Origin of the sequence: Flavobacterium davisii, assembly GCF_019565505.1 — a bacterium.
In the GTDB taxonomy this organism is placed as follows: Bacteria; Bacteroidota; Bacteroidia; order Flavobacteriales; family Flavobacteriaceae; genus Flavobacterium; species Flavobacterium davisii.
In genome coordinates this window covers 2709482-2824824 of record NZ_CP067378.1, presented here as the reverse complement: position 1 = coordinate 2824824, position 115343 = coordinate 2709482, and the positions used below count along the sequence as shown (strand labels likewise).

Below are 115343 nucleotides of genomic sequence, written 5' to 3'. Positions count from 1 at the left end.
AATGGACTCAAAAAGTATATCAAGTTGACGATAGTCCTCGTTATGAAGGTTCAGCTTCGTGGGTACATATTGACGGAAGACATTTTTGGGAAAATACGACAGCTGCTCCTTTACCACGTAGAGAGCATACAATAAGAAATGACTACAATATTTTAAAAAGAAATAACATACATGAAATAAAAGATTTTGGATGGATTCATAATCAAGATAATAAAAAAATAATACGCGAAAATGAAGATACTTTATTAGCCGAAGAAAAAGGATATGATGTTTACAAAAAGATAGATAATTCTAAATGTACTTTGGCTCAAAATTACTGGAAAAAAAATAGCACTATTTGGAAAAATGTTAGAAATAAATGGTCCACTATTTTCATCAAAAACAAAGACTTAACATTAAAAAAGAAAAACAACCATTATTCATAAAATTGTTTGAATTAAAATCAGAAGCTACTCCTGAAGAAATAAGCCACATAATTGATTCTTATATAAGTAAATAATTTTTTTAAAACCCCGATATTAAATTTAATACCGGGGTTTTATCATTGAGGTCATTTAAACTTTTTGGGTTAAAGTAAAAAAATTGAACTACTTCTTACAAGGAGATGTTATGAAGTAACAAATGGTAATTTAGTGTCCTTTTGCCGCTAAATATCTTTCCGCATCAAGAGCGGCCATACATCCCGTACCTGCAGCTGTTATAGCTTGACGATATACATGATCTGCGGCATCACCTGCAACAAAAACACCCGGAACATTAGTTTTTGAAGTACCGGAACATTTACAATATAGCCTGTTTCATCTAAAGCAATATAATCTTTAAATACATCAGTATTAGGTTTATGCCCAATAGCTACAAAGAAACCTGTTGCAGGAATTTCTGTTATTTCTCCTGTTGACTTATTCTTTGCTTTAACAGATGTTACAACCTGACCATCTCCTAAGACTTCTTCTGTTTCTGTATGCATTAAAATTTGAATATTTTCAGTTTTACGCACTCGCTCTTCCATAATTTTTGAGGCTCTAAATTGCTCACTACGAACAAGCATTGTTACTTTTTACACATTTTAGATAAATAATGCGCTTCTTCACACGCACTATCTCCAGCTCCTACAATAACCACTTCTTGATTACGATAAAAGAACCCATCACAAACAGCACAAGCTGAAACTCCTCCTCCCATATTTAAATAATGCTGTTCTGAAGGCAAACCTAAGTATTTAGCGGATGCTCCTGTAGAAATAATCACTGTATCACACAAAAGTTCTTTTCCATCATGAATCCATACCTTATGTAAATCACCAGAAAAATCTACTTTCGTAACCCAACCATTTCGTATATCAGTTCCAAAACGTTTTGCTTGTGTTTCTAACTGCACCATCATCTCTGGCCCTGTAACTCCTTCTGGATATCCCGGAAAATTTTCTACTTCATTAGTCGTTGTCAACTGTCCTCCTCGGCTGAGTCCCCTGATATAAAACAGGATTCATATTAGCTCTAGCAGCATAAATAGCAGCCGTATAACCAGCTGGACCAGAACCGATAATTAAACATTTTACTCTTTCTATTGTAGTATCTGACATAATATTAATTTTAGGTGTCAAAAATAATCATTTTAAAGCGGAATAAAAGTAACTAAAATTACAGTTTTCAATACATTTATAAATATAAATGATTTATTAATTTATTATAAAAAAGAAAAGACTATTTTCTATTGATAAAAATGAGGGGAACTAAAAGTAGAACTTAGTTTACACAAACTGTTTATCCCAAATTCCGTATTAGACTTCTTTGTGAAAATGAAAAGAAGAAAAATAAAAATAGATGTTTTTTATCAGAGCTGTGGAGGCAAAAGCCGTAATTTAACGCATGACCTGTCCCTTTAACCAAGGGCATAAATAACATTAATAATATATGATTTATCCTGTTATATAAATGATAAGACCGTAAACTCTTAAAACAATCTAATTAAGGACAAAAAATATACTTTTAAAATTTGAAGCCCTTATTTGTAGTAAATTTCTAACATATAATCTGAATTTATACAAAAACTATCTCCAATAGAGACATGAACACTTTACCTCGGATTCTGGATTAAACTTCATTGTGAAATAAAATTTATCCATAAATTCAAATGCTCACGGGAATTTTTAAAAAACAAGAAACTATTTTGATTATTAAAATCAGCGTACCTACTTGAATTGGAAGAAAATAAGGTGAAATAGTTGGCTTTGCCAATTCACTTCGTTTAAATTTAATAAAAAAAGGCTGATCCAGTGCACACTTTAGGACAGCCTCTTTTTCTATTTTTTTTCTTTATAAAATTTCACCAATGCAGTAATATATAATACCAGAGCTATCGTATAAAACAATAAAGAAATTTTTACATTCTTAGTATATTGAGCTACTAAAAGGGCTGATGTTCCAAAAAGAAAAAAATGAAACGTTTTAAAACTTTGCATATTATTTAAAGAAAGAGTCTACAAACTCATATTTATTAAACACTTGAAGATCATTAATTCCTTCACCTACTCCAATATATTTGACTGGAATTTGAAATTGATCGGAAATACCAATTACGACTCCTCCCTTAGCGGTTCCATCTAATTTTGTTACAGCTAAGCAAGTAACTTCAGTTGCCGCAGTGAATTCTTTTGCTTGTTCAAACGCATTTTGACCTGTAGAACCGTCTAATACTAATAACACATCATGAGGAGCATCTACTACCACTTTTTGCATTACTCTTTTAACTTTTGAAAGTTCGCTCATTAAACCTACTTTATTATGCAAACGTCCTGCTGTATCAATAATTACAACATCTGCTCCTTGTGCCACAGCACTTTGTAAGGTATCAAAAGCTACAGAAGCAGGATCACTACCCATTTGTTGTCTTACAATAGGAACTCCTACTCTATCTGCCCAAATTTGTAATTGATCAATTGCTGCAGCACGAAATGTATCTGCCGCACCTAGCACTACTTTATAACCTGCATTCTTAAATTGATTTGCTAATTTACCAATAGTAGTAGTCTTACCTACTCCATTTACCCCCCACAACCATAATAACATACGGTTTTTTATTCGCGGGAATAACAAAGTCTGTTTCATCACCTGAATTAGTTTCTGATAAAAGAGAGCCAATTTCTTCTCTTAATATTTTATTAAGTTCATCTGTACCTAAATACTTATCACGCGCTACACGTGATTCAATACGTTCAATAATTTTTAAGGTGGTATTGACTCCAACATCAGAAGTTACCAACACCTCTTCTAAATTATCTAATACATCATCATCTACTTTTGATTTACCAGCAACTGCTTTAGTTAATTTAGACAAGAAAGAAGTGCTTGACTTTTCTAAACCTTTATCAAGTGTTTCTTTTTTTCAGAAGAAAAAATTTTTTTAAAGAAATTCATTTATATATGATTTACAATTTACAACTACGATCTATCTACTCAATAAATCAAAAAAACGAAAATATACTTTATACAACAAGAAAAGTATTATTTAGGTTATTTTTTTAGCAAATATAAAATAAAAAAGCCACTTCAAAAAAGAAGCAGCTTTGTTATATTGAATAGATAAAATTATTTCTTTTTAGAAATTCATCAACTTCTTCAGGAGACATGATAGCCTCAACAAAAGTATAAGCACCAGATTTAGGAGATCTTACCATTTTAATAGCTTTAGATAATCTCTTAGATGCTGTCTGTAGGGTTGCAACGGTTTTCTTTGCCATGACTTACATTTTTTAATTGAAATTTTTAGTTATAAAAACTTCTAAATTATTTAATTTCTTTATGAACAGTCACTCTCTTTAGGATAGGATTGAATTTTTTAATTTCTAATCTATCTGGAGTGTTCTTTTTATTTTTAGTAGTAATGTAACGAGAAGTTCCTGGTACACCAGAAGTCTTATGCTCTGTACATTCTAAAATCACTTGAATTCTATTACCTTTCTTTGCCATCTTAAAATATATTTAAATTAGGAATAGATTATTTGATTAATCCATTAGCCTGTGCTTGTTTCAACACAGCTGAAATTCCATTCTTATTAATCGTTTTAATTGTAGAAGCAGCTACTCTTAAAGTAATCCATCTATCTTCTTCAGGAAGGTAAAAACGTTTTTTAATCAAGTTTACAGAGAATTTTCTCTTTGTCTTGTTCATAGCGTGCGAAACGTTGTTTCCTACCATCGCTCTTTTTCCTGTAAGGTCACAAACTCTTGACATTATACTTATGTTTTATCGTTATTCAAAATCAGGGTGCAAAGTAACAAAAAATAAAACGATTAAACAAACTATTTTATTATTTTTTTAAAATTTCTTTATACAACATTTCAAGCCCCTTATTTACAGCTCTTTCTATTACTTTTTCTCTTGGTTGTCCTAGCTCATATTTTTCCACGACTATCTTTTCAGGTGTTGCAATTGCTATATATACTATCCCCAGATCTGCATCTGATTCTCCTTTAGAAGGCCCTGCATTTCCTGTTGTAGCAATTGCGAAATCTGTTTTCAACAACTCTTTTACATTTTTCACCATCATTTGAGCTACCTGCTCACTTACTACTGAATATTCGTTAATAACAGCACTATCTACGTTTAACAACATTTTTTTTACATCTGTAGCATAACTTACAATCCCTCCTTTAAAATAAGCAGAAGCTCCTGCCGTTGTCGTCAGTAAAGAAGCTATCTTCCCTCCTGTACAACTTTCCGCAACTGATAGAGTCATTTTTTTTTGAGTTAACAACCTTCCTAACATAACTTCAATTGTTTCTCCTTCATCCAACCCCACTAAACAATCTTGTATCAAAGGTTTTATTTTTTCGACTTCCAAAGCCACTCTTTCTTTTAATTCCTGTTCATTAATGCCTCTTGCCGTCAATCTGAGTTTTACCTGAAAAGGACTAGGTAAATAAGCCAATTTAATAAAATCTGGCAGCTTATTTTCCCACTCTTCAATTCGTTCAGCTAACAAACTTTCTCCCACTCCATAAGTCATCAATGTTTGATGATAAATATAAGGACGATCAAACCTATTTACTAATTTTAACACTACCTCATCATCCATCAAATGCTTCATTTCATAGGGAACTCCGGAAGAGAAATAAAAACTGTCTTTCCTTTTTCCATCCACATTCCAGGTGCTGTTCCTACTTGATTAAATAGTACTTTGCATTTAGAAGGCACTAACGCTTGATCTTTATTTAATTGAGTTATAGGTCTTTTAAAATAATTTTCAATCATTTTGGTTACATGTCTCAGCACTTCTTCATCACAAACTAAAACATCATCTAAATATTCACATAGTGTTTTTTTTGTAATATCGTCCTTTGTAGGACCTAAACCACCTGTTATAACAACAACATCTACTTGATCTTGTAAGTAGGAAAGTGTTTTTAAAATATGTTTTTTATCATCAGAAATAGACAGCATTTCCACTGTCTGAATACCTATTTTATCTAAAGATTTTGCTATATAAGCAGAGTTTGTATCTGTAATTTGGCCAATTAATATTTCATCTCCTATAGTTATGATAGCTGCTTTCATCCTTTTTATTTATTTTCTTTTACAAATATCAAAAAAAACAAGGATCAAAGGATTCTGATCGTTATCAAAACTCCTTTAAATCCTTGTTTTTCAATCAAGTAATTTTTATTAAAATTTGAAATCTTTTTTCACTTCATCTAAAGCCGCATTTATTCTAGCTTTTAAACTTTTATAAATTTCTTTAATTTCCTTCTTTTTTCCTTTATCGCGTGTCCATTGCTCAATTTGAAGAATTTCTTCTTTGGCAGCTTCCATTCCTAACAAATCCAAAGTCGGTTTTGTCTTATGCGCATACCCATAAGCTTTAGCATAATCTTTTTCTTCAATACCTTCTTTTATCTGTCTTACATCTTCTGGAACTTCTTCTATAAAAAGAGTAATTATTTGACGTACAAAATCATCATCATCATCATCTGAAATTGCATATACTTTTGCTAAATTATAATGAATAGCCATTATTTAACCTGAATCTTAAATAGTTGTTTATTTTCTAAATATCCTTCCAAAATATCATTTGGATTTACTTTAGCAACTCCTGCAGGAGTTCCCGTAAAAATAACATCACCTGTTTTTAAAGTAAAATATTGCGAAACGTAAGCAATGATTTCATCTATCTTCCAAAGCATTTGATTTGTATTGCCTTGTTGAACAATTTGTGAGTTATTTCTTAATTCAAAGTTAATATTTTCTAACGAACTAAAATTTTTTTCGATAAAAAGTCACCTATTACCGCTGAACCGTCAAATGCTTTTGCTATTTCCCACGGTAAACCTTTCTCTTTTAATTTTGCTTGTAAATCTCGGGCAGTAAAATCAATTCCTAAACCTATTTCCTCATAATATTTATGAGCAAATTTAGCATCAATATACTTTCCTACTTTATTTATTTTAACCAAAACTTCTACTTCATGATGAATATCATCACTAAAATCAGGCAAGACAAAAGGAAACTGTTTGGGCAAAATAGCGGTATCCGGTTTCATAAAAACTACTGGCTCAATCGGACGTTCATTATTAAGTTCAGCAATATGGTCAGTATAATTACGACCTATACAGATTATTTTCATTTCTCAAGTAATTAGTGATAAGTGATCCGTAATTAGCTCCTATTCACTATGCGCTAATCACGCTTCACTTTTTACTGTTTTGTATTTAATTTTCTCAATTTAATCCCTGTTAATACTTTTTTAGTGTATAAAGGAAAATCAGCATTTTGGATCCATCCAAAATACCACGGTTCTTTATCAAAAACCTCTTCAACTAAGGCTCCTTTATGTTTACCAAAAGCAAAGATTTCTTGTCCTTTTTCATTTAAAGCAATAAAACCTGCAAAATCAACTGATTTTTTACGGGTTGTATACTCTGACAATATCTTCATATCGTTTTCTAAATCAGGATAACGATCTAGCTGTGCTTTCAAGATTTCGTAAGTGGCATTGGTATCCGCTTCTGCGCTATGTGCATTTTCCAAAGATTGATTGCAATAGAATTTGTATGCAGCACTCAATGTACGTTCTTCTTTTTTATGAAAAATAGTTTGAACATCAACAGAAACTCTATTTTTCATATCAAAATCAACTCCTGCACGTAGTAATTCTTCTGCTAATAAAGGAATATCAAAACGATCCGAATTAAATCCTGCTAAATCAGAATCTTTTATCATACTATGTACTTGACTAGCTAATTCTGAAAAAGTAGGCTCATTTGCTACTTTTTGATCTGAAATACCATGAATGGCAGCTGCTTGTACTGGAATAGGAATAGTAGGATTTACCAACCATGTTTTACTTTCTTTATTTCCATTTGGAAAAACTTTTATTATTGAAATTTCAACAATTCGATCTTTTGAAATATCTGTCCCTGTAGTTTCTAAGTCAAAAAAACAAATCGGACGATTTAATTTTAACTCCATTAATTTATTATTCGGTTAATAGTACAAAGATATAAATCTGGAAAACAAAAAATCCAAATAAGTTTCCTTATTTGGATTTTTATTTTATTTATATAACAAATTATATTTCTCGATTAAGATCCCAAGCTTCTAATATATCAGCTACTCGTTTTACAAACATACCTCCAAGAGCTCCATCTACCACTCTGTGGTCGTATGAATGTGAAAGGAACATTTTTTGACGGATCCCAATAAAATCTCCTTCTGGCGTTTCAATAACAGCAGGTACTTTACGAATGGCTCCTAAGGCTAAAATACCAACTTGTGGTTGATTTATAATAGGCGTTCCAAATACTGACCCAAAGGATCCTACATTGGTTACAGTATAAGTTCCTCCTTGTGTATCATCAGGTTTTAACTTACCTGCTTTAGCACGGTTACCTAAATCATTTACCGCTTTAGTCATTCCTACTAAATTTAACTGATCTGCATTTTTAATTACAGGCACAATTAGGTTTCCGTTAGGCAATGCAGCCGCCATACCTAAATTAATATTTTTCTTTTTAATGATATAGTCTCCATCTACTGAAATATTCATACCGGAAAATCGCGTAATGCTTTAGCAACAGCCTCCATAAAGATTGGAGTAAAAGTTAACTTTTCTCCTTCTCTTTTTCGAAAGCATTTTTAACCTTATCTCTCCATTTCACAATATTTGTAACATCTACTTCAATAAATGACTGTACGTGAGCTGAAGTCTGAACGGACTCCACCATGTATTTAGAAATAAGTTTACGCATTCTATCCATTTCTACCATTTCATCCGCACCGTTTACCGATACTGGAACGGCTTGTATAGCAGAAGCTGTAGCAACTGGTGTTGCTTTTACAACTGTAGATACTACTGACTGATCTCCTCTATTTTTGATATAATTTAGAATATCTTCTTTATTTACACGTCCTTCTTTACCTGTACCTTGTATAGACTCTAATTCTACTAAAGAAACACCTTCTTCTTTTGCAATATTTTTCACTAATGGTGAAAAGAATTTATCAGAAGCTGAAAAATCTACTGAAGCAACTGTTTCTTTAGCCACTTCAACCGCTTTAGTTACTTCACTAACTGCTACAGCTACTGGCGCTTCAGTTGCGGTAGTTGTTCCCCCTTGCGAGGTTAGGGGGCTATCTCCTTCAGTTTGAATAATAGCAATGGTTTGACCTACTTGTACCACATCGTCTTTTTGAAATAAAATCTCAACTAACGTTCCTGCTACCTCACTTGGCACTTCACTATCTACTTTATCAGTAGCTATTTCAAGTACCGCTTCATCCATATCAATGTGGTCGCCCACATTTTTTAACCAATTGGTTACAGTTGCTTCTGCAACACTCTCACCCATCTTGGGTAATTTCAATTCAAACTTTGCCATATCTTTAAACTCAAGTTGTGTTTTCTTATCTAAATTGCAAAATTAACAATTATTTTGATTAATAATTTCGTTTAATATAATTTTTACCTCAACAAAAGAACTTCTCCTTTATCGTTACTACTATTACTTCCTAATATAAAATCGGAATTCATTGGAAGAATCTTGAAGGTAAAACCACTATTCTTATTTTTTTCTAAAAATGTAATAATTTCTTTAAAAGAAAAACTATTATTATCTAGTAAAACTTCTATTTTATTTTTAGTTAGATAGCTATGCGAAAATAAGGGATTTTGTTCAATATCATTAATCTGTGTACATTTTTTTTTAGTACGTTGGCGATTTTTTCGCCTATTTTTTCATTTTTTGTATACAAAATATACTCCGCTATATTGTAAAAAATTTGTTTTTGTTGTTTGCTTTTTAGTAATGCAAAAAATATGGCCCCTACTTTCATTAGAATTTTAAAGAAAAAAGCCCCTCCAAAATGCTTATTATAAAAAAACTGCATCGCATCACTAAAATGTTTGATATATTTTCTGTCTCTCAAAGTACTTTCTCCCTTATAATGTATGATGCTTGTATCATGGTAATAATAATTTTGAAATCCTTCTTTTTGCACCAAATAACTTAAGTCTATGTCATCGGAATACATAAAACAACCTTCATCAAACCCTCCCACTTTTAGATACAATTCTCGCTTCATTACCATAAAAGCACCAACTAAAACATCTATTTTCCCTGATTTATTTTCACTCAAATGTTGGGCATAGTATTGATTAAAGCATTTGTTCTTAGGAAATATTTTATATAATCCTAAAATTTTAGTACTGGCAACCCAAGGAGTAGGCAATCCTCTTTTACTTTCTGGCAAAAAATTCCCCGTCCCATCTATCAACTTGCAGCCTATTATACCTGTATCTGATTTCCAATTTTTAGCGTTTAATATCTTAAAAAAAGTATCTTCTGCCACAACAGTATCGGGATTTAGAATACAAATATATTTTCCTCGTGCTTGTTTTACTGCTATATTATTTCCTTTTGGAAAACCATAATTTTTTTCATTTTGAATAAGCTTTATTCACGGGAATTTTTCTTTCATCATTTTACAACTATCATCAGAAGAATTATTATCGACTACTATAATTTCACTATCAATATCTTGAAGCGCTTTTTGAACACTTAAGACACATAGCTCTAAAAAATAGCGCACATTATAACTGAGAATGATGACCGAAAGTTGCATAATACAAATATGTAACTTTATATTCTATAAAAAAAGCCGATAAATCGGCTTTTTAATTATTGCATTACAAATTCTATTTTCTTATTATCTTCTGTTAAGGTTCCTTTCCCTCCTGTTTCTTTTGTCATCCAAGATATTTTTCCATCTGAATAAACAGGATTTCCACTATCTTCTCCTTTCTTTTCTAATCGTTTAAATTGCTCCCCTTCTTTTAACTGAATTTCAAGAGATCCTTTCTCTTTTTCAAATTCTGGGGTATAAATAATTTTCAAACTTCTTTTTCCATCTACACTCTTGTAACTTGTAGTGTCAGAATTTTCAATCATTTCAACTTCATCTTTGTTGTATTGATCTACTTTTTCTTGTGTTACTTCATTTTCTTTTGTGTTTGATTCTGATTCTTTTTTGCAGCTAATAAAAGCAGACATTAGCAGTACTCCGATAATTACTTTTTTCATATTTATTATTTGATTTTAAATTTTCTATTTTAATCAAGAAGATCATTTTCCGAATAATTCTTTTGAACTATTGATCGTTTTATTTTCTTCTATTTTTCTAACTTTATTTAAGACTCTTTTTTTTACTTGAACAAGATCTGACTTTTTTTGATATTCTCAAAACAATGTTTATTTCTTACATCAAAATCTATGCTAATTTTAAACTTAACTTTACTCTTTTGTATTATATAAACGAATATTCTTCTTAGGATAGTATAAAATTATTTGATAAAATAATATTTTAATCATGAAAGAAATAAATATTGTGAAAAATATTTTAGTAAGATAGTAAACTGTTAATCTATAATTTTTAGAATATTATATTTTGCAATGTTTTATTTAACATTACTTTTGCTAAAAAAAGTTGTGAATTACCTTTCAGTTGAAAATATATCAAAATCTTACGGCGAACGTGTTTTGTTTAAAGATTTATCATTTGGAATAAATAAAGACCAAAAAATAGCTTTTGTAGCTAAAAATGGAACAGGAAAAACCTCTATTCTTCGTATTATAACCGGAGAAGACACACCTGATAGCGGTCAAATTATAATGCGAAAAGAAATCCGTATGGCCTTTTTATCGCAAGAACCTAACTTACAAAACGAATTGACTATTGAGGAAAGCATTTTTGCTAGTGACAATGAAATTCTGAAAGTTATTGAACAATATGAAAAGGCGATTTTAAATCCTGAAAATGAGGAAGCGTATCAAAAAGCTTTTGACAATATGGACCGCCATAATGCTTGGGATTTTGAAACCCAATACAAACAAATTCTTTTCAAGCTAAAACTAGAGGATTTAAAGCTAAAAGTTAAAAACTTGTCGGGTGGACAAAAAAAGCGTTTAGCATTAGCTATCATTCTAATCAACAAACCCGATTTATTAATTCTGGATGAGCCAACCAACCACTTGGATTTAGAAATGATTGAATGGTTGGAAAATTATTTTGCCAAAGAAAACATTACATTATTCATGGTGACACACGATCGTTTTTTCTTGGAACGTGTGTGTAATGAAATCATTGAGTTAGAAAACGGAAAAATATACCAATACAAAGGAAACTATTCCTATTATTTGCAAAAGAAGGAAGAGCGTATTGCATCTGAAAATGCGAGCATTGATAAGGCTCAAAACCTTTTTGTAAAAGAATTAGAATGGATGCGTCGCCAACCGAAAGCGCGTACTACCAAATCGAAATCACGTCAAGACGATTTTTATGTGATTAAAGAAAAAGCAATGAGTCGCCGTAAGGAGAACGTAGTGGAATTAGAAATCAATATGGAACGTATGGGAAGTAAGATTATCGAGCTTCACAAAGTTTCTAAAAAATTCAATGAACGTGTTATTCTAAATGGTTTTGATTATACATTTAACAAAGGTGAACGTATTGGTATTATTGGTAAAAATGGTACTGGAAAATCGACTTTCTTAAATATTCTGACCCAAACCATACAACCTGATAACGGTAAAGTGGTTATCGGAGAAACCATAAAAGTGGGTTACTACACACAAGCGGGTATCAATCCTAAGCCTGAGCAAAAAGTAATTGATATTATTAAAGAATACGGGGAATATATTCCTTTAACCAAAGGGAGAACGATTTCTGCAGGAGGTTTATTAGAACGCTTTTTGTTTGACCGTAAAAAACAACACGACTACGTAGAAAAATTAAGCGGTGGCGAATTAAAACGTTTATATCTATGTACGGTTTTAATCCAAAATCCGAATTTCTTAATACTAGATGAGCCTACAAACGATTTAGATATCGTAACGCTAAATGTACTTGAAAACTTCTTATTGGACTACCCCGGTTGTTTGTTAGTCGTGAGTCACGACCGTTACTTTATGGATAAAATTGTAGACCATTTATTTGTATTTAGAGGACAAGGAGAGATAGAAGATTTCCCCGGAAATTATTCTGATTTTAGAGCGTATGAAGATAGTAGTAGCCCCCAACCCCCAAAGGGGGAGTTGACGAAACGCAAACTGCGAAGTCTAATTGGAAAGAAAAACAAGTTAAACAAGGCTTAACCTTCCAAGAACAAAAGGAATTCCAAAAAATTGAACGCGAAATCAAAGATTTGGAAGCTAAGAAAAAAGAAATTGAAGATTTATTTTCAAATGGAAGTGTGGCTGATGACCAAATTGAAACAAAAGCAAATGAATTGCAAAAAGTAATTCAGAAATTGGAAGCTAATGAAGAACGTTGGTTTGAACTTTCTATGAAGATGGAAGAATAGTTTCACAAAGTGACACGAAGTCCTCACAAAGTCACACAAAGTTTTTATTTTATATTTACTTTGTGTTTCTTTGTGGCAAACTTTGAGAAACGCTGTGTTACAAATAATAAAATCATATCTAAAATTTCTTTGGAAATCCACCAACCAACACGGAGTTCACTCCCCTTTTGTATTTAGTTTAGTAACCAAATGCTTTTACGACAAAACCCACTATTCTGAATACAATATCTTAAAAGAATACCGAAAAAGTCTTTTACAAAACCATGAAACCATTGAAGTAACCGATTTTGGCGCGGGTTCACGTGTTTTTAAATCGAATAAAAGACCAATTTCTGCGATTGCTAAAAATGCTGGAATCTCTCCTAAAAGAGCCGAATTATTATTTCGTGTAGTGCGTTATTTTCAACCTGAAACTATCTTAGAAATTGGCACTTCGTTAGGATTAGCAACCTCAGCCTTGTCATTAGGCAATCCCAAAGCTAAAATTACTACTTTAGAAGGATGCACAAACATAATTGCAATTGCAATAAATCAATGTCAATTGCAAAACTTCAACAACATTGATTTTGACAATACAGAATTTTCAAATTATCTAAATCAAATTCTCCCTTTTAAGACTAGAGGGCTTGAACTAATCTATTTCGACGGTAACCACTCTAAACAAGCTACACTAGAATATTTCAATTTATTACTCCCAACAATATCTAACGATTCGATTTGGATATTTGACGATATTCATTGGTCTGCTGATATGGAAGAAGCTTGGGAAACAATAAAAAAGCATGAAAAAGTAACCGTTACCATTGATACTTTTCAATGGGGTTTTGTATTTTTTAGAAGGGAACAAGAAAAAGAGCATTTTATCATACGAATATAATTCATGCTCTTTTATTCTTTATTTTATTTAAAAAGCAGTGTTGATATTTAATGACAATCCACTACTTTCAGGAACCATTCTGCAAACACCTCCTACACACATTAAACCTCCTCTTTGCCTTCCATAAGCTAATTGAATACGGGTTGATTTTTGTCTAAACACACCACCAAAACTATAATAATGTTGACGTTTTTCTACATCTTCATTACCATAATTATAAAGATCTGTTAGATATAAAGAAATTTTTTGATTAAAATTAAATTCAAAAGTACCTCCTCCCCAATTCTTTTTATCAGAATCAGCCCAAAGATGTTCTGCTAAAATTCTTAATGACTGATTTTTATTTTTAAACTTATAAGTTCCTTCTAAACCTATGTTATTAGTCTTAACAAGTCCATAAGTTTCTTCAATCAACTTTTTATTATAATACTGATTTATATAAACAAAATTCATTGTGAGATTATCATTAATTTTTTTATCAATTTCTATATTGTAATCAGTAAAATATTTTTGTCCCAAACTAAAAAAATCAGTTTTATAATCTCTAGGATTATAAAAAGAATATTTGCCTGCCAAACCAAACCAACTAGATGCGTTTAAAGCTATTTTTGTTCCATATTTACCTCCTAAACTAGATCCTTTTTTAAAGTTATAAAATATATCTATTTGCCCTCCTATTTCTCCTGCTTTTAAAATTGCTTCATCTGGCATTGAAACATTAGATTGTGCTTGATAAACATAAATATTGGCTAAATTATTATGATGTTGTTTTGTTAAACTAGGAACAAAATTTATTATTTTGTCATTGTACGAATTACCTTTTGCTTTTCTCTCTGAAAAGAAGCTCATATTTTCTAATCTTCTAAACGTTGCATCAATACCAAATCCTTTTTTTGAAAATCCAGTATTTATTAAAAGAGCAGACCCTGATTTTATAAAATCTTCTTCTATTTCCCCAAATTCTACTATAGCATCAGGCGACTTATAATCATATTCTGTAGCAATATAAAAGGCTCCTTTTGAAAAATTTAATCTACCTGAATAAGCATTTGTTAAACTCAAAAATTTAGGGCGAATTACGTCTGTTAATTCATTTCTACCTACATAACTAAAACCAATCTCAAGTGTAAAATAGTCTTCATTAAATAAATTGGTGATATCAATATCTGTATTAAAACCATAAATATCCGAATTTGCTACTTCAAAACCTGTTCGTTGTTTACCATATAATGCCGTTAATGAAATAAAATCAAATGGCTTATAACTTATTTTACCTCCTCTTAAAGCGTTATTAATTCCTAAAGCTCTATCTTCCCAAGTTCTTAGAATCAAACCGCTACCAAATTGTTGATAAAAATAACCTGCTGTTACATCTAATTTATTTGATTTATAATTTAAAAAATAGGTCCCAATATTTGTTTTTTCATATTTGGGATTAAAATTCAACAACGCATTATCAACATAAGATTCTGTTTGAACACCTACAGTAAATCGTTTGTAATTATAATTAAGTCCTAAATAATTATTTGAACGTATTGGATAATCAGGATGATTAATTTTCAACTCTTTATCATTCAAATACCATTGTCCATTTGACTCAAAAAAGCCAAATACTTTTCCATACTCTTTTTAGGTGCTTCTTCTGTTGTTCCTTCTTGAGCAAATGAGAATATTGAAGGGAATAAACAACAAAATAAAATTATTTTTTTATACATGAGATTTATAAAGTCTTTAATTTGTTATACAATTCTTGTTCACTTCCCGGTGTATATCCATTTTGGATGTAAACAACTTTCCTATTTTTAACAACCATAGTAAAAGGAGGGTTAACAACTCCCATCGCTCTTTTAAAATCTTGATTAGTATCTAATAAAACTTTATATGTCCATTCTTTTCCTTTTACTAAAGGTTTTACTCTCTTTTGTGTTCTTGTATCGTCTATTGATACAGCTATAATTTCAAAATTTAAATTTTGCTTCCATTCTTCTTGAATCTCATTCATTTCTTCTAATTCTTTAATACAAGGACCACACCATGTTGCCCAAAAGGTAAAAACATATAATTTATCCTTTTCTTCAAAATCTTTTTGAATAGAAAATTCTTTACTATCCAAATCTTTTAATACGATATTGGGTATTTTTTGTTGAGCAAGGGCACTACTTGCTATAAAGAAAAAAAACAAATTTTTAAATACTTTTAACATAAGATTTTTTTTACGATTTTTTTTGCTAAAGTATTTTTTTTTATCATCTTCGCAAATATTTATTTTAATTAACTCAAAAATAATATTATGAAATTTTCAAAAATATTATCATTTCTTGCTGTTTTTTCACTATTAGCATGTAGTAAAGAAAATGAAACAAAAGAGTCTACACCCCAAGCTATTGTTGATAATCAAACACCTTCTGCTTCTTCAAAATTCATCAAAAATGTCCTTATTGAGGATTATACAGGTACTTGGTGCGGATGGTGTCCTAGAATAAGTTATAGTACTACAAAAGTAAAAGAAAACACATCCAAAGTTGTAAGCGTAGCAATACATAGAGGCTCTAGTGGCGGCGGATTTGACCCTTATAACTACTCAGGAACTTTACCTGCTGTAATTAAAAGTTTCCCAACTGGTATACTTAACAGAAAAATTGAATGGAAATCACCTCAAAACAATAATATTAATCAAGTAGTTGACTTAACTAATGACAATACTGATTTAGGAATTGCAATGAACTCAACTGTTGATTCAGAAAAAATAAATCTAAGTATAAACATTAAAGCTACTAAAGATTATAGCAATCTTAAACTCGTAGTTTATATTGTTGAAGACGGTCTAATATCCAACCAAGCAAATTACACTAATTTCTACGTAAGCGATTCTGTAATAAAAGATTTTGTTCATAATGATGTTTTAAGAGAATGCTTAACAAATATATACGGTGATCCTGTAGAAACAATAAAAGCAAACAATACCGTAACTAAAAATTTCAACATTCCTTTATCAAGAAATGTACAAAATAGCAAAAAAATGAGATTTGTAGCGATGATTTTAAACAATGATGGTGAATCATTAAATGTTAGAGAGGTTTCTCCTAATGTTAAACAACTTTTTGAAGTTACTCAATAAGACTACATATCTTTTCAGAAGAGGCTTAAGTAAAAATAACTTAAGCCTCTTTTTTTCATCTACAACTGTAACATATTTTGTTTTTAGATACTAATTGTAAAAAGTATTCACAAAAATGGATAAATCATTAATCAAAATATCAGATATCAAACGTGATTTTCAATTAGGAGACGAAACTATCCATGTTTTAAAAGGAATTGATTTACATATCAAAAAAGGTGAATATGTTGCTTTAATGGGGCCTTCTGGTTCTGGAAAATCAACATTAATGAATATTTTAGGATGTTTAGATACACCTACATCAGGAGAATATATTTTAAACAAAAAGATGTTTCCAAAATGAAAGATGATGAATTGGCTGAAATCCGCAATAAAGAAATTGGTTTCGTGTTTCAAACTTTTAATCTTTTACCACGAACTACTGCACTAGACAATGTGGCATTACCTATGATTTATGCAGGTTACTCAAAATCAGACAGAACAAAACGAGCAATAGAAGTTCTTAATCAAGTAGGATTAGGCGATCGTATGGATCATCAACCCAATCAACTTTCAGGTGGACAACGCCAACGTGTGGCTGTAGCAAGAGCTTTAGTTAACAAACCTTCTATTATATTAGCTGATGAGCCCACAGGCAATTTAGATAGTAAAACCTCTATTGAAATCATGAAACTATTTGATGCTATTCACGCCAACGGAAACACCGTTATACTAGTAACTCATGAGGAAGATATTGCCCAACACGCCCATAGAATTATCCGCTTAAAAGACGGATCTATTGAAAGTGACAAGAGTAATAAACGTTAATTTTTATTATTCCTTTTTCATCCAAATTATGCTTTAAAAATTTATTATAGATTAAAATGACTTGAAATCTAAAAAAGTATACTTTTTGTCCTCGATGTAATAAAACTGCATCTTCAATAAAAATTTTTCGTACATTTTTATATTCTTTGTCTTTTTCATCTTCATCACAAAATCAATCACGTAGTCTGAATTTAATCTCAAAATAACTATTTCTGATCTTTAAATTAATTTAACTAACAATGCTAAGTAAAATCAAATTTATTTTAATGGCTACTGTTTTTTCAACAGTTGCTTTAGCTCAAAGTCAGCATCAATGGAAAGATGCTTCTGGTAATGGATACCATTACAAATACGTTACAAACGACCCTACTAAAGCTCGTTTTTATACCTTAAAAAATGGTTTGACTGTTATTTTGAGTCCAACCAACAAAGACCCCAGAATTCAATGTTATGTGGCTGTAAAAGCAGGTAGTAAAACAGACCCTGCAACCAATACAGGTTTAGCACACTACTTAGAGCACATGTTATTCAAAGGAACAGATAAATACGGTTCATTAGATTGGGCAAAAGAACAAGTCGAATTAAACAAAATTGATGCCTTATACGAGCAATACAACAAATCAAAAGACGAGGCGCAACGTAAAGCCATTTACAAAAAAATTGACTCGGTTTCTGGTGTGGCTAGTAAGTACGCTATTGCTAATGAGTACGACAAAATGATGTCGGCTATGGGCGCACAAGGCACTAACGCATTTACTTCATTTGAGCAAACCGTATATACAGACGATGTACCGAGTAGTTCTATTGATAAATATTTAGCGGTACAAGCCGAGCGTTTCCGTAATCCTGTTTTACGTATTTTCCACACCGAATTGGAAGCCGTTTACGAAGAAAAAAACCGTACTTTGGATAACGACGGACGTAAAGTATTCGAATCTTTGTTTGCCAATTTATTCAAAAACCACAACTACGGTTTACAAACTACTATCGGTACGGTGGAACATCTAAAAAACCCATCATTAGTAGAAATTCGTAATTATTTCAATAAATTTTACGTTCCTAATAATATGGGGATTATCCTTTCAGGCGATTTCAATCCTGATATGATGATTGCTAAAATTGACAAAGCTTTTGGTTATATGCAAAATAAGCCTGTAGCTAAATATACTTTCCAACCCGAAAACCCTATCTCAGCTCCTATAGTAAAAGAAATTGTAGGTCCCGATGCAGAAAGTGTAACATTAGGTTACCGTTTACCGTGTAATAAAGATAAAGATGCCTTATTAGCTGACTTAGTAGGACAAATTTTAACCAATGGAAAAGCCGGTTTATTAGACTTAAACTTAGTTAAAAAACAACGTTTATTAAGAGCTAGTGCTTTTACCTATTCATTAATTGATTACGGAATTTTATATTTCTCTGCTTCGCCAACTAATGGACAATCGCTTGAAGAAGTAAAAACATTGGTTTTAGCAGAAATTGAAAACTTGAAGAAAGGTAATTTTGATGATAACCTAATTCCTTCTATCATCAATAATATCAAAAAATCGAAAATCTACGAAACTGAAAAATATGGTGACAGAGCAGGTACTTTAATGGATGCTTTTACATCTGAATTAGATTGGAGAGACCAAGTGGCGTATGTAAATGATTTATCAAAAATCAAAAAAGAAGACATCGTAGCTTTTGCAAATAAATATTTAGGAGAAAACTATGTGGCTATCTTAAAACGTAAAGGAGAAGCTCCAACTAGCAACAAAATTGAAAAACCTGCTATCACTCCAGTAGAAACAAATGCAGATAAACAATCTGATTTTGTTAAAATGGTAAATGATATGCCAAGTACACCTGCACAACCTGTTTTCTTAGATTTTGACAAAGACATCCAAAAATCAAAAATGGGTAAAGCAGAAGTATTATACGTTGCTAACAAAGACAATGATATTTTCCGTTTAAAATACCGTTACAAAATGGGTTCATTAAACGATTTAAAACAAGCTATCGCCTCACAGTATGTTCAGTTTTTAGGAACAGACAAAATGACGGCTGAGGAAATTTCAAAAGAATTTTACAAAATTGCTTGTAGTTTCAGCGTGAGTACTAACGAAGAATACACTATTGTTGCGATTGAAGGATTACAAGAAAACTTCGAAAAAGCAGTAAAACTTTACGAAGACCTTATTACAGGTATCAAGGCGGATGAGAATGCCTTAAAAGCCTTAAAAGCACGTTTAGCAAAATCACGTAAAGATGCTAAAGCAAACAAAGGCGCTATCTTACAAGGTTTAACAAGCTACGCTCAATTTGGTCCAAAAAACAAATTCAACAATACGCTTTCTGACGCAACCTTGGAAACTATGACTGCTCAAGAATTAGTGGACCGCATCAAAAATTTAAACCATTACGAGCAAACTGTAATTTACTACGGCCCACAACCGTTACCAGCTGTTGTAGATAAATTAAAAACAATGCACACCGTACCCGCTACTTTCGCTACAGCTCCTGCCATGAAAGAATTCAAACAAGTTGTACAAACGGCTAACCAAGTTTTATTTACCGATTACGACATGGTGCAAGCGGAAACACGTTGGGTTAGAAACACAGACAATTATGATGTAAACAAAACACCAATTGTAAATGTTTTCAATAGCTATTTTGGTGGTGGTATGGGCTCTATCGTATTCCAAACTATCCGTGAAAGTAAAGCCTTAGCTTACAGTACTTACGGTTATTATGTTGCACCACAAAAGAAAGACCAAAACTATTACATGATGAGTTATGTGGGGAGTCAAGCGGATAAATTCAATGAAGCTACAACTGCCATGAATGAATTATTAACTAAAATGCCTGAATTACCCGTTAATTTAGATTTAGCTAAAACAGGTGTTAAAAAGACATTCAAACCGAGCGTATCACGCAGGATAATATCATCTTCACGTATTTAGCCAACAAGCAATTAGGCGAAACATCTGATATTAGAAAAAGAGTCTACACAGCAGTTGACGCTATCACCATGCAAGATGTTAAAAATTTCCACAGCACTAACTTAGCAGGCAAACCCTATACCTATGCTATCGTAGCTTCTGAGAAAAAAGTTTCTTTAGAAGACATGAAGAAATTAGGTGAAGTGAAAAAGATTTCGTTAGAAGAACTTTTTGGCTACTAAAAAAACTTCAAACATAATTTTTAAAAGACCATTTCGAAAGAGTGGTCTTTTTTTTTCTTAACATCAAAAAAGAACGATACAGACTAGTATAAATATTGAAATTTGATTTTAAAAAGAAAGGCTTTGGTTTTTAATTCCTATTTTTGATTCGGAAAAGATTTAACCGCAAAGGTCGCGAAGCATTACGCGAAGTACATCAAGAAGTAATACAAAAACTAAAAAAAACATTCAAAAACAAAGCTAGATGATTTATATAATACCAACAAAAAGAGGAATTGGAGTAGAACTATGGGGCAACTACGAAGATTTTAAAAACTTATATAGTTTTATTAGTCAATTTTGGAATAGAGAGAATACTTTAACTAAAGAAGATTTTAAAAATAGAGATACTTTGTTATCTAGTTTCTCTTACGAAATAAGGAAAGCAAAGGATGGCAACAGGTTAACAAGAGAAGCAAATCACTTTTCAAATGAAAAACAAGAATACTTAGGTTGTCAATTTTCTTGGGTTCATTTTATTTTTTCCCTAACTGCATTAAAATATAATATGCGTTATCAAGAAACAACTAAATATGATATATCTCAAATACTACTGATTGAATTTTGGTTAGAAAAAGCGATGAAAAATTATGATGAAATTGGCTCAGCATCTTTAGTCGGATATATCGAAGGTGGGATTCACGGAGGAAATGAATTAATCTATCAATACATGAAAAGTATCAACTTAGATTTCTTTTTACTTGGAGGAGGCAAAAAAGCTTTTAGAAAACTACCTAAACTCTTACAGAAAGGTGTTTTTTTAACTCATGAATACAATGAATATCAAAAACTTTTAGAAGAAGACGCTAAACGTCTGAACTGTAAAATGTACGAACTAGAAGTCAATGACGATTTTTTTGACTACGATAAAATTAAATGGTAAATCCTATATTGTTCCCATTTTTTTATGTACAAACACCCGATAAACAATATTAACTTCATGCACTTCTGTGAAACAAAACTCTTACACTTCTAACCTTCTAAACTCATAAACCTATAAACTTTTAAACTTTTAAACTCAAAATGAAAGTATACACAAAAACAGGCGATAAAGGAACCACAGCCCTATTTGGAGGCACACGCGTTCCCAAACACCATATTCGAATTGAAAGCTATGGCACAGTAGACGAATTAAATTCCTACATTGGACTCATACGCGACCAAGAAATGAATCCGCTATACAAAGCCGTTCTTATAGAAATACAAGACCGTTTGTTTACGTTAGGAGCCATTTTAGCCACTCCACCCGAAAAAGAAGTCCTAAAAAATGGACAAAAGCGTTTACAAAACTTAGGCTTAACCGAAACCGATATCGAATATTTAGAAAACGAAATCGATAAAATGGAAACCGATTTGCCACCTATGACACATTTTGTACTTCCGGAGGGCATACCACGGTGTCATATTGTCATATTGCGCGCTGTGTATGCCGTCGTGCCGAGCGTTTAGCCACCCAATTACACGAAGAAGAACCCACAGATGAACTTGTTTTAAAATACTTAAACCGACTTTCTGACTATCTTTTTGTACTGGCACGAAAGTTGTCACACGATTTGAATGCAAATGAAGTACCTTGGATACCTAGAAAATAATTTTGGATTGAAAATTCACATTCAAAACAAATTTATAAACTAAACAAAAGTTCTTACTTCATAGTCTATTTCAGGTTTAATAAACGATTTTTTTAATGTTAAACTAACACAGAAGCAAACATTAAACTTAAAATTATTAATCTAAATAAGTTCTTAAAAATTAGCTGAAAATAAATCAAAAAAAACTTGATTTTTTGAGTAGAAAAATTATATTTGCACAAATTAAAATTTTACAGAGATGTATTGGACATTAGAATTAGCATCATATTTAAGCGATGCTCCATGGCCTGCTACCAAAGACGAATTAATCGACTACGCCATCAGAACTGGCGCGCCTCTTGAGGTGGTAGAAAATTTACAGTCTATCGAAGATGAAGGAGAAATTTATGAATCGATGGAAGAAATTTGGCCAGATTATCCATCAGACGAAGATTATCTTTGGAACGAGGATGAGTATTAAGCATAAACCTACTAAAAAAGTCTCTTAAGAGGCTTTTTTTTTGGTATTTTTACACACATTTTAAAACAAAACGTATGAGTTTCATTAACAACATATTAAAGGTTTTTGTAGGTGATAAATCACAAAAAGACATCAAAGCCATTCAGCCTATAATTAACAAAATTAGATCTTTTGAAGGTCCACTAAGTTCATTAACAAATGATGAATTACGTGCTAAAACTTTTGAGTTTAAAGAAAAAATAAAACAAGCTCGTGCCGAAAAAGATACTAAAATTTCGCAATTAAAATCAGAAGTAGAAAGCATTGAAGATATAGACGCAAGAGAAGATGTATATACTGAAATTGACAAATTAGAAAAAGAGGCTTATGAAGTGTCTGAAAAAGTGCTAAATGAAATTTTAGCAGAAGCCTTTGCTGTTGTAAGAGAAACTGCTCGTCGTTTTAAAGAAAACACGCAAGTACGTGTAAAAGCTACCTCCAAAGACCGCGAATTATCTGCTAATAAAGCTTATATTACTATTGAAGGAGAAGATGCCTTATGGTCTAACTCTTGGGAAGCCGCAGGAAAAACGGTAACCCGGGACATGATTCACTACGATGTTCAGATGATTGGTGGCGTGGTATTACATCAAGGAAAAATTGCCGAAATGCAAACAGGAGAAGGTAAAACTTTAGTAGCAACACTTCCTCTATACCTAAACGCTCTAACAGGAAATGGTGTACATCTCGTAACGGTTAACGACTATTTAGCAAAACGAGACAGCACTTGGAAAGCTCCATTATTTGAATTTCACGGACTAACAGTAGATTGTATTGACAATCATCAACCCAATACTGAAGCACGTCGTAAAGCTTATGAGGCAGACATTACGTATGGTACCAATAACGAATTTGGCTTTGACTATTTACGCGATAACATGGCTCATACACCTGATGACTTAGTACAACGCAAACACAATTTTGCTATTGTGGATGAGGTAGACTCTGTATTAATAGACGATGCACGTACCCCTCTTATCATTTCGGGTCAGGTAGTAGATGGTGATCGTCACGAATTTAATGAACTAAAACCTTTCATTGATAATCTTGTTGCTATCCAACGTCAATTAGCAAACGGCTTTTTAGCAGAAGCAAAACGTTTATTTAAAGAAGGAAATACTAAAGATGCTGGATTTAATTTATTAAGAGCACATCGTGCATTACCTAAGAACAAAGCCTTAATCAAATTCTTATCAGAAGAAGGAACAAAACAATTACTTCAAAAAACAGAAAATGAGTATATGGCTGATAACAACCGTAAAATGCCTCAAGTAGATGAAGCTTTATACTTTGTTATCGAAGAAAAAAATAATCAAGTTGAATTAACCGAAGGAGGTATTAAAGAATTATCTAAAAATACTGATGACAAATTCTTTGTATTACCTGACATAGGAACCGAAATTGCGGTTATAGAAAAATCAAATCTTTCAAAAGAAGAAGAAGCAGAAAAAAAGAAGCTTTATTTGCCGATTTTTCAGTAAAGAGCGAACGTATCCACACCTTAACACAATTACTAAAAGCCTACACTCTATTTGAAAAAGATACTGAGTATGTAATTATGGAAGGCGAAATTTTAATTGTAGACGAACAAACAGGTCGTATTATGGATGGTCGTCGTTATTCAGATGGTTTACACCAAGCAATTGAAGCAAAAGAAAACGTTCATATTAAGGAAGCTACCCAAACCTACGCTACGATTACCCTACAAAACTACTTCCGTATGTACAACAAATTAGGAGGTATGACCGGTACTGCCGTAACAGAAGCAGGCGAATTTTGGGAAATTTACAAATTAGATGTAGTCGAAATCCCTACCAATAGACCCATTGCTCGTCAAGATAAAGAAGATTTAATTTACCGCTCAGTTCGTGAAAAATTTAACGCAGTAGCTAATGATGTACAAGAATTAGTAGCACAAGGTCGCCCTGTATTAATTGGTACTACATCCGTTGAAATTTCTGAATTATTAAGTCGTATGCTTAAAATGAAAGGCATTCAACACAATGTATTAAACGCTAAAATGCACAAACAAGAAGCGCAAATTGTAGCAGAAGCAGGTAAGCTCGGCGTTGTTACAATTGCTACCAATATGGCTGGTCGCGGTACAGACATTAAATTAAGCGACGAAGTAAAAGCAGCAGGTGGTTTGGCTATTATTGGTACTGAACGTCATGACTCGCGTCGTGTAGATCGTCAGTTACGCGGTCGTGCAGGTCGTCAAGGAGACGTTGGTAGTTCACAATTCTATGTGTCTTTAGAAGACAACTTAATGCGTTTATTTGGTTCTGACCGTGTGGCTAAAATCATGGACAGAATGGGCCTAAAAGAAGGTGAAGTAATTCAACATTCTATGATGACTAAGTCTATCGAAAGAGCACAGAAAAAAGTAGAAGAAAACAACTTTGGTGTACGTAAACGTTTATTAGAATATGACGATGTAATGAACTCACAACGTGAAGTTGTATACAAACGTCGTCGTCACGCCCTACACGGAGAGCGCTTGAAACTGGATATTGCCAACATGATTTATGATGTATGTGACAGTATTGTAGAGAAAAATAAATTAACAAAAGATTTCAAAAATTTTGAATTTGAATTAGTACGTTATCTATCTATTACATCTCCAGTAACAGAAACCGATTTTGCCAGTTTAAATGAAACTAAGATAACGGCGCTTGTTTACAAATCAGCTAGTGAATATTATCAAAACAAAAATAATCGCGACGCAAACGAAGCATTTCCTATTATACGAAATGTTTTTGAAAACCCCGATAATCATTTTGAACGTATCGTAGTTCCTTTTACAGATGGAATAAAGGGAATGAATGTTGTAACAGATTTAAACAAAGCATACGAAACACAAGGAAAACAATTAATTGCTGATTTTGAAAAAAGCATCACATTGGCCATTGTAGATGAAGCTTGGAAAAAGCACCTACGTAAAATGGACGAATTAAAACAATCGGTACAATTGGCCGTTCACGAACAAAAAGACCCGTTACTAATTTACAAATTTGAATCCTTCAATTTGTTTAAAACTATGTTGGAAGGTATCAACAAAGAGGTTATTTCATTCTTATTTAAAGCGGATTTACCACAACAAAATACTCAAATCCAAGAGGCAATAGACGAAATACAACAAGATCATTATATAGAAAGCAAAGAAGAGGTATTAAATATGGAGGAACAAGCTGAGCGTCATAGAGATGCAGTACAAAATGTAAATGCTCCTCAACAGCATACAATTACCGAAACTATTGTTCGTGATCAACCAAAGATTAACCGTAACGATGAAGTTACCATCAAAAACGTGTTAAGCGGTCAAACAGAAACCATGAAATTCAAAAAAGCGGAGCATTTATTAGCTTCTGGTCAGTGGGTTTTGGTTCAAAACTAGTTTAGTTTTCAGTAATCACTGTTCAGTTGATTAACAGAATAAATAAAATCCCTAATTACGGTTGTAGTTAGGGATTTTTGATATAAAAGTGAAGTCTAAAAACTCTTGAATTAACGAAGTACAAAATCGTATCGTATATTTTTTGTAAAATTGCAACAATTTTACAACTAACGACATGCACCCCACCTGCCCACTTTGCCATTCCCACACCTCTCCGTTTCACAACATCAAAAACCGTGAATACTTTCAGTGCTCCAACTGTCAAGCTATACTATTACATCCCGAGCAGTATATGACCACACAGGAGGAAGAAAATCACTATCGTTTTCACAACAATGATGTAACCGACCTAGGTTATCTCAATTTTGTGTCCCCCATAACTAATGGCATATTACACGATTTCGCCCCTTCACACTGCGGTTTGGATTTTGGCGCAGGAACAGGTTCAGCAGTAAGTAAAGTATTGCAGGACAATGACTACTCCATTACGTCATACGACCCCTTTTTTCATCCCTTTCCAGATGTTTTAACACAACAATATGATTTTATAGCCTGTTGCGAAGTCGTGGAGCATTTCCACCATCCCGACAAGGAATTTGAATTATTACACCAACTTCTAAAACCTGCTGGCAAATTGTATTGCATGACGCATGTGTACAGTCCTGAAATTGATTTCGAAAAATGGTATTATAAAAACGATACGACCCACGTGTTTATGTATCAAAAAGAAACAATTGAATGGATTACAAAAACCTTTGGTTTTTCAAATTTCAATATTACAAACCGATTAATTATCTTTACTAAATAATTTCTTAACATACAAAAAACACTCTTACCCTATAAAACACTATCAAAAGGGCTATTTCTATTACCCCTAAATATTAAAAAAATTATTGATTATATGACACCTTATAATGAAACTTATATACGTTTTTTAGACTTAGTAAAAGAAAGCATTACCCATAAAACCTTTGCTAAACTAACATTAGCTAAAACTATTGGCAACCCTGAATTACAAAATATCTATATCAAAGTAACTCAAATAGAAGATCAACTAAAACTATTAGTGACCCACAAAATATATAAAGAAGGACTTCAAGAAATTGAAAAAATAGTAAATTTAGAGGAATTAGAAATCGAAACGATTCCTTATATTCAAAATCCTTTTATGTCTGCCCTATTATTCACATCGGAAGCTGACATAACTATGAAAATAAACAAGAAAAGAGTGGCTTCCATCATTGAACAACCGCCTACTTTTAAGAATGCAGATCCTCTTTTTTTAACCTTATCATTTAAATAATCTTTAAAACTAAAACACACTATGAACAATCCGTTTATTTACGAAAATGCACCTGCTTATTTTCATTCTTTTTTGATCTTATAGAGTCCGATCATTTAATGGAAGAATTAGAAAAAAGCAAAAATTTCACTCTTGCTTTAATAGATAGCATAACTCCTGAAATGGAAAATTTTGCTTATGCTCCAGATAAATGGACTACTAAGGAAGTCCTTCTTCATATCATAGATGCTGAAAGAATACTTACTTATAGAGCATTGCGTTTTTCCCGATTTGATGCTACAGAACTAACAGGCTTTGACCAAAACAAATACATCCAAAATCTCAAATCAGTAAATTATAAATTAAGTGACTTACGAGAGGAATATATAAACGTAAGGAATGCTACCATTAGTCTCTATAAAAATATGACAGAAGAAATGTTAGATTTCAAAGGAGTCACAAACCCAATTATTTTGACTGCTCGATCATTAGGATTTATGGTCGTTGGACATAATGTACACCACGCACAAGTAATTCAAGAAAAACACATTTCTTTGTTTTAACCCATAAAACAAGGTTAAACAAACTAATATTGAATCATACAGAATGCCAATTCAATTTAAATAATATTGAAGTAAAAAAAGTAATAAGTTAAAAAATACTAATATATTGGTTTTCCTAAAATTAAAAGAAAATTTTATCACAAAAAAATCATACCACTTTCACTTCATACATTAGATTTATAATTAAATTTGCGAGCTAATTTTTTAAAAATGAAAAAACTTTTCAACGTATATTTTTTAATATTGAGTTTAGCGGTTAGTGCACAAACCTCTAAAATCAATGCAGAAGTAAAACGACCAAAACTTGTGGTTGGAATTGTAGTCGATCAAATGAAAATGGAATACTTAAACCGTTTTTATAGCGATTTTTCAGAAGGCGGTTTCAAACGTTTATTACGTGATGGCTTTACTTACCACAACATGCACTATAATTACATGCCTACTTTTACAGGCCCCGGGACATGCTTCCATTTACACAGGAACCACACCTGCGATACACGGAATTGTAGGAAATGAATGGTTTAATAAAGCCACAGGAAAAAATCTGTACTGTACAGATGATACAGAAGTATCTACAGTAGGTAATGGCACTGAACAAGAAGGAAAAATGTCTCCCAAAATTTTACAAGCATCAACCATTACAGACGAACTAAAATTAAGTACCAATTTTAAAGGAAAAGTAATTGGCGTAAGCGTTAAAGATCGTGGGGCAATTTTACCTGCTGGACATTTTGCAGACTGGGCTTTTTGGTTTAGTAAAACTGGAAATTTCATTTCTAGTACATTTTATGGCAAATCATTACCTACTTGGGTCACCCAATTTAACAATGAAAAAAATTATGAAAAATACGTTAACCAAAATTGGGACTTACTAAAAGATAAAACAACTTACAATGAAAGTTTACCAGATGATAACCCATACGAAGGAAAACTAAATAAAAAACAAGCTTTTTTTCCTTATTCCCTTTCTGAATTAACAAAACCAGGAGATGTAGGAATTTTAAGAACTACTCCTTTTGGAAATAATTTCTTAGCTGATTTTGCTCAAAAAACAATAGAAAATGAACAACTAGGAAAAGATGAAGACACTGACTTTTTAACTGTTAGTTTTTCAGCTACTGATTATATTGGTCACATGTATGGTCCACGTTCTATTGAATTACAAGATACTTATTTACGCTTAGACCAAACATTAGCAAGCTTTTTACATTATTTAGACCTTAACGTAGGCAAAGACAACTACTTACTTTTTTTAACAGCGGATCACGCAGGTGCTGAAAACGTTATGCACCTAAAAGACAATCGCTATGATGTAGAAGACACCAACGAAAAAAATATAGAACACGCTATAGCGGAATTTACAAAAACACAATTCGGCGAAAACTTATTACTGTTATACGATTCTTTTAATGTATTCTTAGACAAAGCAAAAATTAAAGAAAAAGGCTTAGAACTTAGCAAAGTTAAAAATGCCGTTAAGGAATTTTTATATACACAAAAACATGTTAAAAGAGTATATGATGAAAACGAAATTATAGCAGGTTCTGTAGCTGACAACTATTTAAATTTTGTATCTAAAGGTTATGACCCCGTTCAAAATGGTGAATTGATCATTGTAGACAAACCCGCTTATATGCAATACCAAACTACAGGAACTTCTCATGGCTCACCTTATAGTTATGATACACACGTACCTTGCTTATTTTATGGTTGGGGAATAAAAAAGGGAGAAAATTTTGATAAAAAGGACATTACTCAAATAGCTCCTACCCTAGCCCTAAAACTAAAAACAACTTTACCTAATAGCACAGATGCTATACCATTAACCGAAATTCTTCCTAAATAATAAAAAAAGCGTCTTTTCAAAAGACGCTTTTTTTATGTTTTAATCTCCTACTAAACCAATTCGTATAACGAACTCTAAAACTTTCTTATTTTTGTTCCCTATAAAACATTCTAACACACCAACTATTCCCAGTCATGTCTAAATTACCACACATTACAACCAGCATTTTTACCACCATGTCTAAACTAGCTAATGAAAAAAATGCTATCAATTTATCCCAAGGTTTTCCTAATTTTCCAGAAGACAAACGATTAATAGACATAAGCCAACGAATTCTAAAAGACAACATTCACCAATATACTCCTATGGCAGGTTTACCTACCTTAATGGAAAAAATTGCAAAACAAACCCAAGCCCAATACAATCGTTCTGTAGATTTCAATATCGAAATGCTCATTACTGCTGGTGCTACACAAGGAATATACAGCACAATTAATGCCTTAATATCTACAAATGATGAAGTAATAATTTTAGACCCTTGTTATGACAGTTACGAACCTTCTGTTTTAATAGCGGGAGGAAAACCAATACGCGTTCCTTTAAACCCAGACTATACACCCGATTTTAATAATATAGAAAAAGCCATTTCTTCTAAAACGAAAATGATTATTATCAACAATCCTCATAACCCAACGGGCAGAATTTGGGATGAAAAAGATTTTGAATCATTAGAAATCATTTTAGAAAAACATCCACAAATCCTTATTTTAGGAGATGAAGTTTATGAATATATCACTTTCAAGCAAGCTCATATTTCATTTAATACCCGAAAAAAATTAATACATCGTACTATAATAGCTTCGTCATTTGGAAAATCCTTACATGTTACTGGATGGAAAATAGGCTACTTAATAGCGCCTGAATTAATCATGAATGAAATCAAAAAAGTACATCAGTTTTTAGTATTTAGTGTGAATAGCTTTGCTCAATTTGCTATAGCTGAATATTTAGATATCGTAAATTTTGATGCCGTTTCAAAGATGTATCTTCAAAAACGAAATTTATTTCAGGCCTTATTAAAGAACAGCCCTTTTGAATTAATGCCTTGTGATGGAACTTATTTTCAAGTAGTAAATTATCAAAATATCTCAAAAGAAAACGACGTTTTATTTGCCAAAGAATTGATTGAAAAACAAGGCGTAGCTGCCATTCCCATGTCTGTCTTTTACAACGACCTTACAGATAGACAAATGCTTCGTTTTTGTTTTGCCAAAACAGATGAAACCTTAATTCAAGCTGCTGAGAAACTTATAAAAATAAAATAGAATCAATTAAAAAAAGCATTATAATATGGAAGATCAATCATTTATTAAATTGTTAACAAAATAGATTTTCAAAACCCATAAATAATTGTATTTTTACGGCTCAAAATTTCGAAGATCAAGATGGGTAAAATAATTGCAATTGCTAATCAAAAAGGTGGTGTAGGTAAAACAACCACTTCTATTAATTTAGCGGCCGCTTTAGGGGCTTTAGAAAAAAAAGTATTACTTATAGATGCTGATCCGCAGGCAAATGCTACCTCAGGATTAGGTATTGATGTAGAGTCAGTTGAACTAGGCACCTACCAAATTTTAGAGCACAGTTGTACGCCTACTGAAGCGTTAATTAACAGTACTGCTCCTAACGTAGATGTAATTCCTGCACATATTGACTTAGTGGCAATTGAAATAGAATTAGTAGACAAAGAAAATCGTGAGTACATGCTTAAAGAAGCATTAAAATCAGTTTCTGATAACTACGATTATATTATTATTGATTGTGCTCCTTCATTAGGCTTGCTAACATTAAATGCTCTAACTGCCGCCAATTCAGTGGTAATACCTATCCAATGTGAATATTTTGCTTTGGAAGGACTTGGAAAATTATTAAATACAATTAAAAGTGTTCAAAAAATTCACAACCCTGATTTAGATATTGAAGGTCTTTTGCTTACTATGTATGATTCTCGTTTACGTTTATCTAATCAAGTAGTAGAAGAAGTACAAAAACACTTCAATAATATGGTATTTGATACTGTTATACAACGTAACATTAAATTAAGCGAAGCACCTAGTTTTGGTGAAAGCATTATAAACTATGATGCTACGAGCAAAGGTGCTACAAATTATTTAGATTTAGCATCAGAAATCATCAAAAAGAATAGTTAATCAATTAAGTTTAGGAGGATTATATGGCATTGGCAAAAAAAACAAGCAATGGGAAGAGGATTATCGGCTATACTGAAAGATCCAGATAATGATATCAAATCAGCAACCGATAAAAATGCAGACAAAGTAGTAGGTAATATCCTAGAAGTGGATATTGAGTCTATTGAAATTAATCCTTTTCAACCTCGTACTAATTTTAACGAAGAAGCCTTACAAGAATTAGCTACTTCTATAAGAGAATTAGGCGTTATCCAACCGATTACCGTTCGTAAAATTGACTTTAATAAATACCAATTAATTTCAGGTGAACGTCGTTTACGTGCTTCTAAAATTGTAGGATTAAAAACAGTCCCTGCCTATATTCGTTTAGCAAATGACAATGAGTCACTAACTATGGCGTTAGTAGAAAACATCCAACGCCATGATTTAGATCCCATTGAAATTGCTCTTTCTTATCAACGTTTAATGGACGAAATTCAACTTACACAAGAACAGGTAAGTGATAGAGTAGGTAAAAAACGTTCTACCGTTGCTAATTACCTTCGCTTATTAAAACTAGACCCGATCATTCAAACAGGTATTCGTGATGGTTTTATATCTATGGGGCACGGTCGCGCTATTATTACAATAGACGATCATGATGCACAGGCTTCTATATATCAAAAAATAGTAAGTCAAAACCTTTCTGTTCGCGAAACAGAAGCTTTAGTAAAAGCTTATCACAATGGCGAATTAGACAAACCTACTAACAAACCCACAGAAGCTCCCTTTGATATAGGCCTAGATGAAAAAGATCATTTAATGATTACTTTGGAGCAAAAGTAGACATTAAAGTAGCAGGTTCCGGAAAAGGAAAAATTACCATTCCTTTTCATTCAGAAGAAGATTTCAATCGAATTTTAAAACTAATAAACTCTTAGTGAAGTATTGGATACATATAGTTATTGTTAGCTTTAGTTTTGGTCTTTTTACCGCAAATGCACAAAATAAGATAAAACTAATAGCTAACGATACTATAACAAAACAACAAATAGACCCTTTACGTCCTGCAAAAGCAGCTTTTTACTCTGCTTTACTGCCGGGAGCTGGGCAAGCCTACAACAAAAAATACTGGAAAATCCCTGTTGTATACGCTGCAATAGGAACAGGAGCCTATTTTTACTTCTGGAATCAAAAAAGATATGATAGCTTTCGAACAGAATACATCAAACGATTGGCTAAAGATTCTGATTTAAATCCTGATTATACCCGTTTATCAGACGATAAACTAATTCAAGGCCAACAATTTCATCAAAAGAACAGAGATTTGTCGCTACTTATTACAGTAGCTCTTTATGCACTTAATATAATAGATGCTAATGTTGACGCTCATTTACAACAGTTCAATGTAAATAATGGACTAAGTATTCGTCCTGAAATACAAACTAACGATTTTAACACACAGCAAAACATAGGACTTGCTCTAAATTTTAAATTCTAACCAATGAAAATAGCGCTTCTAGGATATGGAAAAATGGGTAAAGTAATTGAAAAAATTGCTTTAGAAAGAGGTCATGATATCATTTTAAAAAAATCAAGCCAAAACAGTTTTGATGGACTTGAAAAAGCAGATGTAGCCATTGATTTTAGTGTTCCAACAAGTGCTGTAACTAATATTACAACTTGTTTTGAAAAAAATATTCCAGTTGTAAGTGGTACAACAGGCTGGCTAGAACAATACCAAACTATGGTTGATCTATGTACTAAAAAAGAAGGAGCCTTTATATATGGTTCTAACTTTAGCTTAGGAGTAAACATTTTTTTTGAATTAAATTCTTATTTGGCTAAAATGATGGCTAATCTAGAACAATACCACGTTTCTATGGAAGAAATTCATCATACGCAAAAATTAGATGCTCCAAGTGGTACTGCAATTACATTAGCCGAAGGAATCATTCAAAATTCAAAATATGATAATTGGACTATGAATCCTCCTACTAATACAGAAATTCATATAGAAGCCAAAAGAATAGAAAACATCCCCGGTACTCATAGTATCTTTTACGATAGCAAAGTAGATCAAATTGAAATAAAACATACCGCACATAACCGAGAAGGTTTTGCTTTAGGATCAATAATAGCAGCAGAATGGCTAGTGAACAAAAAAGGAGTCTTTACAATGAAAGATGTACTTTCATTAAAACAATAAATTATAAATAAATATATTTTAGTCAATCCGAACAAAGTTTAACAGATTTTCAAAATTCAAACATTAAAGATGACAGTAACACAGTGGTTTATTTTTTTCTTGGTCGTACAAATCATTCACGGCTTAGGAACTTGGAAACTTTATCAAAAAGCAGGTAGAAAATCATGGGAAGCCTTTATTCCTGTTTATAATGCTATCGTTTTGATGAAAATTATTAATCGTCCTACTTGGTGGACTGCTTTACTTTTTATCCCCATAATAAACTTAATTATGTTTATTGTTATATGGGTAGAAACATTAAGAAGCTTTGGTTATAATAAAGAAAAAGACACTTTATTAGGTGTTTTAACACTCGGTTTTTATATCTATTACATAAATTACTTTGTAAATATTGACTACAAAAGAGACAGAAGCTTAACTCCTAGTACTAAAGCAGGAGACACTATAGCTTCGCTACTTTATGCTATAGTAGTCGCTACATTAGTACACACTTATGTAATACAACCTTTTAACATACCTACTTCTTCATTAGAAAAATCCTTATTAGTAGGCGATTTTTTATTTGTAAGTAAATTTCATTATGGCGCCAGAACCCCTTCTACCGCAGTGGCAATGCCAATGGTTCATGATAGCATGATGATAGTAAAAGCAAAGTCGTATTTAAGCAAACCCCAACTTCCTTCTTTCCGTTTACCAGGATTGCAAAAAATACAACATAATGATATTGTTTGTTTTAATTGGCCTGCCGATACTGTTTATCAATTTTTTGATCGTTCAGGAAGACATATTGACAAGCCAAAAGACAAACGCTCTAACTATGTAAAACGTTGTGTTGGCTTACCAGGAGACAATCTATCTATAAAAGATGGATATGTATACATTAATAATAAAAAATTAATTTTACCTGAAAGAGCAAAACCTCAATATTCTTACTATATAACAACAGACGGTAGTGATTTAGCTCCTTATGCTAGTTTATTAATAGAAGAATTAAAAATAACGGATGGTATTTATCCAACAAATAAGCCAAATGAATACTTCTTAAGCGCTGTTACAGATGAAAATATAGCGCGCATTAAGAATATTCCAATTGTAAAATCAATCACTAAAAACTTAACTCCTGCCCCTAAAGAAATTGACAAATCTATCTTTCCTCATAACCAAAAATGGTCTTTGGATAATTTAGGTCCTATTTATATTCCTGAAGCAAACAAAACAATTGCCTTAAATAAAGAAACACTTCCTTTTTACAAAAGAATTATTACTGTATATGAAGATAATACGCTAGAAGAAAGAGGAGGCAAAATATATATTAATGGCAAAGAGGCTACTAACTATACTTTTCAACAAGATTACTATTGGATGATGGGAGACAATCGTCATCGCTCAGAAGATAGTCGTTATTGGGGGTTTGTTCCTATGGATCATGTGGTCGGCAAACCCATATTTATTTGGTGGAGTATAGACCCTAATATTCCTTGGAGTAAAGCCCTTGATAAAATTAGATGGGAACGATTGTTCTGCACAGTAGGAGGAGATGGACAACCAACTTCTTATTTTAAATATTTCTTAATAGCCCTTGTAGCCTTGGTTTGGTTTTGATTGGTATAGAAATAAAAAGAAAAAAGCATAGTTTAAAAACAATAAATTTATCTCCGGTTTCAGATTTCAGTTTAAAACACTCGAAAACTGAAACCTGTAATTTTTAATATAATATGAATCTATTAATTCTTCCCACTTATTTTCCTTCTATAAGTCATTTTGTAGCTATTGCTCAAGCAGAAAAGATAACTTTTGAAATGGATGATAATTTCCAAAAACAGACTAATAGAAATAGGATGTACATTTACAGCCCTAATGGGATTCAATTATTAAACATCCCTGTAAAACATTCTAAAGAAGGACATCAAAAGACAAAAGACATTCGATTGGAAACTGCTTTTGACTGGCAGAAGCAACATTTTAAATCATTAGAAGCTGCTTACAGGACATCTCCTTTTTTTGAATATTATGAAGATGCTATTGCTCCCATATTTACAAAAAAACAGGATTTCTTAATGGATCTGAATTACCAAACTATTGAAATCGTATCAAAATGTTTGGGAATAAATTTTGAATATAACAAAACCCAAGAATACTTTAAAGAAGCTCCCGACTTTAATGATTTACGTTCGTTAGCTAACGGAAAAAAAGATACTGCTTTACTAACTCCATACACACAAGTTTTTGAGGAAAAACATGGCTTTATAAACAATTTGAGTATCTTAGATTTACTCTTTAACGAAGGACGTTATGCGAAAGAATATTTATTAAATCAAACCTTATAATTAATATAAAGAAAGCCTAGTTAAAATGGGTAAATGATCTGAATTAACAAAATTAGGAAAGTTTTTAAAACTTTTAACATTCATCTTAGGATCTGCAAAGATATAGTCAATTCGGGCAGGATAATACTTAAAGTTATAAGTCTGTCCGAATCCTTTTCCAGCTTCCTCAAAAGTATCTTGCATACTCCCTTTAACAGTTCTATATACATACGAAAAAGCACTATTATTCATGTCTCCACAAACTACTAAGGGATAAGAACAATCTTTCTTATGATCTACAAATATTTCTGCTTGTTGTTGTTGTTTTTTAAAAGCTTTTCCTATACGTTTGAAAATCATTTCAGATTTAGCTTGGCTAAAACCTTCTGTTTTTTCTGATATTTCATTTACATCAGGTGATATTTTTATGGATTCTAAATGTAAATTATAAACTCTTATAATATCTTTCCCTATTTTAATATCAGCAAAAATAGCAATATTATTAGATTCTGGAAATCCTACTTCTCCTTCATTTACTATAGGAAATTTTGAGAATATAGCATTCCCTGTTTTGATTAAATTTCCTTTAGTAAAAATAGCACGATATGGATATAATTTAAAATCTACCTTAGCAGATGCAGAAGTGGAATACTCTTGAATACAAAGTAGATCTGGATTGTTTTCGTTTATAAATTCCAAAATTTGATCCGCTACATCTTCTCTTGGTATCCATTTAAATAAATTGAACAGTCGAACATTGTAATTCATTATTACAAAATCTTTATCTGAGGTGACTAATTCTTTAGAAGAAAATTTATAAAACTTATTTACAAAAGTAATCCCTAACAATAAAATCAAACCTGAATAAATCATCTGTCTCTTCAATAGTAAAAGCCAGTACAAAAAGAATAGAGCATTTACAATTAAAAAAAAGGGTAAGACTAAAGTGAGGACAGACAAAAACGAAAACCATTTAGGTGCTAAAAAGGCAGTGCATACGCTAAAAATGTTAATAGCGTAAGCATCAGATTAGCAACAAAAACGAGTTTATTAAACCACGTAAGGTTTTTCATTTTATCTTATTTAAAAATTGTTACAAAGAAACATTATTTTCACGAATTTTTTTTACTTTATTTACCTGCTCTAAAAAGAAACTCTTTCTCTTCTTTAGTCAAGCTTTCATAACCTGATTGACTAATTTTATCTAATATTTCATCTATTTGTTGCTGCGTTTTATCTTTTCTAATTACTCTACTTTTTACTTCATTTGATGATAATGTAACATTTTTATGAATCGTTTTAAAGGGTGTTGCTTTCTTTTTAGTAAAAACAGCATCTATTCTAGCTAAAAATTCATTTATTACTCTACCTAGATCAATTCCTTTTTGTAATAATTTTACATAAAAAAAACCAAAAAAAGCACCTCCTAAATGCGAAATATGCCCTCCTGTATTTTCTAAAGGTAATTGTATTAAATCTACAACTAGAAAAACTAATGCAATTTGCCAAACATAAACATTGCCAAATAAAGCTAATCGAAGGTTCATATAAGGTTGATAAGTAGCAGTAGCAAATACTATAGCCATAATAGAAGCTGAGGCACCAACTAATAAAACCGCCTGATTAGATAGAAAAGGGAATAACAGATAGATTAAAATATAAATTAAGCCTGCAAATAATCCTCCTAAAACATATACTGACAAAAGTTGTTTTTGTGTAAAATAGGTCGTAAAAATTCGCCCTGCAAAATGCAGCATCAGCATATTGAAAATTAAATGAACTAAATTACTGTGAAAAAAACAGTAACTAACTAAAGTCCAAGGTTTGTAAAAAAAATTCTGTAAATTACTAGATAACGCAATCCATTCATAAAAGTTCAACTCTTTTCCTGTTATTTTCAATAGAGTAATAATAAGAGTTGAAAAAACAAACAATATGACATTCCAAAAAATTAATTTTATAGTTAAATCACCTACTTTATATTGCTGTTTTAGGTCATATAAAATATTCATATTGTATAATTTAGTTTGCGTTTGTTGTTATGATTCTTTTATTAATTCCAACGATTATCGTTGAATGAGTTCTTTTTCCAATACCACATCATTATAAAACCTATCAAAGCTCCTCCTACATGTGCAAAATGCGCAATATTTCCTCCAAAAATAGAAGCCCCTGTTACACCTGAAAATAAATCCATGCCAACTAGTATTGGAACAAAGTACTTGGCTTTTATTGGAACTGGAATAAACATCATCATTAACTCAGCATTAGGAAACATGAATGCAAACGCTGTTAAAAGCCCATAAATAGCACCTGAAGCCCCTACTGCTCGTGAAACATAGGCTGATAAAAAGAAGTAAACCCTTGTGGTGATAAAATTTGTTCCCAAGCTATATTATATTTACCTTCTTTAAGAATTTTAAATATTTCGATTTTCTTTTCACCGTTTTCGACTAATAAATTCAATCCTTCTTGAAAATGAATATAATTTACTCCTGAATGTATGAATCCAGCACCTATACCACATGAAATATAAAAAAACAAAAATTTCTTAGCTCCCCAAAAATGTTCTAATGCGGTTCCAAAAGAATACAAAGCAAACATATTAAATAAAATATGCGTAAAGCTACCATGCATGAACATATAGGTTAATAATTGCCATAGTCTAAAATTTGTATTTTCAAAATAATACAAAGCTAACACATCATTAGATTGCTTCACTAGCTGAGCCCCAATGAAACAAATAACATTAATAATTAAAAGTTGCTTAACTGTGGGAGTAATTTGCATCATATATTAAATTTTTTATCTATATCCTCTACACTTAAAGTAATAAATGTAGGACGATTAAATGGTGAAACTGATTGTTCTTTACAAGCAAAAAGATTATTAACTATATTTTCTTGTTCAAATTCTGTTAAAATGGTACCTGTTTTAACAGCCAAACTTCGCGCCATAGATTTGGCCATACTATCCATTTGACTAAAACTACTATCGGGTATTTCTTGTTGCAAATCTGCTATTAATTGTTCTAAAACTCTTGCTACTTCGCTTTCTGTCATAGTAACAGGAATACCAGATATAATGACCGTACCTGAGACAGCTGATTCAAATACAAATCCAGCATTTTCTAATGATGCTTTTAATTCTAGAAACAAAACCATTTCAGTTCCTGAAAAATATAAATTCAAAGGAAATAACAGTTGCTGACTATTTGCTTGTTGAACGGTTATATTTTTCAACAATTGTTCGTATAAAATACGTTGATGTGCTCTTTGTTGATCTATTATTAACATCCCCGATTTTATAGGACTTATTATATATTTTTTCTGTAGTTGATAGGTTATCGATTTTGCTTTTTCAATTTCAGTATCATTAAATAAGGATTCTGTAACAGATTCTGATTCAATATGTATTTCTTCTGGTTCAAATGCGTCTTTTAATCCCACATATAAACTTTCCCAACTCTGACTTTCTTTTTAGGGTGATAATTAAAGCTATTATTATTTGAAATTCCTCCTGAACTGTTATTGGATATTTTTTTTACAATAGGTTCTTCTTCTGCAAAAGGATTAAAAGTTGCACTTACTTGTATAGTAGGCATTTCAGCCTCTTTTCCTACATAACTATAAGGTGTATCTAGGTTAGCATCTCGTTCAAAATCTAAAATAGGAGCTACATTAAATTGTCCTAAACTATGTTTTACAGCTGAACGAATAATAGCATATAGGGCTTGCTCATCATCAAATTTTATTTCTGTTTTAGTTGGATGAATATTAATATCGATTGTATGAGGAGGCACATCTAAATAAAGAAAGTAACTAGGTTGCATTCCTTCTTTTAATAAGCCTTCATAGGCTGCCATAATAGCATGATGCAAGTATCCACTTTTTATAAAACGATCATTTACAAAGAAAAACTGTTCCCCTCTACTCTTTTTAGCAAACTCGGGTTTACCTATAAAGCCTTTTAACTTTACAATTTCTGTTTCTTCTGTTACTGGTACTAACTTTTCATTTGTCTTAGCTGCAAATATATTTACAATACGTTGACGTAAATTAGATTGTGGCAAATTAAATACTTCACTTCCATTGTGATAAAAAGTAAAATGTATATTTTCATGCGCTAAAGCTACTCGCTGAAATTCGTCTATTATATGACGTAATTCAACTGTATCTGATTTTAAAAAATTTCTACGTGCTGGTATATTAAAAAATAAATTTTTGATGGAAAAAGAAGTCCCCTTAGGTAACACAGATGGCTCCTGTGAAATAAATTTACTCCCTTCTATAATTAAATGAGTTCCTAGTTCTTCTTGATCTTGTTTGGTTTTGAGTTCTACATGAGCTATTGCAGCTATAGAGGCTAAAGCTTCTCCACGAAAACCTTTGGTGTGTAAATCAAATAAGTCTTCTGCTTTTCTAATTTTAGAAGTAGCATGACGCTCAAAACATAAGCGTGCGTCTGTTATACTCATCCCCTTACCATTATCTATAACTTGTATGAGTGTTTTACCTGCATCTTTACAAATAAGTTTAATATCGGTTGATCCTGCATCAATTGCATTTTCTACCAATTCCTTCACTACCGAAGCAGGCCTTTGTACTACCTCTCCTGCTGCTATTTGATTAGCCACATGATCGGGTAGTAATTGTATTATACTTGACATTAAATGAGTTACTAAATTAATTTCTTAAATGGGTTGGAAAACAAATTTAAAGAAAAGGAATGGGTTTTTATCTCTCATTCTTTTTATTTTTTCATAAAAAAAGCCATTCTATTACATCGAAATTAGAATGGCTTTTCATGATTATTTTTTATTACTTAGAAAAAAATCCTGCAGAAAGTGCGTTTTATTTTCATTCTAAAACTTATTCTTTAAATCTACCATTTTAATAGCAGCTATTGCAGCCTCTGTTCCTTTATTCCCATGTGCTCCTCCACTTCTAGCTATAGACTGTTCTTCTGTATTATCAGTTAACACACAAAAAATAGTGGGTGCATCGTATATAACATTCATATCTTTAATTCCTTGGGTAACCCCTTCACATACAAATTCAAAGTGCATAGTTTCGCCTTTAATAACGCAACCAATTACGATAACGGCATCTAAATCTAAATTTTTGTGCATTTGACTTGCTCCGTAAATGAGCTCAAAACTACCCGGAACATTCCAACGAATGATATTTTCGGGCAAAGCACCACAATCAAGTAACGCTTCTTCTGCTCCTTTAAAAAGACCTTCGGTGATTTTATCATTCCATTCAGAAACGACTATCCCAAATCGAAAGTCTTTCGCATTTGGGATAGTATTTTTATTATATTCTGATAAATTTTTGTTTGCTGTAGCCATATTTTTCGTTTACAGTTTCAGTACAGCATTATAATTCATATATGCTTAACACTGCAATTATTTTCTACTCTATCTATTATTTATTGAGCCATTCCTATTAAAGCATCAATATTTTGAGCTTCTGGAGTGTCTTCATATTTTTCTTTAATTTGAGTAAAATATTTCAATGCGGTTGCTTTATCTCCTTTAGCAAAAGCCAATTGTCCTGCCTTTAACAAGAAACGAGGTGTTGTTAATTCGTTTTCATTGCTTTCAGCCGCTTTTACATAGTATTCTAAAGCTTCATCTGTTTTATTTAATTCTGCTTTTGCATCACCAATAGCTCCTAAAGCTAAAGCCTTCGTATAAGCATCATCTGATTTATAATCACTTAAATACTCTACTGCTTTATCAAACTGCTTAGTATGCAAATAAGCCATACCAGCATAATAATTCGCTAAATTACCTGCATCTGTACCGCTATGATTTTTAGCAATATCTATAAAACCTTGTTTACCCTCACCTCCATTTAGAGCTAACTTAAACAAAGAATCATTAGCTTGTGTTGCATCAACAGCTTGTTGAAAATATTTCTGAGCTTGATACATATCACTAGCGGCTTCATTTTCCGCTGGAGCTGATACAAATTTGCTATACATCAAATACCCCACTACAACTAAAGCTACTCCGCCTAAAACAGATAAAATTATATTTTGATTTTTTGCAACAAACTCTTCCGTTTTACTTGCTGTTTCATCTAAAGTGTTAAAAACGCTAGCAGTAGTACTATCACTTTCTTCAACCGTAACAGTTTGTTCTAAATCAGCTACGTTTTCAAGCGTACCCTCTTCGGTATTCTCAACTTGTGGTTTTGGAGCTTTGTATCCTCTTTTATTATAAGTTGCCATTATAATTTTAAATTAGTGAGGTGCAAAAATAAAATTTTTATTGAAAAACAAAATAAGTTTTCACTTTATTTTTAATAATTTGCGAACGTTTTTTAACAATCATTTCCTAAAAATTAGAATCTGTACGATTTATGCATCTAAAAAAAATTTCTTTGTTTAACTTTAAAAATTTTGAAGAAGCAAATTTCGACTTTGAACACAAAATCAATTGTTTTGTAGGTAAAAACGGTATTGGCAAAACCAATATTTTAGACGCTATTTATCATTTAGCTTTCGGAAAAAGCTATTTTAACACTCTAGCTGTACAGAACATCAGACATGGACGTGACTTTTTTGTAATAGATGGTGAATTTATGAAACAAGATCGTCCTGAAAACATCGTTTGTAGCTTAAAAAAAGGACAAAAGAAAATATTAAAACGCAACGGAAAACTGTATGAAAAATTTTCCGACCATTTAGGTTTAATTCCAATGGTTATCATTTCACCAACCGATGCCGATTTAATTCGAGAAGGAAGCGAAGTTAGGAGAAAATTCATAGACAGTGTTATTTCGCAATTAGACAGCCGTTATTTACACCAACTGATTCAATATCAAAAAGTATTGACTCAGCGTAACGCTTTACTAAAATATTTTGCTCTAAATCGCATTTTCGAACAAGACACCTTAGAAATTTACAATGACCAACTTGCTAATTTAGGCACCGAAATTTTTAAAAAAGGGAACAATTCTTAACTGAATTTATTCCTATTTTCAATCACTATTACAAACTTATTTCTAATTCCGCTGAACGTGTTTATTTAATGTACGAAAGTCAGCTAAAACATACTCCTTTAGCCCAATTATTACTAGATAATATACAAAAAGATAGAACATTACAATACACTAGTGTTGGCATACACAAAGACGACTTAGCTTTTTTAATAGAAGACCATCCTATTAAAAAATTTGGTTCCCAAGGGCAACAAAAATCTTATTTAATTGCTTTAAAATTAGCTCAATTTGAATTTGTAAAAAAACAAAGTGGCGAAAAACCTATTCTCTTATTTGATGATATTTTTGACAAATTAGACGAGGATCGTGTTAGCCAAATCATTTCAATGGTTAATAAGGAAGAATTCGGACAGCTTTTTATTTCAGACACCCATCCTGAACGAACGGAAAATATTGTAAAACAAACCCATCAGCTTTATAAAATTTTTAACATATAATTTTTATAACTTAGCTTAAAATTTTAAAAAATGAAAAACTTACTATTCAGCACTCTTTGTGCTACTATAATTGCTTTTACAAGCTGTAAAGGCCAAAATAATTCTATAACAGACAATTTAGAACCTAAAGTATTTGCTGAAAAAACAGCAAATGCAGATGTGTACATCCTAGACGTAAGAACCCCACAAGAATACAATTCTCAACACCTAGACAAAGCCGTAAATATTGATTATAATGCTACTGATTTCGAAACTCAATTATCTAAATTAGACAAAAACAAACCCGTTTATTTGTACTGTTTAAGTGGAGGAAGAAGCGGAAAAGCAATGACTAAAATGAGCCGTATGGGTTTTAAAGAAATTCATAATATGACGGGGGAATTATGAAATGGAATGCGGAAGGATTATCTAAACCTACTACATCTTCAAGTATGACTCTTATTGAATTTCAAAAATTAATACAATCCGATAAAAAAGTATTAATTGATTTTTATGCTGAATGGTGCGGTCCTTGTAAAAAAATGGCCCCTTATCTTGAAAAGATGAAGGAAGAAATGAAAGATAATATTAAAATTATAAAAATAGATGCCGATAAAAACCAACAATTAGCGCAAGATTTACTAATTGAAGGATTACCAACTTTGATCTATTATAATAATGGTAAAGAAGTTTGGAAAAATTTAGGATTTATAAAAGAAGAGGATTTAAGAAAGAAGTTATAATCTTCAAAAAAACAAACCAGAAGAAGGTATTCAAAAAGCACCAATTAAATATTGATTTTATTTCCTCTATGTGTCCTTGATTAACTAGTGCAAAGCGATTAAATTGAAGCAAAACAAAATCAATAACTTTTGGAAAACCTTCTTCTTCACAACACAGTCTTTTCAAATACCCAAATGATGCACTCTCACCCCTTACTTCATTACAATCTCTTTACATTCCTTACGGATTAAAAAATAAAAATAACTCCGTATATTTACCTCAACATACAATCAGATAATAATGTTTACAAAAGAAGCTATCAATTTCTTAGATGATCTAAAAGCGAATAATAACACGGAATGGATGCACGCTAACAAAAAACGTTATGAAGCATATAAAAAGATTATCATAATTTAATCCATACCATTTTAGAAGAAATAAAACCCTTGGATCCTTCTTTAGAACCACTTGAAATAAAAAATTGCACTTTCAGAATTAACCGTGATATCCGTTTTTCTAAAGACAAATCCCCTTATAAAACCAATATGGGAGTTTGGATGTCTACCAATAGACTGCGTAAAAACAGCCCCGGTTATTACATTCACTTTGAAAAAGACAAATGTTTTATAGCTGGTGGTGTATGGTGTCCTGAATCTGAAGAATTAAAAAAAATACGTCGTGAAATTGCGTTCTTTCATGAAGATTTAGAAGAAATCGTAAACAATACTGCTTTTCAGAAAGAATTTGGAACTATAGACAAAGAGGAAGGTTATGTATTAAAATCTGCCCCAAAAGGATACGACATAAATCATCCTGCAATAGAATTTTTAAAACTTAAAAGCTTTACCATTTCACAACCTATTGATGAAAAATGGTTTACAGATAAAGATTTTGCAAAAAAGGTAGCCTCTAAACTTATTTTGATAAAACCTTTTAATGAGTTTTTAAATAGAGCACTAGAAACGGAAGAATAAAAAGCTCATTCCCTTTTTTTCTTTATGTTCTTTGCAAAATCTTTGCGTACTTTGTAATCAAAATATTTTAGTACAATGAATATCCAACATAATTATTCTCTTAAAAAACACAACACCTTTGGTATTGAAGCAAAAGCTTCTGAATTTATAGCTATACATAGTATAACAGAATTAGATGAAGTTTTAAAAAACAATATAACCAAAACGAAATTTATCTTAGGTGGGGGTAGCAATATGCTTTTAACAAAAGATATAAATGCTTTGGTCATTCACATAGACTTAAAGGGAAAAAAAATTGTAAAAGAAGACGAAAATTATGTTTGGGTTGAAGCCCAAGCAGGGGAAAACTGGCATGAATTTGTTTTATGGAATATAGAACAAAACTATGGTGGTATAGAAAACATGTCTTTAATACCGGGTAATGTAGGTACTACTCCCGTTCAAAACATAGGTGCTTACGGTGCTGAAATTAAAGACACATTTGTATCATGTCAAGCTCTCAACATTCTCACGCAAGAAATAAGGACTTTCACAAATGAAGAATGTAATTTTGGCTACCGCGAAAGCATTTTTAAACAAGCTATCAAAAATCAATACATCATTACCTCTGTTGTTTTTAAGCTAACAAAACACCATCATAAAATCAACACAGGCTATGGCGATATTTTAAAAGAATTAGAAAATAAAAATATTTCAACACCAACCATAAAAGATGTAAGCAATGCTGTAATTGCTATCCGTCAAAGTAAATTACCTGACCCAAAATCGTTAGGAAACAGCGGTAGTTTCTTTAAAAATCCTATTCTATCAAGAGAACAATTCAACGAAGCCAAAACATTATATCCTGAAATAAAATATTATGAGGTTTCAGAAAATCAAATAAAAGTTCCTGCTGGTTGGATGATTGAACAAGCAGGATTAAAAGGTTATCGCAATGGTGATGCAGGCGTACATGCAAGACAAGCTCTAGTATTAGTAAACTACGGAAATGCTACAGGACAAGATATTCTAAATTTATCTCAATTTGTACAAAAAACAGTTTTAGACAAATTCGGCATTGCCATTGAAGCTGAAGTTAATATAATTTAAATCATTTCTACTAGTTTTCATAAAAAGAGTTCTAAATAGTTACAAATCTAGTATTTTTTGTAACTATTTATTTTCTAAAAAAACGGTAAACGATATAATAAAAAAACGTATATTACTCATAAGCTTATTAAAAACCATACTAAATCATCCCCTATTTTAAATTTTAAACCATTCATTACGATCCAACTTTCAATACTTTGTAAAATAATCATCTTTGGCTTTTTAAAATTCTCTAAGAACTAAAAAACTACGAATACAAAACAAATTCACAAAGATCCAGCAAGTAAATTTCTTAACATCTCCCTTAATTACATTACAATGAATACATCATTCAACAAGAATGGCTTTCACATTCTAAACAACATTTACACTCATGAAGAAATAGAAACCATTATTCATTTAATCGAATCAAGCGAAAAATCAAATACAAATTTTAGAAAAGATAAAGAATTATTTGCAATTCGTGCTATTTTAAAAGAAATTCCTAAACTAAAAAACCATATTTTCAACAAGAACCTTATTAAGATTATCGAAGAAATTGGCAATAACACATATTTTGTAATCAAATCAATTTATTTTGATAAGCCCAAAACTTCTAATTGGGTAGTCCCTTATCATCAAGATTTAACAATTAATCTTTCTGAAAAAATTGAAACTGATAAATTTATCAATTGGACTAAAAAGAATGAACAAATAACAGTACAACCGCCAACTCCAATTTTAGAAAATATTTTTACAATTCGAATTCATTTAGACAATACTACAGTAGAAAATGGTGCTGTAAAAGTAATTCCTAAATCACATAAAAAAGGTATTATTCAATTAACTGACCACGAAATAAACAAAAACAAAGAATACATTTGTGATGTACCTAAAGGAGGTGTAATGCTAATGAAACCTTTAACACTACATGCCTCAACACGCACAACAAACAACCAGAGAAGACGTGTTATACATATTGAATTTTCAAACATAATATTAGATAATGGATTAAAATGGAACGAGTATTTAGCATTTTAATATCTGAGTTCTATTTTTTCTCTTTGATCAAGATAAAAGTTCAAGGTTTTTTAATCCATTTCGTTAACATAATCAAAGAACAAATACGATTACTTTCTTATGTTAAGTCCTCTTATTTTTATTTCCCCTAAAAATTGAAACAACTATAAAAAAAGTCAAAAAATAAAATCATAAAAAAATCTACATTACCTCAAAAAACATTAAAACAAAGAACCTTAAAAAGGCATAAAATAGAAAAAATTTAATCTACAATTGATTATTCTTATTTGGCATTTGATTTTTAAACCGCTACCTTTGCCCTTCATTTTTTGAAAGAATATATGGAGCTATTTTTACTCATCTTATTTTATTTTTTCCTTACCGTAGTAACCATTCAAATAATATATTATTTGTTTATTTTTGGTAAATTTTCTTTTGCAAAACCACAGGAAAGCAAGGAAAAACATATTTCTGTTTCCGTTATAGTATGTGCAAAAAATGAAGAAGAAAATCTAAAAGAACTAATTCCATTATTAGCAAAACAAAATTATTCAAATTACGAAATTGTCATCATTGACGATGCTTCTTATGATAACACGCGTTTTTTAGTAGAAGACTTTCAAAAGGAAATCCCTAATTTAAAGTTAGTAAAGGTAGAAAACAATGAAGCTTTTTGGGGAAACAAGAAGTTTGCTCTTACTCTAGGTATCAAAGCCGCATCCAAAGAGTATTTACTTTTTACAGATGCTGATTGTATTCCTAATTCAGAAAACTGGATAAAAGAAATGACCTCTCATTTCACTATGCACAAAACAATTATTTTAGGATACGGTGCTTATAAAAAAGAATCTGGTTTTTTAAATAAATTAATACGATTTGAAACATTGTTAACAGCTACACAATATTTTTCTTGGAGTAAAATAGGAAAACCTTATATGGGTGTAGGAAGAAATTTAGCTTATAAGAGAGAGGAGTTCTTTAAAACAAATGGTTTTATTAATCATATAAAAATACGGTCAGGCGATGATGATTTATTTATTAATGAAGCCTCTAATAATAGTAATACAACTATCTGTTTTTCACCAGATAGCTTTACTTATTCTATTCCTAAACAAACATTTGGAGCGTGGTTTACTCAAAAAAGACGCCATGCTTCAACCGCTAAATTATACAAAGCTTTTGACAAAAATCAATTGGCTTTATTCTATCTAAGTCAATTTTTCTTCTTTATTACACCAATTACACTATTAGCTATGCAATATCAATGGATCATTGTATTAAGTGCAATTGGAATACGCTATTTAAGTAGTTGGATAGCATTAGGTTTTTCAGCTGGGAAATTAGAAGAAAAAGACGTTATGTATTGGTATCCTATTCTTGAAATAGTTCTCATACTAACACAATTCAATGTATTCATTAGAAATCTAATTTCAAAACCTACTACTTGGAAATAAAAAAACACATAGAAAAAGCTATAAAAGGAGATCAAATAGCCTTTACATATTTATTAGACAAATACTGGAATGAGGTCTATGCCTTTATGCTACAACGCACCGAAAATGAAACCGATGCGGAAGACATTACCATAGAAACTTTCTCGAAGGCATTTGATAAAATAAACAGCTACAATTCTGAATTCCAATTTAACACATGGCTCATTGCAATAGCCAAAAACGTACACATTGATTTATTAAGAAAAAAGAAATCCTCTCTTTTTATAGACATTACTGATGAAGAAGATCACATTGCTTATGCCATAGCAGACAACTCACCTTCAGCAGAAGACCAACTTATTACCGAACAAAACCTCAATCGTTTACTTCAATTCATCAAGCAATTAAAACCAGCTTATCAAGAGGTCATTCAAATGCGCTATTTTCAGGAAATGAGCTATCAAGAAATTGCAAATGACCTTAATGAACCTTTAAATAATGTAAAAATAAAACTCCTTCGTGCCAAAAAATTATTAGCCGATATAATCAAAAAGGGATAATTTATTTCAACTAGAATTAAAATAAACTAATAAAAAAGGCGATTATTTCTCTTTTTCATTTTAACCTAAATCCTAGATTAGACTCGAAGTAAATTGAAATTACAGAAACAGAAAACCAAACTGCACGTAGAAATCTCTTTCCGCTGAAAATTAATACCGTCTAAACTCTGATTAAAAACATTGAAAAAGTTACACGCAATAGTTTCTAATTTAAAATTAGCCGTTGAATATTCCGAAACAACTATGAAATTGTTTGATAATATTAAAAATAAATTTAACCCTGATTACGCGGATTATCCAATCAATTTTGCCTTCTAAACTCGACAGATGTAACTTATTACGGGAGATTCCTTGAATATGTTCCCCTGCTAAAAATAGAAAAATCACGACATTTTATGAAAATATTTCAGCTATATTTGAAGATCTTCTGAGATTTTTTCACAGACTGACCTTATGCACCATTCTAAAAGACCGTGCTACAACAAAATGACTGTAAACAAAAACAGACAACTTTCATTCGAACGACCTGTTATTTTAACTAAATTTGAAACGCCTTTTAATTGAATTTGAAAATGGAAATATTAGGAAACGAACAACATAAAATTATTCACGGAGACGCTTTGGAAGCATTAAAAACACTTCCTGACGACTCTGTTGACTTAATTTTTGCTGACCCACCTTACAACATTGGCAAAAACTTCAACGGACACATTGAAAAGTGGAAAACTGAAGAAGCCTACCTTGACTGGTGTTACGAATGGCTAGACTTGTGCATACAAAAACTTAAACCAAACGGTAGTTTTTATGTAATGACAGCGACACAGTTTATGCCATTTTTCGACATTTATCTTCGCAAAAAGTTAGACATACTTTCCCGACTTGTTTGGTATTACGACAGTTCCGGTGTTCAAGCTAAAAAATACTACGGTTCGATGTATGAGCCAATCTTGTTTTGCGTAAAAGACAAAAACAACTACACCTTTAACACGAATGACATTTTAGTAGAAGCCAAAACAGGAGCAAAACGTAAACTTATTGACTATCGCAAAGCAGTTCCAACAGTTTACAATTCAGAGAAAGTTCCGGTAATGTTTGGGAGTTTGCAAGGGTTCGTTATCGTATGGATGAATACGAAAATCACCCGACACAAAAACCAATCGCTTTACTCGAAAGAATTATCAAAGCAAGTTCAAACGAAGGAGATTTAGTTATAGACCCATTCTCGGGAACATTTACCACTTGCTTCGTTGCAAAAGAACTTGGCAGAAATTCCATTGGTATAGAACTTCAAGACGAGTATGTAAAAATCGGTTTGCGGAGATTACAGTTAGCTAATGAGTTTAAAGGCGAAAAATTAGAAAAAGAAATTCGCTCCTTTGAAACACAAAAGATTGCAAACATTAATCAACAAACATTATTTGAACCTAATGGAACACATATTCACGCAAAACATTAAACAAGTTTTACAAAGTCACTTCGGAGATTTAGCTGAAGATGTATTCAATAATAGCTATTTGATTCGCTACATAAATTTAAAAACGAGATCGGCAAATAAAGGATCAAAATCAAGGGGGAGTTTTCACCCTCTTGCAGTTTTATATGTTCTTATTGAAGATTACATTTTAAAAGGATTCGATATAAATGACAGTTATAAAGATTATGATGGGGCGACTTTCACAGCAATAAAATCGAGAGCTACCGAATTGCCATTTTGCAAAAAAATTCAAAACCACTCTTTCAACAATAGAGTAAACTCAGAATTTGAGAAGTTTTTTAAGGAAGAAATTGAACTCATTCCAGTTATTAGAAATCTTGAAACAAAAAAATATTGGATTAATGAGAACTTACTTCGAGTAAAAGAACAGAATATTGCAAAAGCGGTAATTGAGATAATCAACTCCTATTTTGCGGCAAAGCAAGAAGCTTTTATGAGTTTTATTAAAGCTTGTGAAGAACTTCAAAAGTTTGAAGAAGATAAAACTAAGAACATTGAAGATTTTATTATTGGTTTATTAGCCCCAAATGTTGATGCTAGACTATTTGAAATCGTGAGCTATTCGATTTTAAAATTCCATTATCACAACCAAAACATTATTTGGGGATTTGAGATGGATAATTTAACAACTGAATCCTTACAGTTATATAAAACAGGTAGAACAAATGCAAACGATGGTGGAATTGATTTTGTAATGAAGCCATTAGGTAGATTTTTTCAAGTCACTGAAACAATAGACTTTAAAAAATATTTCCTTGACATTGACAAAATTCAAAAATATCCGATTTCATTTGTAATCAAATCAGAAGAAAGCACAGAAAATTTACTTCAAAAAATAAAAGACAATGCAAACAAAACCTACTCAATAAAATCTATCGTCGAGAAATATATGAGTTGCATTGAAGAAGTAATCAATATACAAACTTTACGTGAGAGATTTAATATCGCAAATCAACAAGGGTATCTAAAACCTATACTTGACGAAATAATTTTACAAAGTAAGGTTGAATTTAATTATGACGACTCGGACACAGACGATGACGAAGAATAGAAGAACGGCACATAACAGCTAAGATTTCCATTGGGCATCGAAGAAGCCAACAATGAAACTTTTATTGAATCCTTTGCAAACTCTGGACAGGCTCCCAATTATATTACGTTCACTATAGGAATTACGAAGTAAAAATATAAAGCTATACAAGAGGCAATTAAGGTCTCTTTTTTTTAAGTCTATTTTTAATTGATTTTTATGGTCATTAAAGAAAATTACGTTTTTATCATACTTTAAAGGTCTAGTAAAAGCTTAATCTGGGTTTAAAACATAAATATTTTAAAAAAAAACATAAAATTCAAACAAATAAATGTTTTTTTGGCATAATTATTTCATATAAAAAAATAATTTCTGCAGAAATTATTTTTTCCATATTATTAAAACCAAAAAATTATGTCAAAATTAAATATAAACAACAGTGAGTGGCTAGAACTTGTTTTTGAAGGTAAAAACAAAGCATACGGAGCTTATCAATTACGTAAACAAGATAACAGTACTAGTACTAAAGCTTTTTTAAGTGGCCTCTTCCTTCTTACAGGCATTGCCATTTTACCTATCATTTTAAGTTCGTTTAAGGAGAAACCTCCCATCATCTGCCCTTCTAATGATTTAGGTAACATCATCATTACAGAGGTTCATCTACCTAAAAAGAAGAACAAAAAAAAATTGAAAAACAACTCAAACAAATTAGAAAAGCAGACATTATAGCTCCTAAAACTTATGATTTAATCAATCCAAAAGTTGTTAAATCTACAGAAACAACTGAAAACAATTTAACAAAACCTGATGATGTAGGCAAAAACATTTCAGAAAATTCATTGGCGTTACAGGGAAATATAGCTGGTGATCCGAAAGGAAATACTAACGAGTCTACTCCTTCTTTTATTAGTGCTATTCCTCCAATTCCAGAAACACCATTAACTCCCGGTATTTTAGAGAAAAGTCCCGAATTTCCGGGAGGCATAAATGCTTTTATAAAAATTGTAAGTAGCCGTTTTCAGACACCTGAAATAGAAGAAAGCAATACTATTAAAATATTGGTTTATTTTGTAGTAGAACCAGATGGAAGCATTACCAATATATCGGTTCCTAGAAGTCCTGGTTTTGATTTAGACAAGGAAGCTATACGTGTTCTTAAATCAATTAAAACAAAATGGGAACTCGGTATTTATCAAGGTCAAGCCGTTAGAACTCAATACTCACTACCTATTACCATTCAGATTAATTAATAATGTTAAAAGGCTGTCCAAAAAGATGGTAGGCTTATCATTTCAACCAGCGTAAGAATCTAGAGCTCTGCTCGAACAAGCGAATCAAATCAAATAATATTGATTATAAGACCTTCTCCTTACGCTGGAGTAACAACGTTGCCTTGATTTTATTTTTCGGACAGCCTCTTTTTCATACATTTTAAAAGATGAATAGAAAAGGTTCTTGTAGTTTTATAAATAAGACTCCATAACCCTATAATATAATTGATAAAAAATATTGTTATAGCAAAATCAATGAGGTAATTTATTTTTTAACAACCCATATAGAAAAGTTCCTAACAAAGCTCCTAAAAGAACTATAAAAATAGCAGGAATTCCAGTTCCTAATAATATAAAAATAGGACCAGGACAAGCCCCTACTAAAGCCCAACCTAATCCAAATATAATCCCTCCTAATAGATAACGGGTTATAGAAATATTTTTATCTGGAATTAAAATAGGTTGCCCTTCAATATCTGCCATTTCTTTTTTCTTAATAAATTGTATACCCAATACACCTACTAAAATAGCTACTGAAATAATACCATACATGTGGAATGATTGAAACATAAACATTTCATAAATACGATACCATGACACCGCTTCTGCTTTTGTTAAAACTATTCCGAAAAGCAATCCAACTGCAAAAAAACGTAGTAATTTCATATATTTAAAAAAGTAAAGGTAAAACAAAATGAGCCATGATAAGCCCTCCTAAAAAAAAGCCAATTACAGCTATTAGAGAAGGTAACTGTAAATTACTCAATCCTGATATAGCATGACCTGAAGTACACCCTCCTGCATAAGGTGTTCCAAATCCAATCAAAAAACCACCTAGTAATAGCAAAAAGAATCCTTTATAAGTTAATACAGAATCTAAGCTGAATAGTAAATCTGGTAAATATTTACCATTAGGGGCATCAATCCCCATTTTTTGTAATTGTACAATAGTTTCAGGATTGATTTCTACATTATGTGTTCCTCCTAAAAAATGAAAAGCTATATAACCTCCAACGATAGATCCTAATACCACCGCCAAATTCCATTTTTGTTCTTTCCAATCAAAATTAAAATATTCCGCAGTCTTTTTGGCTCCCGTTATTGAACATATTGTTCTTAAATTTGAAGACATTCCAAAAGTCTTTCCTAAATAAGTCAACAATAACATAACCAGACCAATTAACATACCTGAAATTGCCCAATGCCAAGTTTGTGTCAAAATTTCCATTGATTCTATTTTTATGCAAAAATAACAGAAATGACAAATTAACAAAGAAGAAGTTGCAAAAATCAAAAAGCACCCTTTTGAGGTGCTCTTTATGAAATTTAAGATAACTCTTTTATTAACCCAACCAATATAATGAAAAAGAAATATCTATACTCAAACAATTAAGCTTGAATTAAAATTTCGGTACAAAATTAAGCTTATTTTTTTCAAAAAAACAAAGCTTTTAAATAAAAAGAGCGCTTTTGTTATGCGCTTTTGTTTTTATATTTGTATAAAAATTCAAATAATGAAAAAACTATATTTTTTATTCCTGACAAGCTTTTTGTTCCTAAACAGTTGTATTAGCACACGAAATACTATTCGTAATATAGATAATAATGTGGCAGGTCCTTCATTAAATGAAAAACAGAACAGTTTTATTATAACGAAAAATGCTACAGACAAAAAATATGCTTTTACTGAGTTTTATCCTGTAAATGTAGGATTTACCTCAATAGAAGATGGGGAAAACAACCAAAAACGTTTTTTAAATGCTTTAGCAGGTCCAAAAGGAGAAAATATTTCATATAAACTTATAGAGTCTTGCTGCCCTTTCCCTACTAACAGGGCAGATATAGGAGCTGGTATGTTAGATATTTATGAAATTACATATCCTCGGACAGTCAAAACCTGTGAATTTATATTTAAATAAATTTGAAAGAGGTGAATTAATGATTCCTGTAGGTTTTTCAGCTAAGAAATAACATTTTTATTCTATTAAAAAAGCTGTTTTAAAAATATTGTATTGATTTTATAATATAATCAACCTCAAGTAAAAAAATGGAGAACCAACATTCTGTATTTTTTATTTATCTAAATAAATTATAGGATTTTTCTGAAGTTGATTAAACTAAGTGAATATTTCATAAACAGCTTTTCCTTTATAGTTTTAACAATCTAACACACTACATCCCGTAAGTTAGATAATTATAAACTAGTGTTTTTTGTGCTTCTGTAATTTTAGCTTTTGGAGCCATTCTGTCTACTGTTTTAACCCAACCTGCTTTATCATGCTTTGACACAGGAAATAGCTTATGGCATTTAGCACAATTATTTTCATATAAAGATTTTCCTTCTGCAATTTCTGACGGAAGCTCTATCTTAGCTGTTTCTATATTATTTTGCACAGTAGAAGAAGTTGATATTACTTTTTTGGAGCACGAAAAAGGATTCCGCCTAAACAAATAAATCCTATTATTTTTTTATTAAACATATTTATTTTTTTTAGTTTGGGTAAATATAAAAAATCCCACCTGTTTTCAAGGTAGGATTTTTAAAATATATCTATGTAAATATATTTTTTACTTAATATCCATTAATTCTACATCAAAAATTAAAGTAGCGTTTGGTGGAATTACCCCTCCTGCCCCTTTATCTCCATAACCTAAATAAGAAGGAATTACAAAACGCGCTTTATCGCCCACTTGCAACAAAGCAATCCCTTCATCCCAACCTTCTATTACGTAGCCTTTTCCTAATGGAAATTCTATAGGTTGTTTTCTTTTATAAGAAGAATCAAACACCTGACCATTTTCTAAAGAGCCTTGATAATGCACTGATACTGTACGCCCTTTTTCTGCTTTTTTACCTTCTCCTTTTTGGATAATTTTATAACGTAAACCACTTTCTGTCTTTTCAAAACCAGCTGATAACTTATCTACTGATTCTTCAGCTAAACGTTTGGCTTCTGCTATTCTTTTTCACGAGCTCCTTCAAAAGTACGAAAAGCTTCAATAGCATTCCATTCTTTCGCTTCAGTTCCTACACGAACAATCTCAATCGATTCCATTACATCATCTTGTACAACTAGATCCACGACATCTTGCCCTTCTACAACATGACCAAAAACAGTATGTTTACCATCTAACCAAGGCGTTGCAACATGTGTAATAAAAAACTGAGAACCATTAGTACTGGACCTGCATTAGCCATAGACAACACACCGGGAGCATCATGTTTTAATGAAGGATGAAATTCATCATCAAATTTATAACCTGCATCACCTGTTCCTGTACCCAGAGGACATCCTCCTTGTATCATAAAATCAGGAATAACACGATGAAACTTTAATCCATCATAATATTTCTGACCTTGCGATTTAACTGAGTTCTCTAGATTCCCTTCTGCTAAACCAACAAAGTTACCTACAGTTCCCGGAGTTAAGTCATGTGTTAATTTCACTAGAATAGCTCCTTTGGAAGTATTAAATTTTGCGTAAATACCGTCTTGCATCACTTTATTTTATTAAATTTGAGAAACAAAATTACAATTTTATATTCAAATGGACATCAAAATAATTAGCTATGATTCAAAATATAAAGAAGATTTTATTCGACTTAATAAAGCGTGGCTAGAAGAATATTTTTACATAGAACCACACGATATTGCTACGTTTGAAAACATAGAGCGAGATATTATTGAAAAAGACGGCACTATCTTTTTTTGTTTGGTTAACAATCAAGTTGTAGGCACCGTAGCAATGATTAAAACGGATCCTATTACTTACGAACTAGCAAAGATGGCTGTGGATAAAAATTTTCAAGGAATGAAATTAAGTTCTTCATTAATGCGTACTTGCATTGATTATGCTATTTCTCAAAAAGCAAAAAAAATATTTCTTTTATCAAGTACGAAACTAATTCCTGCTCTTAATTTATACCGAAATTTTAATTTTATTGAAGTTCCTTTAGAAGAAACTGATTACACAAGAGCTGATATACAAATGGAACTTAACTTATAACTATGACAAAATTAAACTATTTAGAAATAAACAGAAAAACTTGGAACGAAAAAACAATTATTCATATTAATTCTGATTTTTATAAAAACAGTTCCTTTTTAAGTGGTAAATCCACATTAAATGATATCGAATTAATGCTTTTAGGAAACATTCAAAATAAAAGTATTTTACATCTACAATGCCATTTTGGTCAAGATTCTATGTCTTTACAACGAATGGGAGCCCAAGTAACAGGCATTGATTTATCTGATAAGGCAATAGAAGCGGCTCAAAGTTTTAATTCCCAATTGGGATTAAATACTAAATTCATTTGTTGTGATGTGTATGAAACACCCAATTATATTAATGAAAAATTTGATATTATTTTTTCTAGTTATGGAACCATTGGTTGGTTACCTGATCTAGATAAATGGGCTAAAATAATTTCTGATTTCCTAAAACCTAATGGTCAATTTATTTTTGTAGAATTTCATCCTTTTGTTTGGATGTTTGACAATAACTTTAAAGAAATAGCATATAATTACTTTAATACAGAAACTATAATTGAAGAAGAAAAAGGAACTTATGGTGATCGCAATTCAGAAATAGAGACTAAAACCATATCATGGAATCATCCAACATCAGAGGTACTAAATGCACTAATTAAAAATGGCCTCCAAGTCAATTCTTTTGATGAATACGATTACTCTCCATACAATTGTTTTAACCAAACCGAAGAATTTGAAAAAGGTAAATTTAGAATTAGGCACCTAGAAAACAAAATTCCAATGCTATTTAGCCTAACTGCTACCAAAATATAAGTTTTTAGATTACAAAATAACCTATCATACAAACATTATAAAAAACTATAGTTAATGAAAAATATATTCATTCCTTCAGACAATGAAGAATTAATAAGTCGTATTGAAAAACTAACTCCTGAAAAACAACCTTTATGGGGCAAAATGACAGTAGATCAGATGATGAAACATTGCATTGCTCCAATAGATGTTGCTACAGGCGATTTAGTTTTAAAAATCCCTTTTTTATGGGTTTATTAGGCCGATTAATAAAAAAAAGAGTGTTAACAAACGAATTTAAAAAGAATAGTCCTACCGCTCCTTCTTTTATTTTTAAAGAAAAATATGATTTTGAAAAAACAAAATTAGAATTAATTCAAAAAACAAGAAATTTTCAAAAAGGAACTAAGATTATCCAACTCAGACAGCATCCTTTTTGGGGTAAATTATCAAATGAAGATTGGAATAAACTTCAATGGAATCATCTAGACCATCACCTAAAACAATTTGGAGTATAATGCAATAAGAAAGTACCTTCTAAAGTTAGTAGAAACTTTGTAACTTTGCTGTTTTTAACTTTTTGAATTACAAAATGCGTATTGACATTATAACTGTTCTACCAGAACTTATGCAAAGTCCTTTTGAAGGATCTATCATGAAAAGAGCCATCCAAAAAGGATTAGTAGAGGTTTATTTTCATAACTTGAGAGATTACACTACAGATAAACGTCGTAGTGTAGACGATTATCAATTCGGAGGTGGTGCTGGTATGGTAATGATGATAGAACCGATTGATAAATGTATTTCCAAATTAAAAGAGGAGCGAACTTATGATGAAGTTATTTACATGACGCCTGACGGAGAAACGCTACGTCAACCTTTAGCCAACAAAATGTCTATGTATGAAAACATTATCATTCTTTGTGGTCATTATAAAGGAGTCGATCAACGTGTACGCGATTTACATATTACAAAGGAAATTTCTATAGGAGATTATGTTTTGAGTGGTGGTGAAATTGGCGCTATTGTCTTATGTGATGCTCTTATTCGTTTAATCCCGGGAGTTTTAAGCAATGAAACTTCCGCTTTAACAGATAGCTTTCAAGATAATTTACTTTCTCCTCCTATCTATACGCGTCCTGCTGAATATAACGGAATGAAGGTACCGGATGTTTTACTTAGTGGACATCAAGCTAATATAGACAGATGGCGAGAAGAAAAAGCATACGAACATACTAAAAACAGAAGACCTGATCTTTTAGAAGATTAATAACAATAAATGCTTTGTGAACTCTTTTTATTTTTAAGTTTCACAAAGCATTATTTATCTATTTTTTCCCTTTAAAATCATTCATAGCATCATAAATTCCAAATATCTTCCCCATAATCCACTCATAGATAGATAATGGAAAAAGACCTTGAGCTAAACGAATAAACCAATAAGGCAATGGCATTGCTAGCATTCGCGTTCTTTTTCTATAGCTAGTATAATTTTTTCAGCAACTCTTTCTGGCTCTAATATAGGTAATAACCTAGATCGAACTCCATCAAACATACCTGTATTAATATAATATGGCATGATAGTCGTTACCGCAACTTCTTTTTTTTGTTGTAATAATTCTAACCGAATACTATCACTCCATCCAACAATTGCCCATTTAGAAGCTACATAAACGGACATTTTAGGACTTGACACCAATCCTGCTGATGAAGCTATGTTACAAATAGCTCCAAAATTTTGAGCCAACATACCCGGCAAGAATGTTAAGGTAATCTGCATAAGTGCCTCCGTATTAACCAATAAAGTACGAGATATTTCATTAGCCGTATGATCTAAAAAATACTTACCAACTATGATCCCTGCATTATTAATTAATATATCTATTACACCTATTTCTTGTTTTATCCGATCCGCCAATACCATTAACTCTTGCATATTAGATAAATCGATGGTATAAACTTTTAATCTAGCCTCAAAGGTTATTAGGTCTTTTTTTAAAATTTTTAATCCTTCTTCATTTATATCCCACACGATTAATTCGGATGCACCACGCTCTAACGCTTTTCTAACCATTATCTTACCTATACCAGAGGCTCCTCCTGTAATAAGCACTTTCTTGTTTTTAAATGATATTTTTGACATTACTATTTCTTTATTATGAATTAACCTCAGATTGCACGTTAGAAATTTATTTCAAATAAAAGATCTTTGAATCTAAAAAAGCATATCTTATCCTCAATTAGCTTATCTTAAAAGTTCACAATCTTATCATGTATATGACAAGAGAAATAACACAATATTGATAATCTGACTCTTTCCTTTCATCGAAGTGACAAACAAGATGCTAAATTAAAGTTTTTTGGCAGCCCCATCTGCAAGAAAAATTTCTGTGCATATTTTTTTGCCTTTTCATCTTATTCCGAAATATAATTAAGAAGAAAATTATTACTTTGAGTGATTTACAAATTTCCTTTAAGAAAAGAGTCTAACAAAATCACTCAAAGTATTAATAAGTATAAAAACAGGTACGTATTTTTCTTTAAAAAGCTCTGTACCACTTATCTATTCCTAATGCAAAACCAACCGAAGTATTTGGTGCTAAACTAAGTACACTTGAAAGATTCGTATTCGTAGTTCCTATGACTACATTATAAGCAGATCCTCTATGAATTACTACTACATCACCATATTTATGTCCTGCTGTAATAGCATTAGCAACTGTTGGAAGTATAAAATCGGCTAAAGTCGTATTAGATTGACTATTTCCTGACCAATTTGCATCGTACTCTTCATAAGTTGTTAAATCAGCAGGCAAAGTGTATGGAAATGCGCCTGCACACGTACATGTATTAGGCGTATATCTTTTTCATTTACTTTTGTAACTAAATCCCCATTATTATCAACTACCAAATTTTTTGTTCCATCACCTGTTGTAGATGTTGCCGAAACACTGGCTCTTTGCTGTGTTAAGCGAATTGGAGGAGTCATTAAAGCACCTGAATTAAGTTCTAATCTTCTGGAAGGTGTTGCTGTCCCTATTCCTACATTTCCTGCATTTGTAATCCTCATTCTTTCATTAAAAAAAGGAGTTGAAGCTGTTCCTGTAGAAAAAATTATAGATTTTGTATTGTTTGCATTGGCTATGTGCATATCTTGTCCACTTCCTATATAAGACACGTCATTTGCTCCTCCGATGTTATAAGCCGTAGGAAAATTAAATCCTGAATTATTAATCCCCATCCAGACAAAACCCGTAGTAGCCGTACCATTATTAGCTGTGGCAGAATACCCACTCTGAGCCTGAGTACCTGTACTAGTATTTTGAACATTATATTGGAAAAAATCATTAATATTACCTGTAGCATTTACGACTGTTTGAACTCCTGTAACACCCGCCGAAACATCAAGTTTAGTTGTAGGAGAAGCTGTTCCGATTCCTAGATTCCCATTATTCAACAATCGCATTCGTTCTGTATAAGCATTGGACAAATAATCTCCTGATGCCGTTGAATTGGTTCTAAAAGCAAGACCGTTTTCAACACCCGCAGCGTTAATATAACCTGTATTCCCATCATGAGAGATAGAAACAGCGTCCCAATCAGCTAAAGCTCTTACCGAAATTCCACTTACTGCCGCTCCTCCATTGTTAACTTGAAGTTTACTTAATGGACTATTAGACCCAATCCCTACATTGCCTGCACTTGTAACTCTCATACTTTCGGTATTATTAGTACGGGTTACAAAATCAACAGCATCTGTAGTACCCACAAAATTAGTTGACGCAGAGGTACCTGCATTACCTGTTAATGTCCACTGAGAAGAACCTGAAGTAGCCTGACTTGTTAACAACAACCAACTGGATCCATTCCAGTAATAAAAAACTGGCACCACATTATTAGGAGCTGTCCCTGTGGTTGCTGTATTATATACAATAGTACCTGCTACAGGTGCACCTCCTCCTTGCGGATTAACTACTGGAGCTGATAAATTTGAAGAGGTTAAAGCTACTTGAGGAGGTAAAAAACCATTCGTAGAAGAGCTTATATCTAATGCCCCTCTAGGAAACTCTGTTCCTATTCCTACTTGACCGAAAGAATAAGCTGAAACAAACAAACAAAACAACGTTTTAAACAATCTTATGCCCATACAATTATTTTTTTTAATATTTCACAAAAATAACCATTAAAAATTATGATATATACATATTTTAATAAAAACACATCAAATAATTTTAATTTTAACCTTATAAAACACAAAAAACTATCAATGAACACATTACATAAGTAAAGTATTACAAAAAAGAACCTATTCTTTATTTTCAACATCTCTTTCGCTTTAATTCAGTTCAACTTTTATTTCCTTTTTCAAGAAAAGTAACAACTTGTTTATTTTAAATAACTATAAAAAAACAGCCAATAAAGCTGTTTTTATAATTTAATTCATAACCATAACATCAAAATAAAACTGACCTGCCCAGCAAGATACTGCTCCATTTCCAAGGGTGTCATTTCTTGTTATATTAACCGTAATAGAAGATTGCGATTTTGCCGCATAATTTAAAGAAAACGTATCGGGATATCCACTATTATTAAGCGCGTTAAATATAATTCCTTTTGGAACAAATGGTAATTGTGGCGAAAAATTATATCTAACCTGCAATCTTTCTGCATATATCGGAAAGCTTGCACTAGAAGTTTGCTTTGACAAAACAGTCCAAGTTACAGTAGTATTTACTCCACTTATAGTTGTTGTAAAAGAACCCGTTGAATTAACAGATACATTAGCACATATAGGTATTACCATACCTTGAAATGCGGAAATTAAAGGCAGATTACTTGATTGCCAAGTTGCATTACCATTTGCATCTGAAACAAGCATTTTGCCACTTCCTTCAGTTCCATCCGCGATTCTTAATGCTGGAGAAGTAGTACTACTGATATGTAATTTTGTTGTAGGATTATTAGTTCCTATTCCTACATTTCCTGCATTTGTAATCCTCATTCTTTCATTAAAAAAAGGAGTTGAAGCTGTTCCTGTAGAAAAAATTATAGATTTTGTATTGTTTGCATTGGCTATGTGCATATCTTGTCCACTTCCTATATAAGACACATCATTTGCTCCTCCGATGTTATAAGCCGTAGGAAAATTAAATCCTGAATTATTAATCCCCATCCAAGCAAAACCTGTAGTAGCCGTACCATTATTAGCTGTAGCAGAATACCCACTCTGAGCCTTATTACCAGTACTGGTATTTTGAACATTATATTGGAAAAAATCATTAATATTACCCGTCGTATTCAAAACGGTTTGAACTCCTGTAACCCCCGCCGAAACATCGAGTCTAGCTGCTGGAGAATCCGTTCCGATTCCTAGATTCCCATTATTCAACAATCGCATTCGTTCTGTATAAGCATTTGACAAATAATCTCCTGATGCCGTTGAATTGGTTCTAAAAAGCAAGACCGTTTTCAACACCCGCAGCGTTAATATAACCTGTATTCCCATCATGAGAGATAGAAACAGCGTCCCAATCAGCTAAAGCTCTTACCGAAATTCCACTTACTGCCGCTCCTCCATTGTTAACTTGAAGTTTACTTAATGGACTATTAGACCCAATCCCTACATTGCCTGCACTTGTAACTCTCATACTTTCGGTATTATTAGTACGGGTTACAAAATCAACAGCATCTGTAGTACCCACAAAATTAGTTGACGCAGAGGTACCTGCATTACCTGTTAATGTCCACTGAGAAGAACCTGAAGTAGCCTGACTTGTTAACAACAACCAACTGGATCCATTCCAGTAATAAAAACCCGGTACCACATTATTAGGAGCTGTTCCTGTCGTTGCCGTATTATATACAATAGTACCTGCTACAGGTGCACCTCCTCCTTGCGGATTAACTACTGGAGCTGATAAATTTGAAGAAGTTAAAGCTACTTGAGGAGGTAAAAAACCATTGGTTGAAGAATTTATCTCCAATGCTCCTCTAGGAGACTCTGTTCCTATTCCTACTTGACCGAAAGAAGAGATTGAAATAAACAATAATAATGTTTTAAGTAATTTTGTATACATATAGCAATTTTTAAATTATACCACAAAAATACTTTTTCATATCATAAAACACGTAAAAAAAAACAATATTTAACAACATATCAACCTATCTATCAATAATATATAAAAAAAACCACAATTTAATTGGTTAGATCCGTAAATTTTAGCCCCCTTTTTTTCAACTCAAATTCTGTATCAAACCCGGATTATTCATTAAGAATTTATTACAAATAATAAAGACCTTTGAATCTAAAAATATCCTTTTTTACTCTCAATTAGATTCTCTTAAAAATACATAATCTATCCTGTATACAACGAGAAAAGACATAATTATGGATAATATGACTTCTACCTCTGATCGAAGAGACAAAGAACAGATTAAATTATACCTTTTCTTCCACATCTACAGTAAAAAATTGCCGTATATCTTTATTACCTTTGCCTTTTCATCTTCAGCACAAAGTTTAATACGGGATCTGCGTTAGACGCAACGTTATCTTTATCAGTAAGTAAAAATAGAAGGTCTAATTGGACTTTAATCATTAAATTGATCAACCTCACATCAATACATTTCAAAATATATTGAAAACAAATTCTTTATAAATAGAATTGTCATTTTAAAACATAATAATTATCTTTGCGCTCTAATTTGACCAACCTCTGGCGAGAATCGTGCATGTTGCTCAGGTTTTAACTTATAATTTCTATAAAAATGTCAAGTTTATTAGATTTCGTAAACAACGAATTAGTTGCAAAAAATGATTTTCCTTCATTCAAAGCGGGTGATACTATCACTGTGTACTATGAAATTAAAGAGGGTGAAAAAACAAGAACTCAGTTCTTCAAAGGAGTAGTAATCCAAAGAAGAGGTACTGGTGCAACTGAGACTTTTACAATCCGTAAAATGTCAGGAGCTGTAGGTGTTGAGCGTATCTTCCCTATCAACATGCCAGCGTTACAAAAAATCGAAGTTAACCAAAAAGGTAAAGTTCGTAGAGCTCGTATCTTCTACTTCAGAAACCTTACTGGTAAGAAAGCTAAAATCAAAGAAAGCCGTAAATAATCTTTCTTTAACCAATAGAAAAGCTCCGAAATTCGGGGCTTTTTTATTTTTAAAAGACTCAAAACTAAACACAGATAAACATTGTTATAACACTAATTAGCACAAATTATTAGCGAATTTGTGAATCTGAGGCAAAAAAATTGCAATTACAGTATCAATAACAATTTCAAAACCCACATAAACACTTAAAACTTTCCTTATTACGATTGTCCCCTTGAGGGGACTATAGGGGTGTAAAACTTTCAACTAACACAAATTACACCCAATACAGAACAATTTAATTTTAAAAAAACACAGAGGATCACTGATGACACAGATGAACATTGTGATTAGAAGAATTTCATGAATGGGCACGAATTGTTATCAAAGCTGTGGTAAAAAATTGCAATTGTAAGTATCAATAACAATTTCAAAACCCACATAAACACTTAAAACTTTCCTTATTACGATTGTCCCCTTGAGGGACTATAGGGGTGTAAAACTTTCAACTAACACAAATTACACCCAATACAGAACAATTTAATTTTAAAATAAAACACAGAGGATCACTGATGACACAGATGAACATTGTGATTAGAAGAATTTCACGAATGGGCACGAATTGTTATCGAAGCTGTGGTAAAAAATTGCAATTACAGTATCAATAACAATTTCAAAACCCACATAAACACTTAAAAATTTCCTTATTACGATTGTCCCCTTGAGGGGACTATAGGGGTATAAACCTTCAACTAATACAAATTACACACAAATTAGAACAATTTAATTTTAAAAAAAACACAAATGTTCACCGATGACACAGATGAACATTGTGATATAAAGAATTTCACGAATGGGCACGAATTGTTATCAAAGCTATGGTAAAAAAACAGCTACCGAATGACACAGATACTTAAAACCAACTACCGCTAAACAAACATTTAACTAATATCCTCCCAGTATGTCATGCTGAGGCACGAAGCGTCTAAAACAAGATTGAAGTGTAAAGCGGATTTATTAAAAATATTGTGCTCAATAATTTTTTATAAATCATTTTTTTACTTTAGTAATGATAAACTAAAAAGAATCACTTTATTTTGAAATTATCACTAGGACATAGTTTATAAAACTATTTGTATAAATAAAAATGTGTTGCGTATATTTGTGAATTGTGCGAAATAAACTAAAAACAGAACATCATTGAAAGACATTTTAAAAGAAATATTAGACACTAGTAATTTAGGGAATCAAACTAATGATAATAAATTAGTGCTTGAAAAAAAGGATAATACTATTGAATGTAAAATAATTAATGAAAGTAAAAATTTAAGTCATATAATAGTTGAGATTAATAAAAAAAATAATGTAACCATTATAAGACCTATAAACACCATAATTGAATCTTATTACTATTTCGAACCAAAATATGACATTAAAGAATTTATATTTGAGGACTTAGAAATTGAAATTGATGAATTAGATTCTGGTGGATATGGTGTTTATGGTTTACCCGAAGGATTTACTAAAACGATAGCTTATGGACTAGGCTTAGAAAAAAAATATAAGATATTACTAAATACAATTCAAAAATATTGTAAGGATTGTCAAAAGATAAGGATTTCAGAGGGTAATAAAACTTCATTAAACTCTAACGAATTAATTATTAACCATTCTGATTTTGACAAAATTAGAAGAGGTTTAGACAGAAATCAGGAATTATTCTACAGAGAAGGGCAAATTGCTAAAGAGTCTTTTATTCACGACAATATTTTTACTTATATCGATTCTGAAAAATTTCCTAATTTAAAAATACCCTCAAGAAAAGATGTAATTTATAAAGTATTGAGAAATACTGATTACTCCAAAATTACAAATGGTGATAAAAATACTTTATCACAATTAAAAGACACTACTGATTTAAGTTACTTGACTGTATTAATGAATGAATTTGAAGAAAAAATAAAAGGAAATCATCAAGAATCTGCTTATCAATTATTTTTTGAACAAAATCCTTTACTTCTAACTTTTTTTTCAGGTTCTCCATTTGTTACTTTTAAAAATCAGGCATATGTTGGTGGTAAATCATTCGATAATTCGAACGGACAATATCCAGACTTTCTCCACAAAAATAAACTAACAAATAATACTTTTATTATAGAAATAAAAACGCCAACCACATCCTTACTAGATAAAACACCATATAGAAATACAGGTGTTTACAATCCGTCAAAAAATTTATCGGGTTCTATAACTCAGTTATTAACTCAAAAATACCAATTAGAAACTGATATTTCAAACCTAATAAAAAATGCTGAAGATAGAAATATTGAAGCATATAACGTTCAATCTTTATTAATAATAGGAAATTTAAGTACACTTAAATCTAAAGATATGATACGCTCATTTGAGTTATTCAGAAACAATCAAAGTAATTTAAGAATAATGACATATGATGAATGTTTAGAACTTTTAAAAACCTTTACTTCATTGTTAAGCAAAAATATAGATATAGTTGAAGATTAATATTTTTACTTCACACAATAGGCAGTAATTATATCAAAATTGGAAAATATAAACTTCAAAAATAGAATTATAAGTATCCAACCCGAAAATGGGTTAGAACTTGATGAATCATTCCTAATTAGAATTGAACCAGAACATCAAAGAGGTGGAATAAATAAAAAATCAAAGATTTTAATAACTAACACATTTGAATTTTATTGCTTGATAAATCTTCATGAATATGGTGTGAAAAATGGATTCAATTTTTATTTATCAGGAAACATCCCTTTTCATTTAAAAACATATTTTGAAAAAATAAATTCTGACAGTATTTCTCTAGAATTAAGTTATCAAATTTTTGAAATAGCTAAATTAAATAGATATAATGGTATCTTTGACGTTTCTTTTAAAAAGGGGAAATGAATTTCAAAGTTATTATATCAATTTTGACATACTAGAAAATAATATTTTATTAAATTTTGAAAATTCTTTTTTGAATGCGAAAAAGAATTTAAAGTATGGATTAATAGCTTTTCTAATGATTTATATACTTGGATAGATTCATTAAATACTAATTATCTAGATTTATTGCAAAAAGGTATTTTTAGTTTTGAAATTGAATACAATTAATAACCACTGCTAACATACAGTTTGCCATATGCAGTTAAAAGCCTATTTAAAGTTTGTTTTGCACTTGCAAACTTTTATCTTTAACTAATACTTCAACACCCCTATAGTCACCTCAAGGAGACAATCCTAAAAACATACTTTTGGTAACAACAAGAGAAATTAGCACAAAGGCATTAGGGAATTGTACTAAGTATTCACCCAAACCACAACTTGAATTTAGAATTCAGAAAAGAGTGAAGAGCCATTAGGCAATAGCTCCGAAAAATACCCATTATCTAAAACTTGAAACAAAATAGCGAAAAAGGCAATAGCCATTAGGCAATAGTACCAAGCGTTTCCGTTTTACCGACCTTGAAACTTGAAACAAATTAGCAAAAAGGCAATAGCCATTAGGTAATAGTACCCCACTAACCGCTACTTGAAACCTGAAACAAATAAACCCATAAACTTATAAACATACAAACTCCTAAACTCTCCCCTATAATTTTCCCAAAATCACATTTTACCCCTCCCCTAATTTTCAAATTCATAAAAATCAACCTCAGCCCCTAATTTCAAAAAAGATTTCGGGCTGATTTTCTTATATTTGTGTTCGAAAATAAAACATACCATATAATGTCTAATAAATCAACGATTCATTACACCTTAACGGATGAAGCTCCTATGCTGGCTACCCATTCGTTTTTACCTATAGTACAAGCGTTTACCAAATCGGCTAATATTGATATCCAAATTCGCGATATCTCTTTGGCGGGGCGTATTTTAGCTAACTTCCCTGAATTTTTAACAGCAGAGCAACGCATTGCAGATGCTTTGACAGAACTAGGAGAATTAGCTACTACACCTGAGGCTAACATCATCAAGTTACCCAACATTTCGGCTTCTATCGTACAATTAAAAGAAGCAATTGCTGAGTTACAAGCGCATGGTTTTGCGGTGCCTAACTTCCCAGAAGAGCCACAAAACGACGACGAAAAAAACATCAAAGCTAAATATGCTAAAGTATTAGGTTCGGCGGTGAATCCTGTGTTACGTGAAGGAAACTCGGACCGTCGTGCTCCTAAAGCAGTTAAAAACTATGCGAAAGCAAATCCGCACCGTATGGGCGTTTGGGCATCAGATAGCAAAACTTCGGTGGCGCACATGAATGCTGGCGACTTCTACGGAACAGAAACTTCCACTACAGTAGAAAATGCCGGTAAATTCCGTATCGTTTTCAATGGTGCTGATGGTTCATCAAAAGTTTTAAAAGATTTTTCTCCTTTAAAAGCAGGTGAAGTTATCGACTCTTCGGTAATGAATCTTTCGGCTTTAAAAGCTTTTGTTAAAGAAGCTATCGCTGAAGCTAAAGAGAAAAACGTATTGTTATCAGCGCACTTAAAAGCGACAATGATGAAGGTTTCTGACCCCATTATTTTTGGTGCTATCGTAGAAACTTTCTTCGCCGATGTTTTTGCCACTTATGCGGATACATTCAAATCATTAGATATTAATCCTAACAACGGTTTACAAGATTTATACGCTAAAATTGCGGGTCACGCTCAAGAAGCTGAAATCAAATCGGCTATTGATACGGCTTTAGCAAACGGACCGCGTGTGGCTATGGTAAACTCGGATAAAGGCATCACGAACTTCCACGTTTCTTCAGATGTGATTGTAGATGCTTCGATGGCCGCGTTAGCGCGTAGTGGCGGTAAAATGTGGAACAAGGAAGGTAAAGAAGAAGATACGGTTTGTATTATCCCAGACCGTACCTATGCAGGTTTTTACCAAGCGGTTGTAGATGATATGATTGCTAACGGTGCTTTAGACCCAAAAACAATGGGAACTGTTCCTAACGTTGGTTTAATGGCGCAAAAAGCGGAAGAATACGGTTCGCACGATAAAACTTTCCAAATCGATGCTAACGGAACTGTAAATGTAGAAGATGAAAACGGAAACGTTTTATTAACTCAAAAAGTAGAAGCTGGTGACATTTTCAGAATGTGCCAAACCAAAGATGCTCCTATTCAAGATTGGGTTAAATTAGCAGTTACTAGAGCACGTTTATCTGATACTCCAGCTATTTTCTGGTTAGATAAAGGTCGTGCTCACGATAGCCAAATGATTCAAAAGGTAGAGAAATATTTACAAAACCACGATACTACTGGTCTTGACATTCGTATTATGGATGTAAAAGACGCCATGACAGAAACATTAAAAAGAATTCGTGAAGGAAAAGATACTATCTCAGTTTCAGGTAACGTATTACGTGACTATTTAACCGATTTGTTCCCTATTTTAGAATTAGGAACTTCGGCTAAAATGTTATCTATCGTGCCTTTAATGAATGGCGGTGGTTTATTTGAAACTGGTGCAGGAGGTTCGGCTCCTAAACACGTAGAGCAATTCGTGGAAGAAGGTTATTTACGTTGGGATTCTTTAGGAGAATTCTTAGCATTACAAGCTTCTTTAGAGCATTTAGCACAAACACAAAACAATGCTAAAGCACAAATTTTAGCCGATACTTTAGATGAAGCAAATGCTTTATTCTTAGCTAACGACAAATCGCCTGCACGTAAAGTGGGTGAAATTGACAACAGAGGTTCACACTTCTACCTGTCGTTATACTGGGCACAAGCTTTAGCAAATCAATCGAAAGATGCTGATTTAAAAGCTACTTTTGCTCCAATTGCAGCGGAAATGACTGCCAACGAAGCTAAAATTGACGCGGAGTTAATTGCTTCTCAAGGAAAAGCACAAGAGATTAAAGGTTACTACCAACCTTCTTTTGAATTGACTGACAAGGCAATGCGTCCGAGTGAGACTTTAAATAGTATTTTAGCTAAATTAAATTAATATTGAGCGACCTTCGGGTCGCTTTTTTTAATTATTCACTCCACGAATTAACAAAGTGATTTCTCTTGCATTGCTACTATTTTTCGAACCAGATTACGCGTTAAAATTTTATTACAAATAAAAACGACTTTAAATCTAAAAAGTAGGCTGTTTTGTGTCCTCGATTAGGTTGTCCTAAAAGGACGTAATCATTTGAATTTAGTTTTTATATTAGAATTCATTGTGAAACAAAATTTTAGAAGAAGCAGTTTCTCTTGTTATCAAAATAACAAACTATAAATAGGTTAATTTACTGCCTTTAGACACCTTTGTCATAATTTATATACAGAATGAGGAAATATTGGCAAGATTATTGGATAATAAAAATTAAATATCTTAATCAAATTATGAAAAAAATCGCTTTAATCCTTTTATCTACTGGATTTGTATTATTTACTAACTGTAAAAAAATGAAACAGGAGCTACTCCAGCTCCACAAGAACAAACAAACGATGTTAGCAACAACTTTACGGGTATGTACAGCGGCACAACGCCTTGCGCTGATTGCCCCGGTATTTACACCCACATTACTTTCAAAAACGATGGTACAGTTGCTAAAAGTACTATGTATTTGGATAGTGATGATACTTCATTAAATGAATACGGTACTTGGACAAAAAACAATGATATCATTGAAGTCAAAATCGAAAATTCTTCTAATGAGTATTATGCTGTAAAACCAAATAATACATTGGTAATGCTAAATAAGGATAAAAAAGAAGTAACTGGTGAGTTAAGTAAAAATTATATCTTCGAAAAAACAGCAGTATACACTACGGCAGAATTAAACGGGATTTATCATACTGAACAATCAGGCAAAGGTTACAACCAAATTTTAGAATTAAAAGCCGATAACGACAGCATTTACAATGTAAAAGTTTCCTTTACTGGAGCTCCTAAAGGTTGTACTTTTGAAGGAAAAGGCCAATTAATTAACAATCAAATTGATTTGGAATTAAACAAAATCAATAAAGATTTAAAAGGTACTATGACTATTTTATTTAAAGATAAAACATCTGCTGAAATTTTTACATCTAAATTTGATGATCGTTTAGCGTTGAATTTCTTCTGTGGTGGCGGTGGAAGTTTAGCAGGTGAATATTGGAAGAAATAAGCCATCGGCTAAAACAAATACTAGAGAGAGGAGTTAATCATTGAGCTATAAAGTAATACGCTTTATCGTTCGCTCCTCTCTTTCCTATTGGATTAAACCCCATTTTTGCATTAGACCCGAGCGTAGCGAATAGACGAAGTAAATCTATTCCACTTTATTTTTCTTCAAATTTAAGCACGTACTCTATTTTATTCATCGAAATAGTTGACTATTTGATCTTCTAAAATTTTCCGTGAGCATTTGAATTTATCATTTTTTTGTTTCACAACGAAGTCTAATATGGAATATGGGTTAAACTTTTTTTGTCTGAAGCGAAAATTTTTCATCCCAAATTTTAGTTCTTTTTGATTTTAAAAGAGTTCTCTATTATTCTATTTTTTCAATATGCTCTGGGCAATCCATTCGAATTTCTACTGATTCTAAAATTTTAGACATCAAGTTACAATGGTGTCCTTCTTCTTTTTAGTATAAAATTGACAGCTAAAACACATGCGATTAACAGATATAATATCTATTTTTTTTAATTGAAAAAGTAAATTTGATAATAATTCCCATACTTGTTCTTTTTGTTTGGTTCTTCAAGTCTTAAAATATTTTGTAAGGGACGTGTAAAACTTTCTGTTTCTTGAACAATGATTTCTCCTTCTTCTGTGATTTTTAAAGCATAACTACGAGCATCTGTAGCATTCTCTTTTTAACAACTAACTTTTTTTGAAATAGTATCTTTACTGCGTCACTAATTGTAGGTTTCGTTACATGAAATTCTTTTGCTAGATAACTTACTGTTGCTTGTTCAGATCTGTGATGTTTTAAAAAAATTAGCAATTGAATTTGAATAGGGCTCAATCCTTTCTTTTTTGATTGTTCCCAAATTAAATAACGCTGTATGGATGCCAATTTATCTAAAGCTGCCATAATTTTTCCATCGACACCTAAATTCTGATTATTTAAATCAAAAATGCTCTTCATAATTAAGTAATTCAGGGATTTTTGACAAAATTAACAATACTATTTTTTTAATTCTCACATAAAATCATAAAATTAACTAGGAACTTTTTTTATGAATATTAAATAGGGTATTTTGTTTAATTTCATATTCTTTCTTATAAATCCAAATGCTATATTAAACTCAAATAAATTAAACATAAGATGTATATCTATTACAGATAAAATATAAAAGAAGTATTTTTTTGATATTTAACATAATAGGACTGCATCTATAAAAAAATCCTATGTCTTTTCATCTTATTTATCCTTTTATCTATATTATATAGCTTATTATTTATATTAACTATCTCTCTTTAAAAAAGATAATTAATATAAAACGGAACGAAATCTTTGTTTTTTTTAAAACTAATTTAAATCATAGTGGAATGGTAATATTTTGGTAAATTTGATCTAAAAAAAAGAGTCTAACTATTTAAAAATTAAAAAACAAACATACAATGAATTTAAAAAGCATATTCCTCTTATTTCTTATTCTGCACAGTCCATTTCTTTTTAGTCAACAAAAATTTACCATCAGCGGTGTTATATCTGAAGCTAAAACGAATGAAACTATAATTGGTGTAAACTTACAGGTTGAAGGGACTTCTATAACTTCTTTTACTAATGAATATGGTTTTTTTCTATTACATTACCAGAAGGAACTTATAATTTGATTGTCAGTTCTGTTGGTTTTAAAGCAGAACGCCAAAAATTTGAGTTAAAGGGCGATTTAAAACTAAATTTTCAATTGGAAGAAGAAAACAAACAATTAAAGGAAATTCTAATAACTGACACTAAGCAAAAAGCCAATATACGCAAACCTGAAATGAGTGTTAATAAGTTAAACATTCAAACGATTAAACAGATACCTGCTGTATTAGGGGAAGTAGATGTAATCAAATCTCTTTTATCATTACCCGGTGTTACAAATGCAGGAGAAGGGCAGTCTGGTTTTAATGTTCGAGGTGGTGGAGCTGACCAAAACTTAGTTTTATTAGATGAAGCTACTGTATATAATGCTTCTCATGTTTTTGGGTTCTTTTCTGTATTTAATCCAGATGCAATTAAGGATTTAAAACTTTACAAGGGAGGGATTCCTGCAAAATATGGCGGCAGAGCATCTTCTGTATTGGATATTTATCAAAAAGATGGTAATAGTAATCGTTTTTCGGTCAATGGTGGTATTGGACTTATTACGAGTCGTCTTTTGGCGGAAGGTCCTATTGTAAAAGAACGCGGTTCTTTTTAGTGGGTGGAAGGTCTTCTTATGCACATTTATTTCTAAAGTTAAGCGATAATAAAAATGCTGCTTATTTTTATGATTTAAATGCTAAATTAAACTACAAGCTTAACAGTAACAACAATTTATTTTTATCTAGTTATTTTGGTCGTGATGTATTTGAATTCAACAATACTTTTTATAACACTTACGGTAACACGACATTGAATTTAAGATGGAATCATTTATATTCCGATAAATTATTTTCTAATCTTTCTTTAATTTATAGTGATTATTATTATGGTCTCCGATTGGATTTTATTAGTTTTAATTGGACTTCTGGGATCAAAAATTACAACATAAAGTATGATTTCAAACATTATATCTCGGATAAATTAAAATTAAATTATGGATTAAATGCCATTTATAGCGATTTTAATCCCGGGGTTATTGAACCTACAGATGAAAAATCTCCTATAACATATAAGAAACTGGATAAAAAGTACGCTTTTGAACCTGCTCTGTATTTAGATGTTGAACAAAAAATAAGTTCTAAAATAAACGTTTCTTACGGGTTACGTTATAGTCAATTTTATCGTTTAGGTAATTCTACCATCCGTTATTATAAAAATGATAATCCTGTCATTTTTGATCCAGAATTAAAAATTTATGAAAAAGCAACTCCTATTGACCAAAAAACTTTTGGTTCATTTCAAAAAATAGCATTTCATAATTATTTAGAACCTCGTTTTGCCATGGCATACGAATTAACTCCTGAACAGTCATTAAAACTGAGCTATAATCGTATGGTACAATACTTACAACTCGTTTCTAATACGACTTCTCCTACTCCTCTTGATGTTTGGACACCTAGTGATCATTATATTAAACCTCAAATTGCTGATCAAGTAGCTATGGGCTATTTTAATAATTTTAAAAATGATGTCTATACTTTAGAGATTGAAACTTTTTATAAAAAAATTCAGAATAGAATGGATTATATTGATGGGGCCGATTTGATAGCAAATGAGGCTATTGAACAGGTTATTTTAAACGGGCAAATGCGTTCGTATGGTTTAGAGTTTTTAATTCGAAAAAACAGTGGTAATTTAACAGGCTGGCTATCTTATACTTTGTCTAAATCGGAACAACAGACACCGGAAGAAATAACCAAGAAACGGGGATTAATAACGGAAACTGGTATCGTTCTGCTTATGATAAAACTCATAATATAGTATTTACAGGAGCTTATAAATTAAATGAAAAGTGGCGTTTTGGGGCTAATTTCACGCTTCAATCAGGACAACCTATTACATATCCTAATGGACAATATGTATACCAAGGTCTCGTGGTTCCTAGTTACGGATTAAGAAATGAAAACAGACTACCTACTTATCATCGTTTGGACATATCTGCTACTCTAAAGCCTAGAAAAAATTTAAATAAAAAATGGCAATCAGAATGGGTTTTTAGTATCTATAATCTATACAGCAGAAGAAATGCGGCTTCAATTAGTTTTAGACAAAATAAAGATACGGGTATTAACGAGGCTGTTCGATTATCTATTTTTGGGATTATTCCATCGGTATCATATAATTTCAAATTTTAAAGTAAACAATATATCTTCCACAGTATAAAATAATTTCTTTTTTATTAAAAGAAATCTTTTATGGAAGATCTAAAATCTTATACAACATGAAAAATATATTTTTATATAGCTGCATCATCATTTTATTCTTTACAAATTGTGAGGATGTGATAAATGTTCCATTAGAAACTGCTAATCCAAAATTAGTAATTGATGCTAATTTAAAATGGTTACCTAACACTACAGGACAAAATCAAACGATTAAACTTAGTCTTACCAATCATTTTTATTCTAATGATGTTTTACCTGCTAACAATGCCATTGTTACAATACAAAATGGAAGTAACGAAGTTTACAATTTTAATCAGGTGACAGGTACTACTGATTATGTTTGTAATAACTTTGTTCCTTTAATAGGTGAAACCTATACGTTAAAAATAATTTACCAAGGAGATATTTATACTGCTCGTAATACGTTACTTTCTACACCTAAGATTACTGAAATCAATCAAGAAAATGAAAAAGGTATAAATGGCAAAGACCAGATACGCATTAAAGGATTTTTTCAAGATAATGGAAATGAGAAGAATTATTACTTATTTAAAATAGATAATAACAGAATTCCTTTTCCTGAATATAGATTACTCGATGATAAATTTTCACAAGGAAAGCTCATGTTTGGTCTTTTTTATAACAAGATAGAAGCTAATGATAAAATAAAAATCAGTATCCAAAGTATTACAGAACAGCATTTTTATTATATGAATAAACTGCTTAGTATTTCAGGACAAAATGGAGGTGGTCCTTTTAGCACTCCTCCTGTCAGTCTACGTGGAAATATCATTAATGAAACTCAGAATGAACGTTATCCTTTTGGCTATTTTAATTTAAGCGTACTATCGTCTGAAGATTATATAGTAAAATAAGGATTATTAAGAAACTGTTCAAAAAATCACAATTGCTTCATAAAGTTTTGTTTCGTAAACTTAAAAGGAAAACTGTTAATCTTAATTGAATCATAATGTTATTCCTTTTACTTTAGTAAACGTAAAACACTAAATGTTAATGTGTTATTTTTTGAACAGTTTTAAAAATAATAGAAAAGTTAATAAAATAAAAAGGTTTTTCTTTTTTACCTTATCTACTATTCTCTATTTTACAATAGTATTACCTATCTCCTTTCTGTGGTAACTTTTTTATTCTTTTATTTGTAATTATGATCCTAAAATATGGACATTTCCCATTAATTGATAAATCTTTTTCATCATTCCCTTTTCTAAATTTGATTATTTCAAAAAGTAATTTATAATTAATACTTATTTTTTAGCTAGTAGTTGCCCTATTATTAAACCCTCTTTTTTATTTTTACACAAAAAAAATGTCTTCACATCATATCGTCCGAGACGACCAAGAACCTGCTCTAATCATTGCCAATGGAGCAGAATGCTCACGTGTATTATTAGATCAACTATTGGAATGGTCCCCTTTTGTAATTGTATTGGATTCAGCTATAGAAAGGGTTTTAAATCTGGACATAAAAGTAGATGTTTTATTAGGTGATTTTGACAGAAATTTTAACGCTGATTCTTATAAAGAGAAACAATATCCTCTTGAAATTATTCATACTCCTGATCAAAATAAAACAGATTTGGAAAAAGCGTTTGATTATTTGATAAGTAAAGGACATCAAGCGGTCAATGTCGTTTGGGCTACAGGTAAACGAGCAGACCATACCTTCACTAATATTACGAGTATTGCTCGTTATAAAGAGGAATTAAAAATTGTAATTTTAGATGATTATTCAAAAATACATTTACTTCCTCCAAAATTTGAAAAATGGTACACTAAAGGAAGTATCATTTCATTAATTCCAATAGGAGAAGTTAAGGGGATTTCTTCTAAAAATTTATTTTACGCTCTAAATGATGACACCTTAACATTAGGTTTCCGAACGGGCAGTAGTAATTTTGTGACACAAGATGGCATCGTATCAATTGAACATAAGGAAGGCCATTTATTATTAATAGAATCTTTTGACTAGCATATCGCCATAAGCATAAAAATAGACGCTATTTATGTAGTTAATAGCATAAATAAAAATTTTAACTTTACGCTCTTAAATTTTAGTATTAAATGAAATTTCAAGTTGTATCTAATTTTGCTCCCATGGGAGATCAACCTCAAGCTATAAAAAAATTAGCCGAGGGAATTCAAAATGATGAAAAATATCAAACTTTATTAGGTGTAACAGGATCGGGTAAAACTTTTACAGTAGCCAATGTAGTACAAGAAGTACAACGCCCTACGTTGGTACTAGCTCATAATAAAACATTAGCCGCTCAATTATATTCAGAGTTTAAACAATTTTTTCCGAATAATTCGGTACAATACTTTGTTTCTTACTATGATTATTATCAACCAGAAGCTTATATTCCTGTAACGGGTACTTATATAGAAAAAGATTTATCAATTAATGACGAATTAGAAAAACTTCGTTTAAGCACTACTTCTGCATTACTTTCGGGACGTAGAGATGTTTTAGTGGTAGCATCTGTTTCCTGTTTATATGGTATAGGCAATCCTGTTGAATTTCAAAAAAATGTCATTTCAATAGAAAGAAATCAAGAAATATCAAGGACTAAATTTTTACATCGTTTAGTTCAAAGTTTATACGCTCGTACCGAGGCTGATTTTAATCCCCGGTAATTTTAGAATAAAAGGGGATACTGTTGAGGTCTTTCCTCGGGTATGCCGATGATCCTTTTAGAATTCATTTTTTTGGCGATGAAATAGAGGAAATAGAAGCTTTTGATGTAAAAACATCTAAAGTAATAGAGCGTTATGAAAAACTAAACATTTACCCTGCTAACATGTTTGTAACTTCACCAGATGTATTACAAAACGCCATTTGGAATATCCAACAAGATTTAGTTAAACAAGTAGACTATTTTAAAGAAATAGGAAAACATTTAGAAGCAAAACGTTTAGAAGAACGAACTAATTTTGATCTTGAAATGATACGTGAGTTAGGTTATTGTTCAGGAATTGAAAATTATTCTAGATATTTAGACGGTCGTGAAGCGGGTACTCGTCCATTTTGCTTATTAGACTATTTCCCAGATGATTTCTTAATGGTGGTAGATGAAAGTCACGTAACTATTTCACAAGTACATGCTATGTATGGAGGAGATAGAAGTAGAAAAGAAAACTTAGTTGAATATGGTTTTAGATTACCTGCTGCATTAGATAATCGTCCGCTTAAATTTGAAGAATTTGAAGCATTACAAAATCAGGTAATTTATGTATCAGCTACACCCGCTGATTATGAATTACAAAAATCAGAAGGAATTTACGTAGAACAGGTTATTCGCCCAACTGGCTTATTAGATCCTATCATCGAAGTGCGTCCAAGTGCCAATCAAATAGACGATTTAATTGAGGAAATACAGCAACGTTGTGAAGCAGATGAACGTGTTTTAGTTACGACTTTAACCAAACGTATGGCGGAAGAATTAACCAAATATTTAACCAAAGTTTCGATACGTTGTCGCTATATACATTCAGATGTAGATACATTAGAACGAGTAGAAATCATGCAGGACTTACGTAAAGGTTTATTTGACGTGCTCATTGGTGTTAACTTACTTCGTGAAGGTTTGGATTTACCAGAGGTTTCTTTAGTGGCCATTTTAGATGCAGATAAAGAAGGATTCCTACGCAGCCGTCGTTCTTTAACACAAACTGTAGGACGTGCTGCTCGTAATATTAATGGCAAAGCCATTATGTATGCTGATAAGATAACCGATTCTATGCAACGTACAATTGACGAAACGAATTATCGTCGTGAAAAACAAATTAATTTTAACACGACTCACAATTTAGTTCCAAAAGCATTGAATAAGTCTATTGAAAATCACTTATCAAAAAATCTTGAAAACAATTATCATTATAACAATTCTATTTCTAAAGCCGCAGAACCTGAGACAGAATATTTGGCTAAACCTGCAATAGAAAAACGTATTCGTGAAAAACGAAAAGCTATGGAAAAAGCCGCTAAGGATTTAGATTTTATGCAAGCTGCTAAATTACGTGACGAAATAAAAGCTTTACAAGAAAAGTTAAACTGATTTTTTATTTATTTACAATTTAATGGTTATATTACGTTTCTTTTTTGCGTATTATCTGTTTTTTAAACAATATTTATTAATTTAATACCGTTAACTAACTAAAAATTATGAAATGAAAAAAAATTTTTAACATTCATCACCTTATTGGGCATTACGGCTACAGGCATAGCTCAAGATAATGCTATAGGGATACGTCTTAATGAGAACAATGGTTTTGGAGCTGAAGTTACTTTTCAAAGAGACCTATCTAAAGAGAATAGAATAGAGGCTAATTTGGGATTCAAAAATCAAGGATACTCAAGATATGGAGGATATAGTTATGATCAACGTGAAATAAAACTAACAGCATTGTACCATTGGGTTTTTGACATACAAAATGGATTTAAATGGTTTGTTGGACTCGGAGCAGGAATAGGTTCTTGGAACACTTCTTCCTATTACAGCGTAAATAATGGTCGATATGAGGACAAAAGTGGCGTGTATTTAATTGTAGCGGCCAACGGAGGAGTTGAATACAACTTTGATTTTCCATTAAGAGTGGCAGTAGATATAAGACCCGAGCTTTATATAAGTTCTGAATACAAAGACATAACCGATAGAGGATTTGGACCTAATATAGGCGTAAGTGCTCGTTATCGTTTTTAAAAAATAGGCGGTTCTAAAAAATTTAAAAGAGCCGCCTACTTTTTTTATTACATTCTTTCAGGCACTTGGATTCCTAACAGACTAAATGCTAATCGAATTATATCTCCTACCAATTTAGCTAGCTGGACTCTAAAAACTTTTTTATCTACGTTTTCTTCCCCTAAAATAGATACATTCTGATAAAAAGAATTAAATTCTTTAACTAAATCATACGTATAATTAGCTACTAATGCTGGACTATGATTAATGGCAGCATTTTGAATGATTTCTGGAAATAAAGCAATTTGTTTGATTAATTCTTTTTCTTTTTCTTGTAATTCTTCTGGATTAACATTGGCTGAGTAATCAAAATCTGCCTTTCTTAGGATAGATTGTATACGTGCATAGGTATACTGAATAAATGGCCCTGTATTTCCATTAAAATCAACAGATTCTTCAGGATTAAACATCATTGTTTTTTTAGGATCTACCTTTAACATATAGTATTTAAGAGCTCCTAGACCTATTACTTTGTATAAATCTGTCTTTTCCTGATCCGTATAACCTTCTAATTTTCCTAATTCTTCTGAAATAGATTGGGCTGTAGATGTCATTTCTGCCATTAAATCATCTGCGTCTACTACGGTTCCTTCACGTGATTTCATTTTGCCTGAAGGTAATTCTACCATACCGTAAGAAAGATGATATAACTGCTCTGCCCAATCAAATCCTAATTTTTTAAGAATTAAAAACAGCACTTTAAAATGATAATCTTGTTCATTTCCTACAGTATAAACCATTCCTCCTACATCTGGATTATCTTTTACACGTTGAATAGCTGTTCCTATATCTTGTGTTATATAAACAGATGTCCCATCGGCACGTAAAACTAATTTTTCGTCTAATCCTTCAGCCGTTAAATCAATCCAAACAGATCCGTCTTCTTTTTTATAGAAAACCCCTTTTTGTAATCCTTCTTCTATAACATCTTTACCTAATAGATAGGTATTACTTTCATAATAATACGAATCAAAATCAACTCCTAAATTTTTATAGGTAACACTAAAACCATCGTATACCCATTGATTCATTTTTTTCCAAAGGGCAACTACCTCGGCATCACCCGCTTCCCATTTGCGAAGCATTTCCTGTGCTTCTAAAATAGATGGTGCTATTTTTTTTGCTTCTTCTTCAGTATGCCCCGCTGCTATTAGCTCTTTTATTTCATTTTTATATTGTTTATCAAATTCAACATAAAAATGTCCCACTAATTTATCGCCTTTTAAGCCTGTTGATTCTGGTGTTTGATCCTTCCCTTCTTTTTGCCACGCTAGCATAGATTTGCAAATATGAATACCGCGATCGTTTATAATTTGTGTTTTATAAACTTTTTTTCCTGATGCTTTTATTATTTCGGCTACTGCATATCCTAATAAATTATTACGAATATGTCCTAAATGCAAAGGTTTGTTGGTATTAGGCGAAGAATACTCTACCATCATAGCCCTGTCTCCTTCTATAGGTGTTTTAAAACCAAATTGTTCAATTGTTCTAGCTGTATTAAAAAAATCTACATAATAACGATCGGTAACGACTAGGTTTAAGAACCCTTGTACCACATTAAATTTTTCAATCTCGGCTACGTTTTGAACTAAATAATCACCTATCTTACTTCCTATTTCCACAGGATTCCCTTTTATTAATTTTAATATAGGAAAAACGACCATGGTGATATCTCCTTCAAATTCCCTACGGGTAGCCTGAAATTCTACTTTATCAAGTGAAACCTCAAACAATTGCATAACCGCAATCTTTATTTTTTCCGTAAGAATTTGTTGTAATGTCATAATTAATCATTTTTTAAAGTATACAAAGATACTATTTAAATAGAAATTCACTAAATTTATATAACAAGTAGTATTTCGAAGTATTTAAAAAAATAGTCTCTAAGTAAATTGAAGGTTATAAAATGAATTTATGTTCATTTTAATCAGTTTTTTCCTATATTTAATATAAGTTTGTCGTCTCATTTTTTAAAAACTGCACCATGATTAAAAGATACCTACTTTTATTGGTCTTTTTTATAGACTTTTACTCTCATGCACAATTTATTTCAGTTGAAACAAATCGAACTCCTGATGATTTAGTACGTAACACATTAACCCAATCAGTCTGTATAAATGTTTCTAATGTCAAGAGTTCTACAGGAACGAACTACGGATCCACAAATGGCATTGGTTATTTTAAAAACACAAATCCTGCTTTTCCTATTAGCGAAGGTATCATTTTGAGTACAGGAAATGCCTTAAAATCTATAGGTCCCAACACATCAAGATTACAAGATGGAATCGATACATGGCCAGTGATAGTGATTTGACTTCTGTATTTACAACTGACCCTGCTTTTCCTGCTATCTTTCTTAATGCTACAAAATTAGAATTTGACTTTACCTCATTAAGCTCTCATATTCAGCTTCCTTTTATATTCAGCTCTGAAGAATATGGTACTTATCAATGCAATACGTATGATGGAATTGCTATACTACTAACCCATCCTGATGGAACGGTAGAAAATCTAGCTCTAGTACCTAACACAAAACTTCCTATTTCGGTAGAAACTATACGTGATAATTTGTATAATTCTAGTTGTAGCTCAGCTAATCCAACTTTTTTTGGTAGTTTTAATGGGGGAATCAGTACAAATATTTCTCCTACTAATTATAATGGCCAAACGGTCTTATTAACAGCTAGTAAAAACAACTTGATAAAAGGGGCTACTTATCATCTTAAAATTGTTATTGCTGATCGAAATGTAACCAGTGATGATTCAGCTATTTTTTTAGGTCGAGCAAATTTTGTTCTGAATACTTCTCCTTTAGGCCCTGATCTAACCTTATGTACTAATAATGGTATTAACGAGCCCTATATATTACAATCAGGATTAGATAGCTCACTATATGATTTTGAATGGAGAGATCGCAACAATAATCTTATGGGATCTAACTCACCCAACTTACCCCTCAATCAAGCTGGAACTTACCGTCTGATTTATTATATAAAGTCAACTCCTTGTATTGCTGGACAGGATGAAATTAAAATTAGTTATCAAAACGCTCCCTCTAGTGTAAATCCTAAAGACTTATATAAATGCAATACGAATTCAAATCGTTATGATTTTGATCTCAGCTTTAATCAATCTTTATTAAATCCAACAGGAGCTCTATCCATTAGTTTTCATGAAACATTAGTAGATGCTCAACAAAACACTAATTCTATTAGTACTAATTACAATGTTATAGCTAATACATTTCCCAAAACTATTTGGACAAGAGTTCAAAATACAAACGGTTGTTATAATACAAAATCTTTTGATTTACAACTGACTCCCACTCCTTCGTTAATCAAACCTGCCGATATTACAAAATGTGAAAACACTTCTGGAAGTGGACAAACATCTATTTCAGCACAAGAGTTCAAAACTCTTACAAATAGCTTACTTAATGGACTACCTAACGCTATTTACCAAATAGATTATCACTTACAACCTGACTTTAGCGATGCTCCAATAGATCCTAACGTATCATTTACAACTAGTAATAACACTATTTACATTAAATTATTTGTAAAAACAGACACAACTTGTTTTGTTTCTGAATCATTTAAAATAATCGTCATTCCACGACCTACATTAGAAATCATAAAAGATCAATATGTTTGTATCCAATACACTTTACCAGAGCAGCCTAACGGAGCTCAATATTGGTCTGGTCCTAATCAAACAGGTATTAATTGGCCTGCAGGAACTAACATAACAGTAGATGGAACCTTAGTATATCAGTATATTAGCAGCGGTAACCTGAGCGATTGTTATGTAGAAAGTTCTTTTACTGTACATGTTGTAAAATCTAATCAATTAGTACCTAAAACATTAACAAGTTGCGATAATTATATTATACCTAATCCTCGTATTCTCGGATCAAACTATTTTTTAGATAGTGCATTAACACAACAAATACTCCCCGGCACTAGTATTACCACAATTGGAGAAACGACTTTATATGTAAATTATGTATTTTCAAATCCTAATTGTCCTCCTATTACAACCAGTTTTAAAATTAATATTTCAAAAAGCCCAACAATCAACAATACCTTTACAAACTTATTTAGTTGCCTCCCCATTACCAACTTACCTGTCTTAATTACAAATGTTGGAACAGCAGATTACTACACCTATGACAGCTCAACTGGTACATATAGTTCACTTATTTTTCCTATTAATAAAACAACTCATGTATATACTTACGCTATCAATAATAATTGCCGTTCAAACATTACTGATTTTTGGGTTTTTATAGGAGATATTGGACTAAAAGATATTGATTCTTGTAATAGTTTTTATACTCTAACCCCACCTATTATGGGTGAATTTAGGGATGCTCCTAATGGAGGTGGAAACCTGATAAAAACGCCAAAAACAATCACTCAAAATACAACTATTTATCATTATATTGAAGGGGCTAGTTGTACTTATAATACTTCTTTCTCTATAAATTTTCATCAACCTTCTTTAACAAGTCCTGAAGAAGCAAAATCTTGTATAAGTTATATTTTACCAATCGAAAGTCAGGGCGGAAGGTATTTTACCTTACAAGGCGGACCTAATACACTAGGTAACACTGAATTATTCCCTAATAATGAAATAAAAGCCTCTACCACTCTTTGGATTTACAAAGAATCTACCACAGCTCCTAATACTCTAACGCCTAAATGTTTTAACGAAGTTCCTTGGATAATAACCATTTTTAATAAACCTACCATTGATGTACGAGGTGATCAAATTACTTGTTTTAAATATGATTTAACCCCCTTAACCAATGGTCGTTATTATGAAGATCCTAATGGTCAAAATCTTATAACTAGTTTAACTATAGATAGTGGCGATCTTAGACACGGAATAGAACAGACAACTCGAATAAAAACCATCTATATATATGCGCAAAATCCTGTAGTATCTAATTGTTATAGCCAAAGTTCTTTTACTATAACTTTTGACAGTTTAGAAGTTCCTACACAAAAGGATCTACTGGTTTGTAATTCATATACCCTTCCTTCCCTTCCCTTGAATATGTTATATTATGATAGTCCAATGGATCCTGCTCATCCTGAATTACCTCATCCTCGGTAAAATTATTCCAGCAGGAACAACCTATACCTCTTCAAATTTTATAAGTCCTATATATGTATATACCAGTACAAATAACAAGCTTAAATGTATAGATGAAAAGAGTTTTAAACTAACGATAATACCTCAACCTGTCGCCCCTAAAAACATTACGACTCCTTCTATTTGTGATGATTTCCAAGATCCTTTTGATGGTATCTATCAATTTGATTTAAGCACAATTAATAGCTCCGTTTTAGGAAATGTAACTTCAACCCATGATTTAAAAGTAGATTATTTTAGAAGTTTCAATGAAGCAAATGATTTAAATGCAACACCTCTTAATATAAAATATATCAATGATACCCCTTTTAACCAATCCATTTGGGCCAGATTATCAAGTAGTAAACTTAACTCTTGTTTTGATGTAAGTAATGAAATAAAATTAATTATAGAACCATTACCCAAATCTAGTTTACAACCAGAATATATTATTTGTGAGGATTATGCAACGGGTACTTTATACAACCAAGCCGTTTTAAATACAGGTTTATCTTTAAATAATCATCAATTTAAATGGTTTTATAACAATACTCCTTTAACAGCTAAAACTCCTTCTATCACAGTTTCGCAAGACGGCAATTATGCTGTAATGATAACCAATACTACTACTAATTGTACAAAAATTACATAACAAAAGTAACTAAATACAAACCTTATCTTGTTTTAGAGTATAGCGATGCTTTTGAGATACCTTCGTTTATTAAAGTTACTGTTTTAGGTAATGGTTCAAATAATTATAGTTATCAATTAGACAATGGCAATTATCAAGATAGTAATATTTTTTATAATGTAAGCTCAGGGGAACATTCTATTGCGTCTAAAGACAATTTAGGACATTGTAGCCCTGCTCCTATTATAATATCAATTATAAATCATCCAAAATTTTTCACTCCCAATGGTGATGGTTATAATGATTATTGGAACATTCCTGATTTACTAAAAAGCAACCCTACCGCCTCTATTCAAATTTTTGATCGTTATGAAAAATTAATCCAACGTTTTTCACCCAATTCAAAAGGATGGGACGGAACATCTGAAGGCATTCCTCTACCTGCTGATGATTATTGGTTTACAGTTGAATATAATGAAAAGAATAGTACAAAAATTTTCAAATCTCATTTTAGTTTAAAAAGATAATATTTCAATCCCGAAAAATTTTTCGGGATTTTTTTATCTAAACTGTAACAAAAAAAAACATATCACGTCTTATTCTACAAAATCAAATTTAATTCTAAAAGTACCTTGTATTACAATATTACTTTTACTTTAAATTGATTCAATCATCATCAATCAAAATTATCAATCAAAATGAAAAGAAAAGCAATTTTAGTTTGCCTACTAGCTGCTATGGGCACTATACAAGCACAAACTCCTGTAACTCCTAGTAACAATAATTACAACAGCCTTTATTCAAATACTACAGGATCCCTAACTGGAAAAGTAATTGATAAAAAAACAATTCTCCCCTTCCTTATGTTTCCATAACTGTAAAAAGCGAAGGTAAAACAATATCCGGAGCCATAACAAAAGATAATGGGGCTTTTTCAATATCAAGTCTACCACTTAAAAATTTAGTTATAGAAGTTGTTTTTATGGGCTATAAAAAATACGTAAATACAGTAACATTAACTTCTGAAAACAAAAATATCAATCTAAAAAATATTGTATTAGAAGATGAATCAAAACAACTAAATGAAGTCAGTATTACAAAAGAGAAATCATCAGTTGAACAAAAAATTGATAGAAAAGTAATTACAATCGGCAAAGATTTACAAACAGCAGGCGCTACTGCTGCTGAATTAATGAATAACATTCCTACCGTAAGTGTAGATGTACAGAACAACACTGTAAGTTTAAGAGGCAATGAAAATGTACGAATTTTTATAGATGGTAAACCCTCTAATCTATCTGCTGCTCAAGCCTTACAACAAATCCCTTCAACTGCCATAAAACAGGTAGAACTCATTACGAATCCATCGGCTAAGTACAACCCTGAAGGAATGAGTGGTATTATAAATATTGTACTTAATAAAAATTCTAATTTAGGGTTTAATGGCAATATAACCACGGCTGTTAATTTTGGGATTACACCTAAATTCAATGGCTCTATAGACTTAAACTACCGATTTAATAAATTTAATTTTTACACCAATTATTCATTAAATCATGGAAAAAACACAAATCATGGTCTTATAAAATGGAATAAATACGACAGTACAAAAGATTATGATCTTAATTTTGACATCGTTCATTTCCGAAAAAATAATTTCTCTAAAATCGGAACCGATTTTTATATAAATGATAAGAATACACTTTCATTTTATACCATTCAAAATTTTGACAACCCTACTATTGAATTTAAAAATGGTATTCATTATTTAGATAGTAACCTTAAAGATTTACAAATACAAGAAGCTAGTGGTTTAAACAAAAACCAAACCTATAATCTTGCTTATAAACACCTATTTGACAATGAAAATAGGACACTGGATATTGAATTAAGTTATAATACAAATGATGAACCTGAAAATAGTATTTTTAAAGATCGCAACTATACTATAAAATCTACCAATACAATTCAAAAAAAAGGCAGCAACTTCATTGGTAATATTGATTTTGTAAACCCTATAAACGAAACATCTAAAATAGAACTCGGATTAGAAAGCAGATTAGATGATACAAATAACAAAATCCAAATTAACTCAACCTTTGACGCTCTTTTTAATTTTAGAAGAAATATTTATTCTGCCTATAGTAATTATAGTAAAGAATTAGGAAAATGGAACTATCAACTAGGTATTCGATTTGAGAGTTATGAAGCAAAAGGTTCTTTTCAAAAAACAGGAAATACAGATAAAACATTTTCCGATTATATTTTCACGGTATATCCTTCGGCTTTTTTAACCTATAATTTATCTGAAAACAATTCATTTAACCTTAACTATTCTAGAAGAGTTGACAGACCTAATATGGAGCAAGTAAATGAAATTAGACAATGGAATGGTCTTACAATCCAACAAGTAGGAAACTCTAAATTAAGACCTCAATTTACCAATTCTATTGAATTAAATTACACTCGAAAATTAAAAATAGGATCTATTACATCGGGAGCTTTTGTACGTTTTATTCAAAATGAAATTGATCAAATTATTACAACAAATCCTAACGAGCCAACAAAACAACAATTAACCTTTACTAATTTTGATCGTAATACAGAATACGGTATTGAATTATCTGGTAATTTAGATTTTAGAAAATGGTGGAGCGTAAATTTTGGTTTTGATAGCTATTTCACCAATTCAACAGGTATCATAGAAAAAAGAGATAGTAACTTATACACACAAAATATTAACGCAGTTCTGTTTAATAGCAGAATGAATCATACTTTTAAACTAACTAAAGATTTTCGATTAATTTGGTTTACCATGTATAGAGCGGGTCAAAATGGTCTACAATTTTCTAATAAAGATATGTGGAAAACCGATTTAGGAGCTCGACTAAACCTATTAAACGGAAAAGGTTCTTTAAGCATTCGATACAACGATATTTTCAACAAAATGAGAGCACGCTTTTATAGTGATGAGCCTGCCCAAATTAATGGAATTTTTAGATGGGAGAGCCAATCTATAAATATCAATTTTAATTATCGTTTTGGTAGTGGCAAAAATAAAGCTTTAGATAGAAAACAAAGAAGTCAAAATGAATCACAAGGAGGAGGATTATTCTAAAAAATTGAAATTTGAATTAGATTAAACTCCGATCGCCTTATACTTCGTTGTAAAATATTTTTTTCAATAAATCCAAATGCTCAAGAGATTTTTTAGAAGATGAAATAGTCAACTATTTCGATGAATAAAATTTGAGTACGTGCTTGAATTTGAAGAAAATAAAGTGGAATAAATTTACTTCGTCTATTCGCTACGCTCGGGTCTAATGCGTAATCTGGGTTTAATTTGGTCTTCTCTAAATAAAATATTAAAATCCCATTTTGTAGTTATTCAAAATGGGATTTTTGATAGAATCATTCTATTATCCTATTTTATATAAAATTAAAGAATGATTTTTTAGTTATTTATAGTTTATCTTTTTATCCTATTATTTTTTATAGACTGTAATACTTTGATTATCGACTTTTAACCAATATGTCCCTCTTAATAATTTAGACATATCTACTGTGTTGCTATTAATTATAACTAAATGAGTTAAATCTTGTCCTTGTAAATTATATAGCTTAGTATTTGTTGAGTTCATTTGAACATTATCAACCCGTATGATCGTATTTGTTGGATTAGGGTAAGCTAAAATTGCCTTTACAGCGTTTCCATTATTTACAAACGAACCTATTCTTGGGCTTGTTGAAGTTATATTTTTTTTAAAAGTAGCTTCAATAGGCAAGCCCTGAGAAGTTAAAAACCTGAATACAGTACCCGTTGAACCTGAAGACACGGATTGAATATCTTTATGAGGTCGTGATAATTCCCACTCTCCATCAAATGTAATCTCTATAGGCTGAACTTTGAATGAATCAAAACTTCTTTTATCTGGAAGACCTAGATCTGGATTGGATAAACTCAATGTCATTTCTGAATTAGAGTTTAACGATCCGTACATTATTAAACAAGGTTTATCATTTGAAATAATACTTGTATTCCCCGGAAGTGTTGTATTCGGTTCAAAAAGAGCAAAAGCATGTATTCCTGATGCTGTATGTTTGATAATATGTGCTTTACTATCTTTATTTAGCACCGTATATGGTCGTGTGCTGGTATTTTGGAATGAATTGGCTAAATTTTGCATATCGGAAGCATTCGTATTAGGAACTACTACATATTCGTATTGAGCATTATTAGGCGCTTTACCGTGATCTATAAATCCTATAGCTGCTTCTGTAATGGGATTTAAAATTGTTGGATTGTTCTGATTATGTGATGGTGTTTGTTGATTCTTACGTTGAATCTTTAAATCATTATTTCCATTAACTAAGTAAAAGCCTGTATTAAAGTTATCCAAAACCCAATTTGGATTTGTTCCTGAATAAGTAGATGTTGTACCTGTTGAGGTATATGTATTGTTATTTATTATCACATTGTTAGGAGTTGTTGCATTTTGATATAAAGTGGTAACGGTTGAATTATTAACATCGCTATTGCTTATATCAGAGCCTAAACAAATGATCATATCATTAAAGAAAAACGAAGATTTCTTAAAGGTAAAAGAAATGTCATGCGTATTTGATCCTGTTGGGGTTCCTCCCCATCCTATATTTTCTGCCTCTTGAAAATCCATAGCAAACATCCCAAGTGTTCCAAAAACGTTACTTAAATATTCTTTATTTTGTAAATTATACTGTAAAGACCCTGAAAATTTTTTACTTGAATATTCATCTACTCTTTGCCAAGGTACAATTAAATCTTGCCATGATAATACTTTAGTCGTAGCTCCCGGATTATAATTCCAATCCCATTTTGTATTATTAAAACCGTTAGCATCAGCAGTTCCTCGGATATAGGATATTCATAGCTCCATAACTTTGATATCTACCATATCTGTTACTATTACTAAAGGTTTCTGCTCCCCAAAGTTGATTGCTAAATCCTTTATTTAGTATCACCGTGTTCTTGGTTCTAAATATACCTGCACTTGCGTGATTGTTTTGATAAAAGCCATCGTAAAAAGGAGCAATTGTACTATAATTAAAGGACGGTTCTACGCCATATCTTTTATTATAAATACCCGCTAAGAGAGGATCTGCTGTGCTTAAACCCAAAATACGGCCTCCTACAAGAGCTAAATTTTTTATAGAATTTTGATCTACTGATATTGTTTCCCAGTTACCACTTCTACCTGTCATAGATAGGGGGATCCATCCAGCATCATTAGAAATTAATAATTTGTGCATAACAGCATCTCTAAAAACTTTATACGCTGGAGCTTTTATTTGAAAACGAGTAGTATCAAATACATCTAAGCAATAAATAAGAGTATTATAAGCATACATATACGTTTCGTAATTGTTCCAATGATGATATCCACTGCCATCTGGTTTTATTCCATCTCGGGTACCATCTGTGTATACAGAGGCAAATCGGGTAACAAATCGGCTTAAGGTTAACATATAACGATACTGTTCATCATCTGTTGGAAAACATTTTACTAAAGGCACAAGTGCATCTAATTTATTATAAACATCATCTGTATTAATAACGCCTTCTGTTACTTGGGATTTATAATCATAAGTTGGTTTCCAAAAAACATTCCAGTTGGCAAATTCTTTTTCCATAATATACAAAATCCTTTGCTTGTTTTGAAGGGTTAAATACTCTGCACAGAAGAAGCCTTTTCTTGAAAAGTTCTTAAATATGTAACCGTGTGTATCAACTGATAGGGTATTATTACAAAGGTTTTCTGAAACCCACCATATTAAATTATTGACCTTTTCAATTACGGCGGTATCATTAGGACTAAATTTTAGGTGGTCAACAAACGTATTTAAAAAGGTAAGTTTATTATAATCGGTTATAGGATTACCAGTAATCGTATTGCCGTTTACAACGATATTGAAATTATTATAGAGTCCAATAGCTGTATTTAGACTTGAGCTGGATGGTTGGGTAGCAGCTAATCTTGTATTTTTAGCTTTATCATAAATATTTTGGATTTCCGATTTAATAGTTGCGTCACTTGATTGTAATGCTAAATCAGGAACAAAAGTAGGCGTACACTGAGCGTCTATTCCTAAGACACTTGTCAAGAATAGTGCTGTTATTAAAAAAAATACTGGTTTCATTAGTCTTTTATTTTTATTAATACTATGGCTTTGCTTAAAAGTATATTAATAAGCAATAACCGTGACAAGATGTTTTTTAATCTAATTTTCACAAAGTTTAAAATTTGACTCAATAGCAATCGTAGCAACTAGTATATTTGCTATAAAAGGGAACAATAATAAAAATTAGATTAATTAAAAAAATTAATATAATACACCTATCAAAAAAAATAAAATGGTAGAATAATGATAATTTCTAATCATCCGGCTCATTAGATTATCATCAATATCATTTTTGATAAATTTCTACTGAAGCGATAGGTTTTAAGTCTGACAGAAGTATAAAATATTACCTGTCTTATACCAAATTTAATAATTTATTTTGAAACAAAGTCTAATTCATTAAAAAAATATTTTAAGGGTTTGCCATTTTTTAGGAATTTTATTTACCCAAATTACGCATTAGACTTCGTTTTGAAACAAAATTTTTCAATAAATTCAAGTGCTCACGGAAAATTTTAGAAGAAGAAATAGTGAATTATTTTGATGATTAAAATTTGAGTACGTGCTTGAATTTGAAGAAAAATAAAGTGGAATAGATTTACTTCGTCTATTCGCTACGCTCGGGTCTAATGCGTAATCTGGTTTCATAAAAAATGTTTTTAGAACAGACTTTTTTATAGAATAAATGAGGTTTCCCATTTTCAAATTAGTTCTCTAAAGTATATAGCACATGCTTTGCTAAATCAAAAACGCTATGTTATTCACTTTATAGGATGACAAGAATCCGAAGCTAAATGCCTTTTGTTTGTCACTCCGAAGTAAGAAGGAATCACATAATAAAAAAACATTTCATGAACTTAATCCCAGATTTCTGACTTGATTCTTCTTTTGAAATTTTTGAAAACGAAAATAACCAAAAAATAAAAATTGGTCATTTTTTTATTTTCACAAAAGTAAGGTTACTTTTGATATACTTATTTTAAATAAAAAAGAGAAATCGATTTGATTTCTCTTTTTGAGCCGATGGAGGGACTCGAACCCACGACCTGCTGATTACAAATCAGCTGCTCTAGCCAGCTGAGCTACACCGGCAAGGTGTATTTTATAAATTTATTTTCTAATTTATCTTTTGATAAACTTTGAGCCGATGGAGGGACTCGAACCCACGACCTGCTGATTACAAATCAGCTGCTCTAGCCAGCTGAGCTACACCGGCAAAGTGTATTTTCCAATAAATTTATTTTCTAATTTATCTTTCGATAAATTTTGAGCCGATGGAGGGACTCGAACCCACGACCTGCTGATTACAAATCAGCTGCTCTAGCCAGCTGAGCTACACCGGCGACTCATTTACGGGTGCAAATATAGGATAGTTTTTTTATTTTCCAAAGCTTTGCACCCTACTTTTTTATACTTTTTTTAATTACAAAGCATTAATTTTATCAACTAATTGGTTTGCAGCATTTTCCAATTCTGCGTTTATTTGTTTAAAGTGTGCTTTTTTATTTTCAACGTTCTTTTGATTTAATTTTTCAATCAAATTATCAAAAATAACAAAAGCTTCTTCAATAATAGCATTAGTTGTATCAGTTGGTTTCCCTGTTGAAGTCATTTCATATAAATAAACCGCTTCAATAATCTGACTAATTACATAATTGATACTCTTTTTTAAATTTCTTACACTTGCCATTAGTATGTATTTTAAATTACGTTTGCAAAATTACAATTATTCTTTCGATATCTGTTAAGAAATTACAATTTCTAACAGCTTTGAAGTTCCTATTAATTGATAGTCTTTTAGAGCTGCTGGAATTAAAAAAGTATCGCCTTTACTAAACTCATAAATTTGTTCTTTTATTTTAACTCCTAAATCCCCTTCTATACACATATAAACCACAAAACTATCTACTTCGTTTTGTTTTTTATATTTTTTTTCAATTCTATAACTTTTACTGTAAAATAGGGACTATCGACTACATTTACGGCTTGATCATCCGATAAGGTATAATCAACTTTTACTTTTTTCTTTTGATAATCTATAGCATCTAAAGCTAAATCTATATGTAATTCTCTTAGATTACCTTGTGCGTCTTTACGATCAAAATCATAAATTCGATACGTGATATCAGAGGTTTGTTGTATCTCTGCTACAACGGTACCTGCTCCAATCGCATGTACAGTGCCTGTTTCTAAATAAAAAACATCTCCTTCTTTTACGTGATATGCGTCTAAGATAGAGGATAGATTTTTATTTCTCAAATGTTCCAAATAAGCTTCTTTCGAAGCATTTTCTTTAAATCCTACTATTAATTTTGCTTCTGGTTCGGCTTCTACTACATACCACATTTCGGTTTTACCAAAAGAATTGTGACGTTCTTTTGCTAACGCATCATTAGGATGGACTTGAATAGAGAGATCTTCTCTAGCATCTAAAAATTTAAACAGTAAAGGAAATTGCGTCCCAAACTGTTGATATACTTTATGACCGAGTACTTCTAATGGGTATTTTTCTATCAAATCGTTTAAAAACATCCCTTTATAAACACCTTCAGTTACTTGACTAACATCTTGGTCTATAGCAGCCAATTCCCAACTCTCTCCTGTTTTTTCGGAAGGAATTGATTTATTTAGAAGTGTTTTTAAACGTGTACCTCCCCAAATTCTATCTTTAAAAATAGGTTTAAATTGCAAAGGGTATAATTCCATCGGCATTAAATCAAACTTTTTACTTTTTCAACTGTACGATCTAAATGATTAGTAGCATTCATGTCCTCAAAAATCATTTGAACTATTCCTTCTTTATCAACTACATAGGTTACTCTTCCCGGGAATTAACCCTAACATATTTGATTTTACCCCAAACAGGTTACGTAATGTTTTATCAGGATCGGAAAGTAATATGTAAGGTAGATCATATTTACTTGCAAATTTTTTATGTGCCGCAATACTATCTCCACTAATACCTATAACTTCTGCTCCTATGGTTTTAAATTCTTCATATTGATCTCTTAAAAAACAAGCTTGTTTGGTACAACCGGGAGTATCATCTTTTGGATAAAAATAAATGACTAATACTTTTTTACCAAGAACAGAATTAATATAAAAATCATTTCCATTTTGATCTTTTGCTCCAAAAAGAGGCAGTTTATCCCCTACTTTCAAACCTTTCTGCATAATTTAATTATCCTTTATATGTAACAAAATTACGTGGTGTTTCAAACAACGTAACCTCTAAATCGCTTTCTATTTGTATTCTTTTTCTAATTTTATTCCAGATAATGACTGCTATATTTTCCGCTGTAGGTATTAAATTTTCGAATTCTGGAACATCTAAATTTAAATTTTTATGATCAAACGGAATTTCTATTTCTTCATAAATTATATCTGCCAAATCTTTAATATCAATCACATAACCAGTTTCTGGATTGATAATCCCTGTAACACTCACTATCAACTCGTAATTATGACCATGAAAATTAGGATTATTACATTTTCCAAAAACTTTTTGATTCTGTTCGTCTGTCCAATCTTTTCTATATAGGCGATGGGCTGCGTTAAAATGAGCTTTTCTAGATACTGTTACTCTCATATTGTGTGCGCTTCTAAATAATGATAAAATTCATCAAAAATAATTTTGAACCAAACGGTATATTGCCCCGGATAAAGCCTTATATTTTCTTTTACGGCTTCAATAGACATCCATTTCCAATTTTCCACTTCTTCCGGATTTATAAGCGGTGCTTCATTAAAATATCCTATCATCACATGATCTAATTCATGTTCTGTCAATCCATTGTCAAAGGGGGCTTTGTAAATAAAGTGAAAAAGTTCTTTTAGCTCTGTTGTAAATCCCATTTCTTCTTGTAAACGTCTTTTCCCAGCTTCTATATTAGATTCTCCTTCCCGTTGATGACTACAACAGGTATTGGTCCATAATAATGGTGAATGATATTTGTGATGTGCTCTTTGCTGAAGCATTATTTCTCGTTTATCATTCAATACAAATACAGAAAAAGCTCTATGCAACAGCGCCTTTTCATGTGCTTCTAGTTTGGGCATTAATCCTATTACCTCATCTGCTTCATTTACCAATATTACTTTTTCTTCAATCATAGTTTTGTATTACGGGGTAAAAGTACGAAAAGTCTATCAATTACTGCGCTCTCCTTTTTATTGCCTCTTAAATGATTTTTACACAGATTTTAAACAGGTTAACACAAGAGTGATTCGACTGCTTTTATAGCGCATTTTTCTCCATCTATAGCAGCTGAAATAATACCTCCTGCGTATCCGGCTCCTTCTCCGCAAGGATACAAGCCTTTTATTTGCAAATGTTCCAATGTAAAATTATCACGAGGAATTCTAACAGGTGATGAGGTTCTACTTTCGGGAGCGTGTAAAATAGCTTCGTTGGTAAAATATCCTTTCATTGATTTTCCAAATTGAACAAATCCTTCGCGCATAATTTGGGTTAAAAAGAAGGAAAAACAGTTCCTAATTCTACACTAGTAGTACTCGGCACATAGGATGTTTTAGGTATGCTTTGTGAAACTTTTTTTTGAGAAAAATCAACCATTCTTTGAGCGGGTACTTTTTGTGTTTTACCTGCTAATTCCCATGCTTTTTGTTCAATTGCTTTTTGAAATTCCATACCTGCTAAGGCTCCAAATTTAGCATACGGTTTAAAATCTTCTATTTTTAGTTCTACTACAATTCCTGAATTAGCGGTGGCTTGATCTCTTTTTGATGGCGACCAACCATTTGTAACTACTTCTCCGGGGCTTGTTGCGCAAGGAGCTACAACTCCTCCCGGACACATACAAAAGGAGTACATTCCTCTTCCGTTTACCTGTTTAACAACAGAGTAAGGAGCTGGAGGCAAAAATTCTCCTCTAAAATCACAAGAATATTGTATTGAATCTATCAAGCTTTGCGGATGTTCTGCTCGCACTCCTAAGGCAAAAGGCTTTGCTTCTATCAATACTTTTTTTCGATCTAACAATTCAAATATGTCACGAGCTGAATGTCCTGTAGCCAAAATTATTTTTTTAGCTTCTATGATATCGCCTGATTGAGTAACCACGCCTTCTACTTCATTATTTTTTATTAGAATATCTGTTACTCGTGTTTCAAATAAGACTTGTCCTCCATATTCTTTTATCTTTTCTCTAATATCTTGGATAATTTCTGGGAGTTTATTCGTTCCTATATGAGGGTGTGCTTCTATTAATATTTCAGGAGAGGCTCCAAATGCTACCAATAATCTTAAAATACGGTCTACATCGCCACGTTTTTTTGAACGAGTATATAATTTACCATCAGAATAAGTACCTGCTCCTCCTTCTCCAAAGCAATAATTAGAATCTTCATTGACTATATGATCTCTATTAATTGCTTTTAAATCTCTTCTTCTTCCTCTTACCTCTTTTCCTCTTTCTAACAGGATTGGCTTAACACCTAACTCTATTAATTGTAAAGCAGCAAACAAACCAGCTGGCCCTGCTCCTACAACAATAACTTCAGGTGCATTCTTCACATCCTGATAGTTTGGCAAAGTCATTTTATCTTCTATAATTTTTTCTCCTTGAAAATAGAGAATGACTTTTAAATTTATTTTAATTGCTTTTTGTCGAGCATCTATTGATTTTTTAAGAATTACAATATGTTGTATTTCTACAATGGATACTTGTATTAATTTTGCAATATGATTCTTTAGCATTACTTCATTAGAAGCTACCTCAGGTGACACTTGAATTTGAAGTTCTTTTGGCATTATCAATTTTTTACAATGCAAAAATACTACTTATTTTTAAGTGATTCGTTGTAAATTTGCATTTCAAAATTAACAGACGATGCCAAAACAAATAAAACTTATTTGGGATTTTAGAGGTTCTACAGCTGCTAAAATAGCTGAACATCATGAAATTCATCTAAAAGAGTATATCGATAGAGAGGGACTTCCTATTAAAATTACAGGTTTTACTGTACTAAACGATATGTACGCTATAGCTTGGATGGTTGTAAATAACGAAAATATGATTCAGGTTAGAGATGCTTTAAAACCTCACAGAGGTGAATTATTTGAATAAAAAAACAATCTTGCTTCATTCATAACAAATAGTTTACTATTTTTGATTTTAGACTAAAAACTATGATTCACGAGATTATTAATTATTTTGAGACGATACCTTCATCCCATAGGTCTTTAATATTGTTTGGAGGCATTGCTTTTTTTTGGATTTTAGAAAGCGGTTTTCCTCGTTTTCAATTTCAATACAATAAAAGCGAACATGCTTTACTTAATCTTTTTTTTACTTTTACTACTATTATTGTTAATTTTCTTTTGGCAATACTTTTATTTAAAAGCAGCATTTGGAATACTCAAAATCATTTTGGAATTTTACATTGGTTTTCTATTACAAACTTGGGATTACAATGTATAATTGGACTTTTAGTAATGGATTTTATAGGTGCTTATCTTCCTCATTATTTACAGCATAAAATAAAATTTTTATGGCGATTTCATCTGATTCATCATACTGACACTTGGCTTGACACAACTAGCGCTAACCGTCATCACCCGGCGAAAGTATTTTTCGGTTTTTATTTACTGCTTTAGCCGTTTTATTCACTGGAGCTCCTATTTGGCTTTTTTTCATGTATCAATCTTGTTCTGTCATATTATCTCAGTTTAATCATTCTAATATACAATTTCCTAATTGGTTAAATTCTTTACTAGCACTTGTCTTGATTACCCCTAAAATGCACCGAATACATCATCATTACCAGTTACCTTACACGAATAGCAATTATGGTAATATTTTTAGTATATGGGACCGTTTTTTAAGAACTTATACAAAATTAGCAGACGATAAAATCATCTTTGGCATAGATACTTATATGGCTAAAGAAGAGCATAATAATCTTAAAAATTTATTATCAATTCCTTTTCAAAAATATAGAGATCCTAAAACATAAAAAAATTTTAAAAAGTCATTCCTTTTTATTAATATTGGAATAAGTATTGCATAAAGTTTAATACAATTTTGTTTTTATAATTTAAAATGAGAAAAAGTAAAATCGCTGAATTAGACAGAGAAAATTTAGAAAGACTAATCAGCATGGCAAAAGAAGAGCGTAAACCCCTTGAATCAATTAAAGAAGAATTTGGAGTGGGCGAAAGTGACGTAACAGAGTTAATGCGTAAACATTTATCAAAAGATCAATTTGAACTTTGGAAGAAAAAAATAACAGCTTCCAAACCCAAACCTAAACCTATTAAAAATAATGACTTTGATGATGATCTAGACGGGAAGTATTACCTTAAAAATAAATTTGATTAATTTTAGGCTCCTGTTTTACAGGAGTTTTTTTGTTAATTTTTTCATAAAGATTACATTAAAAATTAGTAAACTAATATCTTTAACCCCAAATTACGTTTTAGAAATTTATTAGAGATAAAAGTGCCCTTGAATCTAAAAAGTACTTCATTTTTTGTACCTAATGTAGTAAAACTACGTCTACGGTAAAAAATTTCCGTGCATTTTTATCTTCTTTGTCTTTTTATCTTCATCACAAAATCTATCTCGCAATCCAGATTAACAACCCTTTTTTCCAATCTTATTATTCATCAATGAAAAAAATATTTTTATCATCTTTATTAGCATTTCTTTCTTTTAATTCTAAAGCAACTCCTTTAAAAGATTCTAAAAATCCAGAAGTAAATGTTACAATTGATTTAAACACAATACAAGACGACAAAGTCATGGTTACAGTAGTTCCTACACCGTCTAAAGAAGATGTTATTATTTTTAGCATCCCTAAAACAGTACCCGGAACCTACTCATTAGACAACTATGGTCGTTTTATTGAAAAAATAAAAGCCTATACTAATAAAGGGGAAAATTTACCTTTAGCTAAACTAGATGAAAACACATACCGCATTACAGGTGCTAAAAAATTAGCTAAAATAACTTACTGGGTAAATGACACCTACGATACAGAACAAGTTGGCGGTATAGGAGGTGACGATGTTTTTTCGCCAGCAGGAACAAACATAGACTCTAACTGCTTTGTTTTAAATACACATGGTTTTATTGGGTATTTTAGTGATAAAAAGGAAGTTCCTTATACACTCACGGTTCTACACCCTGAGCATCTATATGGCGCTACTTCACTCACAGATAACAACTCTAGTAATCAAATAGATGTTTTCAAAACAAATAGATACGCTACTCTTATAGATCATCCCATAATGTATACAAAACCAGACATTGTTACTTTTAAGGTAGATGATATGGATATTCTCATTAGCCTCTATTCTCCAACAGGAAAATACAAAGCAGCTGATTTAGCTCCTAATATGGAGAAAATGATGAAAGCCCAAAAAAAGTTTTTAGGTCCTATAAATAATACAAAAAAATATTCTGTATTAATCTACCTTACTGATGTACAAAAACAGGATGCAAAAGGTTTTGGCGCTTTAGAACACACTACTTCTACAACAGTTGTAATGCCTGAAATGATGCCTTCTGACCAAATGGATGAACAATTAAAAGACATTGTTTCTCATGAATTTTTCCATATCGTAAGTCCATTGGGCATTCATGCTGAAGAAATTCATTATTTTGATTTTAATGAGCCTAAAATGTCTAAACATTTGTGGATGTATGAAGGTATAACGGAATATTTTGCGAATCTTTTTCAAATTAACCAAGGATTAATTAATGAGGAGGAGTTCTACAACCGTATGACTGACAAGATTAGACAAGCAGCCAATATGGATGATACAATTCCTTTTACTAAAATGAGTGCCAATGTATTAACAAAACCTTACAAAGATCAGTATCTTAATGTATATCAAAAGGGTGCTTTAATAGGCATGTGTTTAGATATTCTTATTCGCGAAAAAAGCAATGGTCAGCGTGGTGTATTAGATCTAATGCAAAAATTAAATAATGAATATGGTATTAATAAGCCATTTAAAGATGAAGCTCTTTTTGATAAGATTATAGCACTTACTTATCCAGAAGTGGGTGATTTCTTAAAAACTTACGTAGATGGACCAACTCCTATACCTTATGATAAGTTTTTTGCCAAAATGGGCATTACACAGGCACAAACTAAAGTACACGGAAATGTTTTTATAAAAGACCAAACACCTTATATAACAGTTAACCAAGAAACGAAAGAAATAGTTATTATTCACGGAATAGAACTTCCTGAATTTTATTCAAATTTAGGACTAAAAGGAGGTGATTACATCTTGGCTATAAATGATAAAAACTACAACTTAGACAATATTTATGATATGATCATGACAAGTCAGAGTTGGAAGGAAAATGAGAAAATTTCTATTAAAATAAAGAGAGATCAAAAAGAAATAATTTTAAAAGGAAATATAAAACTTCCTTTTGAAGATGTAACAACTTATAAAGCCACAGACGATAATAAAAAAGCTTTAAAAGAAGCTTGGCTAAAAGGATAAATCATATTTATTTTTCGTTTAAATCCTCAAAATACAGTTGAATTTTGAGGATTTTTTTATTACATTGCGAGAAATTTATAATAAATATGTATAAAAAAATCATCATAGCAGTTTCATTTATATTTTTTTCTTCATGTACAGACAAAACACTTGTAAAAGATGAGGTAATAGTAACAGGAAATATAAGGGGATTAAAAAAAGGAAAATTATACATTCAAAAAGTAGAGGACAGTACTTTAGTTGCTTTAGATACTATTGAATTAAATGGCTCGTCTAATTTTGAAAGTTCTATTAAATTAGATTCTCCCGAAATGCTATATTTATTTGTAGATAGAGGACAAACTAACTCATTAGATAATAATCTATTATTTTTTGCTGAACCCGGAAAAATAAATATTGACACAGACCTTGAATTCTTTTTTGCTAATGCCAAAATTACAGGCTCTAAAAATCATGATCTTTATAAAGAATATAAAGACATCATTTCTAAATTTAACGAACAACAACTTCAATTACTCCAAGCTAAAATATTGGGTAATAAAGGCAATAAAAACTATAGCGCATCAGATAATCAAAACAAGCAAGACCAACTATTAAAAAGGAAATATTTATATTCTGCTAATTTTGCACTTACCCATGCGGATCATGAAATTGCTCCCTATATAGCTCTTACGGATATTTATGATATGCAGCCCAAATTTTTAGTAGAAATACAAAAAAAGATGTCACCAGATGTAGCCAATTCTAAATACGGCAAAAAATTCACCAACTACTTAAAGAAATAAAAATAATACGAACGACAATTAACTCCTTTAATTGTCGTTTTTCATTTAGATTCTTATTATCAAATGCTACTTAATGAATACACAACCCGTTAATTTACCCTTTGATCTTTTTCAGGATAACCATTTTGACTGTGCCGTTTATTTTTATAATGCGCAACAATCCAGCAAAAACATACCTGTTACCTTTACCCATAATGTTCTTTGTCTTTTATTAAGTGGCCATAAGGAAGTCATTAGTAATCAAAACAACATTTCTATACAAAACAATCAATTTTTTTTGTTGCAATCTGGAAATAGTTTAATGACGGAACGCCTGATAGGAGAATCGGGGTATAATAGTATTCTTTTTTTCTTTTCTGATCATTTTTTAAATGATTTTTTATCAAAAAAACAAATTCATTTAAAAAAAACAAATGATTTAAGCCAAACGGTACTAGATCTTCACAAAGATCCTTATGTTAGTTTATTTGAAAAATCAGTTCTTTTATTAAAAAATGATTTTAATCAATCATCCCTCCTTACCTATATAAAACTGGAAGAAATTCTATTATATTTATTACATAAAGAATCTGACCGAATTATTAATTTTTTCCAAAACACATTAAGTCGCAATAAAAATAAATCAATAAAAGATATTGTTCAGCAGTATGAGAATAATCATTTAACTGTTGAGGAACTTGCTTTTTTATCTAATATGAGTATTTCTAGTTTTAAAAGAAAGTTTGCAGAAATTTATCAAATTTCTCCAAAAAAGTACTTTATTTCAAAAAGAATGGAAAAAGCACGTAACGAATTAATTCTAAACAAAAGGCCTTCTGACATTTACCATGAATTAGGCTATGAAAATTTATCGGCATTTAGCAATGAGTTCAAAAAATATTATGGTGTATCACCTAAAAATTTTAAAGATTAAATCTGGATTACACGATAGACTTTGTAATGAAGGTGAGAAGAACTAAGAAAATAAGCACACCCATTTTTCACAGGAAATATAGACGCATTAATTTCAACAACTTAATACAGAATCTATTACTTCAATATTTCCTTTTATTCGTAATAAAATTCTAACGCGGAATCTGGATTAAAATGAACTAACAAAACATCTTTTTGAACTTTTAGCGTAATGATAGTACCCAACTTCGTTATAAATTTGCATTATAAAATAGTCTAAAAATGAAAAGAATTTTAACTCTACTTGCTTTTATTTCAGTTTTTACAGCAAGTGCACAAACTTTTACTTTAAAAAGTAATGATTTAGGTGGTCAAGCAACTATGAAACAAGTTTTTAATGGTTTTGGTTGTACAGGCGAAAATATGTCTCCTCAATTATTTTGGGAAAATGCACCAAAGGACACTAAAAGCTTTGCCATTACAATACACGATGAAAATGCACCTACAGGAAGTGGATGGTGGCATTGGCTTGCGTTTGACATTCCTGCTACGACTAAAGAATTAAAAACGGGAGCTGGAGATGTTACTAAAAACTTAATGCCTACTGGTACAATACAGAGTATTACTGATTTTGGAAAATCTGGTTACGGAGGTCCTTGTCCTCCTGAAGGTCATGGTTTTCATAAATACACTATTACTGTTTACGCATTAAAAACAGATAAATTAGGTTTAGACAAAAATGCTAGTCCTGCACTAGTGGGTTATTACTTAAATGGTAATACTCTTGAAAAAGCTTCTATTATTATGTATTACAAAAGATAATTCAAAAATACGATTCTTAAAAAAAGTGGTTGTCCAAACCATACTTCAACCAAAAGTAGACTGATTTTTTATTCAGACGATAAAAATTACATGATGCTGGATTTTATTTTCCACAGAAAAAAGGCTACTAATATTATGATATTTCTTTTTGGGCAACCTCTTTTTATTTCTTAGTAGCTTTATTCAATTCTTCACCTCCTGGTAAATTCATTCGTTTAGTTAAAAGCGAAATTTCACTTAATGAAAAATTTCCCGTTAAAAACATCAAAACGGTTTCTTTTCCTTCCATAAAAAGTAATAACTCTGACACATTGGTACTTCCTGAAATCATTTTGGCATATATTTTGGCATTTTTCCCATTTTCATTTATACGTATCAACTCTTCTAATTTATCTCCATATTGATCTACACTAGTACGCATATCAGAAGTTGTTTTAGGATGCGTTGTTTTGAATACTTTTAAATAATCTAATTTTTTAATTAAATTTAAATAAGCTTGATCTTCTTTTGTTTCCATCTTGACTTTACTCATTAACTCAAACATCTTGTCATTTACAACAACAGAAGAGACATTACTATTGCCTTCAAATTTATCAAAAGGGGTTTGCGCTATACTCACATAAGACGAAAGCATTCCTAAAAGGAACATTATTATTTTTCTCATTTTTATTGCTTTATTTTTTTTGAATAGTTTGCTTATGTTCTTTTAATCTCTGAGCATTTTTCATGCCAGAGTTCAATTGAATTGACATCAAATACAAGGCTTTTTGTGTTTCCTTATAAGCTTCTTCAGGGGATTGATAGGTTCCTAAGAAAGTTTTTTCCTTCTTTATATTCTGTGTTTTAAACCAATAATAGTAACTCCCAAACGCTACCGAACCAACTATAAATGTTAAAAACCAAAATAAATTTCGATTTTTTATTTTTTCTTTACGCATTTGATCTAATTTTAAGCTCATAAATTTACATCATATCTTTTTATAAATGAAAAAAAATATAATCCAGCTTTTCATCATTCTAACAGTTGGCACACTGTTTAGCTGTAATGATTTAGATGATCAACCTCAATATAGTGAGTTAGATGCTCATAATTTTATTTGGAAGGGTTTGAACAAATATTATTATTATCAAGAAAATGTAGCAAATTTGCGTGATGATCGTTTTGGTTCTCAAAACGAGCTTAATTCTTTTTGAATACTTTTTCAAAACCTGAAGCTTTATTTGAAAATTTAATTTACGATCGAAAAAACGTCGATAAATTTAGTTTTATATCTTCTAATTATACTATATTAGAACAGCTTCTTTCTGGAACGAATGATAGTAATGGTATGGAGTATGGGATTAGTCCTAAGAATGGTAGTAAAACTGAAGTTTTTGGCTGGGTAAAATACATCATGTCTAATAGTGATGCTAGTACAAAAGATCTAAAACGAGGAGATCTTTTTTATGCCGTTAATGATATACCCCTTACTCGTAGTAATTATCGTGAATTGTTATCTAAAACAAATTACACTTTAAATTTAGCATCGTATGATGGAGGTGCTATTACATCTAATGGAAAAACAGTAGCATTAACTAAAAAGGCGTATTCTGAAAATCCTGTTTATATTACCAATATAATAGAGGAAGGAAATAAAAAAGTGGGCTATTTAATGTATAATGGTTTTTATACATATTATGAACCGCAATTAAATGAAGCATTTGGTAAATTAAAAGCAGCTGGAATAACTGATTTAGTACTAGATTTACGTTATAATTCAGGAGGATCGGTAGCAACCGCTACTCGTTTAGCCAGTATGATTACAGGACAATTTGAAGATCAAATTTTTGCTAAAGAACAATGGAACTCTAAGATCAATAGTAAAATAGATCCTAATAGGTTATTAAATAAATTTACCTCACAATTAAAAAATGGTACTTCTATTAATTCATTAAATTTAAATAAAGTATATATCTTAACAACGGGCAATACCGCCTCTGCTAGTGAATTAATCATTAACTGTCTAAAGCCTTACATTCAGGTAATTCAAATAGGGACTACTACTACAGGCAAAAATGTGGGGTCTATTACAATGTATGACTCACCAGACTACACAAAACGAAATTTGAATCCAACGCATAGATATGCTATGCAATTAATTGTTTTAAAAATTGTTAATAAAGTAGGTTTTGGAGATTATGAAGCGGGTATTACGCCCGATGCGACTAATATATTAATGGAAGACATAAGTAATCTAGGTATTTTAGGGAACAGCTCTGAACCTTATTTAGCTAAGGTAATGAGCTTAATTAAATCTGGTAATAGAATTGGTATTCAAAAACCTCAATTTAAAATTGGCAATGAAATTATGGATCTTTCTAAACGTGATTTAAAATATGAAATGTATATAGATTAAACAACGCTCTATAACTACAAAATTATTTTTTATTCAAAAGTAAGGAGAAATCACAAAATAACGATAATGTGATTTCTCCTATTTATTGAAGTAATGAACTTATGAATATTATTATTTCTTAAGCCTTGACCGTTTTAATTAAAACTGAAAATTCATTCCGATTTTAAAGTTTCTTCCTCTTGTATTATATCCCATTGTTTCTATAAACTCCTCATTTAATAAGTTTTGAACGGATCCAAAAACATTCAAATGGTTTGATAATTTTACTTTTAAATTAGTGTGAAATAATTTATAAGCAGCAACAGATGTATCTGTTGCTTTAAAGGTAAAGGAGTTGTAATATGACACATTTCTAAAGTCTACGAACTGGAATTGAGCATCCCATGTGATAGATTTCGTAAACTCAACTGATACCCCCGCATTTACTCTATGTTTTGCAACGGATTTTGCAATGGCTTCATCATTTTCTACAAAAGTATAATTACCTGTTAGGCTTACTTTTTCTATAGGTTTTATCATTATATTGGATTCAATCCCTTTTGACTTATTGATTCCTTCTATATTTTCATATTGCCATCCTACATTTGAGGCCTTCTTTTTAAAACCAATTGAATTATTTTCTTCTCTATAAAATCCAACTGCTGAAATTTTTAATTTTTGATTTAAAAAACTTTTTTCAAAACCAGTTTCAATAGTAGCATTTTCTTGTGGGCTTAAATCTTTATTTCCATACTCAGAATATACTTGATATAATGTTGGTGCTACTACTGCTCCTCCTATTGATCCATATAATTTTAAATTGATTTTTTCAAAATTAAAGCTTGGATTAATATTAAGGATGATATAATCTTTATAGACACTGTGTTTTAAATAACGAGCTCCTGCATTTACATTTAATCCAAACTTGGTATTTAATACTGCTGTAATATAAGGATCTAACATAGTGTATTTAGCGTCTTGATTATAAATATTAACATAAGGAGTAGCTTGAAGCATATCAAAATATTGAAATTGAACCCCTGTAATAAAAGCTAAAGAGTTTCCTATATTGTATTTATTAAAAACGTCAACATTTATATTTCGTGATTTAGAAAAAGATTCAGTATAATTATTTAGTGAAACTCCTGATAATCTTTTTTGTTCATAAAAGCCGAAAGAAGAATTTATTTTCAACTCTCCTTTTTCATATTTCATTGAAGGAGAAAAGCCTCCTCTAAACTGTTCTCCTATTAAAGTATTTACTTCATTATCTACAAAGGCACCTGCATCATAGGCAAATCTTAAGCGATCATAGTTAGCAAAAAAATTCAGCTTAATTTCTTTATTTATAACTACTCCTAATTGCTGATTAAGATTAACTCTTGAAAATTTGTCTTTTTCAAAATTATCTCCTTTTGCTTCACTAATGCCCGTTATTTCTGTACTATTTAGAGCGGTTAAAAAAGACATTTTTCCTTTTGTTCCGTTCAATGAAAAACCTTGATTATATTCTTCTGGTTTATATTTTTTAGTGGTTGCTAAGTTTTGCGTTCCTACATTAAAATAAGCTGTTCCTATAACTCCTTTGTCAGTTGCTTTTTTTAATGTAATATTAATAACTGCTGTGGCTGCATTAGCACCGTATAATACAGAGGAAGCTCCTTTAAGTACTTCTATGCTTTCAACTTGTTCTACTGGTAATAATCGTAAATCATACGTTGTTGAAATACTGGATGCGTCTACTACGGGATTGCCATCTATTAGGATTAAAACTTGTTTTGTGGTTCCTCCCCTAACGAACAATTCTAAATTTTTACCTACTCCACTCTGATTTCCTACAACTTCAAATCCGGCTAACTGGCTTAATATGGTAGCAACACTTTGTCCTTTTCTTTGTTCTAAATCTTTTGATGTAATTTTTTCAATCGTTCTTCCTGTTTTTGTTTTGTTTTGCTGAAATTTAGTCTCTGATACGACTATTTCTTCTATTTTTTTGATTCTTGCTTTTGTGCAAAAGCAGTACCACCATACATACACGTTAAAACGCTTGCTAATAAAATGTTTTTTTCATTTTAATTCTTTAAATGCGGAAAAAAAGACAGAATTTACCCATTCCCAAACTTTTTTTCCCGAAAGTTTGTTAATAAAATAAACTTAGGCAGGTCTCCCGGCTTGCGTCTTGTAATTAACCTTCCCGTATTAAATTATCAACAGTGGTTGTAGATTCTTACAAGCTTAATAGCTTACAGTTGCGGGTACAGCTCAGGTTTTGATCTTTGATTTTTTATTTTAGAGATTAGACTTCAGGAATATGATTCCTTTTCTGTTAATCTTCAAATAATACTTCTATAATCTCACTCTGATTCCCTTTTAAGCTGACTTTACACAAAAGTCGAGCACCATAAATTCACGGGCAAATTTAGTACATCTTTTGAAAAAAATAAAAAAAACACACACAAACAGATTCTTTCATTAAAAATTTCTCAACACAAAGATTCATAATCTCTAGATATTTCAAAGTTCAGTATATGATATTAGATTTATTTCATATCAAATTATGCGTTATACTTTGTAATGAGGATGAAAAGGGGAAAGAGTATAAAAATACAAGGATTTTTTTAAGCTCAACCTAATATGTTTATCCATAATCAATTTGTAATACTTAATATGTTTTGAACAAATTTGAATAAAAAAAGCCACAACTATTATGTTGCAGCTTTTTTATTACTTAAAACAAAGATCTTATTATAAAACTTTTAAAATTATTTTTTCTTTGACCAATCTAAGTTCGTTATATAAGAAATCCTTAGCGTGGGATTATTTTCTTGTATGGTGTTGGGTACATTCCATAAATTTTGATGAATGTAACTTAATTGAATTTGATGTTGAGGGTTTAAATTATATCCTAAACCTGCAATTACTCTATTTTGTTGTACAAATGTTTTTGCTGCTTTTACTCCTATATTCATAAATATTTCGTCACCTAAAAAAGCAAACAATTGAGGTTTATCTTCTTTTTAGTTAAGGTATAATTTACTAAATACATGTATCGTAAACGATTTCTATAATCTCTGCTCGTTATAGCAAAATCTCCTGCTTCATTTTTAGTAGCAACTCCTACCCAACGGCTTTCATCACGTAAACGATGGGTAAATCTAAAATTATCTTTAGCGCAACTATAAACACCTTGAATCCAAACATTATCTTCTGGTGTTACTACTCTATTTAAAGGAACATCTCCGTAGACAAAAAATTCATGGTGTGTATAACCTACACTAGCACTCATTTCTTTTGTAAACTGATAATCTACCGATGGACGGATGAAATACTGTTGTTTTTGATCAAAACCATTTGCAAATATCAAAGATCCTTCAAGTGTTAAAGAAAGGTTTTTATTTAGTTTGTTCTTTCCTAAATAATGTAACCAAATATCATTATTATGATTTATTACCTGACCTAATATGTTATTATAAAAAGACAATAACACAACTAAAAACAACGGGAATTTAATACTCTTTTTCATTTTTCTTGTTTAAGGGAGCGCAAAGGTACAATAAAAAACAAGAAAACAAATAAATCTCACATGTTTTTAAATATTTATCAGTCTGTGTTTAAAAAAAACAAGAAAGATTGCTTCTCAAAGCAATTAACTAATTATTAACTTATTCATTTAAATCATCCTTCCTTATACTCTTTTTAATGAAAGTATTTTTACTTCTCCAAAATCTACTTTGTTTGAAAAAGCTTCTGTAAGAGGTTTATTTTCTAAATAACAAATTAAGCTTCTTATGACACCTGCATGCGTAAAAATAACTAATGGTTGTTCTAATAATTGCTTATTTAGGTTTTCCCAAAATTCAATTACTCTTTCATACAAAATTTGAAAAGATTCCCCCCATAGGAACTGAAATATTTACAAAATCTGACATCCAAGGAGTTCGTTCTTCTTCAGGTATTACATCCCAATTTTGTAGCTCCCATTTTCCAAAATTCATTTCTTTTAATCGGTCGTCTAATGTTATCTCTTCTTTTAAAAAACAATATTCAGCCAATTCTACACAGCGTGTTAAAGGACTACTATACACCAATGCTTTTACTGGTAATTGTTTTTTTATTTCCTGAAATTGCTCTAAAAAATTAGGTGCTAAGTTTACATCACTTTGTCCATAACAAACTCCTTTAGGACAAATGGTTTCTGTATGACGTACTAAATAAATTTGCATATTGTGAGAAAAGATAAAAGGGTTACTACTTCACTTATCTGCTCTAAAGCTCCTAAACAATCGCCTGTGTATCCTCCAATCCATTTAGTAAAATAGCGTCCCATATACAAGCGTGTAAGAAGCAAAAGGGGAAGTATTAATAAAAAAAATGGATTGTATATAAAAGACATACATGCTAATGGTAATATCCCAAATAAAAGGACTCCTATTACTTCATATTGACTAAATGTTTTGGCTATAGGTTTACTTTTACTTAATTCATCTTCTCTTACATACGGTAACGTAAAGGAAAGTGAAATGGCATTCGCTCTGCTTATACTATGGTAGGTAATGAATAAAAGACTTGCATAAATATAAGGGTTCCAAGAAGCATCAGGTATTTTATTTATTATTTCAAAGAGGAGTAAAAATTTGGTTAGTAATAATAGTACAACACCTATGGTACCATAGGCTCCTATTGCACTATCTTTCATTATTTTTAATATTTTTTCTTTGGTCCAACCTCCTCCAAAACCATCGCAAACATCAGCAAACCCATCTTCATGAAAGGCTCCGGTAGTTAACACTCCAGCTATCATTGAAAAAATAATAGCAATGAATGATGAAAAAAGATAATGAGCTCCTAAAAATACTAAATAAGAAATACTTCCTACTAGCCAGCCTATTAATGGAAAATAACGTGTTGCTTTATTTAAATAAGTAGAATCATGATTAATATGTTTTGGACACGGAATACGTGTATAAAACATTAATGCTGTAAAAAATATATCCCGTTGTTTTTTCATTTTTATAAAAATTCTAGGTTGTAAATGATAAACGAATCTCATTTAAATACTCTCACTCACGCCTGCTTCTTCAAAACTTGCCATCTGATTTAAGAAATTTACAGCACTTTGTATAATAGGAAAAGCAAGTGCTACTCCTGTTCCTTCCCCTAGTCGCAATTCTAAATCCAATAATGCTTTTACATTCAAATGGTTTAATAAAGCTTTATGTGCTTTTTCTTGTGAACAATGACAAAATAGGGTATTCTTAAGTATTTTGGGTTGGTAGGTATAGGCGACTAAAAAAGCTACTGAACTAATAAATCCGTCTACTAAAATTAGCATATTGTTTTCAAAGGCTTGGAGTATTCCTCCTGCCATTTGATAAATTTCAAACCCACCAAAATGGGCTAATTTTTCATCTAATACTTCTGATGTTTTATATTTTTCTAAAGCTGATTTTAAAATACTTATTTTTTTATCTAAAGCTTCATTAACTACTCCTGTACCACTGCCTACACAATCTTGAATTGGGATTTTTGTTAAAATACTCATTAATATAGAAGAAGTGGCTGTATTTCCTATTCCCATTTCTCCAAAGCCAACACAATTAGAGCCTTTTTCGTATATTTCTTGTACAATTTGTTTTCCTTTTTGTAAGCAGTCTTTAAGCTGATCTACTGACATAGCGGCTTGTTCTAAAAAGGATTTCGTTCCGTTTCCTACTTTTTGATGTATTATGGGTAATGAATCATCAAAATCAAAATTAACTCCTGCGTCAATTACTTTTAAGGTTAGTCCATTTTGTTTTGAAAACACGTTAATTGCGGCTCCACCATTTACAAAATTCAAAACCATTTGAGGGGTTACTTCTGCTGGATAAGCACTTACTCCTTCTTTTGCTATACCATGATCCGCTGCAAAGACTAAAATATGTGGGTTTCGTATTTCAGGTGTAAGCGTATTAAAAACTTGTCCTATTTGCAACGCTATTTTTTCTAATTGACCTAAAGATCCTAAAGGTTTTGTTTTAAAATCAATTTTGTGTTGTAATTTTTCTATTAAACTCATTATTTCTTATATTATTCTTCCCAAACTAAAAAACAATAGTTTTGGTAAATTTCTTTTTATATTTAGGCAATATAATGGGGGTATCAAACAGCGTACAATTGATTACGACGGTATGAAATTCTCCATTTTCACCACATGGATCAATATTTAAATCTATTAATTGTTGAACTGTTTCCTTTGTTAAAATTTTTCCTAAAAATTCTACCCCCATAGTCGTATTACAGGAAACAATCATACATACAATATTTTCTTCTATAATTTCTTTTACTAATTCTAAACGATCTTTTTGCCAAAGGGGTAAGATCGCTTCGAGTTTTGCTTGTTGACAGACTTTTTGTTCCCATTCACGATGGGGCTCTAAATCAATATCTCCAAAAACAACACTTTCTACACCATAATCTTTTTTTAATTGACAAAGTGTTTCTATATATTTTTTTCATAATCTGCCCAAGTAGTTGGTATGCCTACTAAGGGAATTTTTAGTGCATTGGCATGCTGTTTTAAAATATTTTGTGTGAGTCCATGCGAACGAGAAACCTTCCCATTTTCATTCATCATGTTTAAAAGCACGATAGGCTTGTATCCTAATTCTAGCGCTTTTATGGTTGCTAAACAACTGTCTTTACCTCCACTCCGGGAAAGAATTGATTTCATCCTTTTGTTTTTTATAACGCATTATTTACTTAATATTTACAGGTATTCCTGAGATCATCAAAATTACCTTATCTGCTTTTTGAGCTAAATATTGATTCATCCAACCTTGTAATTCAGTAAATTTTCTTCCTATTTCGGTATGTGCATGAACTCCCATACCAATTTCGTTTGTAATAATGATAATTTGGCTATTTTGTTGAAGTAGTATTTTTTCAATTTCTAATTTTGCTAATTCTAATGATCTTTCAACATTATTTTGAGTATCTACAAAAAAATTAGTCAACCATAAAGTTACACAATCAATCATGGTAACTCTTCCTGAGAAATCAAAATTACTTATATTTTTTTCTTCTTCAATATTGGTCCAACGATGATCACGATCTTTTTGATGTCGATCAATTCTTTTTTGAAAATCTCCATCCCATTTACGAGCGGTAGCCATATAAACGGGGTTAGAGGTTAATTCGAGAGCTAAATTTTGGGCATACGCGCTTTTACCTGAACGTTCCCCCCTGTTATAAGATACAACATACTATCTTTTTTTGGTTGTAAAGATATTTAAAACTTTATCTTTGCTTGTTAAATCGTAAAAAAACATTGTAACGAACTTAATTCTATTTATGAAATAAGTTTATTAAGATATTATAGTTATGGATACTTATCAGATTCAAATTTTAGAAACGGTGGCATCGTTAGTAATATATTTTTTTTTTTTTCTTCACTAAAAACTTCATTAATAATACATTAAAAAAAACATATATTGAGAGAACGAGGAGAAAAATATCTATCAAAATATTACATCTTTTAATAACTATTGTATTTATTGTTTTAATTTCTGGTATTTGGGGTTTAGAACAAAATAAAATTGCAGTATTTGCTAGTAGTATATTAACTGCTTTAGGAGTTGCTTTTTTTGCTCAGTGGTCTTTGTTATCGAATATCACATCTAGTTTAATACTTTTTTTTAATCATCCTCTTAAATTGGGGGACACTATCAAAATACTTGATAAAGACTTTCCTTTAGAGGGCGAAATAATT

At 31.2% G+C, this 115343-nt stretch carries 96 protein-coding genes, 3 tRNA genes, 26 pseudogenes and 1 riboswitch (2 of these 126 running past the window's edge); of the genes and pseudogenes, 69 read left to right on the top strand and 56 right to left on the bottom strand.

Annotated features, from left to right (window positions below):
• Positions 1–499: pseudogene (locus JJC05_RS13470) on the top strand (DUF6607 family protein) (it extends 391 nt beyond the left edge of the window).
• A 130-nt stretch (positions 500–629) separates the two neighbouring features.
• On the opposite strand, the pseudogene trxB reads toward JJC05_RS13470, so the two are convergent.
• The 12 genes and pseudogenes from trxB to JJC05_RS13410 all read right to left on the bottom strand — a co-directional run bounded on the left by trxB (position 630) and on the right by JJC05_RS13410 (position 10577).
• Positions 630–1582, bottom strand: a pseudogene (trxB, locus tag JJC05_RS13465) (thioredoxin-disulfide reductase).
• 880 nt (positions 1583–2462) lie between these two features.
• Positions 2463–3416: pseudogene (gene ftsY, locus JJC05_RS13460) on the bottom strand (signal recognition particle-docking protein FtsY).
• A gap of 152 nt (positions 3417–3568) precedes the next feature.
• On the bottom strand, positions 3569–3739 hold the full coding sequence (locus JJC05_RS13455) for a DUF4295 domain-containing protein (protein ID WP_235877626.1): 171 nt from the start codon (positions 3737–3739) through the stop codon (positions 3569–3571).
• A gap of 46 nt (positions 3740–3785) precedes the next feature.
• Positions 3786–3968, bottom strand: coding sequence for a 50S ribosomal protein L33 (rpmG, locus tag JJC05_RS13450; RefSeq protein WP_008253902.1), 183 nt, complete (start codon positions 3966–3968; stop codon positions 3786–3788).
• A gap of 28 nt (positions 3969–3996) precedes the next feature.
• A complete protein-coding gene (gene rpmB, locus JJC05_RS13445) occupies positions 3997–4233 on the bottom strand; it encodes a 50S ribosomal protein L28 (protein ID WP_014166479.1) in 237 nt (78 codons plus the stop codon).
• Positions 4234–4309: 76 nt separating this feature from the next.
• Positions 4310–5556: pseudogene (locus tag JJC05_RS13440) on the bottom strand (CinA family nicotinamide mononucleotide deamidase-related protein).
• 108 nt (positions 5557–5664) lie between these two features.
• Positions 5665–6012: an Hpt domain-containing protein gene (locus JJC05_RS13435; protein ID WP_235877624.1), complete on the bottom strand. Its 348-nt coding sequence runs from the start codon at positions 6010–6012 to the stop codon at positions 5665–5667.
• Positions 6012–6622, bottom strand: a pseudogene (locus JJC05_RS13430) (fumarylacetoacetate hydrolase family protein). Before JJC05_RS13430 ends, JJC05_RS13435 begins: the two are co-directional and overlap by 1 nt.
• A 71-nt stretch (positions 6623–6693) precedes the next feature.
• Complete coding sequence (locus JJC05_RS13425) at positions 6694–7467, bottom strand: 3'-5' exonuclease (protein WP_235877622.1); 774 nt, start codon at positions 7465–7467, stop codon at positions 6694–6696.
• A gap of 100 nt (positions 7468–7567) precedes the next feature.
• Positions 7568–8876: pseudogene (locus tag JJC05_RS13420) on the bottom strand (dihydrolipoamide acetyltransferase family protein).
• Positions 8877–9138: 262 nt separating this feature from the next.
• Positions 9139–10119 (bottom strand): annotated as a pseudogene (locus JJC05_RS13415) (glycosyltransferase family 2 protein).
• A 56-nt stretch (positions 10120–10175) separates the two neighbouring features.
• Complete coding sequence (locus tag JJC05_RS13410; protein WP_105196025.1) at positions 10176–10577, bottom strand: hypothetical protein; 402 nt, start codon at positions 10575–10577, stop codon at positions 10176–10178.
• Between the two features lie 405 nt (positions 10578–10982).
• Between JJC05_RS13410 and JJC05_RS13405 the strand changes: the two genes are divergently transcribed.
• From JJC05_RS13405 to JJC05_RS13400, 3 genes are all read left to right on the top strand, one after another.
• Positions 10983–12647 carry an ABC-F family ATP-binding cassette domain-containing protein gene (locus JJC05_RS13405; protein WP_374226310.1) on the top strand — a complete coding sequence of 555 codons (1665 nt, stop codon included), beginning with the start codon at positions 10983–10985 and terminating at the stop codon, positions 12645–12647.
• Between the two features lie 50 nt (positions 12648–12697).
• Entirely contained in the window at positions 12698–12856 is a 159-nt protein-coding gene (locus tag JJC05_RS18940) for a hypothetical protein (RefSeq protein ID WP_374226309.1), read from the top strand.
• Positions 12857–12950: 94 nt separating this feature from the next.
• Positions 12951–13733: an O-methyltransferase gene (locus tag JJC05_RS13400; RefSeq protein WP_235877619.1), complete on the top strand. Its 783-nt coding sequence runs from the start codon at positions 12951–12953 to the stop codon at positions 13731–13733.
• A 27-nt stretch (positions 13734–13760) separates the two neighbouring features.
• Here the strand turns inward: JJC05_RS13400 and JJC05_RS13395 are convergent, their stop codons facing one another.
• Positions 13761–15311, bottom strand: coding sequence for a DUF6029 family protein (locus JJC05_RS13395; RefSeq protein WP_258929085.1), 1551 nt, complete (start codon positions 15309–15311; stop codon positions 13761–13763).
• A 142-nt stretch (positions 15312–15453) separates the two neighbouring features.
• Complete coding sequence (locus tag JJC05_RS13390) at positions 15454–15936, bottom strand: TlpA family protein disulfide reductase (protein ID WP_088394798.1); 483 nt, start codon at positions 15934–15936, stop codon at positions 15454–15456.
• Positions 15937–16023: 87 nt separating this feature from the next.
• Here JJC05_RS13390 and JJC05_RS13385 point away from each other — a divergent pair, with 87 nt between their 5' ends.
• The 19 genes and pseudogenes from JJC05_RS13385 to JJC05_RS13300 all read left to right on the top strand — a co-directional run bounded on the left by JJC05_RS13385 (position 16024) and on the right by JJC05_RS13300 (position 36707).
• Complete coding sequence (locus JJC05_RS13385; RefSeq protein ID WP_235877617.1) at positions 16024–16851, top strand: Omp28-related outer membrane protein; 828 nt, start codon at positions 16024–16026, stop codon at positions 16849–16851.
• Positions 16852–16966: 115 nt separating this feature from the next.
• A pseudogene (locus JJC05_RS13380) lies at positions 16967–17658 on the top strand (ABC transporter ATP-binding protein).
• A gap of 239 nt (positions 17659–17897) precedes the next feature.
• Positions 17898–20824: pseudogene (locus JJC05_RS13375) on the top strand (M16 family metallopeptidase).
• Between the two features lie 244 nt (positions 20825–21068).
• The gene (locus tag JJC05_RS13370) at positions 21069–21746 is read left to right on the top strand and encodes a DUF6904 family protein (protein ID WP_105196030.1); all 678 of its coding nucleotides are present in this window, start codon (positions 21069–21071) and stop codon (positions 21744–21746) included.
• Between the two features lie 140 nt (positions 21747–21886).
• A pseudogene (locus JJC05_RS13365) lies at positions 21887–22455 on the top strand (cob(I)yrinic acid a,c-diamide adenosyltransferase).
• A 238-nt stretch (positions 22456–22693) separates the two neighbouring features.
• Positions 22694–22915, top strand: coding sequence for a DUF2795 domain-containing protein (locus JJC05_RS13360; protein WP_014166495.1), 222 nt, complete (start codon positions 22694–22696; stop codon positions 22913–22915).
• A 74-nt stretch (positions 22916–22989) separates the two neighbouring features.
• A pseudogene (secA, locus tag JJC05_RS18455) lies at positions 22990–26351 on the top strand (preprotein translocase subunit SecA).
• Between the two features lie 292 nt (positions 26352–26643).
• Positions 26644–27159: a class I SAM-dependent methyltransferase gene (locus JJC05_RS13350; protein WP_258929069.1), complete on the top strand. Its 516-nt coding sequence runs from the start codon at positions 26644–26646 to the stop codon at positions 27157–27159.
• A gap of 93 nt (positions 27160–27252) precedes the next feature.
• Positions 27253–27654 carry a hypothetical protein gene (locus JJC05_RS13345; RefSeq protein WP_088393295.1) on the top strand — a complete coding sequence of 134 codons (402 nt, stop codon included), beginning with the start codon at positions 27253–27255 and terminating at the stop codon, positions 27652–27654.
• A 98-nt stretch (positions 27655–27752) separates the two neighbouring features.
• Positions 27753–28196 (top strand): DinB family protein, encoded by a 444-nt coding sequence (locus tag JJC05_RS13340; RefSeq protein WP_235877614.1) that lies wholly within the window; start codon positions 27753–27755, stop codon positions 28194–28196.
• A 210-nt stretch (positions 28197–28406) separates the two neighbouring features.
• Positions 28407–30042: pseudogene (gene pafA, locus JJC05_RS13335) on the top strand (alkaline phosphatase PafA).
• Between the two features lie 134 nt (positions 30043–30176).
• A complete protein-coding gene (locus tag JJC05_RS13330) occupies positions 30177–31307 on the top strand; it encodes a methionine aminotransferase (protein ID WP_105196036.1) in 1131 nt (376 codons plus the stop codon).
• Positions 31308–31427: 120 nt separating this feature from the next.
• Positions 31428–32192 carry a ParA family protein gene (locus JJC05_RS13325; protein WP_060382726.1) on the top strand — a complete coding sequence of 255 codons (765 nt, stop codon included), beginning with the start codon at positions 31428–31430 and terminating at the stop codon, positions 32190–32192.
• A 48-nt stretch (positions 32193–32240) separates the two neighbouring features.
• Positions 32241–33017 (top strand): ParB/RepB/Spo0J family partition protein, encoded by a 777-nt coding sequence (locus tag JJC05_RS13320; RefSeq protein WP_374226308.1) that lies wholly within the window; start codon positions 32241–32243, stop codon positions 33015–33017.
• Positions 33018–33019: 2 nt separating this feature from the next.
• Positions 33020–33112: a hypothetical protein gene (locus JJC05_RS19080; RefSeq protein WP_445297840.1), complete on the top strand. Its 93-nt coding sequence runs from the start codon at positions 33020–33022 to the stop codon at positions 33110–33112.
• On the top strand, positions 33112–33672 hold the full coding sequence (locus JJC05_RS13315; protein WP_105196037.1) for a DUF5683 domain-containing protein: 561 nt from the start codon (positions 33112–33114) through the stop codon (positions 33670–33672). The genes JJC05_RS19080 and JJC05_RS13315 overlap by 1 nt, the downstream gene beginning before the upstream one ends.
• A gap of 3 nt (positions 33673–33675) precedes the next feature.
• Positions 33676–34380 (top strand): 4-hydroxy-tetrahydrodipicolinate reductase, encoded by a 705-nt coding sequence (gene dapB, locus JJC05_RS13310; protein WP_235877612.1) that lies wholly within the window; start codon positions 33676–33678, stop codon positions 34378–34380.
• Between the two features lie 69 nt (positions 34381–34449).
• A pseudogene (lepB, locus tag JJC05_RS13305) lies at positions 34450–36013 on the top strand (signal peptidase I).
• 82 nt (positions 36014–36095) lie between these two features.
• Positions 36096–36707 carry a WbqC family protein gene (locus JJC05_RS13300; RefSeq protein ID WP_105196039.1) on the top strand — a complete coding sequence of 204 codons (612 nt, stop codon included), beginning with the start codon at positions 36096–36098 and terminating at the stop codon, positions 36705–36707.
• On the opposite strand, the pseudogene JJC05_RS13295 reads toward JJC05_RS13300, so the two are convergent.
• The 6 genes and pseudogenes from JJC05_RS13295 to JJC05_RS13270 form a co-directional block, all read right to left on the bottom strand.
• Positions 36708–37759, bottom strand: a pseudogene (locus tag JJC05_RS13295) (endonuclease/exonuclease/phosphatase family protein).
• Positions 37760–37816: 57 nt separating this feature from the next.
• Positions 37817–38698: a rhomboid family intramembrane serine protease gene (locus tag JJC05_RS13290; protein WP_235877608.1), complete on the bottom strand. Its 882-nt coding sequence runs from the start codon at positions 38696–38698 to the stop codon at positions 37817–37819.
• Positions 38699–38739: 41 nt separating this feature from the next.
• Positions 38740–39479, bottom strand: a pseudogene (locus tag JJC05_RS13285) (rhomboid family intramembrane serine protease).
• Positions 39476–41355: pseudogene (gene mutL / locus JJC05_RS13280) on the bottom strand (DNA mismatch repair endonuclease MutL). The pseudogenes JJC05_RS13285 and mutL overlap by 4 nt, the downstream one beginning before the upstream one ends.
• A 195-nt stretch (positions 41356–41550) precedes the next feature.
• Positions 41551–42039: a 6,7-dimethyl-8-ribityllumazine synthase gene (gene ribH, locus JJC05_RS13275; RefSeq protein ID WP_088393580.1), complete on the bottom strand. Its 489-nt coding sequence runs from the start codon at positions 42037–42039 to the stop codon at positions 41551–41553.
• 80 nt (positions 42040–42119) lie between these two features.
• Positions 42120–42926, bottom strand: a complete 807-nt coding sequence (locus JJC05_RS13270) for a tetratricopeptide repeat protein (protein ID WP_105196044.1) — start codon at positions 42924–42926, stop codon at positions 42120–42122.
• Between the two features lie 131 nt (positions 42927–43057).
• Here JJC05_RS13270 and recF point away from each other — a divergent pair.
• The 14 genes and pseudogenes from recF (at position 43058) to JJC05_RS13210 (ending at position 53668) form a co-directional block, all read left to right on the top strand.
• Positions 43058–44136: pseudogene (recF, locus tag JJC05_RS13265) on the top strand (DNA replication/repair protein RecF).
• A 30-nt stretch (positions 44137–44166) separates the two neighbouring features.
• On the top strand, positions 44167–44523 hold the full coding sequence (locus JJC05_RS17590) for a rhodanese-like domain-containing protein (protein ID WP_258929061.1): 357 nt from the start codon (positions 44167–44169) through the stop codon (positions 44521–44523).
• Positions 44520–44858 (top strand): thioredoxin, encoded by a 339-nt coding sequence (gene trxA, locus JJC05_RS17585; RefSeq protein WP_258929059.1) that lies wholly within the window; start codon positions 44520–44522, stop codon positions 44856–44858. Before JJC05_RS17590 ends, trxA begins: the two co-directional genes overlap by 4 nt.
• Positions 44859–45138: 280 nt before the next feature.
• Positions 45139–45812 (top strand): annotated as a pseudogene (locus tag JJC05_RS13255) (DUF2461 domain-containing protein).
• Between the two features lie 75 nt (positions 45813–45887).
• Entirely contained in the window at positions 45888–46901 is a 1014-nt protein-coding gene (gene murB / locus JJC05_RS13250; protein ID WP_105196046.1) for a UDP-N-acetylmuramate dehydrogenase, read from the top strand.
• Between the two features lie 318 nt (positions 46902–47219).
• Positions 47220–47921, top strand: a complete 702-nt coding sequence (locus JJC05_RS13245; RefSeq protein ID WP_235877606.1) for a phytanoyl-CoA dioxygenase family protein — start codon at positions 47220–47222, stop codon at positions 47919–47921.
• Between the two features lie 320 nt (positions 47922–48241).
• On the top strand, positions 48242–49354 hold the full coding sequence (locus JJC05_RS13240) for a glycosyltransferase (protein WP_235877604.1): 1113 nt from the start codon (positions 48242–48244) through the stop codon (positions 49352–49354).
• Positions 49345–49893 carry an RNA polymerase sigma factor gene (locus JJC05_RS13235; RefSeq protein WP_088394315.1) on the top strand — a complete coding sequence of 183 codons (549 nt, stop codon included), beginning with the start codon at positions 49345–49347 and terminating at the stop codon, positions 49891–49893. The genes JJC05_RS13240 and JJC05_RS13235 overlap by 10 nt, the downstream gene beginning before the upstream one ends.
• 180 nt (positions 49894–50073) lie before the next feature.
• Positions 50074–50211, top strand: coding sequence for a hypothetical protein (locus JJC05_RS13230; RefSeq protein WP_235877603.1), 138 nt, complete (start codon positions 50074–50076; stop codon positions 50209–50211).
• Positions 50212–50465: 254 nt separating this feature from the next.
• Complete coding sequence (yhdJ, locus tag JJC05_RS13225; protein WP_258929055.1) at positions 50466–51101, top strand: adenine-specific DNA-methyltransferase; 636 nt, start codon at positions 50466–50468, stop codon at positions 51099–51101.
• Entirely contained in the window at positions 51014–51349 is a 336-nt protein-coding gene (locus tag JJC05_RS17580; RefSeq protein ID WP_258929054.1) for a DNA methyltransferase, read from the top strand. Before yhdJ ends, JJC05_RS17580 begins: the two co-directional genes overlap by 88 nt.
• On the top strand, positions 51285–52439 hold the full coding sequence (locus tag JJC05_RS17575) for a hypothetical protein (protein ID WP_240668915.1): 1155 nt from the start codon (positions 51285–51287) through the stop codon (positions 52437–52439). Before JJC05_RS17580 ends, JJC05_RS17575 begins: the two co-directional genes overlap by 65 nt.
• A 393-nt stretch (positions 52440–52832) precedes the next feature.
• Positions 52833–53147 carry a hypothetical protein gene (locus tag JJC05_RS13215; protein ID WP_235877601.1) on the top strand — a complete coding sequence of 105 codons (315 nt, stop codon included), beginning with the start codon at positions 52833–52835 and terminating at the stop codon, positions 53145–53147.
• A gap of 110 nt (positions 53148–53257) precedes the next feature.
• The gene (locus JJC05_RS13210; RefSeq protein ID WP_235877599.1) at positions 53258–53668 is read left to right on the top strand and encodes an energy transducer TonB; all 411 of its coding nucleotides are present in this window, start codon (positions 53258–53260) and stop codon (positions 53666–53668) included.
• A gap of 273 nt (positions 53669–53941) precedes the next feature.
• Here the strand turns inward: JJC05_RS13210 and JJC05_RS13205 are convergent, their stop codons facing one another.
• Together JJC05_RS13205 and JJC05_RS13200 are read right to left on the bottom strand one after the other, a co-directional pair.
• On the bottom strand, positions 53942–54355 hold the full coding sequence (locus JJC05_RS13205; protein WP_105196051.1) for a DUF6691 family protein: 414 nt from the start codon (positions 54353–54355) through the stop codon (positions 53942–53944).
• Positions 54356–54359: 4 nt separating this feature from the next.
• Positions 54360–54917 (bottom strand): YeeE/YedE family protein, encoded by a 558-nt coding sequence (locus tag JJC05_RS13200; protein WP_088392923.1) that lies wholly within the window; start codon positions 54915–54917, stop codon positions 54360–54362.
• 286 nt (positions 54918–55203) lie between these two features.
• On the opposite strand from JJC05_RS13200, the gene JJC05_RS13195 reads away from it, so the two are divergent.
• The gene (locus JJC05_RS13195; RefSeq protein ID WP_309597336.1) at positions 55204–55608 is read left to right on the top strand and encodes a 2-dehydro-3-deoxyphosphooctonate aldolase; all 405 of its coding nucleotides are present in this window, start codon (positions 55204–55206) and stop codon (positions 55606–55608) included.
• A gap of 253 nt (positions 55609–55861) precedes the next feature.
• Here the strand turns inward: JJC05_RS13195 and JJC05_RS13190 are convergent, their stop codons facing one another.
• A complete protein-coding gene (locus JJC05_RS13190; RefSeq protein WP_235877598.1) occupies positions 55862–56083 on the bottom strand; it encodes a c-type cytochrome in 222 nt (73 codons plus the stop codon).
• 174 nt (positions 56084–56257) lie between these two features.
• Positions 56258–57188, bottom strand: a pseudogene (locus JJC05_RS13185) (peptidylprolyl isomerase).
• Between the two features lie 49 nt (positions 57189–57237).
• Here JJC05_RS13185 and JJC05_RS13180 point away from each other — a divergent pair.
• The 5 genes from JJC05_RS13180 to trmD all read left to right on the top strand — a co-directional run bounded on the left by JJC05_RS13180 (position 57238) and on the right by trmD (position 59745).
• Positions 57238–57696 (top strand): GNAT family N-acetyltransferase, encoded by a 459-nt coding sequence (locus tag JJC05_RS13180; protein ID WP_105196054.1) that lies wholly within the window; start codon positions 57238–57240, stop codon positions 57694–57696.
• Between the two features lie 2 nt (positions 57697–57698).
• The gene (locus JJC05_RS13175) at positions 57699–58496 is read left to right on the top strand and encodes a class I SAM-dependent methyltransferase (RefSeq protein ID WP_235877596.1); all 798 of its coding nucleotides are present in this window, start codon (positions 57699–57701) and stop codon (positions 58494–58496) included.
• Positions 58497–58550: 54 nt separating this feature from the next.
• Entirely contained in the window at positions 58551–58736 is a 186-nt protein-coding gene (locus JJC05_RS13170; RefSeq protein ID WP_235877594.1) for a hypothetical protein, read from the top strand.
• Entirely contained in the window at positions 58724–58993 is a 270-nt protein-coding gene (locus tag JJC05_RS13165) for a DUF1569 domain-containing protein (RefSeq protein WP_235877592.1), read from the top strand. Before JJC05_RS13170 ends, JJC05_RS13165 begins: the two co-directional genes overlap by 13 nt.
• A gap of 74 nt (positions 58994–59067) precedes the next feature.
• Entirely contained in the window at positions 59068–59745 is a 678-nt protein-coding gene (trmD, locus tag JJC05_RS13160; RefSeq protein WP_235877589.1) for a tRNA (guanosine(37)-N1)-methyltransferase TrmD, read from the top strand.
• A 58-nt stretch (positions 59746–59803) separates the two neighbouring features.
• Here trmD and JJC05_RS18450 read toward each other — a convergent pair whose 3' ends face one another.
• From JJC05_RS18450 to JJC05_RS13135, 6 genes are all read right to left on the bottom strand, one after another.
• Entirely contained in the window at positions 59804–59938 is a 135-nt protein-coding gene (locus tag JJC05_RS18450; RefSeq protein ID WP_309597335.1) for a hypothetical protein, read from the bottom strand.
• A complete protein-coding gene (locus JJC05_RS13155; protein ID WP_309597334.1) occupies positions 59932–60618 on the bottom strand; it encodes an SDR family NAD(P)-dependent oxidoreductase in 687 nt (228 codons plus the stop codon). The genes JJC05_RS18450 and JJC05_RS13155 overlap by 7 nt, the downstream gene beginning before the upstream one ends.
• A gap of 397 nt (positions 60619–61015) precedes the next feature.
• Complete coding sequence (locus tag JJC05_RS13150) at positions 61016–61291, bottom strand: hypothetical protein (RefSeq protein ID WP_235877587.1); 276 nt, start codon at positions 61289–61291, stop codon at positions 61016–61018.
• A complete protein-coding gene (locus JJC05_RS13145; protein WP_235877586.1) occupies positions 61276–62622 on the bottom strand; it encodes a phage tail-like protein in 1347 nt (448 codons plus the stop codon). Before JJC05_RS13145 ends, JJC05_RS13150 begins: the two co-directional genes overlap by 16 nt.
• A gap of 288 nt (positions 62623–62910) precedes the next feature.
• The gene (locus tag JJC05_RS13140) at positions 62911–63948 is read right to left on the bottom strand and encodes a hypothetical protein (RefSeq protein ID WP_235877585.1); all 1038 of its coding nucleotides are present in this window, start codon (positions 63946–63948) and stop codon (positions 62911–62913) included.
• Positions 63926–64552 carry a phage tail-like protein gene (locus JJC05_RS13135; RefSeq protein WP_235877584.1) on the bottom strand — a complete coding sequence of 209 codons (627 nt, stop codon included), beginning with the start codon at positions 64550–64552 and terminating at the stop codon, positions 63926–63928. Before JJC05_RS13135 ends, JJC05_RS13140 begins: the two co-directional genes overlap by 23 nt.
• Before the next feature lie 691 nt (positions 64553–65243).
• Here JJC05_RS13135 and rplS point away from each other — a divergent pair.
• The 5 genes from rplS to JJC05_RS13110 all read left to right on the top strand — a co-directional run bounded on the left by rplS (position 65244) and on the right by JJC05_RS13110 (position 72696).
• A complete protein-coding gene (gene rplS, locus JJC05_RS13130; RefSeq protein ID WP_014166550.1) occupies positions 65244–65594 on the top strand; it encodes a 50S ribosomal protein L19 in 351 nt (116 codons plus the stop codon).
• 1179 nt (positions 65595–66773) lie between these two features.
• Entirely contained in the window at positions 66774–68096 is a 1323-nt protein-coding gene (locus tag JJC05_RS13125; protein ID WP_127822768.1) for a Shedu immune nuclease family protein, read from the top strand.
• 39 nt (positions 68097–68135) lie between these two features.
• A complete protein-coding gene (locus JJC05_RS13120; RefSeq protein WP_235877582.1) occupies positions 68136–68498 on the top strand; it encodes a hypothetical protein in 363 nt (120 codons plus the stop codon).
• An 822-nt stretch (positions 68499–69320) separates the two neighbouring features.
• Positions 69321–71543 (top strand): NADP-dependent isocitrate dehydrogenase, encoded by a 2223-nt coding sequence (locus tag JJC05_RS13115; protein WP_235877580.1) that lies wholly within the window; start codon positions 69321–69323, stop codon positions 71541–71543.
• 514 nt (positions 71544–72057) lie between these two features.
• Positions 72058–72696: a copper resistance protein NlpE gene (locus JJC05_RS13110; RefSeq protein ID WP_235877579.1), complete on the top strand. Its 639-nt coding sequence runs from the start codon at positions 72058–72060 to the stop codon at positions 72694–72696.
• Positions 72697–73353: 657 nt separating this feature from the next.
• Here the strand turns inward: JJC05_RS13110 and JJC05_RS13105 are convergent.
• Positions 73354–73665 carry a MarR family transcriptional regulator gene (locus tag JJC05_RS13105; RefSeq protein ID WP_235877576.1) on the bottom strand — a complete coding sequence of 104 codons (312 nt, stop codon included), beginning with the start codon at positions 73663–73665 and terminating at the stop codon, positions 73354–73356.
• A gap of 476 nt (positions 73666–74141) precedes the next feature.
• Here JJC05_RS13105 and JJC05_RS13100 point away from each other — a divergent pair.
• The 5 genes and pseudogenes from JJC05_RS13100 (at position 74142) to JJC05_RS13080 (ending at position 81262) form a co-directional block, all read left to right on the top strand.
• Positions 74142–76511 (top strand): annotated as a pseudogene (locus JJC05_RS13100) (TonB-dependent receptor).
• An 86-nt stretch (positions 76512–76597) separates the two neighbouring features.
• Positions 76598–77416: a DUF4249 domain-containing protein gene (locus JJC05_RS13095; protein ID WP_105196066.1), complete on the top strand. Its 819-nt coding sequence runs from the start codon at positions 76598–76600 to the stop codon at positions 77414–77416.
• 452 nt (positions 77417–77868) lie between these two features.
• Positions 77869–78531 (top strand): thiamine diphosphokinase, encoded by a 663-nt coding sequence (locus JJC05_RS13090; protein WP_105196067.1) that lies wholly within the window; start codon positions 77869–77871, stop codon positions 78529–78531.
• A gap of 92 nt (positions 78532–78623) precedes the next feature.
• Positions 78624–80617, top strand: a pseudogene (gene uvrB / locus JJC05_RS13085) (excinuclease ABC subunit UvrB).
• A gap of 144 nt (positions 80618–80761) precedes the next feature.
• Complete coding sequence (locus JJC05_RS13080) at positions 80762–81262, top strand: hypothetical protein (RefSeq protein WP_235877574.1); 501 nt, start codon at positions 80762–80764, stop codon at positions 81260–81262.
• A 47-nt stretch (positions 81263–81309) separates the two neighbouring features.
• Here the strand turns inward: JJC05_RS13080 and argS are convergent, their stop codons facing one another.
• The gene (argS, locus tag JJC05_RS13075; RefSeq protein WP_235877572.1) at positions 81310–83088 is read right to left on the bottom strand and encodes an arginine--tRNA ligase; all 1779 of its coding nucleotides are present in this window, start codon (positions 83086–83088) and stop codon (positions 81310–81312) included.
• A gap of 200 nt (positions 83089–83288) precedes the next feature.
• Here argS and JJC05_RS19160 point away from each other — a divergent pair.
• From JJC05_RS19160 to JJC05_RS13045, 6 genes and pseudogenes are all read left to right on the top strand, one after another.
• Positions 83289–84037: pseudogene (locus tag JJC05_RS19160) on the top strand (choice-of-anchor L domain-containing protein); the annotation flags it as partial.
• Between the two features lie 195 nt (positions 84038–84232).
• Positions 84233–86425 carry an FIDD domain-containing protein gene (locus JJC05_RS13065; protein ID WP_508625131.1) on the top strand — a complete coding sequence of 731 codons (2193 nt, stop codon included), beginning with the start codon at positions 84233–84235 and terminating at the stop codon, positions 86423–86425.
• Complete coding sequence (locus tag JJC05_RS13060; RefSeq protein WP_235877567.1) at positions 86376–87095, top strand: FIDD domain-containing protein; 720 nt, start codon at positions 86376–86378, stop codon at positions 87093–87095. Before JJC05_RS13065 ends, JJC05_RS13060 begins: the two co-directional genes overlap by 50 nt.
• The gene (locus tag JJC05_RS13055; RefSeq protein ID WP_235877565.1) at positions 87077–87601 is read left to right on the top strand and encodes a T9SS type B sorting domain-containing protein; all 525 of its coding nucleotides are present in this window, start codon (positions 87077–87079) and stop codon (positions 87599–87601) included. The genes JJC05_RS13060 and JJC05_RS13055 overlap by 19 nt, the downstream gene beginning before the upstream one ends.
• Positions 87602–87772: 171 nt before the next feature.
• On the top strand, positions 87773–87949 hold the full coding sequence (locus JJC05_RS13050; protein ID WP_235877563.1) for a hypothetical protein: 177 nt from the start codon (positions 87773–87775) through the stop codon (positions 87947–87949).
• Positions 87946–90192, top strand: coding sequence for a TonB-dependent receptor (locus tag JJC05_RS13045; protein WP_309597486.1), 2247 nt, complete (start codon positions 87946–87948; stop codon positions 90190–90192). Before JJC05_RS13050 ends, JJC05_RS13045 begins: the two co-directional genes overlap by 4 nt.
• A gap of 367 nt (positions 90193–90559) precedes the next feature.
• Here JJC05_RS13045 and JJC05_RS13040 read toward each other — a convergent pair whose 3' ends face one another.
• From JJC05_RS13040 to JJC05_RS12990, 12 genes and pseudogenes are all read right to left on the bottom strand, one after another.
• Positions 90560–91969, bottom strand: coding sequence for a polysaccharide lyase family 8 super-sandwich domain-containing protein (locus JJC05_RS13040; RefSeq protein WP_258929717.1), 1410 nt, complete (start codon positions 91967–91969; stop codon positions 90560–90562).
• The gene (locus JJC05_RS13035) at positions 91953–93251 is read right to left on the bottom strand and encodes a chondroitinase family polysaccharide lyase (protein ID WP_235877557.1); all 1299 of its coding nucleotides are present in this window, start codon (positions 93249–93251) and stop codon (positions 91953–91955) included. Before JJC05_RS13035 ends, JJC05_RS13040 begins: the two co-directional genes overlap by 17 nt.
• Before the next feature lie 1000 nt (positions 93252–94251).
• A tRNA-Thr gene (locus JJC05_RS13030) sits at positions 94252–94325 on the bottom strand.
• Positions 94326–94375: 50 nt separating this feature from the next.
• Positions 94376–94449, bottom strand: a tRNA-Thr gene (locus tag JJC05_RS13025).
• A 53-nt stretch (positions 94450–94502) separates the two neighbouring features.
• Positions 94503–94576 (bottom strand) — tRNA-Thr (locus JJC05_RS13020).
• Positions 94577–94656: 80 nt separating this feature from the next.
• Positions 94657–94923: a hypothetical protein gene (locus JJC05_RS13015; protein WP_088391535.1), complete on the bottom strand. Its 267-nt coding sequence runs from the start codon at positions 94921–94923 to the stop codon at positions 94657–94659.
• Positions 94924–94977: 54 nt separating this feature from the next.
• The gene (locus JJC05_RS17570; RefSeq protein WP_258929023.1) at positions 94978–95121 is read right to left on the bottom strand and encodes a hypothetical protein; all 144 of its coding nucleotides are present in this window, start codon (positions 95119–95121) and stop codon (positions 94978–94980) included.
• A 17-nt stretch (positions 95122–95138) separates the two neighbouring features.
• On the bottom strand, positions 95139–95939 hold the full coding sequence (locus JJC05_RS13010) for a type I phosphomannose isomerase catalytic subunit (RefSeq protein WP_258929021.1): 801 nt from the start codon (positions 95937–95939) through the stop codon (positions 95139–95141).
• A gap of 5 nt (positions 95940–95944) precedes the next feature.
• Positions 95945–96407 (bottom strand): annotated as a pseudogene (locus JJC05_RS13005) (peroxiredoxin).
• Positions 96408–96414: 7 nt separating this feature from the next.
• Entirely contained in the window at positions 96415–96822 is a 408-nt protein-coding gene (locus tag JJC05_RS13000) for a 6-carboxytetrahydropterin synthase (protein ID WP_088391541.1), read from the bottom strand.
• Complete coding sequence (idi, locus tag JJC05_RS12995; RefSeq protein WP_105195915.1) at positions 96819–97346, bottom strand: isopentenyl-diphosphate Delta-isomerase; 528 nt, start codon at positions 97344–97346, stop codon at positions 96819–96821. Before idi ends, JJC05_RS13000 begins: the two co-directional genes overlap by 4 nt.
• 98 nt (positions 97347–97444) lie before the next feature.
• Positions 97445–98952: pseudogene (locus JJC05_RS12990) on the bottom strand (NAD(P)/FAD-dependent oxidoreductase).
• A 133-nt stretch (positions 98953–99085) separates the two neighbouring features.
• On the opposite strand from JJC05_RS12990, the gene JJC05_RS12985 reads away from it, so the two are divergent.
• The 7 genes and pseudogenes from JJC05_RS12985 (at position 99086) to JJC05_RS12955 (ending at position 105218) form a co-directional block, all read left to right on the top strand.
• Entirely contained in the window at positions 99086–99322 is a 237-nt protein-coding gene (locus JJC05_RS12985) for a hypothetical protein (protein ID WP_088391547.1), read from the top strand.
• Between the two features lie 62 nt (positions 99323–99384).
• Positions 99385–100211 (top strand): annotated as a pseudogene (locus JJC05_RS18935) (sterol desaturase family protein).
• Positions 100212–100297: 86 nt separating this feature from the next.
• Positions 100298–100576, top strand: a complete 279-nt coding sequence (locus JJC05_RS12975) for a TIGR03643 family protein (RefSeq protein WP_088391551.1) — start codon at positions 100298–100300, stop codon at positions 100574–100576.
• A 290-nt stretch (positions 100577–100866) separates the two neighbouring features.
• Positions 100867–102720, top strand: coding sequence for a M61 family metallopeptidase (locus tag JJC05_RS12970; RefSeq protein ID WP_235877555.1), 1854 nt, complete (start codon positions 100867–100869; stop codon positions 102718–102720).
• Positions 102721–102806: 86 nt separating this feature from the next.
• Positions 102807–103505, top strand: coding sequence for a DUF4369 domain-containing protein (locus JJC05_RS12965; RefSeq protein ID WP_235877552.1), 699 nt, complete (start codon positions 102807–102809; stop codon positions 103503–103505).
• 73 nt (positions 103506–103578) lie between these two features.
• Complete coding sequence (locus JJC05_RS12960) at positions 103579–104418, top strand: helix-turn-helix domain-containing protein (protein ID WP_105195911.1); 840 nt, start codon at positions 103579–103581, stop codon at positions 104416–104418.
• Between the two features lie 260 nt (positions 104419–104678).
• On the top strand, positions 104679–105218 hold the full coding sequence (locus JJC05_RS12955; protein ID WP_127822754.1) for a YbhB/YbcL family Raf kinase inhibitor-like protein: 540 nt from the start codon (positions 104679–104681) through the stop codon (positions 105216–105218).
• Between the two features lie 163 nt (positions 105219–105381).
• Here the strand turns inward: JJC05_RS12955 and JJC05_RS12950 are convergent, their stop codons facing one another.
• On the bottom strand, positions 105382–105882 hold the full coding sequence (locus JJC05_RS12950) for a GFO_1090 family protein (RefSeq protein WP_127822753.1): 501 nt from the start codon (positions 105880–105882) through the stop codon (positions 105382–105384).
• A gap of 10 nt (positions 105883–105892) precedes the next feature.
• Entirely contained in the window at positions 105893–106177 is a 285-nt protein-coding gene (locus JJC05_RS12945) for a hypothetical protein (protein WP_235877550.1), read from the bottom strand.
• 25 nt (positions 106178–106202) lie between these two features.
• On the opposite strand from JJC05_RS12945, the gene JJC05_RS12940 reads away from it, so the two are divergent.
• Complete coding sequence (locus JJC05_RS12940) at positions 106203–106412, top strand: hypothetical protein (protein ID WP_235877548.1); 210 nt, start codon at positions 106203–106205, stop codon at positions 106410–106412.
• A complete protein-coding gene (locus JJC05_RS12935; protein WP_235877546.1) occupies positions 106409–107614 on the top strand; it encodes a GFO_1087 family putative carboxy terminal peptidase in 1206 nt (401 codons plus the stop codon). The genes JJC05_RS12940 and JJC05_RS12935 overlap by 4 nt, the downstream gene beginning before the upstream one ends.
• A 138-nt stretch (positions 107615–107752) precedes the next feature.
• Here the strand turns inward: JJC05_RS12935 and JJC05_RS12930 are convergent, their stop codons facing one another.
• The 10 genes and pseudogenes from JJC05_RS12930 to JJC05_RS12900 form a co-directional block, all read right to left on the bottom strand.
• Positions 107753–109630 carry a TonB-dependent receptor plug domain-containing protein gene (locus JJC05_RS12930; protein WP_235877545.1) on the bottom strand — a complete coding sequence of 626 codons (1878 nt, stop codon included), beginning with the start codon at positions 109628–109630 and terminating at the stop codon, positions 107753–107755.
• 103 nt (positions 109631–109733) lie between these two features.
• Positions 109734–110013, bottom strand: a riboswitch (cobalamin riboswitch).
• A 342-nt stretch (positions 110014–110355) separates the two neighbouring features.
• The gene (locus JJC05_RS17565) at positions 110356–110562 is read right to left on the bottom strand and encodes a DUF2490 domain-containing protein (protein WP_258929012.1); all 207 of its coding nucleotides are present in this window, start codon (positions 110560–110562) and stop codon (positions 110356–110358) included.
• Positions 110563–110576: 14 nt separating this feature from the next.
• Positions 110577–111116 carry a DUF2490 domain-containing protein gene (locus tag JJC05_RS12925; protein ID WP_258929010.1) on the bottom strand — a complete coding sequence of 180 codons (540 nt, stop codon included), beginning with the start codon at positions 111114–111116 and terminating at the stop codon, positions 110577–110579.
• Positions 111117–111278: 162 nt separating this feature from the next.
• Positions 111279–111470 (bottom strand): histidine phosphatase family protein, encoded by a 192-nt coding sequence (locus JJC05_RS17560; RefSeq protein ID WP_258929008.1) that lies wholly within the window; start codon positions 111468–111470, stop codon positions 111279–111281.
• Positions 111463–111816 carry a histidine phosphatase family protein gene (locus JJC05_RS12920; RefSeq protein ID WP_258929006.1) on the bottom strand — a complete coding sequence of 118 codons (354 nt, stop codon included), beginning with the start codon at positions 111814–111816 and terminating at the stop codon, positions 111463–111465. The genes JJC05_RS17560 and JJC05_RS12920 overlap by 8 nt, the downstream gene beginning before the upstream one ends.
• Positions 111801–112601, bottom strand: coding sequence for an adenosylcobinamide-GDP ribazoletransferase (locus tag JJC05_RS12915; protein WP_105195926.1), 801 nt, complete (start codon positions 112599–112601; stop codon positions 111801–111803). The genes JJC05_RS12920 and JJC05_RS12915 overlap by 16 nt, the downstream gene beginning before the upstream one ends.
• Positions 112602–112643: 42 nt before the next feature.
• Positions 112644–113651 (bottom strand): nicotinate-nucleotide--dimethylbenzimidazole phosphoribosyltransferase, encoded by a 1008-nt coding sequence (gene cobT / locus JJC05_RS12910; protein ID WP_235877542.1) that lies wholly within the window; start codon positions 113649–113651, stop codon positions 112644–112646.
• 25 nt (positions 113652–113676) lie between these two features.
• Entirely contained in the window at positions 113677–113886 is a 210-nt protein-coding gene (locus tag JJC05_RS19155; protein ID WP_508625054.1) for a hypothetical protein, read from the bottom strand.
• 188 nt (positions 113887–114074) lie between these two features.
• The gene (locus tag JJC05_RS17550; RefSeq protein ID WP_258929003.1) at positions 114075–114305 is read right to left on the bottom strand and encodes a Dph6-related ATP pyrophosphatase; all 231 of its coding nucleotides are present in this window, start codon (positions 114303–114305) and stop codon (positions 114075–114077) included.
• A gap of 25 nt (positions 114306–114330) precedes the next feature.
• Positions 114331–114756 (bottom strand): annotated as a pseudogene (locus JJC05_RS12900) (bifunctional adenosylcobinamide kinase/adenosylcobinamide-phosphate guanylyltransferase); the annotation flags it as partial.
• 476 nt (positions 114757–115232) lie between these two features.
• Here JJC05_RS12900 and JJC05_RS18930 point away from each other — a divergent pair.
• Positions 115233–115343, top strand: the beginning of a protein-coding gene (locus JJC05_RS18930; RefSeq protein ID WP_374226305.1) for a mechanosensitive ion channel domain-containing protein. 120 nt of this gene lie beyond the right edge of the window; 111 of the gene's 231 nt are visible here — the first part of the coding sequence; the start codon lies at positions 115233–115235; its stop codon lies beyond the right edge, outside the window.

Excerpts from the sequence above, each read along its gene's own strand:
- JJC05_RS13455 (WP_235877626.1), bottom strand. The coding sequence starts at position 3,739 with ATGGCAAAGAAAACCGTTGCAACCCTACAGACAGCATCTAAGAGATTA.
- rpmG (WP_008253902.1), bottom strand. The coding sequence starts at position 3,968 with ATGGCAAAGAAAGGTAATAGAATTCAAGTGATTTTAGAATGTACAGAG.
- rpmB (WP_014166479.1), bottom strand. The coding sequence starts at position 4,233 with ATGTCAAGAGTTTGTGACCTTACAGGAAAAAGAGCGATGGTAGGAAAC.
- JJC05_RS13435 (WP_235877624.1), bottom strand. The coding sequence starts at position 6,012 with ATGGCTATTCATTATAATTTAGCAAAAGTATATGCAATTTCAGATGAT.
- JJC05_RS13425 (WP_235877622.1), bottom strand. The coding sequence starts at position 7,467 with ATGGAGTTAAAATTAAATCGTCCGATTTGTTTTTTTGACTTAGAAACT.
- JJC05_RS13410 (WP_105196025.1), bottom strand. The coding sequence starts at position 10,577 with ATGAAAAAAGTAATTATCGGAGTACTGCTAATGTCTGCTTTTATTAGC.
- JJC05_RS13390 (WP_088394798.1), bottom strand. The coding sequence starts at position 15,936 with ATGTTAAAAGTATTTAAAAATTTGTTTTTTTTCTTTATAGCAAGTAGT.
- JJC05_RS13385 (WP_235877617.1), top strand. The coding sequence starts at position 16,024 with ATGAAATTTTCAAAAATATTATCATTTCTTGCTGTTTTTTCACTATTA.
- JJC05_RS13370 (WP_105196030.1), top strand. The coding sequence starts at position 21,069 with ATGATTTATATAATACCAACAAAAAGAGGAATTGGAGTAGAACTATGG.
- JJC05_RS13360 (WP_014166495.1), top strand. The coding sequence starts at position 22,694 with ATGTATTGGACATTAGAATTAGCATCATATTTAAGCGATGCTCCATGG.
- JJC05_RS13350 (WP_258929069.1), top strand. The coding sequence starts at position 26,644 with ATGACCACACAGGAGGAAGAAAATCACTATCGTTTTCACAACAATGAT.
- JJC05_RS13345 (WP_088393295.1), top strand. The coding sequence starts at position 27,253 with ATGACACCTTATAATGAAACTTATATACGTTTTTTAGACTTAGTAAAA.
- JJC05_RS13340 (WP_235877614.1), top strand. The coding sequence starts at position 27,753 with ATGGAAGAATTAGAAAAAAGCAAAAATTTCACTCTTGCTTTAATAGAT.
- JJC05_RS13330 (WP_105196036.1), top strand. The coding sequence starts at position 30,177 with ATGTCTAAATTACCACACATTACAACCAGCATTTTTACCACCATGTCT.
- JJC05_RS13325 (WP_060382726.1), top strand. The coding sequence starts at position 31,428 with ATGGGTAAAATAATTGCAATTGCTAATCAAAAAGGTGGTGTAGGTAAA.
- JJC05_RS13320 (WP_374226308.1), top strand. The coding sequence starts at position 32,241 with ATGGGAAGAGGATTATCGGCTATACTGAAAGATCCAGATAATGATATC.
- dapB (WP_235877612.1), top strand. The coding sequence starts at position 33,676 with ATGAAAATAGCGCTTCTAGGATATGGAAAAATGGGTAAAGTAATTGAA.
- JJC05_RS13300 (WP_105196039.1), top strand. The coding sequence starts at position 36,096 with ATGAATCTATTAATTCTTCCCACTTATTTTCCTTCTATAAGTCATTTT.
- JJC05_RS13290 (WP_235877608.1), bottom strand. The coding sequence starts at position 38,698 with ATGAATATTTTATATGACCTAAAACAGCAATATAAAGTAGGTGATTTA.
- ribH (WP_088393580.1), bottom strand. The coding sequence starts at position 42,039 with ATGGCTACAGCAAACAAAAATTTATCAGAATATAATAAAAATACTATC.
- JJC05_RS13270 (WP_105196044.1), bottom strand. The coding sequence starts at position 42,926 with ATGGCAACTTATAATAAAAGAGGATACAAAGCTCCAAAACCACAAGTT.
- JJC05_RS17590 (WP_258929061.1), top strand. The coding sequence starts at position 44,167 with ATGAAAAACTTACTATTCAGCACTCTTTGTGCTACTATAATTGCTTTT.
- trxA (WP_258929059.1), top strand. The coding sequence starts at position 44,520 with ATGAAATGGAATGCGGAAGGATTATCTAAACCTACTACATCTTCAAGT.
- murB (WP_105196046.1), top strand. The coding sequence starts at position 45,888 with ATGAATATCCAACATAATTATTCTCTTAAAAAACACAACACCTTTGGT.
- JJC05_RS13245 (WP_235877606.1), top strand. The coding sequence starts at position 47,220 with ATGAATACATCATTCAACAAGAATGGCTTTCACATTCTAAACAACATT.
- JJC05_RS13240 (WP_235877604.1), top strand. The coding sequence starts at position 48,242 with ATGGAGCTATTTTTACTCATCTTATTTTATTTTTTCCTTACCGTAGTA.
- yhdJ (WP_258929055.1), top strand. The coding sequence starts at position 50,466 with ATGGAAATATTAGGAAACGAACAACATAAAATTATTCACGGAGACGCT.
- JJC05_RS17580 (WP_258929054.1), top strand. The coding sequence starts at position 51,014 with ATGGATGAATACGAAAATCACCCGACACAAAAACCAATCGCTTTACTC.
- JJC05_RS13215 (WP_235877601.1), top strand. The coding sequence starts at position 52,833 with ATGTCAAAATTAAATATAAACAACAGTGAGTGGCTAGAACTTGTTTTT.
- JJC05_RS13205 (WP_105196051.1), bottom strand. The coding sequence starts at position 54,355 with ATGAAATTACTACGTTTTTTTGCAGTTGGATTGCTTTTCGGAATAGTT.
- JJC05_RS13200 (WP_088392923.1), bottom strand. The coding sequence starts at position 54,917 with ATGGAAATTTTGACACAAACTTGGCATTGGGCAATTTCAGGTATGTTA.
- JJC05_RS13195 (WP_309597336.1), top strand. The coding sequence starts at position 55,204 with ATGAAAAAACTATATTTTTTATTCCTGACAAGCTTTTTGTTCCTAAAC.
- JJC05_RS13180 (WP_105196054.1), top strand. The coding sequence starts at position 57,238 with ATGGACATCAAAATAATTAGCTATGATTCAAAATATAAAGAAGATTTT.
- JJC05_RS13175 (WP_235877596.1), top strand. The coding sequence starts at position 57,699 with ATGACAAAATTAAACTATTTAGAAATAAACAGAAAAACTTGGAACGAA.
- JJC05_RS13170 (WP_235877594.1), top strand. The coding sequence starts at position 58,551 with ATGAAAAATATATTCATTCCTTCAGACAATGAAGAATTAATAAGTCGT.
- JJC05_RS13165 (WP_235877592.1), top strand. The coding sequence starts at position 58,724 with ATGGGTTTATTAGGCCGATTAATAAAAAAAAGAGTGTTAACAAACGAA.
- trmD (WP_235877589.1), top strand. The coding sequence starts at position 59,068 with ATGCGTATTGACATTATAACTGTTCTACCAGAACTTATGCAAAGTCCT.
- JJC05_RS18450 (WP_309597335.1), bottom strand. The coding sequence starts at position 59,938 with ATGCTAGCAATGCCATTGCCTTATTGGTTTATTCGTTTAGCTCAAGGT.
- JJC05_RS13155 (WP_309597334.1), bottom strand. The coding sequence starts at position 60,618 with ATGTCAAAAATATCATTTAAAAACAAGAAAGTGCTTATTACAGGAGGA.
- JJC05_RS13145 (WP_235877586.1), bottom strand. The coding sequence starts at position 62,622 with ATGGGCATAAGATTGTTTAAAACGTTGTTTTGTTTGTTTGTTTCAGCT.
- JJC05_RS13135 (WP_235877584.1), bottom strand. The coding sequence starts at position 64,552 with ATGTATACAAAATTACTTAAAACATTATTATTGTTTATTTCAATCTCT.
- rplS (WP_014166550.1), top strand. The coding sequence starts at position 65,244 with ATGTCAAGTTTATTAGATTTCGTAAACAACGAATTAGTTGCAAAAAAT.
- JJC05_RS13115 (WP_235877580.1), top strand. The coding sequence starts at position 69,321 with ATGTCTAATAAATCAACGATTCATTACACCTTAACGGATGAAGCTCCT.
- JJC05_RS13110 (WP_235877579.1), top strand. The coding sequence starts at position 72,058 with ATGTACAGCGGCACAACGCCTTGCGCTGATTGCCCCGGTATTTACACC.
- JJC05_RS13105 (WP_235877576.1), bottom strand. The coding sequence starts at position 73,665 with ATGAAGAGCATTTTTGATTTAAATAATCAGAATTTAGGTGTCGATGGA.
- JJC05_RS13095 (WP_105196066.1), top strand. The coding sequence starts at position 76,598 with ATGAAAAATATATTTTTATATAGCTGCATCATCATTTTATTCTTTACA.
- JJC05_RS13090 (WP_105196067.1), top strand. The coding sequence starts at position 77,869 with ATGTCTTCACATCATATCGTCCGAGACGACCAAGAACCTGCTCTAATC.
- argS (WP_235877572.1), bottom strand. The coding sequence starts at position 83,088 with ATGACATTACAACAAATTCTTACGGAAAAAATAAAGATTGCGGTTATG.
- JJC05_RS13065 (WP_508625131.1), top strand. The coding sequence starts at position 84,233 with ATGGGATCTAACTCACCCAACTTACCCCTCAATCAAGCTGGAACTTAC.
- JJC05_RS13060 (WP_235877567.1), top strand. The coding sequence starts at position 86,376 with ATGATAGTCCAATGGATCCTGCTCATCCTGAATTACCTCATCCTCGGT.
- JJC05_RS13050 (WP_235877563.1), top strand. The coding sequence starts at position 87,773 with ATGAAAAGAAAAGCAATTTTAGTTTGCCTACTAGCTGCTATGGGCACT.
- JJC05_RS13035 (WP_235877557.1), bottom strand. The coding sequence starts at position 93,251 with ATGAAACCAGTATTTTTTTTAATAACAGCACTATTCTTGACAAGTGTC.
- JJC05_RS13015 (WP_088391535.1), bottom strand. The coding sequence starts at position 94,923 with ATGGCAAGTGTAAGAAATTTAAAAAAGAGTATCAATTATGTAATTAGT.
- JJC05_RS17570 (WP_258929023.1), bottom strand. The coding sequence starts at position 95,121 with ATGTGTATAGAAGGGGATTTAGGAGTTAAAATAAAAGAACAAATTTAT.
- JJC05_RS13010 (WP_258929021.1), bottom strand. The coding sequence starts at position 95,939 with ATGGAATTATACCCTTTGCAATTTAAACCTATTTTTAAAGATAGAATT.
- JJC05_RS13000 (WP_088391541.1), bottom strand. The coding sequence starts at position 96,822 with ATGAGAGTAACAGTATCTAGAAAAGCTCATTTTAACGCAGCCCATCGC.
- idi (WP_105195915.1), bottom strand. The coding sequence starts at position 97,346 with ATGATTGAAGAAAAAGTAATATTGGTAAATGAAGCAGATGAGGTAATA.
- JJC05_RS12985 (WP_088391547.1), top strand. The coding sequence starts at position 99,086 with ATGCCAAAACAAATAAAACTTATTTGGGATTTTAGAGGTTCTACAGCT.
- JJC05_RS12975 (WP_088391551.1), top strand. The coding sequence starts at position 100,298 with ATGAGAAAAAGTAAAATCGCTGAATTAGACAGAGAAAATTTAGAAAGA.
- JJC05_RS12970 (WP_235877555.1), top strand. The coding sequence starts at position 100,867 with ATGAAAAAAATATTTTTATCATCTTTATTAGCATTTCTTTCTTTTAAT.
- JJC05_RS12965 (WP_235877552.1), top strand. The coding sequence starts at position 102,807 with ATGTATAAAAAAATCATCATAGCAGTTTCATTTATATTTTTTTCTTCA.
- JJC05_RS12960 (WP_105195911.1), top strand. The coding sequence starts at position 103,579 with ATGAATACACAACCCGTTAATTTACCCTTTGATCTTTTTCAGGATAAC.
- JJC05_RS12955 (WP_127822754.1), top strand. The coding sequence starts at position 104,679 with ATGAAAAGAATTTTAACTCTACTTGCTTTTATTTCAGTTTTTACAGCA.
- JJC05_RS12950 (WP_127822753.1), bottom strand. The coding sequence starts at position 105,882 with ATGAGAAAAATAATAATGTTCCTTTTAGGAATGCTTTCGTCTTATGTG.
- JJC05_RS12945 (WP_235877550.1), bottom strand. The coding sequence starts at position 106,177 with ATGAGCTTAAAATTAGATCAAATGCGTAAAGAAAAAATAAAAAATCGA.
- JJC05_RS12940 (WP_235877548.1), top strand. The coding sequence starts at position 106,203 with ATGAAAAAAAATATAATCCAGCTTTTCATCATTCTAACAGTTGGCACA.
- JJC05_RS17565 (WP_258929012.1), bottom strand. The coding sequence starts at position 110,562 with ATGAATATAGGAGTAAAAGCAGCAAAAACATTTGTACAACAAAATAGA.
- JJC05_RS12925 (WP_258929010.1), bottom strand. The coding sequence starts at position 111,116 with ATGAAAAAGAGTATTAAATTCCCGTTGTTTTTAGTTGTGTTATTGTCT.
- JJC05_RS12920 (WP_258929006.1), bottom strand. The coding sequence starts at position 111,816 with ATGCAAATTTATTTAGTACGTCATACAGAAACCATTTGTCCTAAAGGA.
- JJC05_RS12915 (WP_105195926.1), bottom strand. The coding sequence starts at position 112,601 with ATGAAAAAACAACGGGATATATTTTTTACAGCATTAATGTTTTATACA.
- cobT (WP_235877542.1), bottom strand. The coding sequence starts at position 113,651 with ATGAGTTTAATAGAAAAATTACAACACAAAATTGATTTTAAAACAAAA.
- JJC05_RS19155 (WP_508625054.1), bottom strand. The coding sequence starts at position 113,886 with ATGATTGTTTCCTGTAATACGACTATGGGGGTAGAATTTTTAGGAAAA.
- JJC05_RS17550 (WP_258929003.1), bottom strand. The coding sequence starts at position 114,305 with ATGAAATCAATTCTTTCCCGGAGTGGAGGTAAAGACAGTTGTTTAGCA.